Origin of the sequence: Cellulomonas sp. C5510 (genome assembly GCF_019797765.1) — a bacterium.
Lineage (GTDB): Bacteria > Actinomycetota > Actinomycetes > Actinomycetales > Cellulomonadaceae > Cellulomonas.
The window spans coordinates 3,544,432-3,657,254 of the sequence record NZ_CP081862.1 but is presented as its reverse complement, the minus strand read 5'-3'; the positions used below and the strand labels follow the sequence as shown (position 1 = coordinate 3,657,254).

Genomic DNA, 112,823 nt, shown 5'->3' with positions numbered 1-112,823 from the left:
TCCCCAGGAGGTGCTGGAGCGCCAGCGACAGGCCGTCGCCGGGGGCGGTGCCGACCATGAAGTGCGGGTCCATGAAGTCGGCGTCCTCGGCGGCGAGCGTGACGTCGCACATGAGGGCGAACTCGGTGTGGATCCCGGGTCCGTTCACCGCGGCGATGGTGGGGATGTCGATGCAGTTGACGAAGTTCTCGATGAGCTTCCAGGCGTCGATCGTCTGCTGGAAGATGTAGTCGGGCGTCTCCTCGACGAGCGGCTTGGGCCACGTCTGGCGCGGGTCGCCCCGGAACCAGGTGTCGCCCGTGCCGGTGATGATGAGGACGTGGTTCTCGGGGTCGTTGCCGACGTCCTGCCAGACGCGGTTCCACGCGTTGTGCGCGGCCCAGTTGTGCACGTACGGCCCGCCGTCCGTGTGCAGGCGCAGCTCGAGGATGCCGCCCTCGCGGCGCATCTCGAAGAAGTCGGCGTACTTCGGCGCGTACTCCTCCAGGGGCGTCGGCGGCACGTGGCCGTCCCACCCGAAGCTCGACGTGTCCACCATGGTGAGGTCCCTCGCTCGGGGCGAGCCGTTCCCGCCCGTTGACGAGACAAAGTATCTCGTTAAGGCGCCCGGGCCGGCGGGGCGTCGGGGCCGCGCCGGGAACGGGCGACGCAGCGCGCGGCGCGCAGGTTCTGGGAGCTACGCGGGCCCGGCCTGCCGCAACCCGGCCACGACGAGCTCGACGACCGCCCGGGCCTCCGCGACCGTCACGCCGACGCCGCGCCGCAGCGTGAACCACTGCGCCGGCCCCGCCAGCATCATGTTGACGAACGCCGCGTCCACCGGAGGGAGCTGGCCGGCCTCGGTCGCCCGGTCCAGACGGCGCTGGAGGTCCGCGGTGCGCCGGTCGAGCAGCGCGACCCCCGCTCGGCGCAGGTCGCCCTCCGCGTCCGCCCGCCGCAGCAGGACCTGGAGCACCACCCGCCCCGCCGGCGACGCCGCGGCCTGCGCGAACGCGTGCACGAACGCCGTGAGGTCCTCCATCACGTCGCCGGTGTCGGTGATCGGCACCGACGTCTCCGCGATGTGCGCGAGGACGTCCGCGAGCAGCCCGTCCCGGTCCGGCCACCGCCGGTAGACCGTCGCGCGCGCGACCTGCGCCCGGGCGGCCAGCTCGTCGTACTGCAGGCCGTCGAGCCCCCGCTCGGCGAGCAGCTCCACCGCGGCGGCGTACAGGCGCTCGGTGACCTGGCGGGTGCGACCGCCGGGGCGGCGGGTCGGTGCTCCGTCAGCCGGCATCGCGCGCCGGCGCCGTCGACCCCCGGAGCCGGATCTCCGGCGCCACGAGGATCTCGGCGGAGTCCACCGGCCGGTTCTGGATCATCGAGCTGATGATCCACCCGACGTTCTCCGCGATGAGCTCGACCGGCTGCCGGACGGTCGTCAGGGGCGGGGCGGTGTAGTCGAGGAACGGCGAGTCGTCGTACCCGATGACCGAGACGTCCCCGGGGACGGACAGACCGGCGCGTTCCACCGCGCGGTACGCGCCCAGGGCCATCTCGTCGGACGACCCGATGATCCCGGTCGCGCCCATGCGCAGGAGCAGGGACGCCGCCTGGTTCCCGCCCTCGAAGTTGAAGTGCTGGCGGACGACGTAGTCCTCGGGCGCCGGCAGGCCGCGGCGCTCCATGGCCTGGACGAAGCCCTCGACGCGCCGGTCCGCCGGGATGTTGCCGACCGGCCCGGCGAGCAGGCCGATGCGCCGGTGCCCGAGGTCGTACAGGTGCCCGACGGCCAGGTCGGCCGCCTTCCAGTCGTCGGAGGACACCACCGGCGCCGGGTGCTCGTCGAACCCGCCGTTGATGCTGACGAACGGCAGCCCCCGCGACGCGACCAGCTGCACGACGCGGTGGTCGGCGTGGACCATCGTGTTGCTGGAGGACAGGAAGACGATCGCCGCGACGCCGGAGTCGATGAGCGACTCGACGTACTCGCGCTCCTGCACGCTGCCGGGGTAGACGGGGCAGATGACCGCCTTCAGCCCGTGGGGCGTCAGCTCGCCCTCGATGCGTTCGGCCTGGTGCGCGAAGATCGGGTTCCGCAGGTTCGGGGTGAGGAGCACGACGAGCTCGCGGTTCTTCGGGCGCTCGTAGCCGACCTGGCGGAGGGCGTCCTCGACCGTCGCCCGCGTCGCCGCGGACACGCCGTACTTCCGGTTCAGCACCCGGCTGACCGTGGCTTCGCTGACGCCCGCGAGCTCGGCCACGACGGCCAGGCTGGTGCTGCCGAGGGGCGACCGGCCGCTCTTCTTCCGCGAGGACGACGAGTCCTGGGCGGTGCTGGTCACGGCGGTCCTCCCTGTGGCGCTACTGCTTCACCGATCCTGCCAGCAGCCCGGACACGAAGTGGCGCTGGAGGAACAGGAAGAGTACGAGAACAGGCAGCACCGACACGAGCGTGCCGCTCAGCAGCTGACCGTAGTCGGTCGAGGAGATGCCGCGCAGTGCCGCGAGGGCGACCGGGATCGTGTACGAGTCCTGCGTGCGGAGCACCACCAGCGGGTACACGAAGTCGTTCCACTGGGCCAGGAACGTGAAGATCGCGAGCGCCGACAGCGCCGGCCGCATGGTGGGCAGCACGATGCGCGTGAAGATCCGCAGCTCCCCGGCGCCGTCGACGCGGGCGGCCTGGATCATCTCGTCCGGCACGGCCTGCATCGTCTGCCGCATGAGGAAGATCCCGAACGGGTACGCGAGGCTCGGCAGGATCAGCGCCTGGTAGGAGTTCAGCCAGCCGAAGCCCACCATCATCTGGAACAGCGGGACCAGCGTCACCTGCGACGGCAGCGTGAGCGAGGCGATGATGACGCCGAAGATCAGCCCGGAGCCCTTGAAGGTGAACTTCGCGAAGGCGTAGCCCGCGGCCGAGCAGACGACCATGCTGAGCACCGTCCCGACGACCGACACCACGAGGGAGTTGCGGATCGCCGCGCCGAACTGCGCGCTGGTGAACAGGCTGCGCAGGTTCTCCAGCAGGTGCGTGCCGGGCACGACGTGCGGGGGTGTGACGAAGATGTCGCTGCTCGGGTAGGTGCTCGCGACGACGAGCCAGAAGAACGGCGCCAGCACGATGATCGCGCCGAGGGCGATGAAGCCGGTGAGGAACGCGCTCTTGGTGCGCAGGACCCCCCGGGGTCCGGTCGGGGTGCCGGTCACCGGGACCGCCTCCTCAGGATGAGCATCTGGGCGAGGGCGACGACGCCGACGATGGCCGTCAGCACGTAGCCGATGGCGGAGGCGTAGCCGAAGTCGAAGAACTGGAAGGCGTTCTGGTACAGGTACATGCCGATGGTCAAGGTCGCGTTGTCGGGGCCGCCGTTCGTCAGCACGTACGGCTCGTCGAACAGCTGCAGCGTCCCGATCGTGGACAGGACGACCGTGAGGAACAGCGCCGGTCGCAGGCCGGGCAGGGTGATGTGCCACAGGCGCTGGCGCGCGGTGGCCCCGTCGACGGAGGCGGCCTCGTAGAGCTCGGTCGGGATCGACTGGAGCTGGGCGAGGTAGATCACCGCGTTGTTGCCGGTGTAGTGCCAGGTCATCGCGACGACGATCGCCATCTTCGCCCAGAACGGGTCGGCCAGCCACGGCACCTTCGGCAGCCCGACGGCGTCCAGGACGAAGTTGATGAGCCCGTCCTGGTAGTTCATGAGCGCCGAGAACAGGATCCCGTAGGCGACCAGGCCCATGACGATCGGCAGGAAGTACGACACCCGCAGCACCGCCCGGCCCTTGAGCAGCGCGGAGTTGAACGCCACCGCGAGCAGGACGGCGATCACCAGCATCACGGGAACCTGGGTGACGAGGATCAGCACCGTGTTCCGCAGCGCCTGCCAGAACAGCGGGTCGCCGAGCAGGCGCGTGAAGTTGTCGGCGCCGACGAAGACGTCCTGCCCCCCGCTGCGCGTGGTCAGGCTGAGGTACAGCGCGTACAGCGTGGGGTAGGCCTTGAAGGTGAGGAACAGCAGGACGACCGGCGCCAGGAACAGGTACGGCGTGGCCTGCGCGCGCAGGCGGCGGCGTGACCTCGTCCTGCGGGCGCGCGCGGGGGCGTCGGCGGCGGTGACGGACATGGGGGCTCGCTCTCAGGGGTGGGCGGGCGCGGCCGGGGTGGCCGCGCCCGCCGGTGCCGGGGGGTCAGGAGTCGGCGATGTCCCGGCCGGTCTGCCCGGCGAGCAGCTCGGCGGCCTCGTCGAGGGCCTCCTGCGGGTCCGCGCCGGAGACGAGCACGCGGGTCTGGGCGTCGGTGTAGGCGCGCAGCGCGCGGGCGTAGTCGGCGGTGTAGTAGTCGGGCGGCGTGTCCTGCGACAGCGCCTCGATGAAGAGCTGGTTGACCTTCATGCCGTCGAAGTACTCGTTCGGGGCGGAGAAGTCCTCGGTCTCCCACATCGGGGCGTAGCTCGGGAACAGGCCGGACGCCTCGTAGACGGCCTCCTGGCCCTCCATCGACGCGAGCGCGTACTGCACGAACTCCCAGGCGGCGTCCTTGTGCGGCGAGGAGCTCGCGACGGCGAGGAACGTGCCACCGGCGGACGCGGCGGTGTAGCCACCCTCCTCCATGGCCGGCGGGCGGCGGACCGCCCACTTGCCGGCCAGGTCGGGGGCGTTGTCCGGGAACACGCCGGCCATCCACGACGCGCCGGGGAGGATCGCCACGTTGCCGTCGCCGCTGACCTGCCGCATGAGGTTGTCCCAGCCGCCGGGGACGTCCGCGACGATGCCGGCGTCGTTCGCCCGCTTCAGGAAGTCGAGGGCTCGCACGGCCCCCTCGCCGCTGAGGGCGATGTCGCCGTCCGCGTCGAAGAAGAACGTGCCCTCGAGCCGGGCGAGCAGCTGCCACATGTTGGCGGAGTCGGCCTGCGACGCGGCCTTGTCCATCGCGAACAGGTCGGTGCCGGTCTTCTCCTTGAGCGTGATCCCGGCCTCGAGGAGCTGGTCCCAGGTCTCGATCGCGTCCATGTCGAGGCCGGCCTGGTCGAACAGGTCGTCGCGGTAGAACACGACGTTGGTGTTGACCTCCATCGGGATGCCGTACACGTTGCCGTCGGCGTCCTGGGCCGATCCCCACAGGGTGGCGGGGAAGTCCTGCTCGAGGTCGTCCGCACCCATCTCGGACAGGTTCGCGAACCCGTCCGGGAAGGTCTCGATGTAGTTGCCCATGTAGTCGACGCCGATGTTCATGATGTCGGCCAGGCCCTGCCCCCCGGCGGCCATGCCGGTGGTGATCTTGTCCCAGATCGCCGGGTTGCCGACGTTCTCGACCGTGACGGTCACGCCGGGGTGGGCGGCCTCGAACCCGGGCACGGCGGCCTCGAGGCCCTCGCCGGGCTGGTCCCAGGTCCAGATGGTGAGCTCGGCGTCGCCGCCGGCCGTGCCGTCGCCGTCGCCGGCGTCGCCGCCGGAGCAGGCGGCCGTGCCGGCGAGGAGTGCCGTGCCGAGCGCGAGGGCGACGGCACGGCGTGCGCGCCGAGGAATCGTCGACGTCATTGTTCTCCCGATCCTTCGTAGGTGGACCCGCCTCGGTGGTGGACCCGCTTCGGTGGGGGCTGACCTGCACGCGGGTCTGATGTAGGCTTGCGGCACCCGGTTGCAAGTTTGCACACTGTAACGACGCGATCGGAGCGGACGCAAGCCTCGTCCGACCCGCACGTGGAACCGAACCCAGGAAACGGTCGATGTCCTTCCCCGAGACCCACCTCCCCACCACCGACGCGGAGCTGGCCCCGCTCGACGACGAGCGGTGGTCCGCCCGGGCGCTGTCGCCCCGCGGCCCTGTCGTGCTGCACCTGCCCGCGGGCCAGGTCGTCGCGCTGGGCCGGCTCGACGGCGAGCACGTCGTCGAGCCGTCAGGCGACGAACGCGACGCCGTCGCCGGCCACGGCGTCCTGTGGGCGCTCCCCGCCGACCCGCGCGGGCCGCTGCCCGCCTGGCAGGTCACCGCCGACGCCGCCGTCCGGGCGACCCGCACGGCCGGCGGCTGGACCGTCGTCGTCGACGCAGCACAGGCGACGCTGACCCGCCACGAGGCGCGGCCGCGGTGCGACGTGCACGGCGACGGGTACGCGCTCGACCTCCCGGACGGCGCGCTGCTGGGGGAGGCGTTCGCCGGCTTCTACTGGGGGACGATGGTGCCGAGCGTCGTCGAACGCACCCGCGCCGCGGAGTTCCCGGACGCCCGGGGGTACGTGCTCAGCACCCTGGCCTCGACCTACGCCGGGACGTACCCCGACGTCGACCACGAGTTCCAGATCAAGGGCCGCCTGGCCTGGGGCGGGGCGTTCGACCAGGACGTCGTGCGCCGGATGATGGAGCTCCAGCTGCGCATGGTGCGCGAGGACCCCGAGGGCCTGTACCGCGACCCGTGCGCCGTCCAGCCGGACGGTACTCGCGAGTACCACGTCCGCCGGTCGAGCCTCGACGGGTCCGCGAACGCGGTCATGTTCCTCGTCACGGGCAACATCGAGATCGTCGAGTCCGTCTGGCTGTACGTCGCGCGCACCGGCGACGTCGTGTGGCTCCGGGAGAACCTGGCCGACCTCGAGGGCGCCTTCTCCCTGGTCGAGGACCTCGTCGACCGGCACGGCCGGCTCTGGTCGGACGTGTACTACGAGGACCAGGTCATCAAGGACGGGCGCGAGACCATGGCCGCGGCGCTCGCGATGCGCTCGTCCTACCTTCTCGCCGAGCTGGAGCGCCTGCTCGGGCGCACGGTCGAGGCCGACCGGTACGACGCGCTGGCGCAGCGGCTCGGCGAGGCGATCGCCCGACCTCTGCCCCTGGGGCACTGGGACCCGGGGCACCGGCGGTTCGTCGACTGGGTCGACCGGTCCGGACGCGTCCACGACCACATCCACCTGCTGGCGAACGTGCTGCCCACCCTGGTGGGCGCCGCCGCTCCCGAGCAGGCTGCGGCGGTCGCCGAGCTGGTGGAGCAGGAGCGTGACGAGTTCCAGCGGTTCCCGACCTTCATGTCGGCCCGCGTCGGCGACTACACCGACGACGAGATCGGCGACGGGGGCCCCTACGACCTGTGCGCCGCCGGGCGCTACTGGTGCTGGGACGCCGCGTACTGGCACCGGCGCGGTGACGGCCCGACGCTGGCCGGCCAGCTCGCCGCGGTCGCGCGCATGGGCGCGTCGCAGGACTGGGTCATGGGCGAGCGCTACGACATGGACTACGCGTACTACACCGACGGCACCTCCTGGCACGGCGCCGCCCACTACTACGAGTACCCGTGCGTCTACTCCTGGGTGCTCGTCCACGAGTTCCTCGGCCTGCGCCCGGACCTCGGGGCCGACCTGCTCGTGGCCCCGCGGCTGGCGGGCCCCGGGGCGGTCCGGCTCGACCAGGCCGCGTACCGGCTGCGCTACGAGGTCGGTGACGGGGCGTTCACGCTCGAGAACCGCGCGGACGCGGCACGCACGTTCCGGCTCGACCTGAGCGCCGTCCTCCCCGGCTCCGCCGGGCTCCGGGTGGTGCGCGACGGCGTCACCGAGCCGCTCGAGGGCGACCGCGTCGAGGTCGGGGCCGGGCGGACCGTCACGGTGGTGCCCGCGGGCACCGAGGAGCCGGGCCGGTGACCGCGACGGCCGAGCGGCCCGCGGAGGCCGACGTCGACGTGACCGGTCCGTTGCCGGTGGACCTCGCGCTGACGCCCTTCAGCCGGCGCGGGTCGTACTACGCCGTGACCGTGCCGCCGCGGGCGCCGGTCCCGGGCGTCTACCTGCGCAACGTCCACGGCTCGGTCGCGCACCGCGAGGTCCTCCGGTTCGACCTGGGTGGCGGGGTGCCCGACGTCGAGGTCGCGCCCGGGCTGCTGGTGCTGCGGGCGGCGTCCGCGGAGGTGCACGTCGCCCTGTCGGAAGCGGGACGGGCGCACGTCCGCGTCATGCGCGGTGCCATCACCCTCGAGCTGCAGGTCCTCGACAAGTTCGACGTCGTCGTCCCGCTCGACGCGAGGACGTGGCGGTTCGTCGACGCCGGGGCGAACCAGAACTACCTGCTGCGGGTGCTGGCCGGGGACGCGGCGATGAGCACGGACTGGGACGGCGAGCGGACCACCCGCGCCGAGCTGCGGCTGGACGCCCGCTCCGGGCCGGTGACCCTGGTCGTCGACGAGCACCGCACCGCCGCGCCGACGGACGTCCCCGCCGACCTCGACGCCGTCGCGCAGGAGGCCGGACGGGACTACGAGGCCTGGCTCCGGCAGCACACCGGGACCGGCGCGGGTGACCCGGTCGAGGACGCGGCGCGGCTCGCCGCCTACGTCACGTGGTCCGCCCTCGTACCGGCGGGGGGACAGCTCGTGGCCGAGTCGATGCTCATGTCCAAGAACTGGATGACGAACATCTGGAGCTGGGACCTCTGCTTCAACGCGATGGCCCTGTGGCGCGACCCCCAGGCGGCGGCGTCGCACCTGCTGGGCTTCTTCGCGCACCAGGACGAGTCGGGGGGGCTTCCTGACTACGTCAACGACACGGTGGTGGAACGCAACTTCGTCAAGCCCCCGATCCACGGCTGGACCGTCGGCTGGCTGCTCGACCGCGACGCGCTCGCGCCGGAGGCGGTCGCCGCGCTCTACGAGCCGCTGGCCCGGTGGACCCGGTGGTGGTTCGAGCACCGCGTGCACTCCGGTGACGGGGTGCCGTCCTACCACCACGGCAACGACTGCGGCTGGGACAACTCCACCGTGTTCGGGGAGGTCGTGCCCGTCCAGAGCCCCGACCTGCTCGCCTTCCTGGCGATCCAGCAGGAGACCCTCGGCCGGATGGCGGACCGCCTGGGCCTCCCCGCCGATGCCGCGGTGTGGCGGGAGCAGGCGAGCGCCACCGTGGATCGGCTCCTCGCCCACTTCTGGGTGGGCGGCCGGTTCATCGCCCGGGAGACGCACAGCGGCGCGCCGATCACCGTCGACAGCCTGCTGACCCTGATGCCGGTGGTGCTGGGCCCGCAGCTGCCCGCCGAGGTGTTCGACGCCTGCGTCGAGAGGCTGACCACCGGCGGGTACCTCACGGAGCACGGCGTCGCCACGGAGCCCGTGGGCAGCGCGCCGTACGAGCCCGACGGCTACTGGCGCGGACCCATCTGGGCCCCGACCATGATGCTGCTCGTCGACGGCCTCGCCCGCGGTGGGCGCGTCGAGCTCGCGCAGGACCTGGCCGCCCGGTTCGTCGCCACGTGCGCGGCGTCCGGCATGGCCGAGAACTTCGACGCCGTCACGGGAGCGGGCCTGCGCGACCGCTCGATGACCTGGACGGCTTCCGTCTACCTGCTGCTCACGCACGCGACGCCGTCGGCGCCCGTCGTGGCGGCGGCACCCGGAGGTGCACGAGCATGACCACCCGCCCGACCTGGCTGCGCACACCGGCCGGGACCCCGCGCCGCATCTCCTTCGGTGCGGACTACAACCCCGAGCAGTGGCCGCGGGACGTCTGGACCGAGGACGTCCGCCTCATGCAGGAGGCGGGCGTCGACGTGGTCTCCGTGGGCATCTTCTCCTGGGCTCACCTGCAGCCCGCCGCCGACCGGTGGACGTTCGGCTGGCTCGACGACGTGCTGGACCTGCTGCACGACGGCGGCATCGGGGTGGACCTCGCCACGGCGACCGCGTCGCCGCCGCCCTGGCTGACGACCGCGCACCCGGAGGTGCTGCCCGTCACCCGGGACGGCGCCGTCCTCACGCAGGGCGCGCGCCAGCACTGGCGACCGACCTCGCCGGTGTTCCGCCGCTACGCGCTGGCGCTCACCGAGAAGCTCGCCCAGCGCTACGCGGACCACCCGGCGCTGGTCGCCTGGCACGTCAACAACGAGCTCGGCTGCCACAACGTCCACGACTACTCGGACGACGCGGCAGCGGCCTTCCGTGCGTGGCTCGCCCGCCGGTACGGCGACGTCGAGGCGCTCAACCACGCGTGGGGCACGGCGTTCTGGTCGCAGCGCTACGGCTCGTTCGACGAGGTCCTGCCACCGCGCCGTGCCGCGTCCCACCCCAACCCGGGTCAGCAGCTGGACTTCGCGCGCTTCTCCTCCGACGCGCTGCGGGACCACCTGGTCGCCGAGCGGGAGGTCCTGCGCCGTCACACCCCCGACGTGCCGGTGACCACCAACTTCATGGTCATGGGCGAGACCCGCGGCATGGACTACGCGTCGTGGGCCTCGGAGGTCGACCTCGTCGCCAACGACCACTACGTCCACCCGGGGCCGCAGGCGCGCGACGAGCTGTCGTTCTCCGCGTCGCTCACCGGCGGGCTCGCAGGTGGGCTGCCGTGGTTCCTCATGGAGCACTCCACCAGTGCGGTCAACTGGCAACCGGTCAACGTCGCGAAGCGGCCCGGCGAGATGGCGCGGGACTCCCTCGCGCACGTCGCGCACGGCGCCGACGCGGTCTGCTTCTTCCAGTGGCGGCAGTCCTCCGCGGGTGCCGAGAAGTACCACTCGGGGATGGTTCCGCACGCCGGCTCCCGGAGTCGTCTGTTCCGCGACGTCGTGTCACTGGGCCGGGACCTGCGGGCGCTCGACGCCGTCGCGGGCTCCCACCGCGTGACCGCCCCGGTTGCCATCCTGTTCGACTGGGAGTCGTGGTGGGCGAGCGAGCTCGACTCCCACCCCACCGACCGGCTGCGGTACCGCGCGGAGGCGCTCGACTGGTGGACGGCCCTCGTGGACGCCGGCGTCCGGGCCGACGTGGTGCCCGCCGGCGCCGACCTCTCGCCGTACGCGATGGTGCTGGCGCCCGTGCTCCACGTGGTCCCGCAGCGCCTCGCCGACCGGCTCGACGCCTACGTGCGCGGCGGCGGGCACCTGGTGACGACGTACTTCTCGGGCATCGTCGACGACGCCGAGCGGGTGTGGCTCGGCGGCTACCCCGGCGCGTTCCGCGACCTCCTGGGCATCCGCGTGGAGGAGTTCGGGCCGCTGCCCGACGGTGAGACGCTCCCGATCAGCACCGGCGGCTCCGGCTCGGTCTGGTCTGAGCCGGTCGACGTGATCGCCGCGGACGTCGAGGTCCTCGCCCGGTACGCGGCGCCCGGCGTGCTGGAGGGGCCGGCTGTCACCTGGCGCCCCGTGGGCCGCGGCAGCGCGGCGTACGTGTCGACCCGCCTCGACGCGGCCGGACGCGGCCCGGTCCTGGCGGGGCTGCTCGAGCGAGCCGGCGTCGTCTCGGAGCTGCCGGAGCACCTGCGCGGGTGCGTCGAGCTCACCCGGCGCAGGGGTGACGGAGGCGACTTCTGGTTCCTGCTCTCCCGGTCCGGCGAGACTCTGGATCTCGGGGGGGTCGAGGGGACCGTGCTGCTCGGCGGGCCGGACCTCGCGGCCGGGGGCGTCGCGGTGGTGCGGCGGTAGGGTGCCGGGCCCGCTCGGCGAGCGCTGGGCGCAGCCCCGCGCTCAGTCCAGCCGCTTGCCGTAGCAGCGGGACTGGGCGAGCGCCTCGTACGGCGGGTAGGTCGGGATGCGCGTCCAGCCGAGCGCGACGTACAGCGCCTCGGCCTCCGGCTGCCGGTCCCCGGTCTGCAGCACGAGGCGCCGGGCGCCGGCGGCGCGGGCCACCCGCTCGGCCTCCGTCATGACCGCGCGGCCGATCCCGCGGCCGCGGTGACCGGCGGCCACGACGACGCGCTTGACCTCCCACGCGCCGTGGTGGTCGCGCAGCGCGGCGTGCCCGAGGGGCGTGCCGTCGTGGTCCACCGCCAGCACGACGTGCCGGATCGTGGCGGGATCGACGGCGAGCGCCTCGCGCGCCGCGTCGGACATCGGGCCGAGGTCGCCGTACCGCTCGCCCATCTCGGCGTCCATCTCCGCGCGCAGCGCCGCCGCCCGCGGGTCGTCCCAGGCCACCGACTCGAGCGTGTACGGCGGGTGCGCGGTGGCGGTCATGCTCCGGCTCGGTCGTCGGCCGTGGCGACGACAGCCGCGAGCTCGGGCACGGCGGCCTGCACGACCGCGCGGCCGGCGTCGCCGAGCGCCGCGAACCGCTCGGGGCCCAGCAGGTCGACGACGACGCGGCGCACCTCGCGGACGTGGCCGGGTGCCGCGGCCTCGACGCGGGCCCGTCCCGCCGGGGTGAGGCGGGCGCTGGTCCGCTTCCCGGCCGCGACGCACGACCCGCGGGTGACGAGGCCCGCGTCCTCGAGCCGCGAGACGGCGTGCGAGAGGCGCGAGGGGGAGCTCTGCGAGAGGCGCGCGAGGTCGCTCATCGGCGCCTCCTCGTGAGGGCTCTCCGAGAGCGCAGCGAGCACGTGGTACTCGAACAGCGTCATGCCGGAGTCCCGCTTGAGCTGGGCGTCGAGGACGGCGGGCAGCGTCATGACCAGCGCCATGACGGCGCGCCAGTCCTCGAGCTGCTCGCCCGAGAGCCACGGGGTGGCACCGGGGTCCGCCTGCGTCATGGGGAGAGTCTATGAGTGTTGAAGTTTCAAAGCGAGCGTGCGTACAGTGTGCGGACTTGAAGTTTCAACACACCCATCCCAGGAGCCACCATGACCGTGCTGCGCGTCGACTCGACCATCCAGGGCGACCGTTCCGCGAGCGCCGCGCTCGCCGACCTCGTGCTCGCCGAGCTCACCGCCTCCCGGCCCGGGGAGACGGTCGTGCACCGCCACCTCGGCCGGGACCCGCTGCCCGCCCACGCGTGGGCGACCGCCGTCGGCGCGGGCTGGACGGCCCCCGAGCAGCGCACCCCGGAGCAGGCGGACGCCGTCGCGCTCGCCCAGCAGCTCGCCACCGAGCTGCGCGAGGCCGACGCCGCCGTGCTCGCGCTGCCGCTGTACAACTGGGGCGTCTCCCAGCACGTCAAGACGTGGATCGACCTCGCCATCGCCGGCGGCGCGCCCGGCGACCGGCTGCTCGACGGGACGCCCGTCGTGCTCGTGACCACGCGGGGCGGCGGGTACGGCCCCGGCACCCCCAAGGAGGGCTGGGACCACGCCACCGGCTACCTGCGCCGGATCCTCGGCGAGGTCTGGGGCGCGGACCTCACGGTCGTCGAGCGCGAGCTCACCCTGGTCGGCGTCAACCCCGCCCTCGACGCCCTCGCGGAGCCGGCCGCGCTGCAGAAGAAGGAGGCCGAGGCCGCGGCCGCGGCCGCGGGGAGGGCGCTCGCGGCGCGCTGACCGGGCTCGGCGGACCCGCGCCGCTCGGCTGCCACCGCGGTCAGTAGTCCCCCATCACCGCTCGCCGCTGCTGCTCGGGGAACGTCGTCGCGACGCTCGACCGCAGCGCCCGCGCGAAGGACGAGCTGGAGACGATCGCGGCCAGCCGCGAGCTGTACGTGCTCCGCCGCAGCCCGTCCACGACCTCGGGCAGCGTGGCGAGCTGCGTGAGGCCGAACGCGGACTGCAGCGCCCGGAGCGTCAGGAGCATCGTCCGGGCGTAGTCGGCGCACCACTCGGGGCCGAACTCCTCGAACACCCAGACCAGGACGTCGGACGAGGTCTCGGTGAGGAACCGCGCGCTCGCGATGGCCCGCGCGTCGTCCTTCGTCGCGAGGAACACAGTGCCGGCGTCGCGCTCCGCGAGGGCGACCAGGAGGTAGTGCACGTAGTCCGCGCTCGGCGTGGGCGTGTGGCTGGACGTGACCCTCACGGGCGCGGAGCCCCGGCTCGTGATGATCTGGTCCTGACCGGACCGGGCCCTGTCCAGCACGGTCCCGAGCTGCGCCCGGGCCTCGGCCACGCCCCAGGTCGACTGCATGGTGCGCATGCTGTGCGGCGCGCGACGAGGCTGTCAACGTACATCTCTGTACATCGTGCGAGGTGCGGTGGGCACCGTCGGGGTGGCCGAGACCTTGTCCCGTGCTCAGGGAGCCGGGACGCTGACACCGTCCTTGCCGGAGACGTCATCAGCCGCGCGGTCGCGCACGAGTGACGACCGTCTGGCGCTCCCGGCTCGCTGCGAGTCAGGGGAGGAACGACGAGAAGAGTGGTCGGCTGGGTGGCGGCTGCGATGGTGGCCACGTCGATGGGGTTCGGGGGCATCGTCGCCACCGCCCCGCCCGCGGAGGCTGCGGGGAACTACGCCCGCTGCACCAACGGGATCACGACCCGGGACCGGACCGGGAAGAACCCGAAGGACTGCACGCCGTCCGGCACCTACTGGCTGTACAACAGCGCCGGGACGCCTCTGATGACGGTGACGCAGGCAAACCGGACGTCTCCCGTCTGGACGGCGATCAAGCAGGGGTATACGGCCGCCCAGAACTGGTGCAAGAACAACAGCCTGACGTGCGGTGTCGTGACGGCAGCCGGTGTCGTCATCGTGTCGGGGCTCATCTAGCGGCGGTGGACCGGAGGTGGGAGGAACCATGTCGAGCAGGGTGGTCACGGCGCTGGTCGCGCTGGCGGCGTTCTGGGTCATGTACGGCGTGTTCGCGATCCTCGGCGGGCGGTTCGACCTCGGGGTCGCGCTCGTCCTGGCCGTCGGGGCGCTCGCCGTGTCGGTCCTCGACCGTGCGCGGCGTCGGCGTCGGCGCGATGCGTCCGCAGCGGGTCGGGCGAGCTAGCGGCGACGCGGAGCGAGCGCCGAGAACGGGACTCCGCAGATCCGCGTCGCGGCTCGCCCGGACCTGGGCGAGCCGCGACGTGCTGCGTCGGCCGGTGCCGCGGCTCACCCCGCGTGCGGCGCCTCCACGTCGACCACCCACGTCACCCCGTACCGGTCGGTGAGCATGCCGAAGCCGGGGCTCCACGGGGAGGCCGCGAGGGGCTCGACGACCCGGCCGCCGGCGGCGAGGCCCTCCCACAGCGGGGTGACCTCCGCGAGCGACTGCCCGCGCAGCGACAGGAAGAACGGGTGGTCGGTGAGCGTCAGGCCGTTCTCGCGCCGGGTGGTGCCCGCCGGCCCGGCCAGGCCTGGGGCGGGCTCGCCGGGGACGTCGTACGCCATGAGCCGCAGGCCGCCCGGGGTGTCGAGCTGCCCGAACACGAGCCGGTCGGCGCCGGGGGCGTCCTGCGGCATGCCGAGGTCGGCGTACGTCGCGGCGGTGAGGCTGCCGCCGAGCACCGAGCGGTAGTGCTCGAGCGCCTCGCGGGCCGTGCCGCGGAAGTTCAGGTGGGTGGTGGTCGTGAGCGTCATCGGGTGCGTCCTCCGTGGCGGTCGGGGGCACCGGCTCGGTGCCCGTGCCCTCACCGTGGGCCACGTCGCGGACAGGTCGTGTCCTCGACCTCGCACACACTGGGCGGGTGACCGGGACCGCCACACGCCTGCTCGCCCTGCTCTCGTTGCTCCAGTCCCGCCGCGACTGGCCGGGGCAGGCGCTCGCCGACCGCCTCGACGTCACCACGCGGACCGTCCGGCGCGACGTCGACCGGTTGCGCGAGCTCGGCTACACGGTCGCCGCGACGTCCGGCCCCGACGGCGGCTACCGGCTCGCCGCGGGGTCCGAGCTGCCGCCGATGCTGTTCGACGACGAGCAGGCGGTGGCGGTCGCCGTCGCGCTCCGCCACGTGGCCTCGAGCGGTGTGGACGTCGAGGAGTCGGCCGCGCGCGCCCTGGCGACCGTCCGGCAGGTCATGCCGTCCCGGCTGCGGCACCGCGTCGACGGCATCCGGTTCACCGGATCGCCCCCGCGTGAGCGGGTCGACCCCGCGGCCCTGGAGGCCGTCAGCGCCGCGACCTGGGAGCGGCGGACGCTGCGGTTCGACTACGCCGGGCGCGCGGAACCGGTGCGGGTGGAGCCCCACGCCGTCGTCGCCCGTGGCGGACGGTGGTACCTGCTCGCGTGGCACCCGGACGCAGCGGGCTGGCGCACGTACCGGCTGGACCGGATGACGCCGCGGCACCCGGCAGGCGCACGGTTCGTCCCGCGCGCTGTGCCCACCGGTGACGCGGTCACGTTCCTCGCCGCCCGCGCCCGGGGCGGCGACCCCGCGTCCGACCCCGCGTCCGCCGGGCGGTGGCCGTGCACCGGCGAGGTCCTGCTCGAGCTCCCGGCGGCGGCGGTGGCGCCCTGGCTCGGCGACGGCGTGCTGGTGCCCGTCTCGGCGACGGCGTGCCGGGTGACCGCGGGCTCGTGGTCCTGGGCCGGGCTGCTCGCGTGGGTGCTGCGGTTCGACGCCCCGTTCACGGTGCTCGGGCCGGACGCCTTCGCCGAGGCGACCGCGGCGCTCGCCCGGCGGGTGCGCGCCGCGGCGGGCGGTGCGTGAAGCAGCTCGCCCCAGCCCGTCACCAGCATCGCCCAGCAGACGAACCTGCTGACGCCGAACGCGACGTTCGAGGCGGCCAGCGCGGGCGAGGCCGGCACGGGGTCGGCGGTCGTCGCCGAGACGCCGTGCAGTGGCTCGCGGCCCTGTCGGCCGACCTCCGCACGCTCGTCGGCAGCTTCCGGGCGGGCTGACCGGCGGTCCGGCACGGCGCCTACGCTGGCGCCGTGCCGGACACCCGCCTGCGCCGCGTCGCCGTCCTGGTGCTCGAGGGCGCCAAGCCGCTCGACGTCGGGATGCCCGCGCAGGTGTTCACCACGCGGCCGTCCATGCCGTACGAGGTGCGTGTCTGCGGTCCCGCACCCGGCCTGGTGCGCGGTGGCGACGGCCTGTCGTACCACGTGGCCGACGGCCTCGACGCGCTGGCGTGGGCGGACGTCGTGTTCATCCCCGGGTACCGGTTCCCGGACCGGGAGGACCCGCCGCCCGCCGTCGTGGCGGCCCTCGTCGCGGCGCACGAGCGCGGCGCGGACCTGGCGGCGATCTCGACCGGGGCGTTCGCGCTGGCGGCGACCGGGCTGCTGGACGGCCGGCGCGCCACGACGCACTGGCACTACACGCGCGCGTTCGCGGCCCGGCACCCCCGCGTCACCGTGGACGAGAACGTGCTGTTCGTCGACGAGGGCAGCCTGCTCACGTCCGCCGGCGCGGCGTCCGGCCTCGACCTGTGCCTGCACATCATCCGGCGTGACCTCGGCGTCGCGGCGTCGAACCACGCGGCCCGGCGCCTGGTCGCGGCGCCGTACCGCAGCGGCGGCCAGGCGCAGTACGTGCCGCGCAGCGTGCCCGAGCCCCTGGGCGAGCGGTTCGCCGCGACCCGGGAGTGGGTGCTGCACCGGTTGGAGGCCCCGTTGACCCTGGAGGTCATGGCCCGGCACGCGGCCGTGTCCCCGCGGACGTTCTCCCGGCGCTTCGTCGACGAGACCGGTTACACGCCGATGCAGTGGGTGCTGCGGGTGCGCGTGGACGCCGCGCGGGAGCTGCTCGAGAGCTCGGAGCGCTCCGTGGAGCAGGTCGCCGCCGACGTCGGGCTCGGCACCGGGGCGAACCTCCGCCGGCACTTCCAGCGGGTCCTGGGGACCACGCCGAGCGAGTACCGCCGCACGTTCACGCGCGGCGAGTAGGGGCCGCACCGGCGCCGCCGGGGCTGGCGAGATCCGTGCGGACCGTGGCGCCCCGGCCGCTGTCGGGGCGGCCACGCGCCCGCGCACGCTGGTGGTGACCGATCACGCACCACCGGGAGGACACCATGACCCGCATCGCCGTCAACGGTTTCGGCCGCATCGGCCGGAACGTGCTGCGCGCGCTGCTCGAGCGCGGCAGCGACCTCGAGGTCGTCGCCGTCAACGACCTGGCCGAGCCGGCCGCGCTGGCTCGGCTGCTGGCCTTCGACTCCACCGCGGGGCGGCTCGGCCGGCCCGTCACCGTCGACGGCGACGTGATCGTCGTCGACGGGCACCGCATCCGGGTTCTCGCCGAGCGGGAGCCGTCGGCCCTGCCCTGGGCCGAGCTGGGCGTCGACGTCGTCCTCGAGGCCACCGGGCGCTTCACGTCGGCGTCCGCGGCCCGCGGGCACCTCGACGCCGGCGCGCGTGTCGTGCTGGTCGGCGCGCCGTCCGACGGCGCGGACGTGACGGTGGCCTACGGCGTCAACACCGACGCGTACGACCCGGGCGTCCACACCGTGGTGTCGAACGCGTCGTGCACCACCAACGCCCTGGCACCGCTCGCGCTGGTCCTGGACCAGCTCGCGGGCATCGAGCACGGGTTCATGACGACGGTGCACGCCTACACGCAGGAGCAGAACCTGCAGGACGGCCCGCACCGGGACGCCCGCCGGGCGCGGGCGGCGGCCGTCAACATCGTCCCCACGACGACAGGCGCCGCGAAGGCGATCGGCCTGGTGCTGCCGCAGCTCGACGGCCGGCTGTCCGGCGACTCGATCCGCGTCCCGGTGCCCGTCGGCTCGCTGGTCGAGCTGAACGCCACCGTGTCCCGCGACGTCAGCCGCGACGACGTGCTCGCGGCGTACCGGGCCGCGGCGGACGGGCCGCTCGCGGGGGTCCTGGAGTACTCGGAGGACCCGCTGGTGTCGTCCGACATCACCGGCAACCCCGCGTCGTCGGTGTTCGACTCGCTCCTGACCCGCGTCGACGGCCGGCACGTCAAGGTCGTCGCCTGGTACGACAACGAGTGGGGCTTCTCGAACCGTGTCGTCGACACGCTCGAGCTGCTCGCCCGCTCGCTGGGCTGACGCGGTCCGCCGCGGGGCCGCCGCCCGGTGCGTCACGCCCGGGCGGCGGCCCACTCCTCGCCCAGCAGCGCGTAGGTGTACGAGTCCAGCCACCGGCCCGACCGGTGCAGCGACTCGGCGCGGAACTCGGCCTCGCGCCGCATCCCCAGCCGCTCCATGAGCCGCCACGAGGGCGCGTTGTCGGCGAAGCACCCCGCGGTCACGCGCCGGAGCCCGAGGCCCGCGAAGCAGAGGTCCACCACGCGCTCGGCGGCCTCCGTCGCGAGGCCCCGGCCGTGGTGGGCCGGGTCGAACGCCCAGCCGAGCTCCGCCTGCGTGGCGACGGCGTCGCCGGCCACCTCCGTCTGCGCCCAGGCGTCCTCGACGCGGACCATGAGGTCGCCGACGACGACGCCCTCGTGCTCGGCGACCAGGGTCACGCGCAGGCGGTCCGGCTCCGCGAACTGCTCGGCGTAGCGGTCGAGGTCCCCCGGGAGGGCGGTCATCCACTCGGCGACGGCGGGCAGCCGCCGGTACCGCCAGACCGCCTCGGCGTCGGAGGCGGTCGCGGGGCGCAGCGTCAGGCGCTCGGTGCCGACGGGCCAGTCGAGGTCCTGCAGGGCGGTGGGCACGGTTCCCATCATGCTCGCGGCGCCGGCTCGGGGGAGCCGGTCTCGGACGCCCGGCGCAGGCGCTCGAGGTGGTACCGCCAGCCCTCGGCGTGCTCCGCCGGCAGCGTGGGCGGGGTCCCGGCGGTCGCGAACCCGGTTTCCGTGAGCGTGACCTCCGTTCCCGTGCCGGCGGCGGCGAGCCGGATCGTCACCTCGAGGGCGTGCGCCCACTCCGGCTCCCGCCACCGGAACGCCAGCAGGGCGGGGGCGTCGCACTGCACCACCTCGCCCGTCGCGGACCGCGGTGCGCCGTCCTCGGTCCACGTCTCCACGAGCGGCGACCCGGCGACGGGGGCGAAGTGGAGCCCCGGCCACCACGCGGCGCGCCCGGCGGTGAGGGACCACCAGACCGAGCCGACCCCGGCCGCCACGGTCTGCGCGACGCGCACGGCGTCGCCGGTCGCGTCGGCGGGCGGGAGCGAGGCGGGCACGACCGGACCGTAGCGCGTGGACGGGCCGGTGCGCCGCTGCCGCCGCTACGGCACCGGCTGGACGCGCGACCGCGACCGCCTCCGGTGCACGAGGAGCACACCGAGCCCGAGACAGGCGGCGGCGGCCAGACCGAGCCCTGCGAGCTCGATGCCGGTCCGGGCCAACGCCCCGGGGGACGTCCCCTCGCCCGGTGCGGCCAGGGGCGCGTCCGCGCCCCCACCGGCCGCGTCCGGGTCGAGCGGTCCCGCGCCGTCGCCGGCTCCGCCGGGCTCCGCCCCGCCACCGGGGCCGGGCTCCGCCCCGCCGCCGGGGCCGGGTGCGGGGTCCGGCGACGCGCCGGGGTCCCCGGCCACGACGTCGAACTGCGTCGTCGCGGTCCCGGAGGCGCTGCTCGCGGTGACGGTGTGCCGTCCCGGCGGCGCGTCGAGCGGCACGGTGAAGGACGTGCGGACCCGGCCGGTGCCGTCGGCGACCACGGGGTCACCCGCCGCAGGGGTTCCGGCCGGCGCGTACCCGGACGTCACGGTCACGACCTCCCCGGGGACGAACCCCTCGCCGGTGACGCCCTGCTGCTGCCCCGCGCTGCGCTGCCCGTGGTCGACCGCGAGCCTGGGCGCCGGGACGGTCGTGGTCCAGGTGGTGGTGGTCGTGTCCGAGATCCCCGCCGCGGTGGCCGTCAGGACGACCTGCGCGGTGCCGGCGGTCGTGGGCGTGCCCGTGATGACGCCTGTCGTGCTGTCGAGAGCCAGGCCGGCAGGGAGGCCGGTCGCGGCGAACACCGCGGGCCCGGCCGACGCGGGCGCGACGACGGCGGCGAGACGGACCGGCGGGACCGGGACGCCGACCGTGGACTCCAGGGCGGGCACGGGGTCGAGCGCCACGGACGCAGGGGCGACGGCGAAGAGCCCCGGCCGGGGACTCCCCTGGAACATCGAGAACACCCCGCCGACGACCAAGCCACCGTCTGCGCGCGGGACGATCACGTCGACGGCGGGATCGCCGAGTTCTGGATGCCGGCACCGAGCCACGTCTCCCAGGCGGTGTCCCGGTGCAGCCGGGCGTCGAGCCGCATGAGCCCGCGGCCGGGCGTGCCGTCGGCCTCCGTCCAGTACCCGCCGGCGACGTAGCCGCCGTCACCCGTCGGGGCGAGGGCGCTGACCGCCGCGTCCGGGTCGTCGAGGACCGCGGCGAGGTCGTCCGGGACGGGTGTCGACAGCTGCAGGCCGGCGTCGAGCAGGGCGAGACGCGGGGCGCGCTCACCCTGGTAGGTGCCGAAGCTCCCGGCGATGAGGTAGCCGCCCTCCGGGGCCGGGAGCACGGCCCGGACGGCGCCGTCGAACCCGGTGCCCGTCGCCGCGGCGAACGCGGCGTCCAGCTCGAGGTCTGCGGTGAGCCGCACGAGCCGGCCGACCGGCGTCCCCTGGAACTCCGTGAACTCGCCACCCAGCACGATCGCGCCGTCGGGCTCGACCAGGGCGGTCCGCACGGTCGCGAACGGGCCGAAGGGGTACCAACCGAGCGCGTCCATGAACGCCGTGTCGAGCGAGAGGTCCGGGCGGAGACGCAGGATGCCGTGCCCGGTGCCCCACTGCCCGTGGAACCCGAAGATCGTGCCGACCACCAGGTACCCGCCGTCGGGCATCGGCACGATCTGGCGGGCCTGTCCGACGATCCCGGCCCCGAGGTCGTGGTTGAACTGCTCGTCGAGCTGCAGGTCGGCGTCGAGCCGCGCGATGCCGCCGACGGGTGTGCCCCGGTAGCCGGAGAACGCGCCGCCCATGAGGTAGCCGCCGTCCTCCAGCGGCGTGATCGCGGAGACCGGGCCGTCGAACCCGCTGCCCAGGTTCTCGACGAACTGCTGGTCGAGCACCATACCCGTGGTCTCCGCGTGCGCGGTCCCACCGCCGATCCCGATCACGGACACGAGGGCGACGACGAGGGCCGCCGCCCACCGAGCGCGGGCACGGCCGGCCGGCGACGGGGCTGCGGCCGGTGCTCTGCGGACGGGGGAGTCGGGGGTCATGCGTGCGGGGCTCCTCGCTGTGCGTGGGGGAGGCGGCACGGGTGCGCCGCCGCGTCCTGTATCGCAGCCCGATCCACCACCTAGGCCGCTCCTGCGGGGCCTGCGTAGGTGGCGGGGGCGCCGTGGCCGCACGGGATCCGTGAGCACGGCGGCGCCTCCCGTATGGGATCCGTGAGGATCGCCGCCGCCACCCGTGGTGCGGGCGTCTGATGGGCGACGGCCCCGCTCTCGCCGGGGTCGCCGCCCGGCCGAGCGCCGGTGCGGCCCCGTCCGAAGGGAGCCCCCTCGTGCTGGACCTGGTTGTCGTGGCGGCCGTGGTCGCCCTGTTCGCCCTCGTGGGAGCGGTGGCGGCGGGGGTGGAGCGGCTGTGATCGTGCTCGACCTGCTGGCCGTGGTGCTGGGCGTCGCGGCGGTGGTCTACCTGGTGTGGGCGCTCGTGAAGCCGGAGCGGTTCTGATGGGCGCCGGGTGGGCCGCGGCCGCGCAGCTGGCGGCCGTCGTGCTGGTGGTCGCCGCGCTGTACCGGCCGCTGGGCGACGCCATGGCGCGGGTGTACACCTCCGACCGCGACCTGCGGGTGGAGCGCGGGTTGTACCGGGTGCTCGGGGTGGACCCCGGCTCGGAGCAGTCGCCGCGCGCCTACACGCGCAGCGTCCTCGCGTTCTCCCTGGTCGGCGTGCTGCTCGTGTACGTGCTGCAGCGGCTGCAGGCGTGGCTGCCGTGGGACCTGGGCCTGCCGGGGGTGGGGCAGCACCTCGCGTTCAACACCGCCGTGTCGTTCGTGACGAACACGAACTGGCAGGCGTACTCCCCGGAGGCGACGCTCGGCTACGCGGTCCAGGCCGGGGCGCTGGCCGTGCAGAACTTCCTGTCCGCGGCGGTCGGGCTGGCGGTGGCCGTCGCCCTGGTCCGGGGCCTCGCCCGGCGCCGCAGCGGGACGATCGGCAACTTCTGGGTCGACCTGGTGCGGGGGACGCTGCGCATCCTGCTGCCGCTGTCGGTGGTGGCGGCCGTGGTGCTGCTCGCCGGCGGCGTGGTGCAGAGCTGGTCCGGGTTCACCGACGTGACGACGCTGGCGGGCGGCACCCAGACGCTCCCGGGTGGGCCGGTCGCCTCGCAGGAGGCCATCAAGCTGCTCGGGACCAACGGCGGCGGGTTCTTCAACGCGAACGCGGCGCACCCGTACGAGAACCCGACGGCGTGGACGTCGGCGTTCGAGGTGGTGCTGCTGCTCGCGATCCCGTTCAGCCTGCCCCGGACGTTCGGGCGGATGGTCGGCAGCGACCGGCAGGGCTACGCGGTGCTCGCCGCGATGGCGTCGATCTTCCTGGTCAGCACGGTGGCGCTGACGGTCGTCGAGATGCACGGAGCCGGCACCGCGCCGCAGCTCGCGGGCGCCGCCATGGAGGGCAAGGAGCAGCGGTTCGGCGTCGCGGCCTCCGCGCTGTACGCGGGCGCCACCACGCTGACCTCGACGGGGTCCGTGAACGCGATGCACGACTCGTTCACGGCGCTCGGCGGCCTGTTCCCGATGCTGAACATGATGCTCGGCGAGGTCGCGCCGGGCGGTGTCGGCTCCGGCCTGTACGGGATGCTCGTGCTCGCGGTCGTCGCCGTGTTCGTGGGCGGCCTCATGGTCGGTCGGACGCCGGAGTACCTGGGCAAGCGGATCGGGCCGCGGGAGATCAAGCTCGCGTCCCTGTACATCCTCGTGACGCCGACGCTGGTGCTCGCGGGCACGGCGCTGTCGTTCGCGCTGCCGGGGGTGCGCGCCGACGTGGTGGGCACCTCGATGGCCAACCCCGGGGTGCACGGCTTCTCCGAGGTGCTGTACGCGTTCACGTCCGCCGCCAACAACAACGGCTCGGCGTTCGCGGGGCTCACCGCGAGCACGCCGTGGTTCGACTCGGCCCTCGGCGTCGCGATGCTGCTGGGCCGGTTCGTGCCCGTCGTGCTGGTGCTGGCGCTCGCGGGCTCGCTCGCGGCGCAGGACGTCGTCCCCGCCACCGCGGGCACGCTCCCGACCCACCGGCCGCAGTTCGTCGGCCTCCTCACGGGCGTCGCGGTGGTCGTGACCGCCCTGACGTACTTCCCCGTTCTCGCGCTGGGTCCCCTGGCGGAAGGGCTGTGACTCCCATGACGACACTCCTGCAGCAGGGCGCGGTGCACCCGGCGCCCGACCGGCCGGCGGCACCGGCCCCGGGCACCCGGCGCGGCCTGAGCGCGGCACAGCTCCGCGAGGCCCTGCCCGACGCGCTGCGCAAGCTCGACCCGCGTGTGATGTGGCACAACCCCGTGATGTTCGTCGTCGAGGTCGGCGCCGTGCTGACGACGCTCCTCGCCGTCGCCGAGCCGTTCACGGGCGGCCCGGGGGAGTCGGGCGGCACGCCCACGCCGGTCACGTTCACGGCGGCGATCGCCGCCTGGCTCTGGGCGACCGTGCTGTTCGCGAACCTCGCCGAGGCCGTCGCCGAGGGCCGTGGCAAGGCGCAGGCGGACAGCCTGCGGCAGACCCGGTCGAGCACGACGGCCACGGTCGTCGACGGCTACGACGCGGCGACCGACCCCGCGGCCGAGCGCGCCCGCACCCGGACGGTGGCCTCGCCGGACCTGACCCTCGGGGACGTCGTCGTCGTGACCGCCGGCGAGCTGGTCCCGGGCGACGGAGACGTGGTGTGGGGCATCGCCTCGGTGGACGAGTCCGCGATCACCGGCGAGTCCGCGCCCGTGGTCCGGGAGTCCGGCGGCGACCGCAGCGCGGTGACCGGCGGCACGCGCGTGCTGTCCGACCGGATCGTCGTGCGGATCACCTCGACGCCGGGGGAGACGTTCGTCGACCGGATGATCGCGCTGGTGGAGGGGGCCGCGCGGCAGCGGACGCCCAACGAGATCGCGCTGAACATCCTGCTGGCGTCGCTGTCCGTCGTGTTCGTGGTGGTCGCGCTGACCCTCGGCCCGGTCGCGTCGTACGCCGGCGCGCCGGTGAGCGTGCCGGTGCTCGTGGCCCTGCTCGTCTGCCTGATCCCGACGACCATCGGCGCGCTGCTGTCCGCGATCGGCATCGCGGGCATGGACCGGCTGGTGCAGCGCAACGTCCTGGCGATGTCCGGCCGTGCGGTGGAGGCCGCCGGCGACGTGACGACGCTGCTGCTCGACAAGACCGGCACCATCACGTACGGCAACCGCCGGGCGGTGGCGTTCCTGCCGCTCGCCGGCGTCCCGCAGGCGGAGCTCGTGCGGCGCGCGGCGCAGGCGTCCGCCGCCGACCCGACCCCCGAGGGCCGGTCGATCGTCGAGCTCGCGCTCGGCGCCCGACCGGCCGGGGACGCCGGCGTGGCCGCCGACGTCGCGGACCTGCCGCCCGGGACGGAGGTCGTGCCGTTCACCGCGCAGACCCGGATGAGCGGTGTCGACCTGCCCGGCGGCTCCGCGGTCCGCAAGGGCGCCGGGAGCGCGGTGCTCGCGTGGCTCGCGGCGGAGGAGGCGCCGGCCGGCCTGCCGGAGGTCGTGGAGCGCATCTCCGCCGACGGCGGCACGCCGCTGGTCGTCGCGGTGCAGGACGCCGCCGGGGAGGGCCGGGTGCTCGGCGTGGTCCACCTCAAGGACGTCGTCAAGGAGGGCCTGTCCGACCGGTTCGCCGAGCTGCGCGCCATGGGCATCCGCACCGTGATGATCACGGGCGACAACCCGCTGACCGCCCGGGCCATCGCGGCGGAGGCCGGCGTCGACGACTTCCTCGCGGAGGCGACGCCGGAGGACAAGCTGGCGCTCATCCGGCGCGAGCAGGAGGGCGGGCACCTGGTCGCGATGACCGGCGACGGCACCAACGACGCCCCCGCGCTCGCCCAGGCGGACGTCGGCGTCGCGATGAACACCGGCACGTCGGCCGCCAAGGAGGCCGGCAACATGGTCGACCTCGACTCCGACCCGACCAAGCTCATCGACATCGTGCGGATCGGCAAGCAGCTGCTCATCACCCGCGGCGCCCTCACCACCTTCTCGCTCGCGAACGACGTGGCGAAGTACTTCGCGATCATCCCCGCGCTGTTCGCCGGTGTGTTCCCGGGCCTCGCGGCGCTCAACGTCATGCACCTGAGCTCGCCGGCGTCGGCGATCCTCTCGGCGATCGTGTTCAACGCGCTCGTCATCGTCGCGCTGATCCCGCTGGCGCTGCGCGGCGTGCGGTACCGCCCCGCCGCCGCGTCCGCGCTGCTCGGCCGCAACCTGCTCGTGTACGGACTGGGCGGTGTGGTCGCCCCGTTCCTCGGCATCAAGCTGATCGACCTGGTCGTCAGCCTGCTGCCCGGCTTCTGATCCCCCGACCCCGAGAAGGACCCATGAGCTCCCCTCGCACCACCTGGCCGCACGTGCGCGTCGCCCTGCGCGCCGTGCTCGTGCTCACCCTGCTGCTCGGCGTCGGCTACCCGCTGCTCGTCACGGGACTCGGCCGCCTGGTGCCCGGCCGCGCCGACGGCTCGCTCGTCACCGGGCCCGACGGCGATGTCGTCGGCTCGGCGCTGATCGGCCAGGCGTTCACCGGCGTCGACGGGTCCCCGCTGCCGCAGTACCTGCAGCCGCGGCCGTCGGCGGCGGGTGACGGGTACGACGCGGCGGCCTCGTCGGGGTCGAACCTCGGCCCCGAGAACCCGGACCTCGTCGCCGCTGTCGAGGAGCGGCGCGAGGCGGTCGCGGCGTTCGAGGGCGTCGACCCCGCAGCCGTGCCGCCGGACGCCGTGACCGCGTCCGCGTCCGGGCTGGACCCGCACATCAGCCCGGAGTACGCCGAGCTGCAGGTGCCGCGGCTGGCGCGGGAGCGCGGCCTGACGCCCGACGAGGTGCGCCGCGTGGTGGCCGACGCCACCACCGGGCCGGACCTCGGGTTCCTCGGGCAGGCGGCGGTGGACGTGCTGCAGGTCAACGTGGCGCTCGACCGGCTGGGGTGACGGGCGGCGTCAGCGGGCGACCTCGGCGACGCGTACGCCCTCGGCGCCGGCGCGGTCCGCCCGCCAGTCGAGGACGCCCTCCCAGTCACCGGGTGCGGCGCACGCCAGGGCGCCGAGCCTGGCCCCGGTCTCGGCGGCGTGGGCGGCCGGCCGCCCGAGCACGGTCTCCCCGAGGAAGCCTCCGGCGAACGCGTCGCCGGCGCCGACGGGGTCGACGACCGCCACCGGGTACGCCGCCTGCCGGTGCACCCCGGCCGGTCCGAGAACCAGCGCACCGAGGGCACCGAGCTTGACGACGGCCGTCGTCGGGCCGAGGGAGAGCAGCCGCCGCGCGAGCAGCTCCGCGCGGTCCCACACGGGACCGCCCGCCTCCGCCGGCGCGCCCACGCGGCCGTCGAGGACGAGCGAGGCCTCCTCCTCCCCGGCGAAGACGACGTCGGCGAGAGCGGTCAGGTCCCGCAGCGGCCCGACGGCCTCGCGCTCGCTCCAGAGCGTCGCCCGGAAGTTCACGTCGACCGAGACGAGCGTGCCCGCCGCCCGCGCGACGGCCACGGCGTGCATCGCCGCTGCGCGGGGCCCGGCGCCGAGCGCCGCTGTCACGCCGGTGACGTGGAGGGCCGCGGCGCCACCGACCAGGTCGGCGTCGACGTCCGCCGGCCGCAGGCGCGATCCCGCGCTCCCCGCCCGGTAGTACCTCACCCGGACGGGACGTCCCCCGCGGTGCTCCTTCACCATCAGGCCCGTCGGCGCGCGGTCGTCGCGCCGCGCGACGACGTCGACGCCGGCCCCGCGGAGCTCCCGGACGACGAGCGACCCGAGGTCGTCGTCCCCCACCCGGCCGATCCACGCGGTGCGGACGCCGAGCCGGCTCGCCGCGACGGCGGCGTTGGACTCGGCGCCCCCGGTGCTGAGCCCGAGCCCGCCGGAACGGCCGACCGCGCCGTGCGCGGGCAGGGCCAGGCAGGCCAGGGTCTCGCCGACGGTGACGATGCCGGGCGCCGACGGCCCGGGCAGGGGAGGGCAGGCGCTCATGCCGCGGGGGCGAGACGCAGGAGCACCTTGCTGCTGCCCGGAGCGGCGGCAGCGGCCATGGCGCGCTCGGCGTCCTCCAGGTCGAAGACGTGCGTGACGAGCGGGCTCACGTCGAGGCCCGCGCCGAGCGCAGCCACGGCGTCGTAGATCTCGTCGGAGAACCGGTAGGACCCGATCCAGGTGATCTCGCGCGACACCAGGTCGCCCAGCGTGACCTCGACGGGCGTGCCCGGCAGGTTCCCGACCTGGACCACGGTCCCGCCCTTGGCGGCGGCACGCAGGACGCCGGCGAGGGCGGCGGGGGCGCCGGACGCCTCGAACACGAGCTCGGCGTCCTCGGGCATCGTGTCCTGGCCGACCTGCACGGTGTCGTCGGCCCCCATCGCCCGGGCGATGGCCAGGGCGTCGGGGGACAGGTCGCACGCGGTGACGCGTTCGGCGCCGGCGTGCTTCAGCGCCGCGACGACCAGCGCGCCGATGGGTCCGCAGCCGTTCACGACGGCGGACCGGCCGCGCACGGGCACGCGACCGACGGCGTGCATCGCGACGGCGAGCGGCTCCGCGAGGGCGGCGTGCTGCGTGCTGACCCCAGCAGGAAGCACCCGCACCTGCTCGGCGCGGACCGCCTTCAGCTCGCTGAACCCGCCATCGGTGTGCGGGTCGAACGCCGCTGACCCGAAGTACCGGACGTGCGGGTGGAGGTTCGTCCGCCCGGCGAGCCGGGCGGGCAGCGGGGTGTCGCCGACGAGCTGTGCGGGCTGGAAGGTCACGGCGGATCCCACAGCCGGGGAGTCGACCCCGGCTCCGAGGGCGACCACCCGCCCGGCGACCTCGTGCCCGAGCACCATCGGGTGGCGCAGCGTCGCGGTGCCGGACCGGCCGTGACGCCAGTACGCCAGGTCCGACCCGCAGATCCCGCCCCACTCCATCCGCACCAGCACCTCCCCGGGAGCCGGCACCGGGTCCGGCAGCTCGTCCACCCGGAGGTCTCGCGCACCGTGGACGACGACCGCTCTCATGCTGTGGTGCTCCCCTTCTCGTCGCGGACGCCGTACGGCGTCCCGGTCCGTGCCGCCGTGCCGGCGGCACCGTGGTCCAGCTCGATCCGTCCCGCCGCGAGGGCGGGCAGCCGGGAGGCGACGCCGGCGACCAGGCCGGAGTCGTCGGCCAGGTCGGCGGCTCCGACGGCGCGCAGCAGCGCCGCGACCCGGTCCCGCGGCCCTGCCGCGCCTCGCCACACCCGGGCGAGTGCGGGGGCGAGCGGATCCGTGGTGCCGTGCACCTGCTCGGGGCCGGTGCCCGGCCGGGCGGCGAGCACCCACGCCGCGAGCGCCAGCTCCAGGGTGGGGGTCGGCCGTCCCGCCGACCGCAGCTCCCGCAGGGCGGCGAGCCACCGCTCGGGGATCTTGAGCGACCCGTCGGATCCGATCTGCACGAGGAGGTGCTGCATGGCCGGGTTGCGGAACCGCTCGACGAGCTCGCCGACGTACTCCGCCGGGTCGGGCCCGGCGCTGGGCAGCGAGGGTGCGACCTCGGCGCCGAACGCACGCACCAGCGTCTCGCCCCAGGACGTCTGCAGGACGTCGGCGACGGTCCGGCACCCGGCCGCGAGGCCCAGGTACGCCATCGCGGAGTGGGAGCCGTTGAGCAGCCGCAGCTTCATGAGCTGGTAGGGCGCCACGTCCGGCACGACGAGCGCACCCGCGACCTCCCACGGCGGCCGCGCCGCGCGGAAGCGGTCCTCGAGCACCCACTGGCGGAAGGGCTCGCCGAGCACCGGCATCTCGTCCCGGAGACCGAGGGCCGACGACGCGAGCTCGCGGTCGGCCGCGGTCGTCGCCGGCACGATGCGGTCCACGATGGTCGCCGGGAAGCTGACCGAGTCCGCGATCCACGAGAGGACCGCCTCCCGGTCCGCCCACGCGCTCGCCGCCACGAAGCCGCGCACCACGGACTCGAGTGCCGGTCCGTTGCCGGCCATGTTGTCGCACGAGACGACGTCGAGCGGGGCGCCGTGGTCGCGCCACCGGGCGCGCAGGGAGGCGGCGAGGCGGCCCACGACCGTGCCGGGGGCGTCGGTGCCGCCGTCGCCCGCCGTCCGGGCGAGGTCGGCGGCCACCGGTGTCGCGGAGAGGTCGAGCTCGGCGGTGCCGGGCCGGCGGTAGTACCCCTTCTCGGTGACGGTGAGCGTCACGGTCCCGACGGCGGGCGACCGGAGCAGCGCGTCGACCGCGGCCGCGTCACGGCGCAGGTGCAGCGCGCCCACCAGGGAGCCGACGACGCGCGTGGTGAGGGCACCGGGCGCGCGGTCGGTGACGGAGTAGAGGTTGTCCTGGGCGGCGAGCAGCCGGGGCGCCTCCTCGGACAGCGGCTCGACGGCGACGATGCCCCAGGGCTCGCCCGTGGCCGCGGCCGCCTGCTCGGTGTACACCGCCTGGTGGGCCCGGTGGAACGCGCCGAGGCCCAGGTGGACGATGCGCGCCTCGAGCCCGGCCGGGTCGACGAGGGGCCGGGCCGCGGGGTCGAGGCGGGTCACCGTGGTGCGGTCGAGGAGAGGCGGGGAGCCCATGCCGTGGCCTTTCGTCGCAGGGCACGGGACCGCGCCCCGTGCTGGTGTACGTAACTAGTATGCAAGTGCTCCGCGGCAAGAGGTGTCAAGTCCGTCGCCCGTCGTGGGGACGGTGGTGCGGGCGGATCGGGGCGCGGGGGCGCGGCCGCCTCGTAGGATCGGGCGCATGCCACGGACCTCCGGGAGCACGCGACGCACCGTCTACGACGAGCTGCGTCGCCGGGTGGTCTCCCTGGCCCTCCCCCCGGGGAGCCCGGTCTCCGAGAACGAGATCGCCGCGGACCTCGGGGTCTCGCGGACCCCCGTGCGCGAGGCGATGATCATGCTGGTCCAGGACGGGCTGGTGCAGGTCTTCCCCAAGGTGGGCTCGTTCGTCACGCGCGTGGACCTGAGGCGCGTCGCGGACTCTCAGTTCGTGCGCGAGGCGGTCGAGCTGGCCTCCCTGGCCGACGTCCCGGCCGAACCGGACCGCGTGGTGGTGGGCGAGCTCACCGTCAACCTCGCGCGGCAGCGCGTCTGCACCGACAACGACGAGTTCTTCCAGCTCGACGAGGAGTTCCACCGGGGCCTCCTCCGGCTGGCGGGGCACGAGGGCACGTGGCCCGCCGTCGTGGCCGCCAAGGCGCACCTCGACCGCGCGCGCCGGCTGGGCCTCGAGGAGAACCGGTCGCCCGAGGTCTTCGCCGAGCAGCACGCGGCCGTGCTCGACGCGCTGCTGGCCTCCGGTCCCGGCGCCGCCGTCCCGCTGCTGCGCTCCCACCTGCGGGCGGTGTTCGACGACATCGAGCGCGTCCGCGAGCGGAGCCCCGAGCTGTTCGCGCCCAGCGCCGGGCGTCCCACGCGCCGGTCCGTCGCGGTCTGGGAGTAGCGGGCCGCCCGGACCCCCGCGCACGCGCCCGAGCCCGAGGGGTCGGCTGCGCCTGCCGGTGCCCGTCCGCGCCCCGGGCCGCACCGGGTCCGGCGCCGTGGGCCCGCCGGCTTGTCGACAGGTTTCGTCCTGGACATCCGGATACAAGCCATGTATACATCACCTTGCGTGCCTCGGCGGGGGCGCGCCGTGCGCCGCGGACGGCGCCTCCGCCGGACCTGCAACCGGCGGCACCACGCTCAATGAGGAGGACAGATGGTCACCAGGATGCGCAAGGGCGCGCTCGCGACGGCCCCGATCGCGCTGGCGCTCGCACTCGCCGCGTGCTCCGGCGGCGACGCGACGCCGGGTGCGTCGGGCACCGGGGACACCGGTTCCGGCGACGCGCACGTGATCGGCTTCAGCAACTCGTTCAACGGCAACACCTACCGCCAGGCCATGGAGGCCTACGCGCAGGAGGCCGCCGACGCCCTGACAGCCGCGGGTGAGCCGACGGAGCTCGTCTTCGCCGAGGCCAACCAGGACAACAACAAGCAGATCCAGCAGATCCAGAGCTTCATCATCCAGGGCGTCGACGCGATCATCATCGACCCGGGCTCGGCGACGGCGCTGACCGGCGTGGTCAAGCAGGCGACGGATGCCGGGATCCCCGTCATCACCGTCAACGACGGGCCCATCGACGCGTCCGCCGACAACCTGTACCAGATCAGCTTCGACGCGACCGCCCAGATGAAGACGCTCACCGACTACATCGCGGACCGGATGGGCGGCAAGGGCACGATGATCGAGCTGCGCGGCACCGAGGGCGACGCGTTCGACGCCAAGGCGCACGAGGGCGTCGTGGAGTCCCTGAAGTCCTACCCCGACATCACGGTGGCCGCCGAGATCTACACGGACTGGACCGGGTCGAAGGCGCAGTCCGAGCTGGCGGCGGTGCTGCCGAACCTGCTCCAGCAGTACGGCTCGATCGACGGGGTCGTCACGCAGGGCGGCGACTCCTACGCCGCCGTCCAGGCGTTCCAGCAGGCCGGCGCGGACCTGCCCGTGATCGGCGGCGACAACCGAGGGTTCTTCCTCAAGTGGTGGGCGAACGAGGCGCCGGAGGGCTACGACACGCTCTCCGTCTCGGCCAACCCCTGGGACGGCGCGACCGCCGTGTACGTCACCGCGGACATCCTCGCGGGCGGCTACGACATCCCCAACGAGATGATCCACCCGATCGCGACCATCACCCAGGACGACGTCGCGCAGTACGCCGACGTCGCCGACGAGGACATGGCCACGCCGACCTACGACCGCGACTGGGTGCGGGAGAACCTCTACCACCAGTGAGACGGTCCGGTCGCGTCCCCTGCGCGTGACCGCACCACGTCCGGCGGGCCGCTCGCGTGAGCGGCCCGCCGGGCGACGACGCCGGCACGCTCCGGCACGACCACAGGACGAAGGGCACAGACGGATGGACTCCTCCATCGACGAGCGGGCCGTGGGCGCACCCGCGCGCACGGGGACGGCCGCGCTGCTGCGGCTGGACCGGATCGACAAGTCGTTCGGCATCACGCGGGCACTGTCCGGGGCGAGTCTCGAGATCCGCCGCGGCGAGGTCGTGGGGCTCGTGGGACCGAACGGGGCGGGCAAGAGCACCCTCATGAAGGTCCTCACCGGGGTGCACGAGCCGACCGGCGGGCAGATCCAGGTCAACGGGAGGGCGGTCGAGCGGATCACCGCGCGCGAGGTCGCGGAGCTCGGCATCGCCTGCGCCTACCAGGACCTGTCGGTCTGCACGAACCTGGCGGTCTACGAGAACTTCGCCATGCTGACGATGCCGCACGGGCCGTTCGCGCCGCCCCGCTGGCGCGCGCACCAGAAGGCCGCGGCGCGTGAGCTGCTCGACCACTACTTCCCCGGCAACGGCATCGACGTGACGCGGCAGGTGGCGTCCCTGACCCTCGCCGAACGCCAGATCGTCGAGATCTGCAAGGCGCTCATGACACCGGGGCTGGGTCTGCTCGTGCTCGACGAGCCGACCTCGGCGCTGTCGGCCAACCGCGCCGACCAGCTCCACGCCGCGGTCGCGGAGGTGTCCTCCCGGGGTGTGGCCGTGGTCTACATCTCGCACAAGCTCGACGAGATCTCGCGGATCTCGCACCGCATCGTGCTGCTCAAGAACGGCTGTGACCAGGGGGAGCTCGACCCCGCCACCACGACCCCCGCCGAGCTCGTCGCGCTGATGGGCGGGGAGGTGCGGGAGCGGGCGGCCCGCGCGGGCGACGTCGCGGCCGACCTCGGCCCGGTGCTGGTCGCCGCCGAGGGGTTCTCCACGGCCGAGCTGCACGACATCCACCTGAGCGTCCGGGGCGGCGAGATCGTCGGCGTGTCGGGGCTCGTCGGAGGCGGGCAGACGGCCCTGCTCCACGAGGTGTTCCGCGCCCGGCGCCGCGGGCCCCGCGGGCTGCGGGTGGACGGCCGGGTCGCGTACGTCAGCGGCGACCGCGCCCGGGAGGGCGTGTTCCCGCTGTGGAGCATCCTCGACAACATCCTCGTCTCGAACCTGCGGGGCGTCACCCGCCACGGGCTGCTCAGCCGGTCCCGGTCCCGGGAGGTGGCCGGCGGGTGGTTCGACCGCCTGCGGTTCCGCGCCGAGGGGGTCGACAGCCCCATCACCGCGCTGTCGGGAGGCAACCAGCAGAAGGCCCTGATCGCCCGGGGGCTGGCCTCGGGAGCCGACGTGGTCCTGCTCAACGACCCGACCGCCGGCGTCGACATCGAGACCAAGCAGGAGATCTACGGCCTGCTCGCCGAGGTCAAGGCTGCCGGGCGCGCAGTGCTCCTGCACAGCACCGAGGACCTCGAGATGGAGATCTGCGACCGTGTCTACGTCATGCGGGACGGCCGGGTCGCGCAGGAGCTGGGCGGCGACGACGTCACCGTCCAGAACATCGTCGCGGCGTCGTTCACCGAGGTCGAGCACGGCGAGGTCGTCGAGCGCCGGCAGGCCCCGTGGCGCCGGCTGCTCGGTTCGCGGCTGCTGCTCCCGCTCGTCGCCATGCTGGTGATCTACGGGCTGACCGTCGCGGTCAACCCGAACGTCCTGTCCGCCGGCAGCACCCACCTGCTGCTCGGCACGGCCGTCCCGCTGGTGCTCGCCTCGCTCGGCCAGATGTTCCTGGTGGTCGCCGGCGACATCGACATGGGCAACGGCTACTCGATCGGGCTGGCCAACGTCCTCGTCGCGGTGGTGCTGAGCGGTAGCGCGCTCGTGGGGCTCGTGAGCCTGCTGCTCCTGGTCGGCGCCTACGCCGCCATGGGTGCGCTGATCCACCTGCGTCGGCTGCCGGCCATCGTCGTGACGCTGGGCGCGCAGTTCGTCTGGCTCGGCGTGGCGCTGATCGTCTCGCCGCTCCCCGGGGGGACGAGCCCCGTGTGGCTCAGCTCTCTCTACCAGACCCAGCTCGGCCCGGTGCCCATGGCCGCGGTGATCTGCGTCCTCGCCGGCGCAGCCGCCTGGTACCTGCTGTTCCGGTGGCGGTACGGCATGGTCCTGCGCGCGATCGGCAACAACCGGGACGCGGTCGAACGCTCCGGATGGTCGTACCTGCTCGGCAAGATGACGGCCTACGCCCTGGCGGGCGTCATGGTGGCGCTCGCCGGCACGGCCTTCACCGCCGTGACCTACGCATCCGACGCCAACAGCGCCACGGCCTTCTGCATGATGAGCATCGCCACCGTGATCGTCGGAGGCTGCGAGATGGCGGGCGGGTTCGTCGAGCCGGTCGGCGTCGTCGCAGCCGGGGTCGCCATGTCGCTCATCACGTCCCTGCTCGTCTTCGTGCAGGTCGACTCCAACTTCCAGATGGCCGTGACCGGGCTGATCATCATCGCGGTCCTGGCCTCCCGGCTCGTCACCCGTCGGAAGGGCGTGACCGCATGACCCGCGCAACGGACTACCTGCGACGGCACCCCGCTGCCTGGCCGATCCTCGGGGCGCTGCTGTTCTACCTGCTGATCGGAGGCGTGACCGGCAGCTTCGACCCGACGGTCGTCTTCACCGGTGCCCGCCTCGCGACCTTCGCCGCGCTGCTGGGCCTCGCGCAGATGGTCGTCGTCACCAGCGGGGACGGTGCCATCGACCTCTCGCAGATCTACATCCTCACCCTCTGCGCGTTCGCCTCCACCACGCTCATGGACGCCGACCCCGTGCTCGGCTTCGTGCTCGCCGTGCTGCTCGGCGCGTTGTGCGGGCTCGTCAACGGCCTCGTCAACGTCGTGGTCCGCGTCCCGGCGATGGTGGCGACGCTCGCCACCGGCTACATCTTCTTCACCGCGGTGCTCGTGGGCTCCGCGCACATGAAGGTGCTGCCGGATCCCGGCTTCGTGCGGTTCGTGACGCGGGACGTCGGTCCGGTGTCGGTGCAGACCCTCGTCGTCGTCGTCGTGGCGGCAGGGCTCGGCGTCCTGCTCTACCGCTCGCCGTACGGCAAGCAGCTCCACGCGGTCGGTCAGAACCGCACGGCGGCGACGCTGGCCGGTCTGCCGTCGCGCCGGGTCGTCGTGACGGCCTTCGTGATCGGGGGCGCGCTGTGCGGGCTCGCGGGCGTGCTCGCGGCCGCCGTCATGGGCGGAGCGTTCCAGGACATGGGGCTCGCGTACTTCCTGCCGTCGGTCGCCGCGACGTTCGTCGGCGGCACCGCCGCGTCGGGCGGGCGCTCGAACGTCCTCGGTGTCGCCGTGGGCGCGCTGATGATGACCTTGATGTCGTCGTTCCTCAACACCGCCGAGAGCACGTACCACCTGCCCTCGGGCGTCAAGCAGCTGGTGATGGGTGCGTTCCTCGTCAGCATCCTGCTGCTGTCCGTCTCGGCCGGGAAGCCGCGCGTCCGCCGCTCCCGCCTCGCCACCGCCTGAGGAGGCCGACCGTGAACCGATCTGACGCCGCCCCCCTGCTGCCCGGGTCCGCTGCGCACGTGCTGTTCGACGGCTTCCGCACCGACCCGGTCCTGGACCACGCGGAAGGGCTCGACCTCGACCCCGTCGACGGGAGCCTGTGGTGCGGGGGCGAGGCCGGCCAGCTCTACCGGATCGACCTCGACGCCGGGTCGATCCGCCTGGTGGACCAGAACCCCGGCGGCTTCACGCTCGGGGTGCGGTTCGCGCCGGGACGCCGGGTGCTCTGGCTCGACGCGGTCCGCCGCCAGGTCCGCTCGCTGGACGTGGCCGCAGGGGGGCCGGTCGAGGTGGTCGTCGACGGCCGGGTCGGCGACCGCCCCCTCGTCTACCCGAACGCCCTCGAGGTCGCGGACGACGGCACCGTGTACTTCTCGGACAGCGACGGCGACGCGGTCCGTCCCGGTGGCGGCGTGTACCGGATCGACCCGCAGGGGCGCCCCGGGCTGTGGTGCGACGGACCCTTCCACTTCGCCAACGGCGTCGCGCTGTCCCCCGACGGCCGCTGGCTGTACGTCGCGGAGTCGGCAGCCTGCGCGGTGAGCCGGGTGCAGGTCCTCCCCGACGGGTCAGCAGGCGCGGTCGAGCGGGTGTGGGAGCTCGGCCGCCGCGTCCCGGACGGTCTCGCCGTGGGACCGGACGGTCGGCTCTACGTCGCCTGCTACTACCCGTCGGTCGTCCTCCGGCTGGAGGAGGGGGGTGACGTGACGCCCGTGTACGAGGACCCCATCGGCCACGTCCTGTCCAACCCCACCAACCTCGTCTTCCGCGGTACCGAGGCGCTCGTCGCCAACCTCGGCCGGTGGCACGTCACGAGCATCGACATGACCGCGGTGCTCACGTGACGGCCACCGCGGCGGCCGCGCGGCGGCACGGGGGGACGAGCAGGCTGGCGGTGTACGAGGAGCTGCGCCGGCGCGTGGTCGGCCTCGAGCTGCCCCCCGGAGCGCCGTTGTCCGAGAACGAGCTCGCCGCCGAGCTGGGCGTCTCGCGGACGCCGGTGCGCGAGGCGCTGATCATGCTGGCGCAGGACGACCTGGTGCAGGTCTTCCCCAAGATCGGGTCGTTCGTCGCCCGCGTGGACGCCGGCCGCGTGGCGGACGCGCAGTTCGTGCGGGAGGCGGTCGAGCTGGCCTCGCTCGACGACGTGCCGACGGAGCCCGACCCGGCCCTCGTCGCGGTGCTGCGGGCCAACCTCGTGGAGCAGGAGCGAGCGGAGTCCGACCCGCAGGCGTTCTTCGTGCTCGACGAGGAGTTCCACCAGGGGCTGCTCCGCCTGGCGGGCCACGAGGGCACGTGGCCGGCGGTCGTGTCCGCGAAGGCGCACCTCGACCGGGCGCGCCGCCTCGGCATCCACGAGCGGTCCCTGCACCGGTTCACGCAGGAGCACGCGGGCGTCCTCGACGCGCTGCTCACCGGTGGCGCGGATGCCGCGCGACCTCTCATGCGCGCCCACCTGCGCACGGTGTTCGACGACATCACGCACGTCCGGCGCCGGATGCCCGAGCTGTTCGAACCGGCGCGCGGCCGCCCCGTCCGCCGGACTGTCGCGGTGTGGCTGGACGACCCGGCGGACGCGCCTGCGCCCCGGCTCTCCTGAACCGGGCACCTGCACCACCCCCCGGGCCCTCACCGGCCCGACACGACCTCCGAGGAGACGCAGCAGTCATGAAGATGGGCTTCCGCTGGTACGGCGACGGCAACGACACCGTCACGCTGGACCAGATCCGCCAGGTGCCCGGCGTGGAGACGATCGTCTGGTCCCTCCACCACAAGCAGGCCGGGGAGGTGTGGGAGGAGCACGAGATCGCGGAGCAGGTCGCCACGATCACCGGGCTGACCGACGAGCACCGCGCCCGCGGCATCACCCGGACCTTCGACGCGGCGGTGGTCGAGTCGGTCAACGTGCACGAGTCCATCAAGCTCGGCAAGGACGTCCTGGGTCTGTCCCGCGACGAGGCCCTGGAGAACTACCGCACGACGCTCGCCCGGCTGGGGCGCGCCGGCGTCAAGGTGGTCTGCTACAACTTCATGCCCGTGTTCGACTGGCTCCGGACGGACATGTTCCACCCGCTGCCGGACGGGTCGACGGCGTTGTTCTACGAGAAGGCCGTGGTCGACGGGATGACGCCGGAGTCGTTGATCGCGTCGATGGACCTCGGGGGCGGCGGTCTGACCCTCCCCGGCTGGGAGCCGGAGAGGCTCGCCTCGTTCCAGGAGCTGAAGGAGGCGTACGTCGGCGTCACGCGGGAGGACGTGTACGCGCACTACCGCGACTTCCTCGACGCGGTGATCCCGGTGTGCGAGGAGTACGACGTCCGGCTGGGGGTCCACCCGGACGACCCCGCCTTCGACATCTTCGGCTGGCCCCGTGTCGTCTCCCGGAAGCAGGACCTCGAGCGGGTGCTGGGCCTGCACCCGTCCCCGTACCACGGGTTGACGCTGTGCCTCGGCTCCTACGGCTCGAACCCGGGGTCCGACCCGGTCGACGCCGTGCGCACGTTCGTGGACCGCATCCACTTCTCCCACGTGCGCAACATCAAGCACTTCCCCAACGGCGACTTCGTGGAGGTCGCGCACCGGGCGTGCGAGGGGTCGATCGACACCGTCGGCATCATGAAGGCGTACGCCGACGCGGGGTACGAGGGGTGGGTCCGGCCGGACCACGGCCGCCACCTGTGGGACGAGAACACGACGAACCCGCCGCGTCCCGGCTACGGGCTGTACGACCGGGCGCTGGGGATCCAGTACCTGCTCGGCGTGTGGGACTCCTGCCGGCACCACGGCTGAGGTGCCGGACCTGGGAGGATCCGGGTACCGGCCGCCACCGCGGTCCGGGCGACCGCACGCACAGGAGCGCCCCGCATGACCGAGCCGTACGGCTACCTGCTGGTCCACTTCGTCGAGGACCAGGTGGGCCACGCCGAGAAGATCTACTTCTCCCTGTCGGTCGGCGACGACCCGCTGCGCTGGCGGCGGCTCCACGGCGGCGAGGCGGTGCTCGAGTCCACCGGCGGGACGGCCGGTGTCCGCGACCCGCACCTGGTGCGCGGGCCCGACGGCTTCCACCTGGTCGCGACGGACCTGCGCGTCTGGCGGCCGGAGGGACCGGACTGGTGGGCGTACCGGCACCGCGGGAGCCGCGACCTCGTGGTGTGGGACTCGCCGGACCTGCTCTCGTGGTCGGAGCCGCGGTACGTCACCGTCGCGCCGCCGTCCGCGGGGATGGCGTGGGCACCGGAGGCCGTCTACGACCCGGTGTCCGGCGACTACCTGGTGCACTGGTCGTCGGGCCTCGACGACGGCCCGGCGGGCGGCCGCGGGGACGGTCCCGGCCGTGAGACCGGCCCGGCCCGGATCATGGTGGCCCGCACCCGCGACTTCCGGACGTTCACCGAGCCGCGCACGTACCTCGAGCTGCCCGTCGGCGTCATCGACATGACGGTGCACGTCACCGGCGACGCCGTGCACCGGTTCGCCAAGCAGGACGACGACGCGCCCGGCTCCTGGGGTGTGTTCCACCAGGTGGGCTCCTCGTTCTTCGCGGACGACTTCGTGACGGTGGCCCGGAACATCGGCGCCGACCTCGGCTCGCACGTCGAGGGGCCGCTCGTGTTCCGGGCGCACCACGAGCACCGGTGGTACCTGTGGGTCGACCGGTACCCGGAGCTGCCGCAGGGTTACCGCGCGCTGACGACCACCGACCTCCGGTCGGGCGACTGGCGCCCGGTGCCCGACGGCGACCTGGAGCTGGAGCCGAACACCAAGCACGGGGTCGTCCTGCCGCTGCTGCGCCACGAGCACGCGGCTCTCGACGCGCTCTGAGGTCCGTCCCCCACCGCGAGGTCCCGGAGCGGCGTCGCCCGGCCGCGTCCCGCAGCGGTGTCGCCCGCCGACCCCCGCTGCGTCGGTGCGGCGCACCGCACACCGTCACCCGTTCGGCGGGCCACGACGGAGTGGTCGGAACCCCGGACGGGTGACGGCGCCGGTCGGCCGTGGGCCGATCGTGTGCGTCTGTGCAGATCGCTCGGCGAAAACTCGCAGTTCGGTCGGCCGCTGCCGAATGGGCCGGGTGTCCAACTCGCCTCCGAAGGAGCAGACATGCCCGAGCAGCCCGCCGATCCCCCCCGCGAGCCACGCCGTCGCGGACTCGCCGGCTTGCCGCTCGCGGTCAAGCTCGGCGGCAGCCTCGCCCTGCTGGCGCTGGTCGCCGTCGTGCTGGCGGGCGTCTCGACGACGCGGCTGCTGGCGATGTCGCACAGCCAGGAGCAGATGAACCGCGAGGGCGTGGTGCCGCTGGTCGCGGTCGCGGACCTGCAGCGGTCGTTCACCTCGCTGCGGCTCGGGTACCTGCGGCTCGCGATGCAGGAGGGGGAGGAGCAGGCGGCCTCGCTCGCCGACGTCGAGGAGAGGCGCCAGGAGGTCGACACCGCCGTGCAGGAGCTGGCGCGGGTGCTGGGCGACGACGCCGGCGCGATCGTGGCGTCGATCGCCGCCTACGACGAGGTCGGCCAGCAGCAGTTCCTGCCGCTGGTCCAGGCGGGTGACCCGCGAGCCGCCGCCTTCGCGAACGGCGAGCTCCGCGACGCCGGCCGGGCTACGGACGGCCTGATCGACGAGGCGTCCGACCTCGCCGGGTCGCAGGCCCAGGACATCGCCGAGAACGGCACGGAGATCGTCCGGCAGTCCGTCCTGGTGGTGTGGGTGGTGCTGGTCGTCGCGCTCGCCGCGGTGGGCCTGGTCGCGGTGCTGGTGCTCCGCCAGGTGCTCGCCGGGCTGCGGTCGGTCCAGGCCTCGCTGGTCGCGATCGCCGAGGGCGACCTGACCGTCGCCCCGCGGGTGGTGTCCGGCGACGAGGTCGGGCAGATGGCCTCGGCGCTCGCCACCGCCCAGGCGCAGCTCCGCGGGACGATCTCCCGGGTGGTCGAGGCCGCGCAGACGGTGGCCGCGGCGACCGAGCAGCTCTCGGCGTCCTCGACCCAGGTTTCGGCGTCCTCGCAGGAGACGGCGACCCAGGCCGGCTCGGTCGCGGCCTCCGCCGAGCAGGTCTCGCGCAGCGTGCAGACCGTGGCGGCCGGCGCGGAGCAGATGGGCGCGAGCATCCGGGAGATCGCCCAGAACGCGTCGGAGGCCGCGAAGGTCGCGGCGTCCGCGACGCAGGTCGCGCAGACCACCACCGACCAGGTGAAGCGGCTCGGGGAGTCCAGCCAGGAGATCGGCACCATCATCAAGGTCATCACGAGCATCGCCGAGCAGACGAACCTGCTGGCGCTCAACGCGACGATCGAGTCCGCCCGCGCGGGTGAGGCGGGCAAGGGCTTCGCGGTCGTCGCCGGCGAGGTCAAGGAGCTCGCGCAGGAGACCGCGCGGGCCACCGAGGACATCGCCCGCCGCATCGACCGCATCCAGACGGACACCACGGGCGCTGTCGCCGCGATCGGCGAGATCTCCGAGACGGTCGGGGCGATCAACGACTACCAGACGACGATCGCGAGCGCGGTCGAGGAGCAGACCGCCACCACGGCGGAGATCTCGCGCTCGGTCGCGGAGGCGGCGACCGGATCGGGCGAGATCGCGCAGACCATCAGCGGCGTCGCGCAGCAGGCGGACTCCGCGAACCAGGCGCTGAACCAGGTCGACCAGGCGGTCGGCGAGCTCGCGCGGATGGCCGAGGCGCTGCGCGGCGACGCCGCGGTGTTCCGGGTCTGACCGCACCCGGGCGCGGACGGGCGGGGCGGGTCAGGCGGCCGCCCCGTCCATCGCCCGGTCGGCCGCCCTGCCCGCCGCCGGGTCGGCCGCGCCGTCCGGCGGGCCGGGGATGCACAGCGACGCCAGGGCCAGCGCCGCCGCGTCCGCCGCGGCACCGACCGCCGCCTCGTCCCGGGTGCTCAGCCACAGCATCCCCAGGCCGGCGACGGCCGACGTGAAGGCGCCGGCCAGGGCGTCGATGGGGACCGCCCAGGACAGGCGCACCCGGTGGCTCCAGCGCGCGACGAGGTCTCCCACGGCGCGATCCGTCTCGGCGCGGCTCCGGCTCGCCCGCGCCGGGGCGTGCCGGGCGACCGTCACCGCGAGCTCGTAGAGGAGCAGGTGGCGGTCCGGGTCGGACCGCACCGCCCGCAGGAACCCCTCGAGCGCGCCGCGGATCGCGGCGAGGGGGTCGGGCTGCGCGAACCCGGTGTCGCCGGCCAGCTGCAGCACCGCCAGCACCTCGCGCTCCAGCAGGGCCTCCACGAGATCGCCCCGCGAGGCGAAGCAGTAGTGGAACGCACCGTGGGCGAGGCCCGCCAGCTGGGTGACCGTCCGGGTGGTCACGGCGGCGAGCCCGCCGTCACGCGCCAGGGCCGAGGCAGCCTCGAGCAGCTGCTCGCGTCTCTCCTCGACCGGTCGGTGCTCCTGGTGCCGCATCGTGGCCATGGGGACCTCCTCGGGCGCCACCGTAGCCGCGGCGGATGCCGCGTGGCTGGGTGTTCACCCCTGCCCCGCGGGCAGGTCCCGTCAGGCGGGGCGCGGGACCACGTCGGCGTCCGTGAGCACGGTGCGGGAGGCGCCGCCGGTGGTGGTGCGCACGGTGAAGGTGCCGGCGGCCGCGTCCAGCTCCAGCTCGGCGGCGTCGGTGCCGGAGGTCCACCGCAACCGCGCCGACCTGCCGGACACCTCGTGGTGGAACGTCCCCCGGAACGCCGGGTGCGTGGTGCGCAGCCGCAGCGCCTCGAGCTGGGCGCGGACCGCGGGCCGGTCGAGCGCTGCCGTGACCTCGTCGTCGGTGTACCGGTGCCGGTTGACGTCCCGCCCGACGCCGGTCGCGGCGAGCAGGTCCATGTCGTTCTCCCCGGCGAGCAGACCCACGTAGTACACCTGCGGGATGCCGGGCACGAACAGCTGGACCAGGCGCGCGAGGACGTAGCGGCGGTCGTCGCGGCCCAGCGCGTCGTAGAACGTGCAGTTGACCTGGTAGAGGTCGAGGTTGGACGCGGCCGCGCCGGTGGCCTGCCGGCTGGTGCCGCCGCTGTTGTCGTGGATGCGCTCGACGAGCGCGTCGATGTCCGCGGGCGGCAGCAGGCCCGGCTCCCCGGGGCGCAGGTCGCTGGGGCCGACGTCGACGATGCCGATCCCGTCGTGCGTGTCGAGCACGGTGACGGCGTTCGCCGGGCGGATCCCGAGCCAGCGACCGAGGGGGCCCAGGTCCCCGGTGGTCAGCGCGTGCAGCACCAGCGGCGGCAGCGCGAAGTCGTAGACGAGGTCGACGGTCTGCGCGATCTCGACCTGCTGCAGGTAGTGGCCGTGCACCTCGACCAGCACCTGGGCACCGCGGGCGTGCGCGTGCTCGACGACGCGACGCGTGTACTCGGCGGTCGCGGGCGTCATGAAGCAGTCGGTGCCCGCCTCCTTGCCGGTGTACCCGACGGCGTCGAGCCGCAGCATGGTCACCCCGCCGGACGTGAGGGCGTCGACGACGGACGTGAGGTAGTCCCAGGCCTGCGCCGTCCGCAGGTCGATGTCGACCTGGTCCGGTGTGAACGTCGTCCACACCAGGCGCCGCTCGCCGCCGAGCGTCATCGCGGTGAACGGCAGCCCGGGGCGCGGGCGGTAGATGCGGGCGAGGTCCTCCTCCGTGGCTCCGTCCGGGAACACCGACCCGAGCGTGAGGAACATCGGCGCCCACGGAGACGCGTCCCCGCGCTCCCGGACGTCCTGGAACTGCGCGGACTCCGCCGAGACGTGGTTGACGATGACGTCGGCCATGACGGTGCGGCCGTCCGCGAGGCGGCGCACGTCGTCCCAGGTGCCGAGGCGCGGGTCGACGACGGTGTGGTCGCGCGGGTCGAACCCCGCGTCGGTGCCGTCGAACGGCGTGAAGAAGGGCAGCACGTGCACGCCGTCGAAGGCGCCGGCCAGCGGGCCGTCCAGCAGCGCGGCCAGCCGGGCGACGTCCCCGCCGATCCGGTCGGCGTAGGCGATGAGCTGCGGGCCGGTCCGCACGGCGGGCGCGGCCGGTGCAGCGGGGACGGGGGCGGCGTGGTCGGTCACGGGGATCTCTTCTCCGGTCGGTCCGCCCGGCGCGGCCGGGCGGGTCGGGGCGGCGTCGCCGCCGGTCTCACAGGGTCGGGGAGGCCGCGGGCGGCGCCTGCCCCTCGGACCCGCGGGGCCCGAGCAGCCGGCGCACCCACGCGCGCCGGGCGGCGCGGGAGGCCTGCGACAGGGCGGCGCCCGGGACGAACACGTCGAAGGCATGGCAGCCGCCCGGCCAGACGTGCAGCTCGGCGTCGCCGCCGGCCGCCCAGATGCGGGACGCGTACGCGACGCACTCGTCCCGGAACGTCTCGGCCGAGCCGACGTCGACGAACGTCGGGGGCAGGCCGGAGAGGTCGGCGGCCCGCGCGGGTGCGGCGGTGGCCGGGACGTCGTCCCCGCCCTGCGCGTCGCCGAGGTAGGCGCGCCAGGCCTCCCGGTTCGCGTCGGCGTCCCAGGAGCCGTGGCCGCGCATCTGCGCGGGGGAGCCGTCGCCGTCGCGGTCGTCGAGCATCGGGCACACCAGCAGCTGACCCGCGAGCACCGGGCCGCCGCGGTCGCGGGCGGCGAGAGCGGTGGCCGCCGCGAGGCCGCCGCCCGCGCTGATGCCGCCGAGCAGGACCCGCCCGGGGTCGATGCCGAGCGCCCCGGCCTGGGCGACGACCCACTCCAGGGCCGCGTAGGCGTCGTCGAGCGCCGCCGGGTACGGGTGCGCCGGGGCCAGCCGGTAGTCCACCGACACCACGGCCGCGCCGACCTCGTCGGCGAGCTCGCAGGCGTCGAGCACGTTGTCCCGCACGGAGCCGGTGACGAGCCCGCCGCCGTGCAGGTGCACGATCACGGGCGTCGGGGCGGCGGCTCCGTGCGGCCGGAGCACGAGCACGGGCACGTCGGTCCCGCCGGGCCGGGGGGCGGGCACCGTCATCTCCTCGATGCGGTACCGCGCCGCCAGCGGGCCGAGGTCCGGCTCGACGTGGCGGGCGTGCAGCGACGCGATCCCGCCCTCCGGGACCCCGACGACCACGTCCGAGGCGTGCTCGGTGAGCGCCGCGGCGATCTCGGGGTCGAAGGGGGGCCGCCGCAGCTCGGAGAGCGTCGTCATCCCTTGACCGCCCCCTGCATGAGCGCGGAGACGAACTGCCGCTGGAACGCCAGGAAGACGATGAGCGTCGGCGTGAGGATCAGCAGCGAGCCCGCGCACAGCAGCGGGATGTCGGTGCCCCACTGGCCCTGGAACGCCCCGAGCGCGCCGGCCATCGTGCGCTGGGTCGGGTCGTCGACGAGCACCACCGCCAGCAGGAACTGGTTCCAGGTCCACAGGAACAGCAGGATCCCGAGGGAGGAGAGCGCGGGCGCGGACAGCGGCAGGTGGATGCGGCTGAACAGCTGCCACGTGCCGGCACCGTCGATGCGCGCGGCCTCGGACAGGTCCTCCGGCATGTTGACGAAGTGCGCCCGCATCCACATCACCGCGAACGGCATGTACAGGCCGAGCAGCGGCAGGATGATCGCCCACCGGGTGTTGAGCAGGCCGAGGTCGCGCATCTGGTAGTACAGCGGCACGATCACGCCCTGGAACGGCAGGGTCAGCCCGAGCACGAACGCCAGGAAGATCCAGCGGTGCCCCGGCGGGCGCAGGTGCCCGAGCGAGAACCCCGCGAGCGTCGCGATGAGCAGCGACAGCGGGACGGTGCCGATCTCGATGAGCACGCTCGACCACAGCAGCGCGCGCATGTTCGCGGCCTGGAACGCGTCCACGAAGTTGTGCCACTGCGGCTGCTCGGGCAGCGACAGGCCGGCGGGGTAGGAGCCCGACGGGTGCAGCGCGGTGAGGAAGAGGCTCACGAACGGGGCGATGGTGATGACCATCAGCAGGATCAGCAGGACGCGGCTCAGCCACGCCTCGCGGCGGGAGACGATCACCGGTCACCTTCCCGGGTCAGGCGCTGGATCGGCAGCACGATGGCGAGGACGAGCACCATGAACGCCACCGCGAGGGCGGACGCCTGGCCGACCTCCCGGCTGAAGAACGCCAGGTAGTAGATCTCCAGGCCGGGGACGAGCGTGGCGTTGCCGGGGCCGCCCTGCGTGGAGATGTAGACGATGTCGAAGCTGGCGAGCGCGGCGATCACCGTCACGGTGATGCACACGCCCAGCTCCTGGCGCAGGCTCGGCAGCGTGATCGCGAAGAACTCGCGGACCGCGCCGGCGCCGTCGAGGCGCGCGGCCTCGTAGAGGGCGGGGTCGATCTTCGTCATGCCGGCGAGCAGCAGCAGCATGCACAGGCCGAGCGCCACCCACGCGCCGATGACGCCGACCGCGGGCAGCGCGGTCTGGAAGTCGCCGAGCCACGCCCGGGTGAGCGAGTCGAGGCCGACCGCCCGCAGCACCTGGTTGACGAGGCCGTCGGACGACATCAGCCAGGTCCACATGATGCCCGCGGCCACCAGGGGGATGACCTGCGGCAGGAACAGCACGGTCCGGGACACCAGCGCCAGGCGGCTGGTGGCGAACTTCCGGATGATCGCCGCCGTCAGCAGGCCCAGCAGCACCGGGACGAAGCTGAAGTAGATGATGAGCTGGAGCGCGTTGAGGATCGACCCGAACATCTCGGAGTCGCCGAACAGGCGCGTGTAGTTGTCGATCCCGACCCACGTGGCGGCGGAGATGCCGTTCCAGTCGTAGAACGAGTACTGCACGGTCAGCGCCAGGGGCCGCAGCACGAACACCACGTACACCACGGCGGCCGGCACCACGAGGGCGAGCGCGACCCAGCCCCGGCGCCTGTCGTCCAGGCCGTGCGGCTGCTCGGCCACCTCGCGGAGACCGGGACGACCGGTCGTCCGCATCTGCATCATCAGCCGCCGATCTCGCTCTCGTACTGCTTCTGCACGTCGGCGAGCATGCCGGCCGGGTCCTGCTGGCCGGCGACGAGCTTCTGCAGGTTCGGCGTCCAGCCCTTGGCGTAGATCGCGCCGGTGGCGTTGGCGATGAAGTCCATCGCGCCGTCCTTCTCGCCGATGGTCGCGCCGGCCGCCAGCGTCTGCGCGGTCACGGAGTCCGCGTCGACCTCCGGCATGAACGCGTCCGCCAGGCCCAGGGGGTGCGAGCCGCCGACCTCGACCTGGATGGTGCGGGCCTCCTCGTTGGTGGCCGCCCAGTCGAAGAAGAACGCCGCGCAGTCCGGGTGCTCCGCCTGCGCGCCGATCCCGAAGGTCAGCGGCGCGGACATCGCCCCGAGGTCGCCGCCCTCCTCGAGCGGGGGCATGAGGAAGAACCCGACCTTGCCCGGCATCTGCGCGTCGAGGTTGCCCGACTCCCAGTCGCCGTTGAACATCAGGAGGCTCTCGCCCTCCATGAACCGGCTCATCATCATCGAGTAGTCGAGGGAGTTGATGTCGTCGGCGAAGTAGCCGGCGTCGATCCACGACTTCAGGTGCTCGGCGGCCTGGAGGTTGGTCTCCGTGTCGATCGTCGCGCCGGACCGCTGGAAGATCCAGTCGTTGATCTCGGTGGTGTCGCCGTAGGACGCCATGAGCCCCTGGAGCGGGAACGCGAGGCCGCCGGTGGCGCCGCCGTTGAACTGCGCGGCGGGCGTGATGCCGGCGTCCTTGGCCTTCTGCATCATGTCGTCGAGCTCGGCGAGCGTGGCGGGGGGCTCCGTGACGCCGATCTGCGCCGCGAGGTCCTTGTTGTAGAACACGCCCGTCATGGAGAACCCGAGGCCCATGCCGTACAGCGGGCCCTCGCCGCGGGCGCCGTCGTCGTCGACGCGCAGCTGGACGAGCTGCGAGGCGGGCCACTGGTCCCAGCCCATCGAGCTCGCGTAGCCGTCGAGGTCGAGCAGCAGGCCGTCCTTCGCCAGCTCGGACATCTGCGGCAGGCGCATGAGGTCCGGCGGGTCGTCGGCCAGCACGCGGGGGGCGTTCTGGGTGATGACCGCGAACTGGTCCTCGCGGACGTCGAACGTCACGTTGGGGTACTGCTTCGTGAACTCGTCGAACAGGTCCTTGGGCATGGGGAAGCCCGTCTCGATGTACGCGCTGAGCGTCACCGGGTCGGTGCCGCAGGTCGCGGTGACGTCCCCGGTCGCGCTGCCGGACCCGCCGGTCGCCGAGTCGTCCGTGTCGGTGGTGCCGCCGCCGGGTGCGCTGCACGCCGTCACGGCCAGCAGACCCGCGAGGCACAGCGACGTCGCTGCGGCGGCCCGCCGGCCCTTCGTGCTCATTCGAGACACCGGTGTCTCCCTTCATCGAGGAGCGGCCCGGAGGCCGGTGCTAAATCGACTTAGCACGCATACTGTCGGTCGGGGACGCCGCCCGCGTCAAGCCGGTGAGGGTCACGGATTCGTCACGGTTCCCGCAGGAGGCGCTGCTCCCGCAGGCGGTCGCGGGTGTGGCACCGCGACCACCGGCCGCCGCTAGGATCGCGCCGACGGAGGGACACGCACGTGGGTCGCAGGGTGACGCTCGCGGACGTCGCGCGGGCCGCCGGGGTGTCGTCGACGACCGCGTCGCTGGCGCTGTCGGGGCGCGGCGACGAGCTGCGGATCTCGCGCGCCGTCCAGGACCGCGTCCGCGCCGCCGCCGGGGAGCTGGGCTACCGCCCCAACATCGTGTCCATCGGGCTGCGCAAGGGCACCACCCGCACCCTCGGCTTCATCTCCGACACCGTCGCGACCTCGCAGCTCGCCGGCGACATGATCCGCGGCGCCATCGAGGCGGCGCGCGAGCACGGGTTCCTGCTGTTCATCGGCGAGACCGAGGGCGACGACGAGGCCGAGCAGCAGCTGCTCGACGCCATGCTCGACCGGCAGGTGGACGGCATCGTGCTCGCCTCGATGTTCACCCGCACCCGGCCCGCGCCGCAGACCGGCCGCGTCCCCACGGTGCTGCTCAACACGGTGCCGTCCGAGCCGACGCCGATGCCCGCGGTCATACCCGACGAGGAGCAGGCGGGCCGGCAGGCGGCGCGGCTGCTGGTCGAGGCCGGGCACCGGGACATCCACCTGGTCGGCGGCGGCCCGCACCCCGGCGACGTCGCCCCCGGCACGGTCGCGGGCACGGAGCGCCTCGCCGGCATCCTCGCGGAGCTCGCCGCGCACGGCCTGGCCCCCGCCTCGGGCCACGTCTGCGAGGACTGGCTCCCGCCCCACGGCTACGCGGCGACGCGGGAGCTGCTCGCCGCGCACCCGCGGCCCGGTGCGCTGCTGTGCTTCAACGACCGCATCGCGTTCGGCGCGTACCAGGCGCTGCGCGAGGCGGGCCTCGAGGTGCCGGACGACGTGTCGGTGGTGTCGTTCGACGACTACCCGCTGGCCGAGTGGCTGCGGCCCGGGCTGACCTCGTTCGCGATCCCGCACGAGGCCCTGGGTCGGCGGGCCGTCGAGCTGCTGCTCGAGCAGGTGCAGGGCGGCCCGGCCGGCGAGGACGGCGTCGTGCACCGGCTGCCGCTGCCGCTGCACGCGCGGGCGTCGGTGCGCGCGGTCTGACCGGGCGGTGCCGGTGCCCGGGGCCGGCGTGCGACGGGAGGCTCCCCGGGTGCTCGCACTCGGTCTCGTTGTCAGCCGGCGAGCTCGAGGAGCGCCATCCAGCTGCCTTCTCTCATGCCGCATGGGGACGTGAACCGCGCCGTTCGGGTGAAGCAGATCGGTTCGCGCACGCGGCCGATCACTCGGCCTCTAGGTTCCTCCGCAGGTCGCTCATCGTGGAGGAGCCTGTGAGAACCCGCTCTTCTCGTCGACGTCTCGCGGCGTTGCTGGCGCCCGTGATCAACGGGACGACCTCCCTGTCCGCGCTGCTCGACGTCGGCTTCCTGCGGGTGTCCGGCTCCGTCGACCTCGTCCGGCCCGGGACCGCGTGAGCATGTCCGCCGTCGGCGCGAGGCGTAGGGGCCGGGTCTGGCCCTGGGTGACCGGCGGGGTCCTCCTCGTGGTCGCGGCCGGGTTCGCGGCCCTGGTCTGGATGGCGTTGCGTGGGGGGCCGTCGCCTCGTCTGGCGGCGCTGGAGGGTGAACCGATGCTCGACTCGCCCGTCCCCGCCACGATGCTCGGCCAGGTGTCGCAGGAGTCGTCCTGGGGACTGGGGATGGGGCCGGACACCGTCGCGAGCACTGTGACGGTGTACGAGGTCGAGCTCACCCCGCAGGAGGCGCTGGACGCGTGGCGGGTGGGGCACGCAGACCAGTACGGACCTCCCGAGTACGAACAGGACGCGGTGGTGCTGATGCTCGCCTGGTTCCCGGACCAGAAGATCGTCACCGTCCAGGCCTCGGACCAGGTCGAGGACGCGGCCGCGAGAGCGGCAGTGCGCCAGCCGACCCCGGGTCGCACCGTGGTGACCGTCGCCGTCAGCGGCGCAGGCTGACGCCACGGCTGCGGTCCGGTCACGTCCCGCCGCTGTCACGCCGCCGACCGCCGGAGAGCGGTGCTGCGTGCGAGCTGGTCCGCCGGCTCGGTGTCGCGGTGGCGGTCGGCGAGGCACTCGTGCGGGCTGAGTCCGTCGAGGGACCCGGCCGGAATGCTGAACCAGGCCGCGATCGCCCAGCCGTCGACGGGCACGCCGCGTCCCCGCCACCATCCTGCTCGGAACACCGGGAACGAACCTGGTCGGACCTCTACAGTCGGAGCACACCCGCCCGCCCGGCCGACCGGCCACGCCCGAGGGAGCCCCATGGAGATCGCAGGAACCGTCCTGGTCGTCGCCGCCGCCGTCGTGCTGGTGATCGTGCTCGCGATCATCGGGGCGGTCTACGCCAAGGTGCGGTTCAAGATCGCCACCCCCGACGAGGCGCTCATCATCACGGGCCGCAAGAGCGGGACGCCGGTCATCAACCCGGAGACGGGCGACGAGACGACGGACCTGTCCGGCCAGCGGGTCGTCATCGGCGGCGGCACGTTCGTCAAGCCGATCTTCGAGCAGGTCGCGCGCCTGTCGCTGGCCTCGCAGAGCTTCCCGGTCACCGCCGAGGACGCCACCACCAAGAGCGGCGTCGGCGTCACGCTCCGGTCGATCGCCGTGGTGAAGGTCGGGGGCACGGAGCGCATGGTGCGGGCGGCCGCGCAGCGGTTCGCGGGCCGCAGCCAGGAGCAGGTCATCGAGCAGCAGACCAGCGAGGTCCTCGTCGGCGTGCTCCGCACCATCGCCGGCACGCTCACGGTCGAGTCGATCCTCTACGAGCGGCAGGAGTTCTCGAAGGAGGTCAAGGACATCGCCGTGCCGATGCTCGCCGAGCGCGGCCTCGTCCTGGAGAACTTCGAGATCCAGACCGTCGAGGACACCGGCGACTACATCCGCAACCTCGGTCGCCCCCGCGCCGCCGCCGTGGCCCGGGACGCGGAGATCGCCGAGGCGCAGGCGCGGCAGGAGAGCACCGAGCGCTCCAACGAGGCGGCGGTGCAGATCGCGGAGTCCAACAAGGCCCTCGCGCTGCGCAACGCCGAGATCGCCCAGCAGACCGCCAAGGCCCGCGCCGACGCGGAGGCCGCCCAGGAGCGCGCGGAGGCCGAGGCGCAGCAGGGCGTGCTCGAGCAGCAGGAGCAGGTCGCCCAGCGGCGGGCCGCGCTGCGCGAGCAGGAGCTGCAGACGGAGGTCCGCAAGCCCGCCGAGGCCCGCACGTACGAGGCCAAGCAGGAGGCCGACGCCCGCAAGTACGCCGCGGAGCAGGAGGCGGAGGCCGCGAAGACCGCCGCGATCCGCAAGTACGAGGCCGAGGCGCAGCGCACCACTGCGCAGGCGGAGGCCGAGGCGTCCGCCGCCCGCGCCCGCGCGGAGGCCGCGCTCGTCGAGCAGCAGCGCCGCGCCGAGGGCGCCCTCGCGCTCGCGAAGGCCGAGGCGGACGGCATCCAGGCCCGCGGCGAGGCCGAGGCCGCCGCCGAGCAGGCCCGCGGCGAGGCCCGCGCCGCCGCGATCAAGGCCGAGTCGGACGCGTACCAGGCGTTCCCCGAGTCGGCGCGGCTCCAGATGGTGCTCGACGCGCTGCCGAAGGTCGCGCAGCCCTACGCCGACGCGCTCGCGTCGATCGACGGCATCACGGTCATCGACAAGGACGGCGCGTCCCGCCTGCCCGGGCAGGTGTCGACCGGCGTCCAGGAGCTCGCCACGCTGCTCAAGGCCCAGACGGGTCTGGACCTGGTCGAGCTCGTCCAGGGCCTGGGCGGGCGCAGCGGCAGCGGGACGGGCGGCACGCCCGCGGCCTGAGGCGGGGCGACCGGCCCGCGACCGCTCGACGCGCGCTCCGGCGGCGGGCACCGGAGACTCGGGCGGGTGACCTCCACCGCGCCCACGACGAGCGAGACCTCCGGCACCGGCCTGCGCCGGGCCGTGACCGGGCCGCTGCTGTACCTGTTCATCCTCGGGGACGTCCTCGGCGCCGGCGTCTACGCGCTGATCGGGGAGATGGCCGGCCAGGCCGGCGGGCTGGTGTGGCTGTCCTTCGGGGTGGCGCTCGCGATGGCCCTGCTCACCGCGTTCTCGTACGCGGAGCTCGTCACGAAGTACCCGCAGGCCGGCGGGTCGGCTGTGTTCGCCGAGCGGGCCTACCGCAGTCCGCTCGTCGCGTTCCTCGTCGGGTTCTGCATGCTCGCGGCCGGCGTGGTCAGCGCCGCCGGCCTCGCGCTCGCGTTCACCGGCGAGTACCTGTCCGCGTTCCTGGACGTCCCGCAGGTGCCCGCCACGGTCGTGTTCCTGCTGGTCGTGGCGCTGGTGAACGCGTGGGGCATCAAGGAGTCCCTGTGGGCCAACGTCGGCATGACCGTCGTCGAGTCCGCCGGTCTCGTGCTGGTGGTGGCCCTCGGGGCCTGGGTCATCGGGCGCGGCGACGCGGACCTCGGCGGCGCGGTCGCGGCACCGGACGGCTCGTGCGTGTGGCTGGCGGTGCTCGGCAGCGCACTGCTCGCGTTCTACTCGTTCGTCGGCTTCGAGACCTCGGCGAACCTCGCCGAGGAGGTCCGCGACGTGTCGCGCGTCTACCCGCGGGCCCTGTTCGGCGCCCTCGCCACCGCGGGCGGGATGTACGTGCTGCTCGGCTTCGTCGCGCCGGCCGTGGTGCCCCCGGCCGAGCTCGCGGAGTCGACGGGCCCGCTGCTCGAGGTGGTGCGGGCGGCCGGGGCGGTACCGCCCGGGCTCTTCGCGGTGGTCGCGCTGGTCGCCGTGGCGAACGGCGCGCTGCTGACGATGATCATGGCCAGCCGCCTCGCCTACGGCATGGCGCGGCAGGGGCTGCTGCCCTCCGTGCTGGGCCGGGTGCTGCCCGGGCGCCGCACCCCCGGCGTGGCGATCGCGGTGACGACGGCCGTCGCGGTGGTCCTCGCGACCACGGGCGAGCTGGTCGACCTCGCGTCGACCGTCGTGCTGCTCCTGCTGTTCGTGTTCCTGTCGACGAACGTCGCGGTGCTGGTGCTGCGGCGCGAGCGGGTCGAGCACGACCACTTCCGGTCGCCGACGGCGGTGCCCGTCCTGGCGGTCGTCTCGTGCCTGGTGCTGCTCACGCAGCAGGAGGCCGGGCACTGGGCGCTCGCGGGGGTGCTGCTGGCGGTGGGCGGGGTCGTCTACGTCGTGACCCGCGGGGTCTCCCGGTCGAGCCGGCGGCCCGCGGGGCGCTGAGGCGTCACGCGTCCTCGGCGTCGCGCAGCGCCCGCAGCACGGGCCACGCGCCCTCGGAGGTGTTCGCGACGACCGTGACCGTCACCCCCGTCCCCGGGCTGTGCCGGGTCAGGGCCGACACCCCGGCGTCGTAGCCCTCGAGCTCGACGTCGTCCGAGTCCCCGCCGAGCCAGAAGCCCCGGCCGTACCGCCGGTCCTCCTCCGCCGCGTGCAGCGGCTCGACCAGCGTCGCGAGCGTCCCCTCGGAGACCACCCGGTGCGCGAACAGCGCCCGCCAGAACCGCGCCAGGTCCCCGGCCGTCGTGACGAGGCCGCCGTCGCCGCTCCCGCGCACCGGCAGGTGCAGCACGTTGGTCCGCAGGCCGGTCGCGTGCAGGTAGCCGCGGGCGACGTCGCCGGGCAGCTCGTCGCCGCGGGGGTAGCCGGTCGCCGTCATGCCGGCGGGCGCCAGCACCCGCTGCCGGACGAGCTCGGTGAACTCGGTGCCCGTGAGGCGCTGGAGCAGCAGCGCCAGCACCACGAACCCCGAGTTGTTGTACGCGAACTCCGCGCCGGGCTCCGACACCTGCTCCCGGCCGTCCAGGACCGGGAGGAACGCCTCCACGTCGTCCAGCAGGTGCACGGGCACCGGCAGCACGTGGTCGGTGATGTCGCCGTCGTCCGACTCGTCGAGGTAGTCCCCGATGCCGGACGTGTGGCTGAGCAGGTGGTCCCACGTCACGCGGTGGTCCACGAGCGGCAGGTCGTCGCCGAGCAGCGGCCGCACCGGGTCGTCGAGCCGCAGCCGGCCCTCGTCGAGCAGCGCCCCGACCGCCAGCGCCGTGAACCCCTTCGCGACGCTCGCGACGCCGAACCGGTGCCCCGTGGTCGCGGCGACCCCGTGGGCGCGGTCGGCCAGCCCGTACGCGCGGGCGAACAGGGTCTCCTCGCCGCGGTCCACCCGGACGACGCCGCTCAGGCCGGTGGCCAGGGCGCTCTCGTGCAGGACAGGACCGGCGTCGGCGGGGTCGAGGGCAGCCACCCTCCGACCCTACGGAGGTGGAGCGCGCGCCTGCGAGCGGAAAACCCCACCGGACGCCGCCGGAGGGCGACCCCCCCCCAGGGCACCACTCAGTGGTGGGCCGGCGTCCACTCAACGGTGGCGCACGAGGGCCGGTGCGCTCGCGCGACGTCCGCGGAATGGTGCGGCCCGCGTGCGTGCGGGGCGCTGGGTAGGTGTTTTATCTGACAGGTCACGTAAATTCTCGCGACGACGGGAGAATTCGATGCCTCCAGCAACCGGCCGCCCGGCGTGCGGCCGTGGGCGCGCAGCGGTGGCACCTGCCTCTAGGCGTCCGACCTCGGCGGATGTACTGTCAGCCTCACCTCCACCGGAGGCGCAGGACCGAGAAATGCGGCAATGGTGCCGTGGCATGACAACTGCGTGGGCATCCGTCAGGAAGCGTCGGAGATCGGAGCACCTCATGTCCCTCTGGGAGTCGTTCGTCCTTGTCCTCGAGATCTTCTTCTTCGTCGCCTACCTGCTGGTGATGTTCCAGATCATCGGCGACCTGTTCCGCGACCACCGGCTGTCCGGCGTGGCCAAGGCGGCGTGGGTGCTCTTCCTCGTGTTCTTCCCGCTGGTCGCGGCGCTCGTCTACCTGATCGCGCGGGGCAAGGGGATGGCCGAGCGCAGCGTCGCCGGCATCCGCGAGCAGCGCGAGCGCACCGACGCCTACATCCGGGACGTCGCCGGGACGGCCCCGGCCCAGGAGATCGCCACAGCCCAGGGTCTGCTGCGCGACGGCGTGATCACCGCCGAGCAGTTCGAGCAGCTCAAGGCACGCGCGCTGGGGACGGCGTGACCGGCGTGACCCGCCCCGGCCGGCCGGGGCGGGCCACGCTCGCCCTGGCCGGACCTGTCGTCGCGGCCGCGTTCCTGCTCGCGGGGTGCGCCTCCGGGGATGCCGACGCCGGGTCGGGCACCACGGAGCCGCCGGCGGACGACGGCACCGCGGACGTCGAGCTCGTCGCCGGGTCCTCCGGCCTCGGGGTCCCCGCCGGGCTGGGCGGCCCGCCGGCGGACGCGGCGGCCGGGGCGGCCCGGACCGCGGACGCCGGCCTGCTGTACGTCGTGACCTTCGGGTCGAGCACCTGCCCGCAGGTGGCGGACCCCGAGGCGACGGCCACCGGTGACGCCGCGGTCGAGGTGACGTTCCCGGAGCCGGCCGGCGACCCCTGCACCACCGACTACGTCCCGGCGACGTCCGTCGTGGCGCTGCCGGACGGCGTCGACCCGGATGCGGACCTCACCGTCACGGTGGGTTCCTGGGGCGACGTGACGCTGCCCGCCGGGTCGCAGGACCCGGCCTGGGCCACCGCGGAGGGCTGACCCGCCACCCGCCCGCGGCGCCGGTGCCCCCGTCGGGGCGCCGGCGCCGGAAGCCGACCCAGCCGCCGGACCCAGAGAGGGGATCGCCATGTCCGAGGTGGTGCAGGAGCACCGGCCGTCCGGTCTGCAGCGGGTGCTGGACGCCGTCGAGCGCGCCGGCAACCGCGTCCCGCACCCGGTGATCATCTTCCTGGTGCTCATCGGTCTGCTGATCGTCGCGTCGCACGTGTTCGCCCTGGCGGGCACGTCCGTGACGTTCGAGCAGGCGGCCGTCTCCGAGCAGGTCGAGCCGAGCGGCGAGGCGCTGATCGGCGACGAGCCGTACCAGTCCGCCGAGCCGGAGGTCGAGCTGGTCACCGTCGAGGCGCAGAGCCTGCTGTCGGCCGACGGCATCCGGTTCATCTTCACGTCGCCGGTCGCCAACTTCAACGGCTTCGGCGTGGTCGGCGTGATCATGGTCGCGATGCTCGGCGTCGGCCTCGCCGAGGAGGTCGGGTTGATCGGGGCGTTCATCACGCGCCTGGTCAAGGTCACCCCGCGGCGCCTGGTGACGGCCAGCATCGTGCTCCTCGGTGTGCTGTCGTCCATCGCCACCGACGCCGGCTACCTGGTGCTGATCCCCCTGGCCGCGGCGGTGTTCCACTCGCTCGGGCGCCACCCCCTGGCCGGCCTCGCGGCGGCGTTCGCGGGCGTCGGGGGCGGGTTCGGCGTGAACATGCTGGTCACGCCCGTGGACGGGATGCTCGCCGAGATCACCAACGAGTCGATCGCCGACCCGGCGCAGCACGTCTCCATCACCGGCAACCTGTACTTCGGGATCGTCTCGACGCTCGTCATCACGCTGGTGGCGACGCTGCTGACGGAGAAGGTCGTCGAGCCGCGCCTGGGCACCTACCGGGAGGACGAGGCGCCGGTGCCGGCCGACGGCGAGGTCACGGCCCCGCCGTCGCACGACCTCGGGCCGGAGCAGCTGCGCGGGCTCCGGTTCGCGTTCTGGGGGCTCGTCGGCGTCACGGCGCTGGTGCTGCTGCTCACCGTGCCGTCGTGGGGGCCGCTGCGGAACCCGGAGACCGGCAGCCTGATCGAGGACTCCCCGCTGATGGGGTCGATCATCTTCCTCATCCTGCTCTACTTCTTCGTGATGGGGCTCTGCTACGGCAAGGGCGCCGGGACCATCCGCACCAGCATGGACGTCATCAACCCGATGACGAAGACGATCGCCGGGCTCGCGGGGCTGTTCTTCCTGCTGCTCGTCATCAGCCAGTTCATCGCGTACTTCACGTACTCCCAGCTCGGGACCATCGCCGCCGTGCAGATGGCGGACGTGCTCGAGCGCGCCGGGCTGCCGACGGTGTGGCTGATCGTCGGCCTGATCCTCATGACCGCGGTGGTCGACATCTTCATCGGCGGCGTCGTGCCGAAGTGGGCGATCTTCGCCCCGATCTTCGTGCCGCTGTTCGTGCAGCTCGGCATCTCCCCGGACGTCGCGGTGGCCGCCTACCGGGTGGGCGACTCGCCGGTCAACGTGGTGACGCCGCTGATGCCGTACTTCGCGCTCATCGTGATCTTCGCCGAGAGGTACCGGCGCAAGGTCGGGGTGGGGTCGGTGATCTCGCTGATGCTGCCCTACACCGTGGCGCTGCTGCTGGTGTGGAGCGTGCTGCTGGTGGTCTGGTACCTGCTCGGCCTCCCGCTGGGGCCCGGCGGCACCATCTACCTCTGAGCCGGCACCGGAACCCGGACCCGGACCCGCGACCATGTCCGACGCGACCCTGAGCCTGCTGGTCCTGGCGGCCGCCGTCGTGCTGTTCGTGTGGAACCGGCTCCCCGTCGGGGTCGTGGCGGTGCTGACCGCCCTGGCGCTCGCGGGCACCGGCGTCCTCACCTCGGAGCAGGCGCTGGCCGGCTTCGGCGACCCGGTGGTGGTCTTCATCGCGGCGCTGTTCGTGCTGAGCGAGGGGCTGGAGTCCTCCGGGGTGACGGCCTGGGCGGGGCAGCAGCTCCTCGCGCGCACGGGGCAGGGGCGCACGCGGGTGGTCGTCGCGCTCATGGTGCTGTCGGCGGTGCTCGCGGCGGTCGTCACCCCCAACGGGGCCACGGCCGCGCTGGTCCCGGTGATGGTGCTCGCGGCGCGCCGCTCCGGCATCGCGACCTCCCGCGCGGCGCTGCCGCTGGCGTACGCGGCGAGCGCCGGTGCGCTGCTCACCCTGAGCGGCAGCACGGTCAACGTCATCGCCTCGGACGCGCTGGCCGGGGCGACCGGCGAGCGGTTCGGCTACCTGGAGTTCGCGGTGGTGGGCCTCCCGCTCGTGCTGGTCACGATCGCGGTCACGGTGCTGCTGGGTGACCGGCTGCTCCCGGAGCGCACGCCGGCGTCGCTGCCCCGGGACTTCTCCGCGCACGTCGACACGCTGGTCGAGCACTACCGGCTGGACCACGGGTTCTTCCGGCTGGCGGTGCCCGCGGCCTCGCCCCCGGCGGGCACGGCGCTGCGCGACGTGGCCGTGCCGGCCGACGTGGTGCTGGTCGGTGCGCAGGACCCGGCGGGCGGGCCGTGCCCGGACGACCGGCCGGTGACGCCGGGCGACGTGCTGGTGGTGAGCGGTCCGGCCGAGGGCGTCACGGCGTTCGCGGCCGACCAGGCCCTCACCGTCGCCCGCACGCCGCTCACCCGCCGCACCCGCGAGGCGCTGCTCGACGCCCAGCGCGGGCTCGCCGAGGTCCTGGTCCCGCCACGGTCGGCTCTCGTCGGCACGGCGGTGTTCCCCGGCATGGTGCGCGCGGGGACGACGGTGCTGGCCGTGAGCCGGCGCGGACGGGACGTCGGGCCGCGCCCGGTGGCGCTCGCGGAGGGCGACGCGCTGCTGGTGCACGGCAGCTGGGACCGCATCGAGGCGCTGGCCGCGTCGGAGCAGGTGCTCGTGGTGGACAGCCCCGACTCGGTGCGGCGGCAGACGGTGGCGCTGGGGCCGAAGGCCGGCGCGGCGCTGGCGGTCCTCGCGGTCACGATCGTGCTGCTCGCGACGGGGGTGGTGGCACCGGCGGTCGCCGGGCTGCTCGCCGCGGTCGCGATGGTCGTCACCGGCGTGGTCACGCCGCAGCAGGCGTACCGGGCGGTCTCCTGGCAGACCGTCGTGCTGGTGGGTGGGCTCATCCCGCTGTCCGTCGCGATCCGCACGTCCGGGGCGGCGGACCTGCTCGCGGGCGGGATCGTCGGCCTGGTGCCGGACGGCGACGGCCGGCTGCTGCTGGTGGCGCTCTTCGTCCTCACCGCGGTGCTCGGCCAGATCGTGTCGAACACGGCGACGGTGCTCATCGTGGTGCCGGTCGCGCTCGCCGCCGCCGAGGCGTCCGGTGTCCACCCCGCGCCGGTGCTCATGCTCGTCGCGGTCGCCGGCGCCGCGTCCTTCCTCACCCCCATCGCCACCCCGGCCAACATGATGGTGATGGCGCCGGGCGGCTACCGGTTCGGCGACTACTGGCGGCTCGGGCTGGTGACGATGCTCGCCTGGCTGGTCGTCGCCGTCCTCCTGGTGCCGCTGGTGTGGCCCTTCAGCCCCTGACACCCACCACGAGAGAAGAGGACCCGCCATGCGCGACGTCGACCCCGTCCCGTCCGCCACGTCCGTCCCGGCGACCCGGCTGCGGGTCGTCACCCCGGACGACCCCGCGCTGCCCGTGGGCCCGCACGGCGTCGGTGTCGCCGCCGCCGGCCCGCTGCCCGAGGGCGTGCCCGACCGTGAGGCCCTCGGCACCTGGGGCTTCGCGGGCCGGTCCGGGCAGACCCTGGTGCTGGACGCGGCCGCCCCGTCGCCCGCGGTGCTGGTCGGCTACGGCGACACGCCCGCGCCGGCCGCGCTCCGGGACGCCGCGGCCGTGCTCGCCCGCACCGTCGGGCACCGCTCGACGCTCGTGACGTCGCTGGTGGGCGCTGCCGCTCCCGGGGACGCGGGTCCGGCCGCGCAGGCCGTCGTCGAGGGAGCGGTGCTCGGCCGCTACCGCTACGACCCGCTGCGCACCGCGCCCGCGGGCGTGCCGCTCACGGAGATCGTGCTGGTGGTGCCCGCCGACCGCGTCGACGCGGCGCGCGCCGGGGCCGAGCGCGGCCTGGTGCTCGCCCGCGCGGCCGCGCTCTCCCGGGACCTCGCGAGCGCGCCGGCGGGGCACCTCACCGCCCCCGGCCTGGCGGACGTCGCGGTGCGGCTCGGCGGCGCCGCCGGGCTGCGCGTCGAGGTGCTCGACCGGGCGGCGCTCGTCGACCTGGGGTGCGGCGGCCTGCTCGGCGTCAACGCCGGGTCGACGGTGGAACCGCGGATGATCCGGCTGGAGCACGTGCCCGCCGGCCCCGCCCGGGGCGGTCACCTCGGCCTCGTCGGCAAGGGCATCACGTACGACTCCGGGGGCATCAGCCTCAAGCCGTCCAACGCCATGCACGCGGCGATGAAGATGGACATGACCGGCGCCGGGGCGATCCTCGCGGCGATGACGGTGCTCGCGGAGCTCGACGTGCCGGTGCACGTCACCGCCTACCTGGCCTGCACCGACAACATGCCGTCCGGGTCGGCGACCAAGCTCGGGGACGTGCTGACGACCCGGTCGGGCCGGACCATCGAGGTCGTCAACACCGACGCGGAGGGCCGGCTCGTGATGGCGGACGCGATCGACCTGGTCCGGGAGGCCGGCGTCGACGCGATCCTCGACGTCGCCACGCTCACCGGGGCCGCGCTGATGGCGCTCGGGCCGCTGACCGCCGCGGTGATCGGCAACGACGACGCGATGGTGCACCTGGTGGAGCACGCCGCGGACCTGACCGACGAGCGGGTGTGGCGGCTGCCGCTCGACGCCCGCTACCGGCCGTGGCTCGACTCGGAGGTCGCCGACCTCAAGAACCTCGGCGGGGAGTCGGCGGGGGCGACGGTCGCCGCGCTGTTCCTCTCCGAGTGGGTCGGGACGACGCCGTGGGCGCACGTCGACATCGCCGGCCCGATGCGCTCCGAGACCGACGACGCGTGGCGCACCAAGGGCGCGACCGGGTTCGGGGCGCGGCTGCTGGTGGAGGCGATCACCGCCTACGGCGCCCGGTGACCGGCGCCGCCGTCCCGGCCGGCGGTGGGGCGCTGCCGCCCTCCCGGGCGCCGCGGCGCCGGCGGCGGTGGCTGCGCGTCGCCGTGACCCTGGTCGCCGCGGCGCTGCTGCACCGGCTGGTGACGCGGCTGGTCGGGACGGTGGACTGGGCGGCGGTCGGCGCGGCTCTCGGCAGCCTGGAGGCGTGGGTCGTCCTCCCGCTCGTCGGGGCGCTGCTGCTGCGGCAGGTGCTGAACGCGGTGCCGCTCACGCGGTTCCTGCCGGGCCTCGGCATCGCGCGGTCGACCCAGAACGACCTCACGGCCAACCTCGTCGCCACGCTGGCGCCGCCGCCGGCCGACATCGCGGTCCGCGTCGCCATGTTCCGGTCGTGGGGGCTGGACCCGGTGCTCGGGATGGCCGGCGTCACGCTCAACTCGGTGCAGTTCTACGTCGTGCGGTTCGCGGTGCCGGTGCTCGGCCTCGGGCTGCTCGCCGGGCACGGCCTGGAGCGGCGGCACTGGCTGGTCGGCGCGCTGTGCGCGCTGGCGGCCGCGGTGGTCCTCGCCGGTCTGGCGCTGCTGCTGCGGGACGAGCGGCTCGCGGCGTGGGTGGGGACCACCGCCGGCCGCGCCGTCCGGGTGGTCCGCCGGGGCACCGACCCGGGGGAGTGGTCCGCCCGTACGGTGCGGCTGCGGGCGGAGACCTCGACCGGGCTGCGCTCGGGGCTCGTGCCGTCTCTCGCGGCGCTGACCGGCATGGTGCTCGCCGACGCCGCGATCCTGCTGCTCGCCCTGCGCGCGGTGGGCGTCCGCGGCGACGACCTGCCGCTGACGCTCGTGCTCGGGGTGTTCCTGCTCTGCTACCCGCTGACGATCCTGCCGCTGTTCGGCTTCGGCGTGCTGGACGCGCTGCTGCTCGGCTGGTTCACGGCGTCCGGGGGCCAGGAGGTCGAGGCGGGGGTGCTCGCGGCGACCGTGGTGTGGCGGGTGGTGACCCTGCTCGGCACGCTCGCGCTGGGGGCGGTGGCGCTCGGGCTGTGGCGGGCGGGGGACCGCCGCGGTGCGCGGGCGCCGGGGCCGGCAGGGCGGTGAGGGCCGCAGACCCGGCGACAGCGGGGCTCGACGGTCGTCCGGTCGGGCCGTGCGCGCCGCGACGCGTACCGGTGCGCGGTGCGCGCGGAGGAGCGGGTCGCCGCGGGATGACCCGGCGTGCTCAGCGCCCCGGGCTGGAGACGCAGAACAGGTTCCCCTCCGGGTCGGCCATGACGACCCAGCCGTAGTCGTCCATGCCGTCGCGCCGCACCTCCGTCGCGCCGGCCGCCACGAGCTCGCGCGCGGCGACGTCGCGGTCCTCGCAGTGCACGTCGAGGTGCAGCTTGTTCTTGCCCGGGGTCGGGTCCGGAACGCGGATGAAGCACAGCCGCCAGCCCGAGCCGTCGACGGCCTCGATGATCGCGTGCGCGGGGTGCTCGGTGCGGTACACGTCCCGCCAGCCCAGCCGGTCGCGCCACCAGTCGGCGAGGGCGAACGGGCCGGTGCAGTCGACGGCGACCTGGGCAGGGGAGATCCGCATGGATCTCACGCTAGGACCGGGCACGAGCCGGTGTCCGGAGGAGCTCCCACGGACGCGACGGAGGGGCGGACCCGCACCGGGCCCGCCCCTCCGCGTGACGACTCAGCCCTGGGTCAGCGGGAACAGCGTGTCGTCGTCCTTGTAGACGTCCGCGGCGTTGTCCTTCGTGACGATGACGGGGGTCAGGAGGAACGACGGGACGACCTTGACGCCGTTGTCGTACGACTCGGTGTCGTTGATCTCGGCGTCCTCACCCTTCTGCAGGAGCTGGATCTCCTTGATGGTCTGGGCGACCAGCTCGCGGGTGTCCTTGTAGATGGTCGAGTACTGCTCGCCGGCCATGATCGACTTCACCGACTCCACCTCGGAGTCCTGGCCGGTGACGACCGGGGTGTCCTTGCCGGCCTGGGCGACCGACGTCAGGGCCGCGCGACCGAGGGTGTCGTTCGGCGACAGGACGCCGTGCAGCTCGGTGTCCGTGTAGGAGCCGGCGAGGATGGTGTCCATGCGCTTCTGCGCGTTCTCGGCCTTCCAGCCCTGCGTGGCGACCTGCTCGAACGAGGTCTGGCCCGACACGACGACGAGGGTGCCGTCGTCGATCTTCGGCTGCAGGATGCTCATCGCGCCCTCGAAGAAGGGCGTCGAGTTGGCGTCGTCCGGCGAGCCGGCGATCAGCTCGATGTTGTACGGGCCGTCGCCCTTGCGCTCCTCGAGGCCCTGCAGCAGGGCCTGGCCCTGGAGCACACCGACCTGGAAGTTGTCGAACGCCACGTACATGTCGACCGCGTCGGTGTTCTTCACCAGGCGGTCGTACGCGATGACGGAGGCGCCGGAGTCCTTGGCCGCCTCGAGCTGGGTGCCGAGCTGCGAGCCGTCGATCGCGCCGACCACGATGACGCTCGCGCCCTGCTCGACCATCGCCTGGATCTGGTTCTGCTGCTCGGTGACGCCGCTGTTCGCGAACTGCACGATCGGCTCGAAGCCGGCGTCGGTGAGGCCGTCGTTGAACAGCTGCTCGGCGAGCACCCAGTTCTCCGACGTCTTCTGGGGCAGCGCCACGCCGATGGTGGCGTCGGCCGCGAACCCGGCCGCCGCCTCGGAGGAGCCGTCGGACGACCCCTCGGTGGACCCGCCGCGCTCGGACGAGCACCCCGTGAGCATCAGCGCTCCGGCGGCTCCGGCGGCGACCAGCGCCGCAGTCAGCTTCTTCATGGGTGGTGTCACTCTTCCCTCAGTTGGGCACCCCTCATCGGGTGCGGTGGCGTGCCCCGGCCGGGACCCGGCCGGGCGGGAGGTTCAGCGCTGGGCGAGGGTCTCCGGGGCGGACCCGGACACGGGCGCGGGGGTCTGGGGCCCCTCGGGTCCCCCGGGGATCTGCGTCTGCCGGCGGGACCGCATGAGCAGGCCGACGATGGACGGCCGGCCCTGGATCTTGTTGTAGACGTCGAACGCGACCGCGGCGAGCAGCACGAGGCCCTTGATCATCTGCGTGCTGTCGGAGCCGACACCCATGAGCTGCAGGCCGTTGTTCAGGACGGCCATGACGAGGCCGCCGATCAGCGAGCCGACCACCGTGCCGACGCCGCCGGAGACCGCGGCCCCGCCGATGAACACGGCGGCGATCGCGTCGAGCTCCCAGTTCGTGCCGTCGAACGGGCCGGACGCCGTCGACCGGCCGATGAAGACGATGCCGGCCAGCGCGGCGAGCACCGACATGTTCATCATCACGAAGAAGTTGGTGCGGCGGATGTTCACGCCGGACAGCGACGCGGCGACCTTGTTGCCGCCCACGGCGTACACGTGCCGGCCGGTGATCGTGCGGTTGGAGACGAACGCGTAGATCAGCACGAGCGCGACGAGGATGACGCCGGACACCGGGAACGAGGTCCCGACGCGGCCGGAGCCGAACAGCCACGTGACGCCGGCGACGACGACGGACAGGCCGCCCGCGCGGACCACCGACACCCACATCGGCACCGGGGAGCCGCCGAGGCGGCGTGCGGAGCGGCGCCGGCGGGACTCGCCGTAGACGAGGGCCGCGATCGCGACGATCCCCAGCACCAGCGTCCAGTTGTTCAGGCCGGTGTCCGGGCCCCACTCCGGCAGGTACCCGGCGCCGAGCGTCTGGATCTCCTCGGGCACCGGCACGGTGTTGGACTTGCCGATGTACTGGTTCGCACCGCGGAAGAACATCATGCCGGCGAGCGTGGTGATGAACCCGGGGATGCCGACGTACGCCACCCAGAACCCCTGCCACGCGCCGATCGCGGCACCGACCGCGAGCCCGAGCAGGATGCCCGCCCACCACGGGATGCCCCAGTCGCGGATCGCCAGCGCCACGATGATGCCGACGACCGCGGCCACCGAGCCGACGGACAGGTCGATGTGGCCGGCGATGATCACCAGCACCATGCCGATCGCGAGGATCAGCACGTACGAGTTGCCGTTGATGATGTTCTGCGCGTTCGTCGCCGTGAGCACCTTGCCGCCGGTCGCGATCTGGAACACCGCGATCAGCGCGATCAGCGCGAACACCATGCCGAACTGGCGGGCTCCGCCGCCGAACAGCTGCTTGAGTGACGTCATCGTCAGGGCCGTCCTTCTGCCGTGATCAGTGGGTGAGAGCCGGGCTGCTGCCCGTCATGAGTCGCATGAGGTTCTCCTGCGTGGCCTCCGACCGGTCGAGGACGCCGGTGATGCGTCCCTCGAAGATCGTGTAGATGCGGTCGCACAGGCCGAGCAGCTCGGGCAGCTCGGACGAGATCACCACCACGCCCTTGCCGGCGTCCGCGAGCCGGTTCACCAGGCCGTAGATCTCGTACTTGGCCCCGACGTCGACGCCGCGCGTCGGCTCGTCGAGGATCAGCAGGTCCGGCTCGGGGAACATCCACTTGCCGAGCAGCACCTTCTGCTGGTTGCCGCCGGACAGCTTCACGACGCCCACCTCCACGGACGGCGCCTTGACGTTGAGCGAGCGGCGGTACTCCTCGGCGGCGAGGTGCGCCGCGTCGGGGTCCAGCACGCCCCGGCGGGTGACCCGTCGCAGGTCGGAGGACACGATGGTGTCCGCGATGGTGTCGAGCAGGTTGAGGCCCTGGACCTTGCGGTCCTCCGGGACGTACGCGATCTTGTGCGCGATGGCCTGCTGCACGGTGTGGAGCTCGACCGGCCGGCCGTCGATGGTGATCTGCCCGCCGAGCCAGCGCCCGTAGGACCGGCCGAACAGCGACCGGGCGAGCTCCGTGCGGCCTGCGCCCATGATGCCGGCGAAGCCCACGATCTCCCCGTGCCGGACGTGGAACGACGAGCGCTTGCAGACCAGGCGGCCGGGGACCTGCGGGTGCTCGACGGTCCAGCCCGTCACCTCGAAGAACGTCTCGCCGATCTGCGGCGTGTGCTCGGGGAAGCGGTGGTCCAGGGCCCGGCCGACCATGCCGCGGATGATGCGGTCCTCGTCGACCTCGCCCGCCGCGGCGTCGAGCGTCTCGACGGTGCGGCCGTCGCGGATGATCGTGATGGAGTCGGCGATCGCGGCGATCTCGTTGAGCTTGTGGCTGATCATGATGCTGGTCATGCCCTTGGAGCGCAGGCCCCGCAGCAGGTCCAGCAGGTGCGCCGAGTCCTCCTCGTTGAGAGCCGACGTCGGCTCGTCGAGGATCAGCAGCCGCACGTCCTTGGACAGCGCCCGGGCGATCTCGACGAGCTGCTGCTTGCCGACGCCGAGGTTCTTGATCTGCTCGTCGGGGGAGGCGTCGAGCCCGACGCGGGCCATGAGCTCGGCGGCGCGCTCGCGGGCGGTCTCCCAGTCGATGCCGAACCGGCCCGTGGTCTCGTTGCCGAGGAAGATGTTCTCGGCGATCGACAGCTCGGGGATGAGCGCGAGCTCCTGGTGGATGATGACGATGCCCGCGCGCTCGCTGGACTTGATGTCCTTGAAGCGCATCTCCTCGCCGTGGTAGACGATCTGGCCGTCGTAGCTGCCGTGCGGGTAGACGCCGGACAGGACCTTCATGAGCGTCGACTTGCCGGCGCCGTTCTCGCCGCAGATCGCGTGGATCTCGCCCGCGCGCACCGTCATCGAGACGTCGTCCAGGGCGCGCACGCCCGGGAAGACCTTGGTGATCGACCTCATCTCGAGGACGACGGGGGTGTCCGTCATCGTTCCTGCTCCCTGTGCCTCGCTGCACGGGCCGGCGTCGTCGCCGGTCGTGGTCCGCGTCGGACACTAGGGACGTGGCGTCCTAGCCGTCAACCTCTGAAGGCAAGGACGGCTCTTCGTTATCGGATCGCAACGCGCGGGGGGTCGTCCGGGGGAGTGAATCGCGGCCTCGCGCGGTCGTCGCCTGGCGCGGGGCGGGTCTCACGGGCTGTCCGGGCGCTGCTCACGTGCTGGTCACGCGCGTTGACCACAACCTCTGAAGGCAATCCCTACCGGGTGGCCCACATCGGCCGGACCACGCGGGTGGCGCCGGCGATGGCACCGATGATCTCCTCCGGAGCCGACGTCCCCGCGTCGAACGACCCGTTGTTCCGCCCGTGCCGCAGCACCTCGATGCGGTCCGCGACCGCCCGCAGGTCCGCCAGGTTGTGGCTGATGAGGACCACGCCGAGGCCCATCGCCCGCAGCCGCTCCACCAGCATCAGCACCTCGGCCGTCTGCACCACCGACAGCGCGGCGGTCGGCTCGTCGAGCACGAGGATCCGCGGCCGGGTCGTCAGGGTCCGCGCGATCGCGACCGCCTGCCGCTGCCCCGCCGAGAGCTCGCGCACCGGCACCCGCACCGACGGCACCGACACCGTGAGGTCCCGCAGCAGCCGCGCCGCCTCCAGCTCCATGCTGTCGCTGTCCATCGGCCCCAGACGCGACGTGCGCAGCTCCCGGCCCAGGAAGATGTTCGCCGTCACGCTGAGGTTCTCGCACAGGGCGAGGTCCTGGAACACCGTCGAGATGCCCAGCGCGTGCGCGGCGGCCGGGTTGGGGATGCTCACCGGCTCCCCGGCGACCTCCACCAGCCCGGCGTCCGGTTGCAGCACCCCGGACACGATCTTCGCGAGGGTCGACTTGCCCGCCCCGTTGTCACCCACCAGCGCCACGACCTCGTGCGCGTGCAGCTCCAGGTTCACGCCGGTCAGCGCCTCCACGGCGCCGAACCGCTTGGTGACCTGCCGCAGCGAGAGCACCGGAGGGCGTGGTGCTGCCTGCGTGCCTGCCATCGTCACCTCCTCGATCACCGCCGGCCCCGTCGCCGGTGCGTCGTCCACCTCGATCAGTCTCCGTCCTGGTGCTCGAACCAGTGCGTCAGCTCGTGGGTGTTCTCGAGGACCAGCAGCAGCGCCCCGATCACCTCCGCCTGGGGGCCGAGCTCCGCGGCCACCACCTCCAGCGGTGCGATGTGGTTGAGCGGCACCCGCCGCCGGATCGCCTCGCGCATCGGGGCCAGCAGCACCTCGCCGGTCTCCGCCAGCTCGCCGCCCACCACCACGCACTGGGGGTTGACCGCGATCGCGAGGCCCGCGACCACCGCGCCCACCGCGGAGCCGGCGTCCTCGACCACCTGCCGGCAGCCCGGGTCGCCGTCGACGGCCAGCGTCACGATGTCGCGCAGCGTCAACGGGCCGCGGCTCGCCCGGAGCACCTCGATGAGCGCGGGCGCCCCGACCACCGTGTTGAGGCAGCCGCGGCTGCCGCAGAGGCACACCACCCCGCCGGCGTCCACCTGCACGTGGCCGATCTCCCCGGCGGTCCCCGCGAAGCCGCGGTGCAGCCGGCCGGACAGCACCACGCCCGCGCCCGTGCCGTGCGAGACGCGCACGTACACGGAGTCCTGGTACAGCCGCGCGGCGCCCACCCGGCTCTCCGCGAGCGCTCCGAGGTTCGCGTCGTTGTCGACGAAGACGGGGACGCCCAGCCGCTTGGACATCACCTGCGCCACGGGGGCGTCGTCCCAGCCGCGCAGGATGCCCGGCACCGAGATGGTGCCCGTCGCCGCGTCCACGGGGGCGGGCACGCCGATGCCGATGCCCAGCAGCTCGCCCAGCGACGACCCGACGCGCTCCAGCAGCTCGACGACGAGCAGGGCCGCGCGGTCCAGGCTCGTGTCCGCGCGGTGCTCGTGCGGCAGGGGCAGCGTCTGCTCCACCAGCACCTGCTGCGCGGAGTCGGCCAGCGCGATCGACATGTGCCGGGTGCCGATCCGCACGCCCGCCGCGATGCCCGTGCGGTGGACCATCGTGACGAGCTGCGCCCGGCGGCCGTTGTGGATCGTGGTGCGGACGTCCACGGCGCCGGCGCCCTGCAGCTCGCGCACGATGTTCGACACGGTGGCCGCCGACAGGCCGGTGGCCGCTGCGAGCTCGACCTGCGTCAGGCCGCCGTAGCGGCGCACGGTCTCGATGACGGTCGCGCGGTTCGCCTCGCGGAGGGCGGTCTGCGAGCCAGCCATCGCCGACAGCCTCCCGTCTCGTGCCGCACGTCGTCCACGCACGCGCTGGACGCAGGGTACTCGGTGCGCACGGCACCGCCCGGGTGTGACCGAGGTCGCGGACGAAAGTCCTGGCCCGGCGGTGAGCGCTTGCCGATCGGGAGACCGGGTGGTGGGCGCCGCCCCGCCGATCGCCGAAGGGACCCCCGTGCTCCGACCGACCCGCATCCTGCTCCGCGACGGCGAGACCCGCGCCCTGCTGCGGGCCGTCGACCTGCGCGGGCACACCGTGCGGATCGAGGGCACGGCCGCCAGCCTGCGCGTCGAGGACGTGACCACGGACACGCTGCTCGTGGACGCGCCGATGGCGGTGCTCGAGCTCATCGACGGCGAGACCATCCACTACGCGGGCGCGGGTCGGGTGCTGGACTCCCGGGAGCTGCGGTACCTGCGGATCACCCTGGAGTTCGCGGAGCCGGCCGCGCGGTCGCTGCCGCGGGCTCCGCGCTGAGGTCGGGGCGCACGGCGGCGCCGCGCTCGTGCGCGCCGCGCTCGCGGGGATCGCGCGGTCAGGCCGGGGCGGGGCCGAGGAGCTCCTCGACGGCCGCGACGACCTCGGGGGCGTCCGGGCGCACGCGCGGCCGGAACCGGCGCACGCGGCCGTCCGGCGCGACGAGGAACTTCTCGAAGTTCCACGTGATCCGCCCGGCGCGGCCCGCATCGTCGGGGTGGCGCGTCAGGGCCCGGTAGAGCGGGTGCGCGTGCCGGCCGTTCACCGGGGTCTTCTCGAGCATCGGGAACGTCGCGCCCCACGTGGTGGAGCAGTACTCGGCGATGGCGTCCGACGACGACAGCTCCTGCAGGAACTGGTTGCTCGGCACACCCACCACGGTGAACCTGCGCCCGCCGTACCGGCGGTGCAGGTCCTCGAGCTGCTCGTACTGCGGCGCCAGGCCGCACCGCGACGCGACGTTGACGACCAGGGCGACGCGCCCGCCGGTCAGCGCCCCGAACGTCGTCTCCTCGCCGCGCAGCGTGCGCACCGTGATCCCGTCCAGCTCCACGTGGCAGCTCCTCGTCCGTCGTCGCCCGTCGTCACCCCTCGGTGACACCGGTCTACCACGGGAGGAGGTGGTAGTACGGCGTGCGGCTGGACGGGGTGAACCCCAGGCGCTGCGCGAGCCGCGCCGACCCGACGTTGTCCTCCCGGCACGACCACACCGGCGTGAGCCCGGCGTCCAGCACGTCCGCCAGCATCGCCGCTGCCGCGGCGGAGGCGAGCCCCTGCCGGCGGAACGCCGGGTCGGTCTCGATGCCGAGCTCCAGGTCGTCGCCCGTCCGGTACGACGTGAAGGCGATCGCGCCGACGCGCCCGTCCCGCTCCACCACCGTGCCGCCGCCGTGGGCCAGGAAGCTCGCCGCGTCCGGCCAGAACCCCGACGGGACGACGGCGCCGGACCGCGCGAAGTCGGCCTCGGTGGCCCGGCGGGTCCGCCAGCCCTCCGGAGGCCGCAGCGCGCCGAGGCGCGCCCGGTGGGCCGCCGGGTCGCAGGCGAAGTTCACCCGGGTGTGCCGCACCACCGACCCGGGAGCCGGCCGGTCGCCGGCGACCTCCAGCGGTACGGCACCGAGCACGTCGTCCCACGCCGGCGTCGTCCACCGCGGGTCGATCTGCAGCCACTCCTCGTGGCCGGCCGCGCGCCGCGCGGCGAGGTGCGCGGCGACCGCGTCCCGCACCTCCCCGGCGGCCGCTCCCCACACCAGCGACATCCCGTACGGGTGGGCGACGTGGAAGGCCCGCGGATCGCGCTCCCGGTCGGCCCAGGGCGTCACGCCGGCGACGTCCAGCGCGGCGCGTGCGAAGCCGACGTTGAGGGGCACCGCATCCAGTGCGCGGCGGGCGTGGTCGAGCAGCAGGGGCACGGCGTCCTCCCGGTGGCGGGGTGTGTCTCCCGGGGACGATGGCACCGGTGCCGGTCCCCGCTCCATGGCCGCTCCGCAGGAAGTGGCCCGCACCCGGCACCCGCGGGAGCGTCCGGCCGTGCGGCCGCCGGGCGGTCGAACCCTCATCCGGTGCGTCCCGCGTGTCGATGTACCCGGTGTGCGCCACGTGACGCTCCAGCAGGAGGGCGGCCCCGGTGGGAGCGCGGACGACCGTCCGCGCTACCTCGCCATGGTCTACGGGCGGACCCTGGCGGGCGTGACGGGCACGGTGGTCGTCCTCGCCTACGTCCTGTTCGACCGCGACGCCGCGACGCTCCGCACGCTCGTCGCCGTGTCGGTCCCGCAGCTCGCGCTGGTGCTGCTCTCGTTCCGGAGCCGGCCGCGCACCTGGCTCGTCGCGGCGTTCCCGGTCGGGGCGCTCGCCGGGCTGGCCGGCATCGGCCTCACGAGCGAGGCGGGTGCGAACGCCCTGCTCGGGCTCGTCGGGCTGTCGTTCGTCTACACGGGGCTGTTCCTGCCGTTCGGCTGGTCGTTGGGCCTCGTGCCGCTCGGCTGGGGCACGTACCTGGCGCTGCTGCCGGTCCTCGGCGGGCCCGGTGTGCTGCGGCTGCTGACGTACACGGCGGTGTGGCTGTCGACCGCGATCGCGCTGCGGTTCGCCAGCCGCATCACGCTCCGGCAGGAGCAGGCGCTGCGGGCAGCCGCGGAGACCGACGCCCTCACCCACGTCGGCAACCGGCGGGCGCTCGACGCGCAGCTCGCGGCGCAGACGCCCGGGGACTGCCTGGTGATCTGCGACCTGGACCACTTCAAGCTCGTCAACGACCGCCACGGCCACGTCGTCGGGGACCAGGTCCTGGTCGCGTTCGCGCGGCTGCTCGACGAGCACGTCGGCCGTCGCGGCATGGTCGTCCGGTTCGGGGGCGAGGAGTTCGTGCTGGTGCTCCCGCAGACCCACCCCAGCGACGCCGTCCGCCTGGTCGACCGGGTGCGCGAGCAGTGGCGCGCCTCGGGGTCGGGGACCACCTTCTCGGCCGGCGTCGCGGTGGTCCACGCCGGCACACCCCCGGCCACCGCCCTCGCGTCGGCGGACATCGCCCTGTACGCGGCCAAGCGCGGCGGACGGGACCGCACGGCGGTCGAGCCGTCGTCGCCGGGCGTCCCCGGCCGGCTGCGGCAGGGCCCCTCGTGGGAGAGCGGCGAGCCGGCCGTCTGACGGCCTCCCGGTGACCCGGGACCCGTCCCGCCGCGCCGGGTCAGCCCGCGTCGGGGTCCCAGTCCGTGGCCAGCTCGGTGCGCGCGGCCAGCCCGAGCTTCCGCAGCGCCCGGTACATGTGGCTCTCGACCGTCCGCACGCTGAGGAACAGCCGCGCGGCGATGTCCCGGTTGCTGAGACCGGCCCGTGCGAGCAGCGCGACCTCCCGCTCGCGGTCGCTCAGCGGGTCGGTGCCGGAGGCCGCGCGCTCCACGGACGGGTCGAGGCCGCGGCCCCCGGGCACGCCCGCCGCCTCGGACACCTGCGAGGCGGTGAGCGGCGGGAGACCCTCGTGCGCGCGGAGCTCCGTGAGCCGGTCCAGCACGACGCGCGACTGCGCCGGGCCCAGGGTGGAGCGCAGCCCGCCCACCGCCGCCACGACGGCACCGCTCGGGCCCTCGGTGAGCGCGCGGTGCAGCTCGAGCACGGGTCCGAAGAGGGCGAGCCGGTCGGCCGGGAAGCGGTCGAGCACGACCCGGAGCCGGTCCGCCGGGTACACCCACGCCACCCAGGACCAGCACACCATCGCCGCGGTCAGGTGCCCGGCCTCCGCGGCCTCGAGCCCGCGCTCCCACAGCAGCCGGTTGCCGGCGTCGACCTCGCCGCGGGCGTAGTGCGCCTCCGCCTGCGCCCACGCCGTGAGCGCCCGGAGCAGCGGGTCGCCGGACAGGTCGCGGTGGTCGAGCTCCCGCAGCAGCAGCTGTGCGAACGGCAGGTCGCCGGCCCGCGCGTGCACCACGGCGCCGAGCGGCACCACCCGCAGCGGCATCGGGTCGTCGAAGGGCCCGGGCAGGCCCAGCCGCAGGGCGACGCTCAGCCAGGGCCAGGCGTCCTGCCCGCGGCCGGACACGATCTGCAGCCCGGCCAGGGTCGAGGTGTGGGCACGCACGGCCGCGGCGTCCAGCTCGGCGGCGGCGTGCGCGAGGTGCGCCCGTGCCCACGTCGCCGCCTCCTCCACGCGTCCGTCGAACAGCAGCGCGTCCGTCCGCACCGCCTCCACGGCGGCACGCGCGGGCTCCGGCGGGGCCCCCTCCGCCGCGTCGAGCAGGGCGAGCGCCTCGTCCGGTCGCCCGTCGTGGACCGCCGCGCGGGCAGCGGCCACCAGCTCCCGCGCGTCCGCCAGCGGCGTCCGCGCGCCGGCCCGCAGGTCGAGCCGCTCCGCGGTGCGCACCACGGCCCCGGGGTCCTCGTCCGCCCACGCCGACCACTGCACCTGCTGCTCGAGCAGCCGGGCGAGGTCGGCGGGGTCGTCGTCGGGGCCGCGCGACACGTGGGCGAGGACGTCCCGGACCAGGGAGCGGTCCGGGGCTCCGGAGAACGCGTCGAGCAGCGCGACCGCGTGCCGGACGGTGGGCGCCTCGCGCCACGCGGCCCGGCGGGCGGCCCGCTGCACCGACACCCGGTCGAGCAGCAGGCCGGCGGTCGCCGACGTCCAGGCCGCCGACGGGTTCTCCGCGGCGAGCTGCCAGGTCAGGGTGTCCGGCACCGCGGCGTCGACGGCGGTGTGAGGGCGTGGGGCGTAGTCGTCGCCGAAGTGCGCGCGCACGACGGCGTCGTCGTGCCTCGCCTGCGCCGGCGTCCGCCTCCGCACGAGCCCGTGGGCGAGCGCGGGCGGCGTGACGAGCACCAGGCCGTCGGCGTCGGCGGCCGACACGGTGAGCCGGCCCCGGGCCACCAGCTCGTCGAACAGGGCGGCCCCGGTGAGCTCGGCTGCGTCGGCGGCGGGCACCGGCCCCGTCCACGAGAGCAGCGTGAGCGCGTGGACCAGCCGCGGGTCCAGGCGGCGGGTCAGCGCGTGCACGGCCGCGTCGAGCGGTGCCTCCTCCAGCGGGCCGACGAGGTCCCACACGCCGTCGACCCGGTCCGCGGCGCCCGACCACCGGGCCGCGTCGAGCAGGGCCAGGGCGACCGCGGGGTGGCCGCCGGACTGGTTGAGCAGTGCGGCGGTCAGGGCGAGGGCGGGGGGACCCTGCAGCCGCTCCCGGAGCAGGGCGGCGGTCCCCGGCTCCCCGAGGGGGGCGACCGCGACCTCGGCGGGCGCGCGGCCCGCGAGCGTGCGCCGCGCCGGGCCCTCCAGGACCGCGGAGTCGACGGTCGCGGCGAGCAGGCACGACGTGCGCCGCAGGAGCTCCTCGACGACCACGAGCGTCGCGGGGTCCAGGTGGTCCAGGTCGTCCACCGCGAGCACGTTGCGGCGGCCGGCGAGCTCCTCCGCGAGCACGTCGACGAGCTCCGGCACCGGCGTCCGCCCCCCGGTCCGCGGCGACCGGGTCAGCTCGTGCAGCAGCACCGGCGTGAGGGGCGGCGCCTCCGGGACGTGGGACGCCCGCAGGGTCAGCACGTGCGTGCCGGCCGCGGTCGCCCGCCGCACGAGGTCGTCGAGCGCGGTCGTGCGGCCCGAGCCCTCCTCCCCCCGGATGAGCACGTCCCGGCCCAGGTCGAGCCACCGCAGCGCGTCGCCCGCCACGTCGAGGGTCCGGTCCATCGCCCACCTCCTGAGCAGCGCCGTCGGGCAGCCCATCCTGTCGTCCGCCGGTGCCGCTGCCAATCCCCGGCGCGCCACCTACGGAGCCGTCGCGTGCGCGGTTGCGTGGTCCGGGGGTGCCGCACCGTGGTCACGACCGGGTGCGTGCCCCAGGCCCCTGGTCGGCGCGCGCCGCCCCCCGGTGGGCCCCTCACCGGGTGCGGGTCGGCGTGCGGCCCCGCTCGATCCAGCACCCCGGCACCCCCGAGGTGCGCACCCGACGTACTCACCGCACGGAAGGACGCCCCACCATGGCTCGGACGCTCGGGCGCCGCGCGACCCTCCTGCCCGCCCGACGGGAGAAGGGGTGGCGCATGGACGTCGTCGCAGAGGTCGTGGCGTACCTGAACGAGGGCGTGAGCGTGGACGTCGTGGGCCACCGCGGCTCGGGTCGCTCGCGCACGGCCGACCTCGTCGAGCAGACGCTCGTCGACGAGGGCGTGCCCGTCCTGCGCCTCACCGGCGTGCCGGCGCTGCGTGACCGTCCGCTCGGCGGCATCTCGGCTGCGGGCTTCGAGCTGCCGCGCGGCGGCGCGTCCAGCGTGGGCGAGGTCCTCGCCGCGCTCAGGCCCCGCGTCCGCGGGCGCGGCGCGGTGATCGTCGTCGACGACCTGGACGGGCTCGACCCGGCGAGCGCCGGAGTCGTCGCGGCGCTGCGCACCACCGTGCCCGCTCCGACGCTCGTCACGCGCCGGCTCGGCACCGAGCGCGACGAGGCGGTGGTGGCCGTGCTGCCCGCGATGCAGCCCGGCGTCCGGCTCCCCCTCGCCCCGCTGCGCTTCGGCGAGGTCCAGGCCGGCGCGCAGGACCTGCTGGGCGGGCCGGTCGACTCGTCGACCGTCGCCCGCCTCGCGACCAAGTCGGGCGGCATCCCCGGTCTGGTCCGCGCGCTCGTGACGGTCGGCCGCCGCACCGGCACGCTCACCTACGACGGTGCCGTGTGGCGTGCGACGGCCCCGCTCTGGTCGCCGGAGCTGGCCCACACGCTCGACGGCTACCTCGCCGACCTCGACACCCGCGCGGTCGGCGACCTGACCCTCCTGGCGGTGGCCGGCCCGCTCGACGTCCGGCGGGTGCGGGCCCTCGTCGACGACGCGCGCCTGCTGGACCTGCAGCGCGCGGGGCTGGTCGGGGCTCTCGACGGGTCGGGGAGCGGGGCGATGGGTCTGTACCCGCCGCTGCTCGGCGACCACCTGGTGGCGCAGTGCCCGGCGACGCTGCGGCTCGAGATCGAGGCCCGCCTCGCGGACGAGGCGCCGCACGTGCCCCACCCGGCGCGGGCGGCCGCGGGCGCCCGGGTGCACAGCCCGGAGGCCGTCGTGAGCAAGCGGCTCGCGGACCACTGGGAGGAGGTCCGCGACCGGTTGCAGGAGGCGTGGGCCCAGGACCGCGGTCCCGCCGCGGGCGCGCAGCTGCTGGAGGCCACGCTCGCTGCGCCGCAGAGCGCCGCGGCCGCCGTCGACGACCAGGTGCTCGAGGTCTACCGCGGCACCGCCCGGGAGATCGGCGGCGACGCGGACCGGGCGCAGCTCGAGGCGTGGTACGCCGTCTACCTGGCCGTCGGCCGCCGACGCCTGGTGGACGCCCGGCGGGTGCTGGCGGAGGCGGAGGTCGCGGTGCCGTCGCACGGCGCCTACCTGCGGGCCACCGGCGCCCACCTCGGGCTGCTCCTGGACCGCGTCCCGAAGGCCCCCCGCACCACCGCCGCCGAGGACAGGAACCCGCTCAACGCGGAGGCCAGCCGGGGGGTCGCGGTGGAGACGGAGCTCGCCCGTGGGCGGACCGCCGCGGCACGGTCGCTGCTGGCCGCATCCGCCCCCGAGCTGCCGATCTTCCACCGGCACCACCTCGCGTGCGAGGGCCTGGCCCGTCTGCTGGCCGCCGACGAGCCGGACCTCGCCACCGCGACGACCGTGCCGGCCGACGTGGGCCAGCTCGCGTCCGACCCGGCGTCGTTCCGTCCGCTCGCGTACGTCACCGCTCTCGGGCTGGCCGTCGGCGGCCGCGTCGCCGAGCTCGACGACTGGCTGTCCTCCGCGCTGACGGTGACGTCGGTGGGGACGCTCCAGAAGCACTACCACGTCGGGCTGCTCTCGGTCGCGTTGCTGGCGGCGCTGTGGCGCGGCGAGGAGGCGTACGCGGTGGGGGTCGCCCGCCAGGCGGCGGCCACCCGGCAGCAGGCGGGGCCGCTGCCGCTGATGGCCTCGGGCGACGCGCTGGTGGCGCTCGCGGCCGACGACGCGGACGGGCTCTGGTCCGCCGTCGACGAGCACCTCGCGGGCGGGTACCTGGCGGCGGCCGTCTTCCTCGCCGTCGAGGCGCTCGAGCGCCGGCCGGACGCCGTCCGCGCCCGGGCCGTCGCGGAGCTGGGCACCCGGGTCGACGGGGGGCTGCTCGAGGCGCTCGTCGACTACGCCCGGGCGCTGGGCGAGCAGGACGAGGCGGCGCTGGCCGCGTCCGCCGAGCGGTTCGAGCGGTGCGGAGCCGTCCTGTACACGGTCCGGGCCGGGGTCGCGCGGGCGCGCGTGCTGCGGCAGCGGGGGCAGACCGCCGCTGCGGTCGCGCAGGTCGAGGCGGCGTGGGCCACCTCGCTCGACATCGCGCAGCACGCCCCCGGCGTCTTCGCGCCGTACCTGGACGCCCTGGAGCTCTCTCCGCGGGAGGTCGACGTGCTGCGGCTCGTCGTGGCCGGGTTGGGCACGGCGGAGATCGCCGCGGAGCTGACCCTCAGCGTGCGCACCGTGGAGAACCACGTCTTCAGCACGTACCGCAAGATCGGCGTGGAGGGCCGCGCGGACCTGCTGCGCGTGGCCGCCACGTGGCTGGGCCCGCGGCTGCGGAGCGACGCGTGAACCACCTCACCCCGGGCCCGTCGACCCCCGCCGACGGGTGCACGGGTACTCAATCGGGGCCCGACCGACCCGCGTCGGGAGGGAGCGACGGTCCGACGGCCCCGGGGCGTCCGCACGATGGGGGGGAACCGCTCGCGGTCGCGGGTCCACCCAGCCGTCCGCCCGGCGCCCGCAGCGCACCGACACCGAGGAGCACCCATGTCCGCCACGACCGACCTCGCAGACCCCGCGCGCGGCCGCCTGGTCGCGCGACTCCTCGACGGGCCGCTGCGTCCGGACCAGGCCGACGAGCTCCCGGACGCGGACGTCCGCGCGCTCCGGGACCTGCGCGTCCGCGGCCACGTCGACGTGGCCGCGGACGGCTCCGTGCACCTGGCCGCCGGGACGCGCGCGCGGTTCCTGGACCGTCTGCTCGCCGCGGTGCTCAGCACGGAGCCGGACCGGCCGGCCCCCGTCCCGGGCCGCCGCCTCCCCGCCGACGCGGACGCCCGGGCCTCCGTGCCCGGAGCGGTCCACCCCGCGCGGTGAGCGCCGCGACGGCGACCGCGCCTGCGGTCCCCGCGCTCGTCGCCGTCGACGAGCCGGACACGGCGGCGGGTGAGATCTCGACGGCGCTGGCCGCGGTCGTCTCGCCGCGGTTCGCGGTGCTGCAGCTGCTCTCCGCCCGCCCCGGGATGATCTGCCGGGAGATCGCCGACGCCCTCGGGATGTCGCGCTCCGGCGTGCTGAAGTACCTCGGCGAGCTCGAGCGCGCCGGCCTCGTGGTCGGCGACGCCGTGCTCGGGGAGCGGCGCGGCCGCCAGGTGCGCTACGCGGTGCGCGACGGCGCCGTGCTCCAGGTCGTCGGGGAGATCGCCGACGCGATCGTCCCGCGCGGCCTCGAGGTGCTGGTGGGCGCCCGCCGCGACAGCCGGCCGCCGCACCGGCCGCGGTCTGCGGACGCGCGCCACGCCGGTGCGGGTGCCGACCGCCGGGGCTCCGGCGTCGCGTGGGCGTCCTCGCGCACCTGACGGACCGACCGGGCAGCCCGCGCCGCCCGGCTGGGGGACCCGGGCGCCCCGCCGAGCCTGTCGGCGCCGGCTCGTCGGCGCCGAGCCCCGCCGCGCCCCACCGCGCCCCACCGCGTCCCGGCGGCCGGCGGGGTCCGCGCCCGGGTGGTCAGCCGGTCCGCGCCCGGGCGGGGCGGCCCGGGCCGCCCGGTGCGGTGGCGACCACGCCGGTGGCGTTCCACCAGCTCAGGTCCGAGCGGCGCGCGAAACCGAGCTTGCGCAGCACGGCGCTCATGTGGTTCTCGACGGTGCGCACGCTGAGCCCGAGCTCGCCCGCGATGTCGCGGTTCGACATGCCCTCGCGGGCGAGCGTGGCGACCTCCCGCTCGCGGGGCGACAGCGTGGTGAGCCGGGCCTCGGCGCGCAGCACGACGCGCGCCGGCGGGCGGTGGTCCGGCAGCGCGACGCCGTCGAGGTGCCCCATCGCGTGGCGGAACCGGCCGCCGAGGTCCGCGGGCAGGGCGTGCAGCCGCTCGACGACCGCGGCGACGTCCCTGGCGGTCCGGGCCTCGTGCAGCCGGAGGTACGGCTCGAGCAGCGGCAGGGGCGCCGCGTCGTAGGCGTCCCGCACGACCGCGAGCTGCTCGGGGGTGTACGTCGCGGTGCTGAACGACCAGCACAGGAGCGCGGGCTGCCGCAGGCCCTCCTGGGCGTACCGCAGCCCACGCTCCCACAGCGCGTCCACCGGCCCGGGGCCCGTGACCTCGTCGACGGCGGCGCGCGCGAGGGCGGACAGAGAGCCGACGACCGGGCGGTCGGCCCTCGGTGCGGCGTCCAGCGTCGCCATCATCGACTGGGCCGTGTCGACGTCGCCCGTGGACACCCGCAGGATCGCGGCGATGCTGAGCGCACGCCGGTGGAACGTCGTGCCGACGGGGCCGGCGGGGCCGAGGCGGAGTGCGCCGGTGAGCGTCCGCCACGCCGCGGCACCCCTGTCCGACCAGACGAGCACCTCGGCGAGCAGGCACGCGTGCACCCGCACGCCGAGCACGTCGGCGCGGGCGTAGGCGGCGGCGAGGCCACGGCGCGCCCGGGCCTCGGCCTCGTCCAGGCGACCCAGGAGGACGGTGGCGACGCTGGCGACCGCGTCACGGTGGTGGCGCGCCTCGCCCGGCGGGGGCGTCGCGAGCACCGTCGACCGGCACAGGCGCAGCGCGAGGTCCGGGCGCCCGGACCGCAGCAGCGCCGCGGCCCGCGCGACGGCGACCCGGGCGGCGACGCCGGCCCCGGCGGGTCCCGCCAGGACGGCCGGGGCCGGCGGACCGAGCAGCGTCGTGTCGTCCGCCCCCGACCGGACGGCGGCCGCCACCTCGTCGTGGACCTGGAACGCGGCGGCGAGCGGGCCGAGCTCGTCCGCGTGCTCGGCGAGGAACGCGGCCCGGTCGCCCGGGCCCGCGCCGGACCACACGAGCCAGCGCAGCTCGGTCGCGCGGAGCACCGCGCGCGCGGCGGGGTCGTCGTCAGCACGCAGGCGGGTGCCCGCGACGACCTCCCGCGCGAGGTCGTGGGCCGGGCGCCGGCCGAGCACGTCCAGCAGGGCGTTGGCCGTCACCACGCCGGGGTCGTCGTGCCACGCGTCGAGCAGCGCGTTCTCGCGGGACCGCTCGTGCTCCTGCAGGGCGCCCGCGACCTCCGGCGAGCGCTGCGGGAGCTCCGTGCCGCGCCGCACCAGCGGCACGGCGACGTCCTCACCGAGCTCGAGCGGCGTCACGGGCACCACGGCGGCGGCGGTGGCGGGCTCTCCGGCGAGGTGGGCGAGCCGGCGCCTGCGCTCGGGCCGCAGGCGGCCACGCAGGGCGTGGGCGAGGGCAGGCGGGGAGACGGCGTACCGCGAGACGCCCTCGCCGTCCGTGAAGCCGAGCAGCCGGCGCCGTGACGTGAGGGCGTCGACCGTGGCGGGCGGCACGAGACGCGCGACGGTGTCGTGGTCCGGGGTGCCGAGCCACGCGACCAGCTCCAGCGCGTCGACGTGGTGGTGCGGCAGCCGGGCGGTCAGCAGGTGCGCGACCGGGTCGCCGGGCACGTCGCGCAGGGGGCTCGTCACGGTCCAGCGGTCGTCGGACCGGCCGACGGCTCCGGCCCAGCGGGCCGACTGCAGCACGAGGGTGGCGACCCGGGGGTTCCCGGCCGACACGGTCACGAGCTCGGCGACGAGCGCCGCGTCCACGGCACCGCCGAGCACCGTGCGGGCCAGGGCGTGCAGCTCGGTGTGACCGAAGGGCGGCAGCAGCACCTCGGCCGGGGCGCGTTCGCCCACGAGCCGCGCGAGACCCGGGTCGGCCTCGCGGGCGAGGTCGGCCGTGGTGGTCACGACGAGGTCGGAGCCGCCCTGGGCGAGCACCCTCCGGACCACGGAGAGCGTCCCCTCGTCGACGTGCTCGACGTCGTCGACCAGCAGGAGCGCGCCCTCGGAGCCGAGCTCGGCGGAGAGCCACTCCGCCAGCTCGGGCTCCGACCACGGCTGGCCGCGTCGTGTGGGCAGCGACCCGTGGGCGCGCAGCGTGGCGAAGGGCGTCGGGCCCGCGGCGCGCAGCAGCACCGTGTCGGCGCGCCGGTGCGGCAGCCGCCGCACCAGCTCCAGCAGCGACGAGCGCCCGGAGCCGTGATCGCCTCGCACGACGACGTCACGCCCGAGCGTCAGCCACCGGTGCACCGCACGGGTGGCGGTGTCGAGAGTCGCGTCGCTCATGTGGCCCCCTGGGATCGCGGTCCGCCCGGCAGCGGCGTCGCTCCGCCACGAGCGGGCCGTGCGCCAGGCGCCACGGAGAGTAGGCCCGAGGTCCTGGTGCTGAGGGGCGGGAGGACGCCCGGGAGGTACCGGAGGCCGGGCGACCGGGTGGGCAGGCGTCCTGTCCAGGGGCGGAACGGGTCCGACCGGGGGTCCTCGGGGCCTGCACCGGGTTCTGCTGGCCGGCCGGGCGGGTCGTACGGCAGGGCCGAGCGCCTCTGGTGGGTCGGGCCGGCGGGCACTACCGTCCGGACATGGTGATCTTCCTCATCCGGGTGGCGATCTTCCTCGGTTCCGCGGCCCTCGGGCTCGGTGCGGCGGCGCTGCTGGTGGACGACGTGCACGTCGGCGTGAGCGGGTTCGTCACGGCCGTCGTCGTCTTCACCGCGGTCCAGGCGGTGCTGACGCCGTTCATCGCCACGATGGCGCGCCGGTACGCGAACGCGTTCCTCGGCGGGGTCGGTCTGGTGTCGACCTGGGTCGCGCTGCTGGTGGCGAGCGCGTTCACCGACGGGTTGCGGGTCTCCGGCGGTGTGGCGACCTGGATCGCCGCCGTCGTCATCGTCTGGCTGGTGACGGCGCTCGCGACGTGGCTGCTGCCGATGGTGCTGCTGCGCAAGCGGCTGCAGGCCCGGGGCGGGCAGCGGGCCTGAACGCCCCGCGCGGCGGCGTCAGGACAGCAGGCCGGCGATGTAGCCGATGAACAGCAGCAGCGCGACCGCGACCACGGCACCGACGATGCCGTAGGCGATCCAGCTCGTCCGCCGGCCGGGCAGGTCGGGCTCACGGAACGCCGCCCCGGACGTGCTCGACTCGCCGGGCGGCGTGTCCCCGGGGGCGACCCCGCCGCCGGGCTCGAGGCCGGGGGTGTTCGCGGGGTCCGGGTCCGGGCTGGTGCTCATCCGGACACGCTAGGCACGTCCTGCCCGGGCGGCGACCGGTGGCCGCCGCCCCCGTCCGCCCGGGGCCCCGTGGACGCGCGCGGGACGAGCCGGCACGGCACGACCTCGGTGCCCGACCGCACGCGGCCCTCGATCGCGTCGAACAGCAGCGCGGCGGCACGCCGCCCGACCTCCTCGAGGTCCATGTCGACCGACGTCAGCTGCGGGCGGGCGTTGAGCGCGAGGATCTCCCAGTTGTCGTGCCCGGTGACCGCGACGTCCTCGGGGACGCGCCGCCCCGTCTCGCGCAGGTGGTCCAGGACCCCGCGCGCGATGTGGTCGCTGCCGCTGACGATGGCGTCGACGTCCGGGTGCTGCGCGAGGACGAGCGCGGCGGCGGCGCGTCCCCACTCCTCGCTCCACGAGCCGTAGAGCGGCTCGCCCGTGAGGCCGACCCCGGCGTCGTCGAGCACGGCCCGCACCCCGGCGACCCGGTCGTGCGCCGCGCCGTACGTCGCGTCTCCCGTGACGACCGCGATCCGGGTGCGGCCGCACGCCAGCAGGTGCTCGGCGACCAGGCGGCCGCCGAGCACGTTGTCGGTGACGACGGACATGTCCGCCGGGTCGTCCGACGGCGCGTAGGCGTAGACGACCGGCACGGGGAGCTCCCCGAGCGGGGCCCGCGGGTCGGGTCGGGCCCCCACGATCATCAGTCCGTCGACGCGTCGTCCGAGCAGGGCCTGCACGTGGTACTGCTCGCGCAGCGCGTCCCCGCGGGCGTCGCAGAGCAGCACCGACGTCTTGCCCGTGCCCGCGGCGTCCTCGGCGCCCATGAGCACCGGGATCGAGAACCGTCCCTCGAGGTCGTGCGTGACCAGGCCGATGGTGCCCGAGCGTCCGCTGAGCAGGTGCCGCGCCAGCACGTTGGGGGAGAAGCTGAGCTGCTCGGCCGCGGAGAGCACGCGGGCGCGCGTCTCGGCGCGCACCTGCTGGCGGCCGTTGAGCGACTTGGACGCGGTCGCGACGGACACCCCGGCGAGCCGGGCGACGTCGGAGAGGGTCGCAGGACGGCGCGGGGTTCCGGCGGGGGTCGTCATGGCACCTCCGGGTGCAGCTCCGGCGGGTCGACCCGACCCGTCCAGGCGATCGTACACACTCCGACTTTCAGCGAGAGTCTTGACGGCGCTCAGAACCTGCGGCTACGTTCCCCGAAAAGGGTTTCGGCAGAACCCCGGACACCTGCGTGTCGCCCGCCCCGGGCCGCGCGACTTCGACGATGAAGTTCCGAGGGAGAGCACGATGAGCAACCGCCTGTTCCGATCGCGCGGGTTCCGCCCCGTCGCCACGCTGGCCGTGGCCGGTCTCGCACTGGACGGGCTGGCCGCCTGCGGGTCCGGCTCCGACGGCGGCGCGGCGGCGGAGGAGCTCGAGTCCGCCGGCCCCGACGGCGTGGACGACGGCAGCACCCTGACCATGTGGACCCGCGCGCCGCTCGAGCGGCAGGCCACGACGCTCGTCGAGGCGTACAACGCGTCGCACGACAACCAGATCGAGCTCGAGATCGTCCCGAACGACGACATGGAGGGCAAGGTCGGCGGTGCGGCGACCAACGACGAGCTGCCCGACCTGCTGGCCGGCGACGTCGTCCGGTTGCCCTACTGGGTCGCGAACGGGCTGTTCACGGACCTGACCGAGCAGATCGACGGCCTGGACTTCAAGGACGACATCACGCGCGGCCACCTCGACGCGGGCACCGACCCGGACGGCGACCTGCACACGCTGCCGTTCGTCGAGGACATCTCCGTGATGGTCTGGAACAAGGACCTGTACCGCGAGGCCGGCCTGGACCCGGAGAAGGGCCCCACCACCATCGCCGAGTTCCAGGAGCAGGCCGAGGCCGTCGCCGCGCTCGGCAAGGAGGGCGTCTCGGGCACCTACTACGGCGGCAACTGCGGCGGGTGCGGTGTCTTCACCTGGTTCCCGTACATGTGGGCCTCGGGCGACGAGGTGCTCTCCGCCGACGGCAGGACCGCGGAGGTCGCCTCGGAGTCGGCCAAGGCCGTCTACCGGACCTACTACGAGCTGAACCAGGCCGGCGCGGTCGGCGCGGGCTCGAAGGAGGAGACCGGCGCCACGTGGACCGCGCCGTTCTCCAACGGGCAGATCGGCGTGATGCCGTACCCGAACACCGCGGTGTACGCGGCGCAGGAGGCGGGCATCGACGTCGGCGTCACCGGCATCCCGGGCGTGGACGGCGGGCAGTCGACGTTCCTCGGCGGTGACGCGCTCGGCATCTCGAAGGACTCCGAGCACGTCGCCCAGGCGTGGAACTTCCTGGCCTGGATGATGTCCGAGGAGACCCAGCTCGAGGTCATCGCCAAGAACGGCGAGGTCCCCGGACGCAACTCGCTGCTCGACAACGAGTACGCCCAGCAGAACCCGCTGGCGCTCACCATGAACAAGATCGCCGAGTCGGGCCGCACGCCGGTCGCGGAGTTCTTCTCCGAGGCGTTCAACGCCTCCGGCAGCCCGTGGGTCACCCTGATCCGCAACGCGACGTTCGAGGGGACCGACACGGTCGACGCCGACAACGACGCCATCACGGAGGTGCTGTCCCAGTGACCCTCGCCGCCCCGGGCCGGGTGGCGGGCGGCGCGGACGCCGGCCCCGGAGTGCCCGCACCCACCGGGCGCCGCCGCTCGCGGCGCTCGCGCGGAGCCCTCCAGGGCTGGCTCTACGCCAGTCCCACGGCCGCCCTCGTGCTCGTGCTCTTCGTGGTCCCGCTGGTGCTCGTGGTCGTGATGTCCGGCTCCGACTGGTCGCTGCTGGGCGGCAGCCAGGGCACGAACTTCCCGGAGAACTTCTCCGAGGTGGTCGCGCACCGGATGTTCTGGCCGTCCGTGCGGTTCACCCTGACGTACACGGTGATCGCCACGGTGCTGCTGATCGCGCTCGGCCTGGGGCTGGCCCTCCTCGTGCAGGAGAGCACGCGGTGGCGCGGGTTCCTGCGGACGGCGTTCCTGCTGCCGACCGCGCTGGGGCTCGCGTCCGCCTCGCTGCTGTTCTACGCGCTGTACTCCCCGCAGGTCGGGCCGGTCTCCGGGTGGCTGGAGCGGTTCGGGATCGGCAGCGGCCAGGTGAACATCCTCGGCTCGGCCGACGGTGCCCTGTGGGGGACGGTCGTCCTCATCGTCTGGCGGTTCGCCGGGTTCTACATGCTGCTGCTGCTCGTCGGGCTGCAGGGCATCCCGCACGAGGTCTACGAGGCGGCGCGCATCGACGGCGCGCGGACGGGGCAGGTGTTCCGGCGGATCACGCTGCCGCTGCTCAAGCCGTCGCTCGCGCTGTCGACGATCATGTGCGTCACCGGCTCGATCCTGGCGTTCGACCAGTTCTACATCCTCACCAAGGGCGGCCCGGACGGCTCGACGATGACCGTCGTCCAGCTCGTCTACAACCTGGCGTTCGAGTCGAAGCGCGACCTCGGCATGGCCGCCGCGCTGTCGGTGATCGTGCTGCTGGCCCTGGTGGTCGTCAACGTCGTCCAGCTCAAGGCGCTGCGGCGCTCGCCCGAGGAGTGACCCCTGTAACCGGCTTCTCCCGCGTCCTCGGACGCACTCCGTTCTACGTCGTGACCGGTGGGCTGGCGATCCTGTTCCTCTACCCGCTGATCTGGACCACCGTGTCGTCGGTCTCGCCGCAGCCCGGGTCGGCCCAGGTCGACGGGTTCGGGCTCGGCAACTACGCCACGCTGGCGTCCTACCAGGCGGGCGTCCTGACCTACCTGGGCAACTCGGCCGGCATCACCGCCACCGCGGTGGTCGTGACCCTCGTCGTCGCGACGCTCGGCGGGTACGCGTTCGCGCGGTTCCGGTTCCCGGGCAAGGACGCGCTGTTCCTGCTCGTCCTGTCCATCCTCATGGTCCCGTACGCGACGCTGCTGATCCCGCTCGTCATCTGGCTGAAGGACATCGGGCTGTCGAACACCCTGGTCGGCGTCGGCCTGGTGCTCGCGGTGTTCCAGCTGCCGTTCGCGATGTTCATGATGCGGATCTCGTTCGAGTCCGTGCCGAGGGAGCTCGAGGAGGCGGCCCTCGTGGACGGCTGCGGGTCGTTCGGCGCGCTGCGCCGCGTCCTGCTGCCGGCCGTCAAGCCCGGCCTCATCACCATCGGGCTGTTCGCGTTCCTCGCCGCGTGGAACGACTTCATGGTGCCCCTGTACCTGGTCGGCGGCGACAACCAGCCGCTGCCGCTCGCGCTGGTGAACATGCGCCAGCAGGTCATGGGCGTCATCGACTACGGCGCCACCCAGGCGGGTGTCGTCGTCCTCACCGTCCCGTGCGTCGTGCTGTTCCTCGTGCTGCAGCGCCACTACGTCAACGGGTTCATGTCGGGAGCGCTGAAGGGATGACCACCCCCGTGAGAAGCACCACCACTGCACCGCCCGTGACCCCGGTCGCCCCGTCGGCGGGTGCGCTGCGCCCGCTCGGGCTGGACGAGGTCGTCCTCACCGAGGGGTTCTGGGCCGACCGCCAGCGCGTCAACGGCACCGCGAGCATCCCGCACTGCGACCACTGGGAGACGCGGGTCGGCTGGATCGCGAACTTCGAGCGCGCGGTCGACGGCACGCTCGTGGGAGCACGGACCGGGCGGGAGTTCTCCGACTCGGACGTGTACAAGCTGATCGAGGCGATGGCCTGGGAGGCCGGGCGCACCGGCGACCCCGCGCTCGAGGCCCGCATCGCGGAGCTCGCCGCGCTCCTGGCGCAGGTCCAGGAGCCCGACGGCTACCTCAGCACCCGGTTCGGGAGGCCCGGGCAGGAGCCCCGGTACTCGGACCTCGAGTGGGGCCACGAGCTGTACTGCTTCGGCCACCTCATCCAGGCGGCGGTCGCCCGCCTGCGGACGGGCCACGACGACGAGCTCGTCGCGGTCGCGCGGCGGGCGGCCGACCACGTGTGCGCCGAGTTCGGCCCGGACGGCCGGGACGGCGTCTGCGGGCACCCGGAGATCGAGGTCGCGCTCGCGGAGCTGGCGCGGGCCACGGGCGAGCGCCGGTACCTGGACCAGGCGGCGCTGTTCGTCGAGCGCCGCGGGCGGGGCACGCTCGCCGCGATCGAGCTCGGGCGGGAGTACTACCAGGACGACGTCCCGGTGCGGGAGGCCGAGGTGCTGCGCGGCCACGCCGTGCGGGCGCTGTACCTCGCCGCCGGCGCGCTCGACGTGGCGGTGGAGACCGGGGACGACGCGCTGCTCGACGCGGTCCGCGGGCAGTACGAGCGGACGCTCGCCCGCCGCACGTACCTCACCGGCGGCATGGGCGCGCACCACCAGGACGAGGCCTACGGCGACGACTACGAGCTGCCGCCGGACCGGGCGTACTGCGAGACGTGCGCCGGGGTCGCGTCGGTGATGGTCGCCTGGCGGCTGCTGCTCGCGACGGGCGACGTGGCGTGGGGCGACGTGGTCGAGCGGGCGCTGTACAACGTCGTCGCGACCTCCCCGCGGGCGGACGGACGCGCGTTCTTCTACACGAACCCGCTGCACAAGCGCGTCCCCGGCACCGAGTCCGCGCCGGACGAGGTGAGCGCCCGCGCGCTGTCCCGGCTGCGCGCCCCCTGGTTCGAGGTGTCCTGCTGCCCGACCAACGTGGCGCGCACCGTGGCGGCCCTCGGGGGGTACGTGGCCGCGGTGTCCGAGGACGCGCTGCACCTCGTGCAGCTCGCCTCCGCGCGCGTCACCACCCGGCTCGGCGACGGTCGTGCGGTCGGCGTCGAGGTGGTGACGGGGTACCCGGTGGACGGCGACGTCGTCGTCCGGGTCGTCGACGCCCCGGAGGGGGAGTGGACCATCGCGCTGCGGGTGCCGGCGTGGGCGGCGGGGTCCGCGCGGGTCGACGGCGCGGCGGCCGAGGTGACACGCGGCGAGGTCCGTGTCACGCGGGCCTTCGCGCCCGGTGACGAGCTGCGCCTGACGCTCGACGTCGCCCCGCGGGTGACCGTCGCGGACCCCCGGGTCGACGCGGTGCGGGGGACCGTCGCCGTCGAGCGGGGGCCGGTGGTGCTGTGCGCGGAGTCCGTGGACCTGCCGGGCGGCGCCGACGTGGCCGGGCTGCGGGTGGACCCCGCGGGCCCGGTGGTCGGGGACGGCGACGGCGCGCGGGTGCGGGGCCGGCTCGTCACGGCACCGGACGCCGCGTGGCCGTACGCCCCGGCCGGGAGCACCGCGGGGGACCCGGACGGCGGGACGCCGGTCGAGGTCCGGCTGGTGCCGTACCACTCGTGGGCCAACCGCGGCCCCAGCACGATGCGGGTCTGGCTGCCGACCGCCTGACCCGCGCTCGGACCGGACGCCGCCCCGCACGCTGCCGACGCGCGGGGCGGCGTCCTCGTACGCGGCGGCGGTCTCAGCCGCAGGTGTCGCAGATGCCCGTCGCGGGCAACGCCGTGAAGCACGTCGGGCAGATCGCCAGCGGGCGGTCCTCGGGGGCGGGCCGGCGCGGGGTAGTGGCCGGCTTCGCGGCGCGGCGGGGCGCGCTGCCCGCGGGCGAGCGCGTGGACGAGCGCGACGCGGAGGGCGTCCGCGACGCGGCGACCGGGCCGGCGACCTCGAACCCGCGCCGGGTCAGCAGGGTGCCGGTCGGGGCGGAGCGCAGCTCCTCGGGCGTCGCGGCGCGGCCGGTGGCGTACCGGTGGGCGACCGCGAGGACCGCGCGGGCGTCGTACGTCCGGCCCTCGTGGGAGAAGGTCTCGCCCGGGGTGGCCTCGAAGCCGTAGACGCCGAGGAACGCCTCCGCGCCGCGGTCGTCGTGCTCCGCGATCGCCTGGAGGACGTGCTGCCGGCTGACGGAGGAGAACGTGGCCACACCTCAGGGTAGTCCGCCCGGGCGCACGAGAGCCCCGCCGCAGCCCGCCGCGGGGGCGGGTGTGACGGGGCTCTCGGTGCGGTGCCTCAGGCGCGGTCGTGCTGGTGCCGCTCCGGGGCGTCGACCACCTGGTGCATCGGGTGCGGGTGGGTGCGCTCCAGGGAGGCGCCCTCCACGTCGACGTCGGGCAGGATCCGGTCCAGCCAGCGGGGGATCCACCACGCCGCCTTGCCGGCCAGGTGCATGAGCGCCGGGATCAGCAGCATCCGGACCACGAACGCGTCGACCAGCACGCCGAACGCGAGGCCGAACCCGAGCGGCCGGATGATCGAGGACTCCGCGAAGATGAAGCCCGCGAACACCGACGCCATGATGATCGCCGCCGCGGCGACCACGACCCGGCCGGCGTGCAGGCCGCGGCGCACGGCCACGCGGGCGTCCACACCGTGGGCGTACGCCTCCCGCATGCCGGAGACCAGGAACAGCTGGTAGTCCATCGCGAGCCCGAACAGGATGCCGGTGACGATGATCGGCAGGAAGCTCAGCACCGGCGCGGGGTCGTGCACCCCGAACAGCGACCCGAGCCAGCCCCACTGGTAGATCGCGACCACGCCGCCGAACGCCGCGAACAGCGACAGGACGAACCCGAGCGTCGCGGTGACCGGCACCAGGATGGAGCGGAACACGATGATGAGGATGATGAGCGACAGGCCGACGACGATCGCCAGGTAGAGCGGCAGCACGTCGGCGAGCTTCTCGGAGACGTCGATCTGCGCGCTCGTGGTGCCCGCGACGCCGAGCTGCACGTCACCCTCCACCGGGGACGCGGCCCGCAGGTCCTGCACGAGGTGCTCGGTGCTCTCGCTGTCCGGCCCCTCGCGGGGCACGACCTGGAACGCGAGCACGGTGCGGTCGTCGTTGGCGCCGATCGGCGCGACCGCGACGACGTCGTCGAACGCGGCGAGCTCCTGGCCGATCCGCACCTGCTCCGCGACGAGGCCGCCCTCCGCCACGGCGTCGGGCAGGTCCGCGACGACGAGCAGCGGGCCGTTCACGCCGGCCCCGAACTTCTCGGCCGTGATCGTGTACGCCTGGTACTGCGTGGAGTCCTCGGCCTCCGAGGACCCGCCCGGCAGGCCGAGCCGCATGGACAGCGCGGGGATCGCGACGACCAGCAGCGCGGCGAGGCCGACGACGAGGGTGAGCACCGCGCGGGAGGTGCGCATCGGGGTGGAGGGCACCGGCTCGGGCTCCTCGTGGCCGATGGTCGCGCGCTGCTTGCGGGGCAGCACCCGCAGGCCGATGCGCGACAGCAGCGCGGGCGTGAACGTGATCGCCATGAGGATCGCGATTGCGATGCACACCGCGGCCGTGGTCCCCATGAGACCCAGGAACGGGATGCCGGTGACGTTGAGCGCCAGCAGGGCGACGAGGACGGTCGTGCCGGCGAACACCACGGCGTTGCCCGCGGTGCCGTTGGCCAGGGCGATCGACTCGTGCAGCTCGACGCCGTCGCGCAGCTGGCGCCGGTGCCGGTTGAGGATGAACAGCGAGTAGTCGATGCCGACCGCGAGGCCGAGCATGATGCCGAGCACCGGGGTGACGGACAGCATGTCGACGACGCCGGACAGCGCGAGGGTGACCGTGGCTCCGATGGCCACGCCCACCAGGGCGGACAGGATCGGCAGGCCGGCGGCGACCGCCGAGCCGAGCATCACCAGCAGCACGACGGCCGCGACGACGACGCCCACGACCTCGCCCGGGCCGAGCACGCTCGGCACCTCCTGCGTGAGGTCGCTCGAGAACTCGACCTGGGCACCCGCGAGGTCGGCGTCGGCGAGGGTGTCCGCCACCTGCGTCTTCAGGTCGGCGTCCACCTCGAACTGCCCCGCGTCGAACGCCACCGTGGCGACCGCGGCGGAGCCGTCCTCCGAGACCAGCCGGATCTCCCGGGCGAGGTCCAGCAGCGCGGCGCCGTCCTCGACCTGCGTGGTCTGCGCCTCGAGCTGCTCGCGGCCCTCGTCGAGCGTCTGCTGCTGGGCGTCGAGCTGGTCCTGCTGGGCGTCGAGCTGCGCCCGGCCGGCGTCGAGCTGGGCCTGGCCGGCGTCGAGCTGCGGCTGCACCTGCGTGAGCATCCCCGCCGCCTCGGCCTGCGCCCGCTGCGCGTCGAGCTGGTCCTGCTGCGCGTCGAGCTGGTCCTGCGCGGCGTCGAGCTGGGCCTGGCCGGCGTCGAGCTGGGCCTGCCCGGCGTCGAGCTGGGACCGGCCGTCGGCGATCTGCGCGCGGCCGTCCTCGAGCTGGGCGGCCTGCTCCGTGAGCTGCTCGGTGGTGGCGAACGGGTCCGTGACGCCCTTGACGCCGTCGAGGTCCGCCACGTCGGCCAGCGCCGCGCTGATCGCGGCCTGCTGCTCCGGCGTGAACGCGTCGTCCCCGCCGGTGTGGAGCACGACCGTGCCGGTGCCGCCGCTCGCGGAGGGGAACTCCTCCTGGAGGTGCTCGGTCACCTTCTCCGTGGCGGTACCCGGGATGGTGATGGCGGAGGTGAGCGTGCCGCCGAACGCGAGGTACGCGCCGACCGACAGCGCCAGCACCGCGGCCCAGGCCGTGACGACGACCCAGGCCCGGCGGGCGGAGAACCGCCCGATTCTGTAGAGGAGTCCTGCCATGTCCGGTGTCCGTCCCTGTCTCTGCGCTGTGGTGGGTGGGAGTGCGGGGCGTCAGTGCTCCGGCATGTAGCCGGCTCGGACGTTCTCGATGAGCCGGTCGACGAGGGCGTCCCACGCCGCGCGCGCGTCGGGCGCGGCGGGGTCGGTGGTGGTGCACCAGTGCATGGCGATGACGCCGACGCCGTGCACCAGCGAGGTCACGAGGAGCCGCGCGTCGAGCGGGTCGACGTGGGGGTAGCGGCGCAGCAGCTCGTCCACGAGGTGGTCCGCGACCCGCGCGAACGCCTGCTGGGCGAGCGCCGCGGCGCGGGGGTCGTCGCCCTGGGCCAGGGGGCCGAGGGCGTTCGCGAGGTAGGTGACGGGGGCGGGCAGGTCGGCGCCGCGCAGGGTCTCGGCGAGCTCGTCGAACATCGACGCGCGGGAGCCGTCGCCCACCGGCGTCCGCGTCGCCGCGAGCTCGACCTCGGCGATCACCTGCCCGAGCCGCTCCGCGCAGACGGTCAGCACGACGTCGTCCAGCGAGCCGAAGTGGTTGAACACCGTGCGCCTCGAGACGTCCGCGCGCTCCGCGAGCTCGTCGACGCTGAACACGGGAGCGCCGTGCTCGACGAGCAGGGCGTCGGCGGCCTCCAGGATGGCGCGCCGGGACCTCGCCTTGACGGCGGAGCGCCGGTCGGGGGTCTCGGTCACGCGGAGGACCGTAGGCACGTGGCTGCACTCAGTGCAAGCGTGCACCGGGTGCAAAGCGCCTGATGTGTCTCACGTCACGAGGCCGGCGCGGTGCGCGACGGCGGCCGCCTCGAGGCGGGTCCGGCAGCCCAGCTTCGCCAGCACCCGGCTGACGTGCGTCTTCGCCGTGGTCTCGGACACCGTCAGCGCCTGCGCCACCTGCTGGTTCGACCGTCCCTCGCCGAGCAGCACGAGCACCTCGCGCTCGCGGGCCGTCAGCCGGCCGAGGCCCGGGGCGTCGGGGGCGGCCGGCTCGGGGGCGGGCACCGGGACGCTCGCGAGCACGCGCCGGGTGACCTCCGGGGCGAGCACCCCGTCGCCGGCCGCCACCTGCCGCACGGCGGCGACGAGCTCGGCGGCGCCGACGGACTTCAGCAGGAACCCGACCGCCCCGGCCCGGAGCACGCCGAACAGGTACTCGTCGAGGTCGAACGTGGTCAGCGCGACCACCTGCGCGAGCCCCTCGCCGACGATCCGCCGCGTCGCCTCGATGCCGTCCGTGCCGGGCATCCGGATGTCCATCAGCACGACGTCGGGCCGCAGCGCCCGGGCGTTCGCCACCGCGGTGTCTCCGTCGGCCGCCTCGCCCACCACCGTGACGCCGTCCGCCTGCTCGAGCATCAGGCGCAGGCCGGCGCGGATCGCCCCGTGGTCGTCCGCCAGCAGCACCCGGACCGTCACGGCGCACCCCCCGCCGCGTGGGCGGTCCTCCGCGCCACGGGCTCGGCGGGCGCGCCCGGCGCCAGCGGGAGGACGGCGTGCACGCGCCAGCGGTCCGCCGCGTCCGGTCCCGCTGCGAACCGGCCGCCCAGGGAGCGGGCGCGCTCCGCCATCGACACGAGGCCGGTGCCCGAGCCGAGCGCGGAGGCGACGGCGGGGGTGGGCGCGTCGGCGGCGGGCAGCCCGTTGACGACCACGACCTCGAGAGCCGACCCGTCGGACGCGACGCGCAGGTCCACCCGGCCGCCCGCGGTGCCGTGGGCGGCGGCGTTCGTCAGGGCCTCGCGGGCGATGCGGTAGGCCGCGTGGTCGACCACCGCCGGCAGCTCGGGCACCGCGGCGGCGACCCGCACGTCCAGCCCGCGCTGCCGCGCCGTCGTCACCAGGTCGCCCAGCCGGTCGAGGCCGGCGGGGGCCGTGGCACCGTCCCGGGGGTCGGCGCCGCGCAGCACGAGGATCATCGAGCGCATCTCGGCGAGCGACGCGACGGACTCCGCGCGCACGGCCGCGAGCGCCGCCCGGTCGCGATCGGCATCGGGCGGTCCGGACAGCGCGGCCTCGGCGTGGATGGCGACGGCCGACAGCCGGCTCGCCACCACGTCGTGCAGGTCCCGCGCCATGCCCGCTCGCTCGTCGCGCACCGCGGCGTCCCGGTCGAGGTCGGCGATCCGCTGCACGTCCGCGGCGTGGGCGCGCGCCAGGTCCGCCCGCGCCCGCTCCAGCGTCGCGCGCTCGGCCTCCGACGCCGCGAGCTCGGTCCGGCTCCGCACGTCCGACCCCCACCACAGCGGCGTGACCAGGACGGCGACCGCCTGGAGCGCCGCCGCCAGGGCGTCGCGCAGGCCGCCGCCCGTCGCCCACACGGCGGCGGGCGCCGCGACGGTGAGCGCCGCGACGACCGCGTGCAGCGCGCGCCGGGCCCGCGCGGAGGCGTGCACCTCGGCGCTGTACAGGGCGTCGACCAGTACGAGCAGCAGGCCCAGCCCGCCGCCCGCGGGGACGGTGCCGACCACGCACGCGGCCGCCACCGCGAGCACCGCGACGGGGTGCCGGCGCTTCGCGGTCAGCGCGCCGCACGCGACCAGCAGCAGCACGGTGTGCAGCCACCACCCGGCCGGGCCCGCGACGGCGGCGCCCGTCACCGAGATCCCCGCGCCGTGCAGCAGCAGCCCGGCGGCCAGGTACAGCAGCGCGACGCCGCGGTCGTCGAGGCGGGGCAGGGACGGCATGACGCCCATCCCAGCACGGCCCGGGAGCGGCGGGGTCCTCCGAAGGGACGACGCGGGGCGGCGGGATCGTGCGGTCGGGCGACGCCCGCGGTGCCCCGCCGACGCGACGCTGCCGGGCATGGACGTCATCGAGACCCTCCGCGAGAACCCGGTCGCCGCGCTCGTCGTCGCGTGCGAGGTGGCCTTCTGGGTGTTCCTCGCCGCCGCGGTCGTCGCCCGCTACGTGCTGCGTCGCCGGCGCCTGTCGACGGCGCTGCTGCTGTGCGAGCCCCTGCTCGAGGTGGTCCTGCTGGTCGCCACCGTCGGGGACCTGCTGCGGGGGTCGGAGGCGACGTGGACGCACGGGCTCGCGGCGCTCTACCTCGGGTTCACCGTGGCCTTCGGCAAGCGGACCGTGCACGCCGTCGACGCCTGGGTCGCGCACCGGTTCTTCGGCGGGCCGGAGCCCGTGCGGCCGCCGCGGCACGGGCCGGCGCGCGTCCGGTACGAGTGGGCGCTCTGGCTCCGGGTGCTGCTCGCCTGGGCGGTGGCCTGCGCGGTGCTCGGCGTGCTGCTGCTCGTCGCGCAGGGGCCGGGCGAGGCGGCGGCGGAGCAGCGGGAGGTGCTGCTGGGCTGGGGCGGGCGGGCGACGCTGGTGCTCGTGGCGTGGCTCGTGTTCGGGCCGGTGTGGGAGACGTTCACGCCGCGCCGGGCGGCGGGCGACGCGGCGGCGGGCGACGAGGCCGGTCCGGCGCGGTCAGACGCGCGGTGACACGGCGGGCCGGGCGACCCGCCGCCGGGTGAGCTGCGTCCCCAGCAGCAGCGCCGCGGCCAGCGCCGGCCACCCCCAGGGCACGGAGGTGTGGGGCACGTACCCGGGCGGCGCCCCGATGCTCGCGAGCGCGACCTCGGCGCCGACCCGCTGCAGCAGCGGCTGGGCGACCGCCAGGACGACGCTCGTGACGGCGGCCGCGGTCAGGTACGGCCCGGGCGCGACGAGGCGCCAGGACCCCCGCCGGTCGGTGCGCCCGACGTGCAGCGCGAGCAGGCCGACGAGCAGCGCCGTGAGCAGCAGCGGGCCCCACAGACCGACCCGGGCGAGGGACGCCTCGGGTCGCGTGAGGTCCCCGACCCAGACCCGGGCGAGCGGCCCGGCCAGGCGTTCGACGTGGTTGTCCGGCAGCGGCGGGTGCGCGGCGTCGGTCAGCGTGACCAGGGGCTGCGCGTCGTGCCGGGTGAGGCCGTTGAGCGCGTAGGCCAGCCCGGTCGCCGCGAACCCCGCGGCGACCAGCCCGAGCAGCGTCTCGCCGGTCGTGCGTCGCATGCGCGCCACGGTACCGACGTGCTCCGCCCCGCGGGGCGGGTTCAGCGCGGCAGCGCGTCCCCGCCCTCCCGCCCCACGAGGCCCCGTTCGGATCCGTTCGCACCGGCGCGCCGGGCGTGCCGGTGCGAACGGATCCGAACGTCCCCACGGGGGCGGAGTGGGGGACGGGAGCCGGGGGACAGGCAGAGAGGGCCGGGGCGTCAGGCCCCGAAGAGGCGGCGCAGGGTCTCGACCGGGAGCTTGGGTTCGCGGTCCGCGGTGCACAGGCCGTTCGTCTCGAGGCCGGTGTCGGTGAGCTGGGTGTAGCAGTACCCCCGCAGCGCGGTGGACGCCCGGACGGCGCCGAGCAGGTCCGTCAGCCGGGCCTCGAGGTCCTCGGGGCTTCGCGCCTCCGAGTACCCCCACGAGCCCTCGGGCGCGCCGGGCGCGAACGAGACGCCGCCGAACTCCGAGAGCAGCACGGGGATGGTGCCGGGCTCGGGCGCCGGGCCGCCGACCCACATCCGCCGGCCCGCGGGCCCGATCCCGGCGACCGTGCGGGCGACCGCGGCGGCGTCGCCGTAGCGCTCGCGCAGCACGTCCCCGGTGGCGGCGTAGTCGTGGACGGTCAGCAGGTCGGACGCCGTGTGCTCCCAGCCGTCGTTGGAGATGACGGGCCGGGTCGGGTCGAGCGCCCGCGTGAGCTCGGTCAGGGCGCGGCTGTACGCCTGCTGCGCGGGGTCGTGGGCGATGTGCTGGACGCCCCAGGACTCGTTGAACGGCACCCAGGCGATCACGCACGGGTGCGACACGTCCCGGCGGACCACGTCGAGCCAGTCGCGCGTGAGCTGGGCGACGGCCTCGTCGGAGAACCGGTAGGCCCCGGCGGTCTCGCCCCAGACGGCGAGCCCCAGCACGTCGCACCAGTACAGGTAGCGCGGGTCGGCGACCTTCTGGTGGACGCGCACGGTGTTGAACCCGAGCGCCAGCGCGAGCTCGACCTCCGCGCGCAGCGCCTCCGGGCTCGGCGCGGTGAGGTGCGACTGCGGCCAGTAGCCCTGCTCCAGGACGGCGCGGACGGTGAACGGGCGGTCGTTGAGCAGCAGCTGGTCGCCCTCGACGGCCACGGAGCGCAGGCCGCAGTACGCGTCGACCCGGTCGAGCTCGGCCCCCGCGGCGTCGACGAGCACCACGTCGGCGTCGAGCAGCACGGGGTGGTCGGGCGACCAGAGCAGCTGCTCGTACGCCTGGCCGTTGTGCTGAACGGGCAGCGGCACGACGACGTCCGCGAGCGAGCCGACGACGGGCACCTCGGCCGCCCCGACCTCGGTGTCCCCGCGGCGGAGCCGCACGCGCACCCGGGTGCCCGCCGGAGCGGCCGCGCGCAGCCGCACCTGCACCGCCACGCGGGCGGCGGGCACGTCGGGCCGCCAGGTCAGCGAGCCGACGGCGACCGCGGGCACCTGCTCGAGCCACACGGTGCGCCAGATCCCGGACGTGCGGTGGTACCAGATCGCGTGCTGCTCGCGCTGCCAGTCCTGCTTGCCGCGCGGCTGCTCGACGTCGGTGCGGTCGTCCGTCGCCCGGACGACGACGACGTGCGCGTCCGGCGCCAGGTCCGGGTCGAGCAGGTCGGTGACGTCCACGGTGAACGGGGTCTGCCCGCCCTCGTGCCGCACGGCGTGCCGGCCGTCGACCCAGACGTCGGCCTCGTGGTCGACGGCACCGAGGTGCAGCAGGAGGCGGTCGCTGCCGAGCGCGGCGGGGACCGCGAACGTGCGCCGGTACCAGAGGGCGGCGTGGTCGCCGTGGTCGGCGATCCCGGAGGCCTCGGACTCGGGCGGGAACGGCACGACGATCTCGCGGTCGAACGGCGCGTCCGCGCCGGTGCCGTACCAGCGGGCCCGCCAGCCCGCGTCCGCGTCGTCGAACGCGAACCGCCACGGGCCGTCCAGCGACCACCACCGGTCGGGCCGGACGAGCTGGGGCCGGGGGTGCAGACCCGTCGCGGGTGCTGACGTCGTCGTCATGGCGGTCCTTCTGTCGCTGGAGCAAGTGGTCGAACCATGTTGCCACGTTGCAAAGCCGCGTGTCACACCGCTGCCCCCCCGCTCGGCGTCAGACGCCCGTCGACTCCCGCAGGACGAGCGCGTGCGCCACGGTCACGTCCTGGCCGGCCGGCGGCCCGGCCGGTCGCCGGTCGAGCTGCGCGACCAGCCGGGCCACCGCGACGCGGGCGATCTCGTCCCGGTCCGGGCGGACGGTGCTCAGCGCCGGCGTGAGGTACCGGACCTCCTCGACGTCGTCGAAGCCCATGAGCGCGATGTCCTGCGGCACCCGCACGCCGCGCAGCAGGCACGCCCGCAGGGCACCGACGGCGAGCATGTCGTTGAAGCAGAACACCGCGTCGGGGCGCTGGTCCTCGTCCAGCAGGGCGGTCATCTCCGCGAACCCGGACGCCCGGTCGTACGCCTCGACGTACCGCAGCAGCCGGGGGTGCGCGGGCAGGCCGGCCTCGGCGAGCGCGATCATGAACCCCTCGGCGCGCTGCCGCCCCGTCTGCGCCTCGGTCTGCAGGCCGATGGCGGCGACCCGTCGGCGCCCCAGCCCCACGAGGTGCTCCGTCGCCTCGCGCGCGGCCGCGACGTTGTCGATGTGCACGTGGTCGAAGGCGGTGTCCACGGTCCGCTCGCCCAGCAGCACGACCGGGCGGCCGGGGTCGGCGTCGAGCAGGTCGCGCCGGCTGAGGGCGAGGGGGCTGAGCACGAGCCCGTCGAACATCGCCCCGCGCGGGCCCTGGCGCAGCAGCTCGCGCTCGCGGTCGGGGTCGCCGTCGGTCTGGTCCACGACGACGGTGAACCCGGCCCCGGTGGCCTCGCGCACCACCGCGCGGGCGAGCTCGGCGAAGTAGGGCTGGTCGAGCGCGGGCACCACGAGGCCGAGCAGGCCGGTCCGGCCGGTGCGCATCGCCCGCGCAGCGGTGTTCGCGCGGTAGCCCAGCGCGTCCACCACCGCCTGCACGTGCTCCCGGGTGCGGGGCGCGACGTGCTCGTAGCCGTTGACGACGTTCGACACGGTCCTCGGGGACACCCCGGCGACCCGCGCCACCTCCTGCAGCGTCACCGCACCCCTGCGCGTCATGGGCGGCACCCTAGCGGGTTTGCCACGCTGCAACCGCTGGGTCTACCGTTTGCCACGTTGCAACGCCGCGGCAGGCCCCGCCGCGGCGACACGTGACCGCGAGGAGGCGGACATGCCGGACATGCACGGACGACGGACCAGGCGCGGGATCGCGCTGGCCGCGGGACTGACCCTGGCGCTGGCGGCCTGCGCCGGCCAGGGCTCGGCCCAGGACGACGACGGCACGACGGGCGACGGGCCCACGGAGCTCGTGCTCTGGCACGGCATGACCGGCCCCGACGGCCCGGCCGTGCAGCAGATCATCGACGACTTCAACGCGTCGCAGGACGACGTCGTGGTGAAGCCCAACGTCATGCCGTGGGACGTCCTCTACCAGAAGGTGCTCACGTCGCTGTCGTCGGACGACGGGCCGCAGGTCGTCGCGATGAGCGCCTCGAACGTGCCGCAGTACGCGTCGAAGGGCGCGCTCGCGCCGGTCGACGACTTCTACGCCGACGACACCTGGATGGACACGTCCGCGCTGCCGGACGCCGCGAAGCACGCCGCGGACTTCGACGGCACCGCCTACGGCGTCCCGCTGAACATCGCCCCGATGATGCTCTACTGGAACAAGGACATGTTCGAGGCCGCCGGGCTCGACCCGGAGCAGCCGCCGACGACGTGGGACGAGTTCGCGTCCATGGCGGAGAAGCTCACGGTCGACGAGAACGGCGACGGCAAGCCCGAGCAGTACGCCGCCGCGCTCGCGGACCACACCACCGTGCCGATCTACCAGATGCTGCTCTGGGGCACGGGCGGCGGCGTCGTGGCGGATGACGCCTCGACGGCGACGCTCGACTCCCCGGAGACGCTCGAGGCCCTCGAGTTCTGGGTCGACCAGGTGCGGGAGAAGAAGGTCTCGCCGATCGGCCTGTCGGGCGCGGACGCCGACAAGCTGTTCCAGACCGGCAAGGCCGCGATGGAGATCGTCGGCCCGTGGATGACCACCGGCTTCGACGAGGCCGGCCTGGACTACGGTCTCGCCGCCCCGCCCGCCGGGCCCGACGCGGACGTCACGCTCGCCGACGTGGTGGCGTTCACCGTCAACGCGAAGGCGTCCGACGCGCAGCAGGACGCGGCCAAGACGTTCTTCGCGTACTGGAACTCCGTCGAGTCGCAGAAGACGTGGGCCGACGGCTCCGGCTTCCCCCCCACGCGCACGGACATCCCGGCGGACGAGCTGGAGAACCCGTACTCCGCGGTGTTCGGCGACCCGGAGCTGCTCGGCAGCGCCAAGGTGTACCTGGCGGGCGTGCCGAGCTCCGGCACCATCACGGACTCGATCTTCTACCCGGCGCTGCAGCGCGTGCTGAACGGCGACGGCGACCTGACCGAGGTGTTCACGCAGGCGAACGCGGACGTGCAGGCCGCGATCGACAAGGGCTGAGGCATGACCACAGCAGCCCGCACCCCCGCCCCCGCCCGCGTCGCCGTCCGGCGCGGGCGGGGGGCCCGGCGCCGCGAACGCACCGCCTGGCTGTTCCTCACGCCGAGCCTGCTCACCATCGCCGTGTTCATGCTCTGGCCGATGGTGCAGTCCGCCTACCTGTCCTTCATGGACTACAACCGCATCCAGCCCGCGCAGTGGGTGGGGCTGGCCAACTACCGCGAGCTGCTCACCGACCCGGCCGTCGGCAACGCGCTGCGCAACACGCTCGTGTACGCGGTGGTCGTCACGCCGGTGACCGTCGGGCTCGCGCTCGCGCTCGCGCTGCTGCTCAACCGGGCGATCTTCGCGCGCGGGCTGGTGCGGACCGCCGTGTTCCTGCCGTTCATCGTGTCGCTGGCCATCGTCGCGATCGCGTGGGCGTTCCTGCTCGACCCGAACATCGGCCTGCTCTCGCACTGGCTCGACGGCCTCGGCATCGTCTCGACGCAGGGCTGGCTGTCGGACCCGCAGCTCGCGATGCCCGCGGTCATGGTCGTCGGGATCTGGAAGACCGTCGGCTTCTACATGGTCATGTACCTCGCCGGCCTCCAGTCCATCCCGACCGAGCTCTACGAGGCGGCGTCGCTCGACGGCGCCGGGCCGTGGACGCGGTTCCGCAACGTCACCTGGCCGCTGCTGTCCAACCAGACGATGCTCATCTCGATCATGGCCGCGATCGCCACGCTCCAGGCGTTCGACCAGATCTACGTGATGACGCACGGCGGCCCCTACTTCCGCACGGAGACGCTCGTCATGCTCGTGTACCGCGTCGGGTTCGAGGACCTGCGCCTCGGCTACGGCTCCGCGATCTCCTGGGTGCTGCTGCTCGGGGTGTTCGTGCTGTCGATGCTCCAGTGGGGCTACTTCCGCAAGCGGGCGGTGACGTACTGATGGCCGACACCCTGCTGCGTCCCGCTGCGGTCGACGACGACGCCCCGCCCCCCGTCCGGCACGACGTGCGCCGGCTCGACCGCCTGTGGCGGGTGCTGACCGGGGTCTCCGGGCTCGTGATCGCGGCGGCCATGCTGCTGCCGATCATCTGGATGGTGCTCACGGCGTTCAAGCCGGAGTCCGACATCGTGGCGTTCCCCCCGACGCTGTGGCCGCGCGCGCTGACGCTCGAGCACTTCGGGGACATCTGGTCGCAGATCCCGTTCGCGCGGCTGTACGGCAACACGATCGTGTTCGCCGGGGCCGTCACGGTGTTCTCGCTGCTGTTCGACGCGATGGCGGCCTACGCGCTGGCCCGGCTGGACTTCCGCGGCAAGAACCTCGTGTTCGTCCTGGTGCTCGTGCTGCTGATGCTGCCGTACCAGGTCACGCTCATCCCGCTGTACGACACCCTGGCGGCCGTCGGCCTGGCGGGGACGCTGCCCGGCATGATCGTGCCGCGGCTGACCAACGCGTTCGGCATCTTCTTCCTGCGGCAGTTCTTCCTGTCGCTGCCACGGGACCTGGAGGAGGCCGCGCGCATCGACGGCGCGTCGGAGCTGCGGATCTTCGCGCAGGTGATCGTCCCGCTCGCGAAGCCCGCCCTGCTGACGCTCGGGCTGTTCCACTTCCAGTACAACTGGAACGACCTGCTGTGGCCGCTGATCATGGCGAACGACCTGGAGTCCGCCACCCTCCCGGCCGGTCTGGCGATGTTCATGGGCCAGCACGTGGTCGAGTACGGCCTGCTCATGGCCGGGTCGGTGCTGGCGCTGCTGCCCGTCGTCGTGTTCTTCCTGCTCATCCAGCGATCCTTCGTCGCGGGCATCGCGACGACCGGCATGAAGTGAGGTCCGCGTGACTGACACGTCCTGGCACACCGACGGGCGCCTGCACCACGGCGTCGGCATCGAGGACACGTTCATCCCCTCGGAGCGCGTCGGGCAGCGCAAGCTCGACGAGTACGAGCTGACGCAGCACTACCACCACTGGCGCGAGGACCTGCGCCTGGCCGCGGAGTCCGGTGCGACGCTGATCCGCTGGGGCTCGCCGTGGTACCGGGTGGAGCCGGAGGAGGGGCGGTTCGACTTCCGGTGGCTCGACGAGGTGATGGCCGAGATGCAGCGGCTCGGACTGCGCTGCGTCCTCGACGTCATGCACTACGGGACCCCGCTGTGGATGCCGAACGCGTTCCTCGACCCGCGGTACCCGGAGCTCGTCGCCCGGTACGCGGCCGCGGTGGCGGCGCGCTACCCCGGCGTCGTCGACGACCTCACGCCGCTCAACGAGCCGATGGTCAACGCGATCTGGTGCGGGCGTGACGGGCGCTGGCCGCCGTACCTGACGGGGGAGGACGGGCTCGTCGCCGTGCTGCTGCCGCTGGCGCGCGGCATGGTCGCCACCCAGCGCGCGGTCGCGGCCGTGCGCCCCGACGTCCGGTTCGTGCACGTGGACGCCGGGTTCCTGTGGGAGGGGCACGGGCCTGGCGGCACGACGGTGGCGCACGGGGAGCAGTGGCGGTTCCTCGCCCTGGACCTGGTCACCGGCCGGGTCGGCGAGGACCACCCGCTGCACGGCCACCTGGTGCGGCACGGCGCGCGCGAGGAGGACCTCGCGGCGCTGCGCCGGGACGCGGTGGTGCCCGACGTCGTCGGCGTCAACTACTACCCGGCCTTCACGCGGCAGCTGGTCGGCGCGGACGGCGCGGAGCAGCCCGTCGAGGCCGGGACCGCCGGGCTGGTCGAGCTGCTCGGGGCGTACCACGAGCGCTACGGCCTGCCGCTGGCCGTCACCGAGACCTCGCGGGCCACCCCCGACGTCGCCGCCAAGGCGCAGTGGGTGGACGACCTGCTCGACACGGTCGAGAAGGTCCGCGCGGACGGCGTGCCGGTCACCGCGGTGTTCTGGTTCCCGCTGCTCGACCTGGCGGACTGGTCGTACCGGGACGGCACCGCGCCCGCGGACGACTACCTCCTGCCGTTCGGGCTGGTCGACCTCGTGCGCGGCGCCGACGACGTGCTGGCGCGGGTCCCGAACGCGGCGTACGACCGCTGGCGGGCTCGGGTCACGGCCGCGCGCTGACCGCCCCGCGCGCCGCCGCGTCCTCGGCTCCGGCCGGCGCCACCGCCGGCCCGGTCGCGTCCGGGCCGGCGGCGCGCTGCGGCGGGGCGAAGCACGCCACCACCACGGCGCCCACCACCGCGAGCGCGGCCGGCAGCAGCAGCGACTGGCCCATCGCGTGGGCGAAGCCGGCGCGCAGCGCCTCGGGGAGGGCGCCCGCCGCCTCGGCCGCACCCGTCGACGCCGCCGCACCGGGGCCCAGCTCGGCGACCAGGCGCGCCTGGATCAGCGCGGCGATCGCGGCCGAGCCGAGCACGGAGCCGACCTGCCGGGTGGTGTTGAACACGCCGGACCCGGCCCCTGCCAGCTGACGCGGCAGGTTGCGGGTGGCGGTGGACGAGATCGGGGACCACAGGCACGCGTTGGCCACGCCGAGCAGCGCGGAGGGGAGCAGCAGGCGCGCCCAGCGGTCCGGGTCCGGCGTCAGCCAGAGCGTGAACCAGACCAGGGCGGCCGCCTGCAGGAGCATGCCGGTGAGCGCGATCGTGCGGGGGTTCGCGGTGTCGACCAGGCGCCCCACCACGGGCGACAGCACGAGGGTCATGACCGCCATCGGCGCCAGCATCAGGGCCGAGCGGGTCGGGGAGAACCCGAGGACGAGCTGGTAGTAGAACACCAGCGGCAGGGACATCGCGGTGACCGCGAACCCGAGCGTGCTGATGGCGCCGTTCGCCAGCGCGAAGTTCCGGTCCCGGAACAGGCCCAGGGGCAGGAGCGGCTCGCCGCGCATCCGCGCCTGGTGCCGCACGAACACGACGAGCACGACGACGCCGCCCGCGACCAGACCCCACACCGGCAGCCAGCCGCCGATCAGGCCCCAGTCGTAGGTCTGGCCCTCCTGGATGCCGAACACCAGCAGGAACATGCCGACCGCGCTGAGGAGCACGCCGACGACGTCGAACGAGTGCGCGTGCGTGTCGAGCCGGGGGACGAGGCGCCACGCCAGCACGAACGCCACGACGCCCACGGGGACGTTGACGAAGAAGATCCACTCCCAACCGAGGCCGTCCACGAGCACGCCGCCGAGCAGCGGTCCGACGAGGGTCGCGACGCCGGCGGTCGCGCCCCACAGGCTCATCGCCTTGCCGCGCTGGTCCGGCGGGAACAGGCGCGTGATCACGGCCATCGTCTGGGGCGTCATGAGCGCGGCGCCCAGGCCCTGGAACGCGCGTGCGGCGATGAGGGCGCCGATGGAGCCCGCCAGGCCGCACGCCGCCGAGGCCACCGTGAACACGGCCAGGCCCACGAGGTACACGGACCGCGGGCCGAACCGGTCGCCGAGCCGGCCGGTGACCAGCAGTGGCGCCGCGTACGTCAGCAGGTACGCGCTCGTCACCCAGATGACGGCGTCGATGTCGGTGTGCAGCCCCGCCATGATGGCGGGGTTGGCGACGGAGACGATCGTGGTGTCGACCAGGATCATGAAGAAGCCCACGACCAGCGCCCAGAGGGCGGGCCAGGGTCGGACGGTGGGGTGCACGGTGGCTCCTCGGGGGTGCGTGGGGGTGTCGGCGCCGGTCACCAGGTGACCTCGCCCGACTCGATGCGGTCGACGAACGCGGCGATCCAGCGGGACTCGGCCTCGTAGACCTCGATCTGGTAGGTCATGTCGGCCCAGTAGCGGGCCGGGAGCTGCTTGGCGGTCACGTGGGTGACGGCGCTGCGCAGGGTGTCGAGCTCGGCCCCCAGGCGGCCGAGGCGGTCGCGGAGCAGGTCGAGCACGGTCTCGCGGGGCAGGTGGTGCGCCTCGGAGAGGGCGAGGGGGAGCGTCGGGAACTCGTTGACCGGCGCGGAGATCATCGCGGCGAGCGCGGCGGACAGCGCCTCGAGGCCCGCCGGCGTGATGGCGTACGTGGTGCGCTCGGGGCGGTTGCCGGCGCGGTCGGTGCCCGTCGGGACGATGAGACCGTCGCGGTGGAGACGGTCGACCGTGTGGTACAGCGAGCCGGGCCGGACCTTGACGACGCGGTCGGTCGCGCGCTGCCGCATGACCTGGTGCAGCTCGTACGGGTGCCGCGGCGTCTCGTCGAGCAGCGCCAGGGTGGCGACGGCGAGCGGCGTCAGGGTGGCGGCCACGATGTTGCTCCTTCCGGATCAGTCCACGTGGACTATATGCCCGCACCGGCGCGATCGCGCAACACCTGCGCCCCGGGAGCCGCCTGAGTCGTCGCCGAGGTCCGCGAGCAGGTGCACGAAGGAGCCCTCGCGCAGCACCAGCTCGCCCGCGGCCCGCGTCGCGTCCTCGTCCACCACGCGCGATGCCATCAGCATGATGCCGAAGCCGTGGGCCGTGCCGGTCGCGAACGCCGGCACCGCGTCGGACTCCGGGTCCAGGCTGTCGACGGCGACGTCCTCGAAGCCCGCGGCGGTCAGGGCCGCGCCCAGGCCAGGGCGAGGGCCGCGACGAGGAGCGCGGTCCGGGTGCGGCGGGTCACCCCTGGCTCATCGGCGCGGCGGGTGCCCGACCTGAGGGTCAGTCGCGGGCGAGCAGCTCGTCGACCAGGGCCGGGAGCGCCTGCTCGATGGGGTCGCGCACCACGCGGTCGGCCAGCCGGTCGTACGGGGTCGGCTCCGCGTTGACGATGACGACCTCCGCGCCGACCTCCGCCGCCAGCCCCACGAGGCTCGCGACGGGCTGCACGGTGAGCGTGCTGCCCACCGCGACGAGCACGTCGCCGTCCTGCGCCGCGGCGATCGCCCGGTCGAGCGCGCGCTCGGGCAGGCGCTCGCCGAAGTAGACGACGTCGGGCTTGAGGACGCCGCCGCAGACCGCGCACGGGGGGTCCGGCTCGGCGTCGAGGCGCGCGAGGACGGCACGGGTGTCCTCGCGGGCGCCGCACGCGAGGCACGACGTGGTCCGCAGCGTCCCGTGCAGCTCGACGACGTCGGCCGGGTCGCTGCCGCCCGCCTGGTGCAGGCCGTCGAAGTTCTGGGTCAGCACCGCCTGGAGGCGCCCCGCCCGGCCGAGCTCCGCGACCGCCCGGTGACCGGCCGCGGGCCGGGCGTGCCAGGCGGGGTGGTCCCGCCACATCCGCCAGCCGCGCCTCCGCACGTCCGGGTCGGCGACGTACCGGCCGATGTCGAGCAGCTCCACCTGGTCGGGGTGCCGGGTCCACGTGCCCTGCGGCCCCCGGAAGTCGGGGATGCCGGCGGCGGTGGACAGGCCGGCGCCGCTCAGCACGGTGACCCGCAGGCCGGGGGCGGGCATGTGCACGGCTACCGCCCCCGCCGTGGCCGGCGGCCGGCGGTGCCGGAGCGGCCGCCGCGCGGGCCCGCCACCCGGCCGCCGGTGCGACCGGACCGCGCCGCGCGCTCGGTGCGACCCCGGGCCGGCTGGTCGGCGGTCCGGGGCGCCTTCCGGCCGGAGTCGCCCGCGCCGGCGGCGCCGCGCCCGCGGGAGGAGTTCACCGTGCGGCCCCGGACGATGCCGATGAGCTCCTCGACGAGGGGGTCGCCGTCGCGCGCCGCGAGCCAGGCGAGCGCCGCCTGCGACGCGGGCGCCCCGGACAGGGGCCGGTACGTGAGGTCCTTGCGGTGGTGCAGCCGGGCGAGCGACTGCGGGACGACGAGCAGGCCCACGCCTGACGCGACCAGCGCCACGGCGTCCTCCGTCGTCGCCGGCGTCGGCAGCGCGGACGGCTCGCCGGGCGGGTCGTCCCAGCCGAGCACGTCGTCCGCCGGGGTGAGCAGGGTCTCCTCCGCCAGGTCCTCCGGCGTCAGCTCGTCCAGCGCGGTGAGCAGGTGGTCCTTCGGCAGCACGACGACCGTGGACTCGACGTACAGCGGGATCGCCGACAGCACGTCGCGGTCGACGGGCAGGCGCAGCAGCGCCGCATCCGCCCCGCCCGCGACGAGGGTCGACCCCGCGTCGGCGGCCGGGCCGTGCACGAGCTCGAGCCGGACGTCCGGCAGGCGCTCGCGCCACGTCCGCACCCACGACGCGGGCACGACGCCGGGCACCAGCAGCAGGCGGAAGCGCCCTGCCGCGGCGGGGTCGGCGGTGGGGTCGGCGTCGGCGGCCGGGGGGACGGGCATCGCGGTCAGCGTAGCCGCGCGGCAGGCCCGCCGGGCCGGGCGGCCTCGTCGCGCTGCGCCGGCCCGTGCCGCCGCGACGGCGGGGCGGCGCCGCCGGGTGCCGGCCCGGGGCCGGGGTCCGTATCCTGGACCGGTGACCTCCGAGGACAGCCCGGCCGCTCCGGCCCGCCGCGCGCGTACGCCGCAGACCATGAAGCCCGCCACCGCGGCGGCGAAGCTCGGCGTGCACCTGCCGGCCACCCCCGAGGAGTTCCGCGCCGGGCCCGTGTCCCGCGAGCAGCTCGACGAGCTGCAGCGCACGCCCCCGCCGTGGCTGCAGGAGCTGCGGCGCACCGGCCCGCACCCGCGCGCCGTCGTGGCGGCCCGTCTGCGGATCTCGACGTCCGGGCTGGCGCGCGCCGGCCTCACGGACCCGCTGACCACCGAGCAGATCGACGCGATCATCGAGGAGAGCCCCGAGTGGCTGCACCGCGAGCGCGCCACCCACATGGAGGTCAAGCGCGAGGAGCAGCGCCTGCGGGAGCGGGACGCCGCGCGCGCCGCGACCCCCGGCACCGAGCGGTCCCTGAGCTGAGCCCGGCACGGGGGCCCGCCCGGGCCTGAGCCCGCCGCACGACCCGGACGCACCCTTGTGTGCGCCCGGCGCCTCGGCGTGCCCGCCGGGCGACCTGGGCATGGGCCATCGTGCATGGGCAGAAAGACGTCGGGAACCGTGTCCGCAGCCTGGGTCCGTACCGGGGCGAAGTTGCCAACCGTGTGTCGCAGCGCCCGGTTCCGCCGGGTGACCCGTGGTCGATCGTCGCTCAGGCAGGGATGACACCGACCGGCGCGCAGGTGACCACCTGCGCGCCGCCGTGGCCGCGACGCCGCGGCCCTCGCCCACCTGATCCTCGGCTCCTCCACCACGTCGATGGACCGTTTCCGCGCCTCGGGTGAGATCGACATGCTCATGCGCCAAGCGACCGGCCTGGCGAAGGCCCCGTTCGTCGCCGAGTTCGTCCGCCTCCTCCTCGAGAGTGAGGAGAAGATCGTGCTGTTCGGGTGGCACCGCGCCGACTACGACATCTGGCTGGACCGCCTCGCCGAGTCCCGCCCGGTCCTGTGTGCGGGCACGGAGTCCCCGAACCAGATGGGCGCCGCCCTCGACGCGCTCAAGAACGGCGCCGCCCGCATCCTGATCATGTCCCTGCGGTCCGGGTCCGGCGTCGACGGCCTCCAGAAGGTCGCCCGCGTCGCCGTGTTCGGGGAGCTCGACTGGTCCCCGCAGATCCACGAGCAGGGCATCGGCCGCCTCCGGAGGGACGGCATCGACGAACCCCCGGTCGCGTACTTCCTCGTCTCCGAGGAGGGGTCGGACCCGGCGATCGCGGAGGTCCTCCAGGTGAAGCGCCAGCAGGGCGAGCAGATGGTCTCCCCGGACGGGCGCCTGTTCGAGAACGCCACCGCAGACGTGAACCGCACCCGCCTCCTCGCCGAGGCCGCGATTGCGAGAGCAGCCGGCGCTCCTCGCTGAGCGTGTCAGACCCTCCCGGCAGACTCTCGCCATGGGAACCGTGAGACGGAACGGAACGTGCTCCTACTGCGGACACCGCACGACCCGGGTCAGCTACGAGCCCGGCTACCACAACGGCTGGTGGGAGTGCGCGGGCTGTGGGATCCGGTGGGCCGTGGGGCGACCTCACCCCGGCACCACACAGCGCGCCCGAGCACGCGCCCGCGTTCAGCGAGCGACCCAGGCGAACCGCCGAAGCTGGACCTGGTAGGTCGGGCACCCGCCGCAGACGACGCTACTTGAGCGCCCGCACGAAGCTCAGCACGAGGTCCGCCAGCTCCTCGCGGTCCCGCGAGCTCTGTCCGTTCGGGGTCAGAGCGAGCTCCCGACCATCGGCGAACGTCACGACCGCATGCCTGACCTTCGGCCACTCCGAGTTCCCAGCCAAGAACGCGTCTGCCGTGGCGGCCACCTCCACCTTCGAGATCGTCGAACGCCCCACCGCGAACACGCGCCAAGTGACGTCACGACCGCCCACCTTCGAGGCGGTGAGCGTCACGACCGACGTCGCGGTGAACACGTCAGCACCGACAGAGAACCCAACGCCGTCGTCCTCCGCCTGACCACGCAAGTTCACGAACTCGACCCTGGCGTCGCCGACCAGCGCCAGCAGCGACGAGTGCGCCGGCGGGTACCACGGCGCCGTGACCCCGACGTCGTCACCTTCGACAGCGAACCGCCAGATCAGATTCGGCCCGTCACCGAGGCGCTCGTGAAGCAGTCCCCGGTTCGGTACCAAGTCGTCAGGGAACACCGTTGTCCTCCTCACATGCCCCGCGCCCACGTCGGGATGCGTCACACGCTACGAGCGCGACCCACCACCTGTCTGGCGAACCGGCCACCGACCTGCACCCCCCACCGGACACTCCGAGGGCGACCACGCGCACACCGTGGACCCCGACGCCGTGGGAGAACCGCACATGGCCCCCGCCGAACCCATCAGCGGCGACCCCGTGGACTGCGCGAAGTGCGGACGACCCCATGCACGCGACAACGGGAAGCCGACCTGCACCGGGCACTCCCGAGCGGGCGCGGCGTGCAAGAACGGGCCGCTCCCGGGCCAGCGGGTGTGCCGGATGCACGGGGGCGGGTCGCCGCAGGCTCAGGCCGCAGGCCGGCGCAGGCAGGAGGAGGCCGCGGCGGCGGTCGCGGTGCAGACCCTCGGGCTGCCGGTGGACATCTCCCCGACGGACGCGCTGCTCGAGGAGGTCCGGTGGACTGCCGGGCACGTGCAGTGGCTGCGGCGCCGGGTGCAGGAGCTGCACGAGGAGCCGACGCACCAGGCGTTCACGCTGGACGGCCGGCCGGTCGGAACGGCGAACCCGTCGGGGCGTGACGCTCTGGTGTGGGGCACGACGAAGGTCGTCGACAAGCAGTCCGGCGAGGCCCCCGGGACGGACACCACGCAGGAGGCTCGTCCGTCGATCTGGTACGAGCTGTACGGGCGGGAGCGCAAGCACCTCGTAACCGTGTGTCAGGCGGCGATCAAGGCCGGGGTCGAGGAGCGGCGTGTGCGTCTCGCCGAGCAGCAGGGCGAGCTCGTCGCCGGAGCCATCCGCGCCATCCTCGCGGACCTAGGGCTGACGGCGGAGCAGGAGGCGCTGGTCGCTGAGGTGGTGCCTCGGCATCTGCGGGTGCTGGCGGGCGGCGTGGCGTAGCCCGTTCCCCGTCCGGGCACGCGTATTCAGCGTTACCTTCGGTGTCGTGCGCGCCATCCTCATCTTCGCCGCAGAGAGCCCCCCGGCCCCGCCGTTCTGGCAGACCCCATTGGCCGGCGTGGTCGTCGGGGCACTATTGAGCGCATTCTCGACGTTCATCCTGTTCACGCTCACCCAACGACGGGACGCTCGGAACAAGGCGAGGGACCTGCGAAGAGACGCCGGCGTGGAGACGTTGCGCGTCGCATACAGGCTCAGGGATACAGGGAACGAACTGCTCGCTTCAATGGTGATCGTTGAGACGCCAGAGCAGATCCCGCCGAATCGACGAAAGGAGGCCCTCGGCGAGTATGACCGGCGGTTCGCCGAATGGCAGGCGGCATCAGCAGCTGCGGGCGAGCAGCTCCACGTCGCGCGAGCGACTACGTCGGGCGACGTGTGGCTCCCTTTCAACGCCCTACTGGCCTGCGACCTGCAGATGAGCGCCCTACTCGAGCCGGGCGCTGACCCCAAGGCGAGGTCGCAGCACCAGGAAGAGATGGACTTCCACCTCGCGTACATGGCCGACCACATCCAGATGGACGCCAGAATCCTGCTGGGGACGCGCTACGGAGGAAAGCTCGGGCGACTGCGCGCATGGTTCGACACGCGCGGCCCCTGGGGAAAGAGGCGCATCGAGCGCGAGGCCGAAAGCTACGGCCCCGCTCCGACCGCTCCTCCGCCCAATGGCGAGGAGGTCGCACCTGGTCCCTCATCATCCTGAGGTGAGCATCGACTGGGCTGAGCACGCCGCCCGCATGTTCGAACCCACCCCACCGCAGCCACCTGGGCCGACCAAGCACGCCGCGGCCCCGGGTAGGGCAAGTGGGCGCGGGCGCAGCCGATCCGTGCCCTTTTCCAGCAGGGCCGCATCCACGTCGTCGACCCCGACGTCATCGACCTGTCGATCCTCGAGGACCAGGCGACCGCATGGACAGGGGACCCGAAGCAGGCGTCCCTGGACCGGGTGGACGCGGAGGTGCTGGGGCTGACGTGGCTGATGTACCCGCATCAGCGCGCCGAGAAGGGCAAGAAGCAGCCCGCCGGCCGCGGCGGTCAGCGGTGGGCGGGGATGCGCGGACGCTAGACCATCCCGCGATTCTCCACCAATGCCACGTCGAGGATCTCCGGCACCCGGGCGCGGACCTCCGCCACGAGGCGCGTCACGTGGTCGGCGTCGTCGGCGGTGATCAGCCACACGTCACCGTGTCGGCCGCCGGCGTCCGTCTCGCCTGTCTTGAGGTCGACCTCGGCGATGTCACGCAGCACGCCCTCGACCGCGTCGTCGAGAGTCGGGCTGGTGGGGTAGGTGAACCTGACCGCGTACTGAGGCATGCGCCGAGCGTCCTCCGGTTCAGACGCTCGGTCCAGACCATTAGCCTCTGGCACCCCCGACCGGACGATGACCCTGCCAGGCCATCGACCCGGGGGGCAGCAGCGCGCGGGACTACATGCAGGACCAGTGGGCGCCTCTCGCGCACATCCCCGAGCTCACCGAGAACCGCCGACCCTCGTCCGCGATCGCACCCACGTGGATCGACGACGTCGACGCCCGCCACCTCACCGCCTACCGCGTCCTGTCCGCGATGCGCGACAACACCCGCCGGTACTGGCTCCCCGACTCGATGTGGACCCGGGAGGTCCGCGGACGCGGGCAGGGCCTCGGCATCTCCGAAGAACCCGCCGCGTCCTGCCGCGAGTACGGGGACGCCGCTCTGCTCGTCGGCACCGCCCGCGCTCTGCTCCTCGGGGACAACCCGACCGTCGACTACCCCGACGACACCCCGGACGCGCGCCGAGACGTCCTTGTCTTCTGAGGTGCGCCTAACTTAGGTTTGGCTCACCTTCACCACAGGAGACGCCGCACCGATGCCCCATCCCCGTCCGCACGGCCGTGCCCGCGACGCGCGCCGCAACCCGCGACGCGCCCCCCGCGCGCTCCTGCTGGTGACGGCCCTGCTGGGAGTCCTCCTCGCGGGCTGCGCCTCCCCGGCGACCACGGCCGCGCACGCGCCGGCCGCCGCCGGGGACCGCCCGCCGCTCGGCGAGCTCACGCCCCTGGAGGACCCGCGGTCCTGGGTCGGCGAGCAGACGGCGGTGAGCGCCGCGACCCCGGTCGACCCCGTCGCGCAGGACCCGCAGCCGGCGCTCCCCGTCACGGTCACGGA

General features: G+C 74.5%; 106 protein-coding genes and 1 pseudogene (2 of these 107 only partly in view). 55 read left to right on the top strand and 52 right to left on the bottom strand.

What is annotated here, in order from left to right; all coding sequences use genetic code 11:
- The 6 genes from K5O09_RS16835 to K5O09_RS16810 form a co-directional block, all read right to left on the bottom strand.
- On the bottom strand, positions 1-538 hold the 5' portion of the coding sequence (locus K5O09_RS16835) for an enoyl-CoA hydratase/isomerase family protein (RefSeq protein ID WP_222170619.1). Its footprint begins 317 nt before the window's first position; only the first 538 of its 855 coding nucleotides appear in the window; its start codon is at positions 536-538; its stop codon lies beyond the left edge, outside the window.
- A gap of 138 nt (positions 539-676) precedes the next feature.
- A complete protein-coding gene (locus tag K5O09_RS16830; protein WP_222170618.1) occupies positions 677-1,276 on the bottom strand; it encodes a TetR/AcrR family transcriptional regulator in 600 nt (199 codons plus the stop codon).
- Entirely contained in the window at positions 1,266-2,324 is a 1,059-nt protein-coding gene (locus K5O09_RS16825; protein WP_222170617.1) for a LacI family DNA-binding transcriptional regulator, read from the bottom strand. The genes K5O09_RS16830 and K5O09_RS16825 overlap by 11 nt, the downstream gene beginning before the upstream one ends.
- 19 nt (positions 2,325-2,343) lie before the next feature.
- Complete coding sequence (locus K5O09_RS16820) at positions 2,344-3,192, bottom strand: carbohydrate ABC transporter permease (RefSeq protein WP_222170616.1); 849 nt, start codon at positions 3,190-3,192, stop codon at positions 2,344-2,346.
- Complete coding sequence (locus K5O09_RS16815) at positions 3,189-4,106, bottom strand: carbohydrate ABC transporter permease (protein ID WP_222170615.1); 918 nt, start codon at positions 4,104-4,106, stop codon at positions 3,189-3,191. Before K5O09_RS16815 ends, K5O09_RS16820 begins: the two co-directional genes overlap by 4 nt.
- 64 nt (positions 4,107-4,170) lie before the next feature.
- Positions 4,171-5,520, bottom strand: coding sequence for a sugar ABC transporter substrate-binding protein (locus K5O09_RS16810; RefSeq protein ID WP_222170614.1), 1,350 nt, complete (start codon positions 5,518-5,520; stop codon positions 4,171-4,173).
- A 188-nt stretch (positions 5,521-5,708) separates the two neighbouring features.
- On the opposite strand from K5O09_RS16810, the gene K5O09_RS16805 reads away from it, so the two are divergent.
- Genes K5O09_RS16805 through K5O09_RS16795 form a run of 3 tightly spaced genes read left to right on the top strand, consistent with a single transcriptional unit; the run spans position 5,709 to position 11,376 of the window.
- Entirely contained in the window at positions 5,709-7,613 is a 1,905-nt protein-coding gene (locus K5O09_RS16805; protein ID WP_222170613.1) for a hypothetical protein, read from the top strand.
- On the top strand, positions 7,610-9,370 hold the full coding sequence (locus K5O09_RS16800; protein WP_222170612.1) for an amylo-alpha-1,6-glucosidase: 1,761 nt from the start codon (positions 7,610-7,612) through the stop codon (positions 9,368-9,370). The genes K5O09_RS16805 and K5O09_RS16800 overlap by 4 nt, the downstream gene beginning before the upstream one ends.
- A complete protein-coding gene (locus K5O09_RS16795; RefSeq protein WP_222170611.1) occupies positions 9,367-11,376 on the top strand; it encodes a beta-galactosidase in 2,010 nt (669 codons plus the stop codon). Before K5O09_RS16800 ends, K5O09_RS16795 begins: the two co-directional genes overlap by 4 nt.
- A 42-nt stretch (positions 11,377-11,418) precedes the next feature.
- On the opposite strand, the gene K5O09_RS16790 is transcribed toward K5O09_RS16795, so the two are convergent.
- The gene (locus tag K5O09_RS16790) at positions 11,419-11,907 is read right to left on the bottom strand and encodes a GNAT family N-acetyltransferase (protein ID WP_222170610.1); all 489 of its coding nucleotides are present in this window, start codon (positions 11,905-11,907) and stop codon (positions 11,419-11,421) included.
- Positions 11,904-12,419: a MarR family winged helix-turn-helix transcriptional regulator gene (locus K5O09_RS16785; protein ID WP_222170609.1), complete on the bottom strand. Its 516-nt coding sequence runs from the start codon at positions 12,417-12,419 to the stop codon at positions 11,904-11,906. Before K5O09_RS16785 ends, K5O09_RS16790 begins: the two co-directional genes overlap by 4 nt.
- 90 nt (positions 12,420-12,509) lie before the next feature.
- On the opposite strand from K5O09_RS16785, the gene K5O09_RS16780 reads away from it, so the two are divergent.
- Positions 12,510-13,142, top strand: a complete 633-nt coding sequence (locus tag K5O09_RS16780) for an FMN-dependent NADH-azoreductase (RefSeq protein ID WP_222170608.1) — start codon at positions 12,510-12,512, stop codon at positions 13,140-13,142.
- 40 nt (positions 13,143-13,182) lie between these two features.
- Here the strand turns inward: K5O09_RS16780 and K5O09_RS16775 are convergent, their stop codons facing one another.
- Positions 13,183-13,722 carry a type II toxin-antitoxin system prevent-host-death family antitoxin gene (locus K5O09_RS16775; protein WP_222170607.1) on the bottom strand — a complete coding sequence of 180 codons (540 nt, stop codon included), beginning with the start codon at positions 13,720-13,722 and terminating at the stop codon, positions 13,183-13,185.
- A gap of 240 nt (positions 13,723-13,962) precedes the next feature.
- On the opposite strand from K5O09_RS16775, the gene K5O09_RS16770 reads away from it, so the two are divergent.
- On the top strand, positions 13,963-14,304 hold the full coding sequence (locus K5O09_RS16770) for a hypothetical protein (protein WP_222170606.1): 342 nt from the start codon (positions 13,963-13,965) through the stop codon (positions 14,302-14,304).
- 28 nt (positions 14,305-14,332) lie between these two features.
- Positions 14,333-14,530, top strand: coding sequence for a hypothetical protein (locus tag K5O09_RS16765; protein WP_222170605.1), 198 nt, complete (start codon positions 14,333-14,335; stop codon positions 14,528-14,530).
- Between the two features lie 104 nt (positions 14,531-14,634).
- Here K5O09_RS16765 and K5O09_RS16760 read toward each other — a convergent pair whose 3' ends face one another.
- Positions 14,635-15,102, bottom strand: a complete 468-nt coding sequence (locus tag K5O09_RS16760) for a VOC family protein (protein ID WP_222170603.1) — start codon at positions 15,100-15,102, stop codon at positions 14,635-14,637.
- Between the two features lie 107 nt (positions 15,103-15,209).
- Here K5O09_RS16760 and K5O09_RS16755 point away from each other — a divergent pair, with 107 nt between their 5' ends.
- The 4 genes and pseudogenes from K5O09_RS16755 (at position 15,210) to gap (ending at position 18,483) form a co-directional block, all read left to right on the top strand.
- Entirely contained in the window at positions 15,210-16,172 is a 963-nt protein-coding gene (locus K5O09_RS16755; protein ID WP_222170602.1) for a YafY family protein, read from the top strand.
- A gap of 18 nt (positions 16,173-16,190) precedes the next feature.
- Positions 16,191-16,289, top strand: a pseudogene (locus tag K5O09_RS16750) (methyl-accepting chemotaxis protein); the annotation flags it as partial.
- 107 nt (positions 16,290-16,396) lie between these two features.
- Entirely contained in the window at positions 16,397-17,353 is a 957-nt protein-coding gene (locus K5O09_RS16745) for a GlxA family transcriptional regulator (RefSeq protein WP_255595816.1), read from the top strand.
- Between the two features lie 125 nt (positions 17,354-17,478).
- A complete protein-coding gene (gene gap / locus K5O09_RS16740; protein WP_222170601.1) occupies positions 17,479-18,483 on the top strand; it encodes a type I glyceraldehyde-3-phosphate dehydrogenase in 1,005 nt (334 codons plus the stop codon).
- Positions 18,484-18,515: 32 nt separating this feature from the next.
- Here gap and K5O09_RS16735 read toward each other — a convergent pair whose 3' ends face one another.
- The 4 genes from K5O09_RS16735 to K5O09_RS16720 are packed head-to-tail and all read right to left on the bottom strand — an operon-like array spanning position 18,516 to position 21,588.
- Complete coding sequence (locus tag K5O09_RS16735) at positions 18,516-19,094, bottom strand: GNAT family N-acetyltransferase (protein ID WP_255595815.1); 579 nt, start codon at positions 19,092-19,094, stop codon at positions 18,516-18,518.
- A gap of 8 nt (positions 19,095-19,102) precedes the next feature.
- Positions 19,103-19,564, bottom strand: coding sequence for an SRPBCC domain-containing protein (locus K5O09_RS16730; RefSeq protein ID WP_255595814.1), 462 nt, complete (start codon positions 19,562-19,564; stop codon positions 19,103-19,105).
- 45 nt (positions 19,565-19,609) lie between these two features.
- Positions 19,610-20,548: a putative Ig domain-containing protein gene (locus K5O09_RS16725; protein WP_222170598.1), complete on the bottom strand. Its 939-nt coding sequence runs from the start codon at positions 20,546-20,548 to the stop codon at positions 19,610-19,612.
- On the bottom strand, positions 20,545-21,588 hold the full coding sequence (locus tag K5O09_RS16720; protein ID WP_222170596.1) for a delta-60 repeat domain-containing protein: 1,044 nt from the start codon (positions 21,586-21,588) through the stop codon (positions 20,545-20,547). The genes K5O09_RS16725 and K5O09_RS16720 overlap by 4 nt, the downstream gene beginning before the upstream one ends.
- A 209-nt stretch (positions 21,589-21,797) precedes the next feature.
- Between K5O09_RS16720 and K5O09_RS16715 the strand changes: the two genes are divergently transcribed.
- The 5 genes from K5O09_RS16715 to kdpC are packed head-to-tail and all read left to right on the top strand — an operon-like array spanning position 21,798 to position 26,530.
- Entirely contained in the window at positions 21,798-21,959 is a 162-nt protein-coding gene (locus K5O09_RS16715) for a hypothetical protein (RefSeq protein WP_222170595.1), read from the top strand.
- Complete coding sequence (locus tag K5O09_RS16710) at positions 21,956-22,045, top strand: potassium-transporting ATPase subunit F (protein ID WP_222170594.1); 90 nt, start codon at positions 21,956-21,958, stop codon at positions 22,043-22,045. The genes K5O09_RS16715 and K5O09_RS16710 overlap by 4 nt, the downstream gene beginning before the upstream one ends.
- A complete protein-coding gene (gene kdpA / locus K5O09_RS16705; RefSeq protein ID WP_222170593.1) occupies positions 22,045-23,718 on the top strand; it encodes a potassium-transporting ATPase subunit KdpA in 1,674 nt (557 codons plus the stop codon). Before K5O09_RS16710 ends, kdpA begins: the two co-directional genes overlap by 1 nt.
- A gap of 5 nt (positions 23,719-23,723) precedes the next feature.
- Positions 23,724-25,901: a potassium-transporting ATPase subunit KdpB gene (gene kdpB / locus K5O09_RS16700; protein ID WP_222170592.1), complete on the top strand. Its 2,178-nt coding sequence runs from the start codon at positions 23,724-23,726 to the stop codon at positions 25,899-25,901.
- A 23-nt stretch (positions 25,902-25,924) separates the two neighbouring features.
- The gene (kdpC, locus tag K5O09_RS16695; RefSeq protein WP_222170590.1) at positions 25,925-26,530 is read left to right on the top strand and encodes a K(+)-transporting ATPase subunit C; all 606 of its coding nucleotides are present in this window, start codon (positions 25,925-25,927) and stop codon (positions 26,528-26,530) included.
- 9 nt (positions 26,531-26,539) lie between these two features.
- Here kdpC and K5O09_RS16690 read toward each other — a convergent pair whose 3' ends face one another.
- From K5O09_RS16690 to K5O09_RS16680, 3 genes are read right to left on the bottom strand one after another with little or no spacing between them, the layout of a single operon-like run.
- Complete coding sequence (locus K5O09_RS16690) at positions 26,540-27,562, bottom strand: sugar kinase (RefSeq protein WP_222170589.1); 1,023 nt, start codon at positions 27,560-27,562, stop codon at positions 26,540-26,542.
- The gene (locus K5O09_RS16685; RefSeq protein ID WP_222170588.1) at positions 27,559-28,581 is read right to left on the bottom strand and encodes an L-idonate 5-dehydrogenase; all 1,023 of its coding nucleotides are present in this window, start codon (positions 28,579-28,581) and stop codon (positions 27,559-27,561) included. The genes K5O09_RS16690 and K5O09_RS16685 overlap by 4 nt, the downstream gene beginning before the upstream one ends.
- Positions 28,578-30,131 (bottom strand): mannitol dehydrogenase family protein, encoded by a 1,554-nt coding sequence (locus tag K5O09_RS16680; RefSeq protein WP_222170587.1) that lies wholly within the window; start codon positions 30,129-30,131, stop codon positions 28,578-28,580. The genes K5O09_RS16685 and K5O09_RS16680 overlap by 4 nt, the downstream gene beginning before the upstream one ends.
- Before the next feature lie 166 nt (positions 30,132-30,297).
- Between K5O09_RS16680 and K5O09_RS16675 the strand changes: the two genes are divergently transcribed.
- From K5O09_RS16675 to K5O09_RS16635, 9 genes are all read left to right on the top strand, one after another.
- Positions 30,298-30,999: a GntR family transcriptional regulator gene (locus K5O09_RS16675; RefSeq protein WP_222170585.1), complete on the top strand. Its 702-nt coding sequence runs from the start codon at positions 30,298-30,300 to the stop codon at positions 30,997-30,999.
- A 255-nt stretch (positions 31,000-31,254) separates the two neighbouring features.
- Entirely contained in the window at positions 31,255-32,331 is a 1,077-nt protein-coding gene (locus tag K5O09_RS16670) for a substrate-binding domain-containing protein (protein WP_222170584.1), read from the top strand.
- A 124-nt stretch (positions 32,332-32,455) separates the two neighbouring features.
- Positions 32,456-34,927 carry an ATP-binding cassette domain-containing protein gene (locus tag K5O09_RS16665; protein ID WP_222170583.1) on the top strand — a complete coding sequence of 824 codons (2,472 nt, stop codon included), beginning with the start codon at positions 32,456-32,458 and terminating at the stop codon, positions 34,925-34,927.
- Positions 34,924-35,901, top strand: coding sequence for an ABC transporter permease (locus K5O09_RS16660; protein ID WP_222170582.1), 978 nt, complete (start codon positions 34,924-34,926; stop codon positions 35,899-35,901). The genes K5O09_RS16665 and K5O09_RS16660 overlap by 4 nt, the downstream gene beginning before the upstream one ends.
- Positions 35,902-35,912: 11 nt before the next feature.
- Positions 35,913-36,785, top strand: coding sequence for an SMP-30/gluconolactonase/LRE family protein (locus tag K5O09_RS16655; protein WP_222170580.1), 873 nt, complete (start codon positions 35,913-35,915; stop codon positions 36,783-36,785).
- The gene (locus K5O09_RS16650) at positions 36,782-37,540 is read left to right on the top strand and encodes a GntR family transcriptional regulator (protein ID WP_222170579.1); all 759 of its coding nucleotides are present in this window, start codon (positions 36,782-36,784) and stop codon (positions 37,538-37,540) included. Before K5O09_RS16655 ends, K5O09_RS16650 begins: the two co-directional genes overlap by 4 nt.
- Before the next feature lie 68 nt (positions 37,541-37,608).
- Entirely contained in the window at positions 37,609-38,730 is a 1,122-nt protein-coding gene (locus tag K5O09_RS16645; protein WP_222170578.1) for a mannonate dehydratase, read from the top strand.
- 75 nt (positions 38,731-38,805) lie between these two features.
- Positions 38,806-39,765 (top strand): glycoside hydrolase family 43 protein, encoded by a 960-nt coding sequence (locus K5O09_RS16640; RefSeq protein WP_222170577.1) that lies wholly within the window; start codon positions 38,806-38,808, stop codon positions 39,763-39,765.
- Between the two features lie 276 nt (positions 39,766-40,041).
- On the top strand, positions 40,042-41,649 hold the full coding sequence (locus K5O09_RS16635) for a methyl-accepting chemotaxis protein (protein ID WP_222170576.1): 1,608 nt from the start codon (positions 40,042-40,044) through the stop codon (positions 41,647-41,649).
- A gap of 30 nt (positions 41,650-41,679) precedes the next feature.
- On the opposite strand, the gene K5O09_RS19465 is transcribed toward K5O09_RS16635, so the two are convergent.
- The 6 genes from K5O09_RS19465 to K5O09_RS16605 all read right to left on the bottom strand — a co-directional run bounded on the left by K5O09_RS19465 (position 41,680) and on the right by K5O09_RS16605 (position 48,181).
- Entirely contained in the window at positions 41,680-42,357 is a 678-nt protein-coding gene (locus tag K5O09_RS19465; RefSeq protein ID WP_222170575.1) for a TetR/AcrR family transcriptional regulator, read from the bottom strand.
- Between the two features lie 81 nt (positions 42,358-42,438).
- Entirely contained in the window at positions 42,439-43,971 is a 1,533-nt protein-coding gene (gtfA, locus tag K5O09_RS16625) for a sucrose phosphorylase (RefSeq protein ID WP_255595812.1), read from the bottom strand.
- A gap of 67 nt (positions 43,972-44,038) precedes the next feature.
- Positions 44,039-45,055, bottom strand: coding sequence for an alpha/beta hydrolase (locus K5O09_RS16620; protein ID WP_222170574.1), 1,017 nt, complete (start codon positions 45,053-45,055; stop codon positions 44,039-44,041).
- Entirely contained in the window at positions 45,052-45,876 is an 825-nt protein-coding gene (locus K5O09_RS16615; protein WP_222170573.1) for a carbohydrate ABC transporter permease, read from the bottom strand. The genes K5O09_RS16620 and K5O09_RS16615 overlap by 4 nt, the downstream gene beginning before the upstream one ends.
- Positions 45,873-46,811 carry a carbohydrate ABC transporter permease gene (locus tag K5O09_RS16610; protein WP_222170572.1) on the bottom strand — a complete coding sequence of 313 codons (939 nt, stop codon included), beginning with the start codon at positions 46,809-46,811 and terminating at the stop codon, positions 45,873-45,875. Before K5O09_RS16610 ends, K5O09_RS16615 begins: the two co-directional genes overlap by 4 nt.
- On the bottom strand, positions 46,811-48,181 hold the full coding sequence (locus K5O09_RS16605) for an ABC transporter substrate-binding protein (RefSeq protein WP_222170570.1): 1,371 nt from the start codon (positions 48,179-48,181) through the stop codon (positions 46,811-46,813). Before K5O09_RS16605 ends, K5O09_RS16610 begins: the two co-directional genes overlap by 1 nt.
- Positions 48,182-48,403: 222 nt before the next feature.
- Between K5O09_RS16605 and K5O09_RS16600 the strand changes: the two genes are divergently transcribed.
- Together K5O09_RS16600 and K5O09_RS16595 are read left to right on the top strand one after the other, a co-directional pair.
- On the top strand, positions 48,404-49,444 hold the full coding sequence (locus tag K5O09_RS16600) for a LacI family DNA-binding transcriptional regulator (RefSeq protein WP_222170569.1): 1,041 nt from the start codon (positions 48,404-48,406) through the stop codon (positions 49,442-49,444).
- Between the two features lie 526 nt (positions 49,445-49,970).
- Entirely contained in the window at positions 49,971-50,318 is a 348-nt protein-coding gene (locus K5O09_RS16595; protein WP_222170568.1) for a hypothetical protein, read from the top strand.
- 35 nt (positions 50,319-50,353) lie between these two features.
- On the opposite strand, the gene K5O09_RS16590 is transcribed toward K5O09_RS16595, so the two are convergent.
- Positions 50,354-50,512 (bottom strand): hypothetical protein, encoded by a 159-nt coding sequence (locus K5O09_RS16590; protein ID WP_222170566.1) that lies wholly within the window; start codon positions 50,510-50,512, stop codon positions 50,354-50,356.
- Positions 50,513-50,624: 112 nt separating this feature from the next.
- Between K5O09_RS16590 and K5O09_RS16585 the strand changes: the two genes are divergently transcribed.
- Positions 50,625-52,151, top strand: a complete 1,527-nt coding sequence (locus K5O09_RS16585; protein ID WP_222170565.1) for a flotillin family protein — start codon at positions 50,625-50,627, stop codon at positions 52,149-52,151.
- Positions 52,152-52,217: 66 nt separating this feature from the next.
- The gene (locus tag K5O09_RS16580) at positions 52,218-53,555 is read left to right on the top strand and encodes an APC family permease (RefSeq protein ID WP_222170563.1); all 1,338 of its coding nucleotides are present in this window, start codon (positions 52,218-52,220) and stop codon (positions 53,553-53,555) included.
- 4 nt (positions 53,556-53,559) lie between these two features.
- Here the strand turns inward: K5O09_RS16580 and K5O09_RS16575 are convergent, their stop codons facing one another.
- Positions 53,560-54,576 (bottom strand): serine hydrolase, encoded by a 1,017-nt coding sequence (locus K5O09_RS16575; protein WP_255595810.1) that lies wholly within the window; start codon positions 54,574-54,576, stop codon positions 53,560-53,562.
- Between the two features lie 442 nt (positions 54,577-55,018).
- On the opposite strand from K5O09_RS16575, the gene K5O09_RS16570 reads away from it, so the two are divergent.
- The 6 genes from K5O09_RS16570 to K5O09_RS16545 all read left to right on the top strand — a co-directional run bounded on the left by K5O09_RS16570 (position 55,019) and on the right by K5O09_RS16545 (position 62,084).
- A complete protein-coding gene (locus K5O09_RS16570) occupies positions 55,019-55,399 on the top strand; it encodes a PLDc N-terminal domain-containing protein (RefSeq protein WP_222170562.1) in 381 nt (126 codons plus the stop codon).
- Positions 55,396-55,926 (top strand): hypothetical protein, encoded by a 531-nt coding sequence (locus K5O09_RS16565; protein ID WP_222170561.1) that lies wholly within the window; start codon positions 55,396-55,398, stop codon positions 55,924-55,926. Before K5O09_RS16570 ends, K5O09_RS16565 begins: the two co-directional genes overlap by 4 nt.
- Before the next feature lie 88 nt (positions 55,927-56,014).
- Positions 56,015-57,649 carry an AbgT family transporter gene (locus K5O09_RS16560; RefSeq protein ID WP_222170560.1) on the top strand — a complete coding sequence of 545 codons (1,635 nt, stop codon included), beginning with the start codon at positions 56,015-56,017 and terminating at the stop codon, positions 57,647-57,649.
- A gap of 34 nt (positions 57,650-57,683) precedes the next feature.
- Complete coding sequence (locus K5O09_RS16555) at positions 57,684-59,489, top strand: SLC13 family permease (protein ID WP_222170558.1); 1,806 nt, start codon at positions 57,684-57,686, stop codon at positions 59,487-59,489.
- 28 nt (positions 59,490-59,517) lie between these two features.
- Positions 59,518-61,011 (top strand): M17 family metallopeptidase, encoded by a 1,494-nt coding sequence (locus tag K5O09_RS16550; RefSeq protein ID WP_222170557.1) that lies wholly within the window; start codon positions 59,518-59,520, stop codon positions 61,009-61,011.
- Entirely contained in the window at positions 61,008-62,084 is a 1,077-nt protein-coding gene (locus K5O09_RS16545; RefSeq protein WP_222170555.1) for a lysylphosphatidylglycerol synthase domain-containing protein, read from the top strand. The genes K5O09_RS16550 and K5O09_RS16545 overlap by 4 nt, the downstream gene beginning before the upstream one ends.
- A gap of 121 nt (positions 62,085-62,205) precedes the next feature.
- Here the strand turns inward: K5O09_RS16545 and K5O09_RS16540 are convergent, their stop codons facing one another.
- From K5O09_RS16540 to K5O09_RS16515, 6 genes are all read right to left on the bottom strand, one after another.
- Positions 62,206-62,565: a VOC family protein gene (locus K5O09_RS16540; RefSeq protein ID WP_222170554.1), complete on the bottom strand. Its 360-nt coding sequence runs from the start codon at positions 62,563-62,565 to the stop codon at positions 62,206-62,208.
- A 102-nt stretch (positions 62,566-62,667) separates the two neighbouring features.
- On the bottom strand, positions 62,668-63,777 hold the full coding sequence (locus tag K5O09_RS16535; RefSeq protein ID WP_222170552.1) for a sugar-binding protein: 1,110 nt from the start codon (positions 63,775-63,777) through the stop codon (positions 62,668-62,670).
- 84 nt (positions 63,778-63,861) lie between these two features.
- A complete protein-coding gene (mmsB, locus tag K5O09_RS16530) occupies positions 63,862-65,151 on the bottom strand; it encodes a multiple monosaccharide ABC transporter permease (RefSeq protein ID WP_222170551.1) in 1,290 nt (429 codons plus the stop codon).
- 25 nt (positions 65,152-65,176) lie between these two features.
- Complete coding sequence (mmsA, locus tag K5O09_RS16525; protein WP_222170550.1) at positions 65,177-66,724, bottom strand: multiple monosaccharide ABC transporter ATP-binding protein; 1,548 nt, start codon at positions 66,722-66,724, stop codon at positions 65,177-65,179.
- 269 nt (positions 66,725-66,993) lie between these two features.
- The gene (locus tag K5O09_RS16520; RefSeq protein WP_222172865.1) at positions 66,994-67,779 is read right to left on the bottom strand and encodes an ATP-binding cassette domain-containing protein; all 786 of its coding nucleotides are present in this window, start codon (positions 67,777-67,779) and stop codon (positions 66,994-66,996) included.
- Between the two features lie 53 nt (positions 67,780-67,832).
- Positions 67,833-69,008: an ROK family transcriptional regulator gene (locus tag K5O09_RS16515; RefSeq protein WP_222170549.1), complete on the bottom strand. Its 1,176-nt coding sequence runs from the start codon at positions 69,006-69,008 to the stop codon at positions 67,833-67,835.
- Between the two features lie 187 nt (positions 69,009-69,195).
- Between K5O09_RS16515 and K5O09_RS16510 the strand changes: the two genes are divergently transcribed.
- A complete protein-coding gene (locus K5O09_RS16510; protein WP_222170548.1) occupies positions 69,196-69,498 on the top strand; it encodes a hypothetical protein in 303 nt (100 codons plus the stop codon).
- A gap of 58 nt (positions 69,499-69,556) precedes the next feature.
- Here the strand turns inward: K5O09_RS16510 and K5O09_RS16505 are convergent, their stop codons facing one another.
- Positions 69,557-70,051, bottom strand: a complete 495-nt coding sequence (locus tag K5O09_RS16505; RefSeq protein WP_222170547.1) for a glutathione peroxidase — start codon at positions 70,049-70,051, stop codon at positions 69,557-69,559.
- Positions 70,052-70,103: 52 nt separating this feature from the next.
- Positions 70,104-70,910, bottom strand: coding sequence for a GNAT family N-acetyltransferase (locus tag K5O09_RS16500; RefSeq protein ID WP_222170546.1), 807 nt, complete (start codon positions 70,908-70,910; stop codon positions 70,104-70,106).
- Between the two features lie 187 nt (positions 70,911-71,097).
- Here K5O09_RS16500 and K5O09_RS16495 point away from each other — a divergent pair, with 187 nt between their 5' ends.
- Positions 71,098-72,147: a GGDEF domain-containing protein gene (locus K5O09_RS16495; RefSeq protein ID WP_222170545.1), complete on the top strand. Its 1,050-nt coding sequence runs from the start codon at positions 71,098-71,100 to the stop codon at positions 72,145-72,147.
- Positions 72,148-72,187: 40 nt separating this feature from the next.
- Here the strand turns inward: K5O09_RS16495 and K5O09_RS19460 are convergent, their stop codons facing one another.
- Positions 72,188-74,671 (bottom strand): LuxR C-terminal-related transcriptional regulator, encoded by a 2,484-nt coding sequence (locus K5O09_RS19460; protein ID WP_222170543.1) that lies wholly within the window; start codon positions 74,669-74,671, stop codon positions 72,188-72,190.
- Between the two features lie 290 nt (positions 74,672-74,961).
- On the opposite strand from K5O09_RS19460, the gene K5O09_RS16485 reads away from it, so the two are divergent.
- The 3 genes from K5O09_RS16485 (at position 74,962) to K5O09_RS16475 (ending at position 78,572) form a co-directional block, all read left to right on the top strand.
- Positions 74,962-77,562, top strand: coding sequence for a helix-turn-helix transcriptional regulator (locus tag K5O09_RS16485; protein ID WP_222170541.1), 2,601 nt, complete (start codon positions 74,962-74,964; stop codon positions 77,560-77,562).
- Between the two features lie 198 nt (positions 77,563-77,760).
- Complete coding sequence (locus K5O09_RS16480) at positions 77,761-78,090, top strand: hypothetical protein (RefSeq protein WP_222170539.1); 330 nt, start codon at positions 77,761-77,763, stop codon at positions 78,088-78,090.
- Positions 78,087-78,572: a helix-turn-helix transcriptional regulator gene (locus K5O09_RS16475; protein WP_222170538.1), complete on the top strand. Its 486-nt coding sequence runs from the start codon at positions 78,087-78,089 to the stop codon at positions 78,570-78,572. The genes K5O09_RS16480 and K5O09_RS16475 overlap by 4 nt, the downstream gene beginning before the upstream one ends.
- Before the next feature lie 148 nt (positions 78,573-78,720).
- Here the strand turns inward: K5O09_RS16475 and K5O09_RS16470 are convergent, their stop codons facing one another.
- On the bottom strand, positions 78,721-81,300 hold the full coding sequence (locus K5O09_RS16470; protein WP_222170537.1) for a LuxR family transcriptional regulator: 2,580 nt from the start codon (positions 81,298-81,300) through the stop codon (positions 78,721-78,723).
- A gap of 293 nt (positions 81,301-81,593) precedes the next feature.
- On the opposite strand from K5O09_RS16470, the gene K5O09_RS16465 reads away from it, so the two are divergent.
- The gene (locus K5O09_RS16465; protein ID WP_222170535.1) at positions 81,594-81,992 is read left to right on the top strand and encodes a phage holin family protein; all 399 of its coding nucleotides are present in this window, start codon (positions 81,594-81,596) and stop codon (positions 81,990-81,992) included.
- 18 nt (positions 81,993-82,010) lie between these two features.
- Here K5O09_RS16465 and K5O09_RS16460 read toward each other — a convergent pair whose 3' ends face one another.
- Positions 82,011-82,241 carry a DUF6480 family protein gene (locus tag K5O09_RS16460; RefSeq protein ID WP_222170533.1) on the bottom strand — a complete coding sequence of 77 codons (231 nt, stop codon included), beginning with the start codon at positions 82,239-82,241 and terminating at the stop codon, positions 82,011-82,013.
- Positions 82,238-83,317, bottom strand: a complete 1,080-nt coding sequence (locus tag K5O09_RS16455; protein ID WP_222170532.1) for a LacI family DNA-binding transcriptional regulator — start codon at positions 83,315-83,317, stop codon at positions 82,238-82,240. Before K5O09_RS16455 ends, K5O09_RS16460 begins: the two co-directional genes overlap by 4 nt.
- Positions 83,318-83,519: 202 nt before the next feature.
- On the opposite strand from K5O09_RS16455, the gene K5O09_RS16450 reads away from it, so the two are divergent.
- The 4 genes from K5O09_RS16450 to K5O09_RS16435 are packed head-to-tail and all read left to right on the top strand — an operon-like array spanning position 83,520 to position 88,553.
- Positions 83,520-84,842: an ABC transporter substrate-binding protein gene (locus K5O09_RS16450; RefSeq protein WP_222170531.1), complete on the top strand. Its 1,323-nt coding sequence runs from the start codon at positions 83,520-83,522 to the stop codon at positions 84,840-84,842.
- Positions 84,839-85,801 carry a carbohydrate ABC transporter permease gene (locus K5O09_RS16445; protein WP_255595806.1) on the top strand — a complete coding sequence of 321 codons (963 nt, stop codon included), beginning with the start codon at positions 84,839-84,841 and terminating at the stop codon, positions 85,799-85,801. Before K5O09_RS16450 ends, K5O09_RS16445 begins: the two co-directional genes overlap by 4 nt.
- Entirely contained in the window at positions 85,798-86,631 is an 834-nt protein-coding gene (locus K5O09_RS16440; protein WP_222170529.1) for a carbohydrate ABC transporter permease, read from the top strand. The genes K5O09_RS16445 and K5O09_RS16440 overlap by 4 nt, the downstream gene beginning before the upstream one ends.
- Positions 86,628-88,553, top strand: coding sequence for a glycoside hydrolase family 127 protein (locus K5O09_RS16435; protein ID WP_222170528.1), 1,926 nt, complete (start codon positions 86,628-86,630; stop codon positions 88,551-88,553). The genes K5O09_RS16440 and K5O09_RS16435 overlap by 4 nt, the downstream gene beginning before the upstream one ends.
- 73 nt (positions 88,554-88,626) lie before the next feature.
- Here the strand turns inward: K5O09_RS16435 and K5O09_RS16430 are convergent, their stop codons facing one another.
- From K5O09_RS16430 to K5O09_RS16410, 5 genes are all read right to left on the bottom strand, one after another.
- The gene (locus K5O09_RS16430) at positions 88,627-89,085 is read right to left on the bottom strand and encodes a hypothetical protein (protein WP_222170526.1); all 459 of its coding nucleotides are present in this window, start codon (positions 89,083-89,085) and stop codon (positions 88,627-88,629) included.
- 86 nt (positions 89,086-89,171) lie between these two features.
- Positions 89,172-91,751: an MMPL family transporter gene (locus K5O09_RS16425; protein ID WP_222170524.1), complete on the bottom strand. Its 2,580-nt coding sequence runs from the start codon at positions 91,749-91,751 to the stop codon at positions 89,172-89,174.
- 51 nt (positions 91,752-91,802) lie between these two features.
- The gene (locus K5O09_RS16420; protein WP_222170522.1) at positions 91,803-92,441 is read right to left on the bottom strand and encodes a TetR/AcrR family transcriptional regulator; all 639 of its coding nucleotides are present in this window, start codon (positions 92,439-92,441) and stop codon (positions 91,803-91,805) included.
- Positions 92,442-92,510: 69 nt separating this feature from the next.
- On the bottom strand, positions 92,511-93,161 hold the full coding sequence (locus tag K5O09_RS16415) for a response regulator transcription factor (RefSeq protein WP_255595804.1): 651 nt from the start codon (positions 93,159-93,161) through the stop codon (positions 92,511-92,513).
- On the bottom strand, positions 93,158-94,429 hold the full coding sequence (locus K5O09_RS16410; protein ID WP_222170521.1) for a sensor histidine kinase: 1,272 nt from the start codon (positions 94,427-94,429) through the stop codon (positions 93,158-93,160). The genes K5O09_RS16415 and K5O09_RS16410 overlap by 4 nt, the downstream gene beginning before the upstream one ends.
- Positions 94,430-94,547: 118 nt before the next feature.
- Here K5O09_RS16410 and K5O09_RS16405 point away from each other — a divergent pair, with 118 nt between their 5' ends.
- Positions 94,548-95,180 carry a hypothetical protein gene (locus K5O09_RS16405; protein WP_222170520.1) on the top strand — a complete coding sequence of 211 codons (633 nt, stop codon included), beginning with the start codon at positions 94,548-94,550 and terminating at the stop codon, positions 95,178-95,180.
- On the opposite strand, the gene K5O09_RS16400 is transcribed toward K5O09_RS16405, so the two are convergent.
- The 3 genes from K5O09_RS16400 to K5O09_RS16390 all read right to left on the bottom strand — a co-directional run bounded on the left by K5O09_RS16400 (position 95,166) and on the right by K5O09_RS16390 (position 98,852).
- On the bottom strand, positions 95,166-95,732 hold the full coding sequence (locus tag K5O09_RS16400) for a hypothetical protein (protein ID WP_222170516.1): 567 nt from the start codon (positions 95,730-95,732) through the stop codon (positions 95,166-95,168). The two genes, K5O09_RS16405 and K5O09_RS16400, sit on opposite strands and share 15 nt — an antisense overlap.
- A gap of 200 nt (positions 95,733-95,932) precedes the next feature.
- On the bottom strand, positions 95,933-97,741 hold the full coding sequence (locus K5O09_RS16395; protein WP_222170515.1) for a glycoside hydrolase family 2 protein: 1,809 nt from the start codon (positions 97,739-97,741) through the stop codon (positions 95,933-95,935).
- A gap of 88 nt (positions 97,742-97,829) precedes the next feature.
- The gene (locus K5O09_RS16390; protein WP_222170514.1) at positions 97,830-98,852 is read right to left on the bottom strand and encodes a LacI family DNA-binding transcriptional regulator; all 1,023 of its coding nucleotides are present in this window, start codon (positions 98,850-98,852) and stop codon (positions 97,830-97,832) included.
- Between the two features lie 112 nt (positions 98,853-98,964).
- Between K5O09_RS16390 and K5O09_RS16385 the strand changes: the two genes are divergently transcribed.
- Genes K5O09_RS16385 through K5O09_RS16370 form a run of 4 tightly spaced genes read left to right on the top strand, consistent with a single transcriptional unit; the run spans position 98,965 to position 103,332 of the window.
- Positions 98,965-100,278: an ABC transporter substrate-binding protein gene (locus tag K5O09_RS16385; protein WP_222170510.1), complete on the top strand. Its 1,314-nt coding sequence runs from the start codon at positions 98,965-98,967 to the stop codon at positions 100,276-100,278.
- 3 nt (positions 100,279-100,281) lie between these two features.
- Positions 100,282-101,211: a carbohydrate ABC transporter permease gene (locus K5O09_RS16380; RefSeq protein ID WP_222170509.1), complete on the top strand. Its 930-nt coding sequence runs from the start codon at positions 100,282-100,284 to the stop codon at positions 101,209-101,211.
- A complete protein-coding gene (locus K5O09_RS16375) occupies positions 101,211-102,101 on the top strand; it encodes a carbohydrate ABC transporter permease (RefSeq protein WP_222170508.1) in 891 nt (296 codons plus the stop codon). The genes K5O09_RS16380 and K5O09_RS16375 overlap by 1 nt, the downstream gene beginning before the upstream one ends.
- Before the next feature lie 7 nt (positions 102,102-102,108).
- Positions 102,109-103,332 (top strand): family 1 glycosylhydrolase, encoded by a 1,224-nt coding sequence (locus tag K5O09_RS16370; protein ID WP_222170507.1) that lies wholly within the window; start codon positions 102,109-102,111, stop codon positions 103,330-103,332.
- Here K5O09_RS16370 and K5O09_RS16365 read toward each other — a convergent pair.
- From K5O09_RS16365 to K5O09_RS16345, 5 genes are all read right to left on the bottom strand, one after another.
- Positions 103,316-104,851: a DHA2 family efflux MFS transporter permease subunit gene (locus K5O09_RS16365; RefSeq protein WP_222170506.1), complete on the bottom strand. Its 1,536-nt coding sequence runs from the start codon at positions 104,849-104,851 to the stop codon at positions 103,316-103,318. The genes K5O09_RS16370 and K5O09_RS16365 overlap by 17 nt on opposite strands.
- 38 nt (positions 104,852-104,889) lie before the next feature.
- Positions 104,890-105,447 carry a PadR family transcriptional regulator gene (locus tag K5O09_RS16360; protein WP_255595802.1) on the bottom strand — a complete coding sequence of 186 codons (558 nt, stop codon included), beginning with the start codon at positions 105,445-105,447 and terminating at the stop codon, positions 104,890-104,892.
- An 18-nt stretch (positions 105,448-105,465) separates the two neighbouring features.
- Entirely contained in the window at positions 105,466-105,684 is a 219-nt protein-coding gene (locus K5O09_RS16355) for a hypothetical protein (protein WP_222170505.1), read from the bottom strand.
- 160 nt (positions 105,685-105,844) lie between these two features.
- Positions 105,845-106,579 (bottom strand): Sir2 family NAD-dependent protein deacetylase, encoded by a 735-nt coding sequence (locus tag K5O09_RS16350; RefSeq protein ID WP_222170503.1) that lies wholly within the window; start codon positions 106,577-106,579, stop codon positions 105,845-105,847.
- A gap of 8 nt (positions 106,580-106,587) precedes the next feature.
- A complete protein-coding gene (locus tag K5O09_RS16345) occupies positions 106,588-107,406 on the bottom strand; it encodes a LysR family substrate-binding domain-containing protein (RefSeq protein WP_222170502.1) in 819 nt (272 codons plus the stop codon).
- 133 nt (positions 107,407-107,539) lie between these two features.
- On the opposite strand from K5O09_RS16345, the gene K5O09_RS16340 reads away from it, so the two are divergent.
- Together K5O09_RS16340 and K5O09_RS16335 are read left to right on the top strand one after the other, a co-directional pair.
- Positions 107,540-107,980, top strand: a complete 441-nt coding sequence (locus K5O09_RS16340; RefSeq protein ID WP_370635481.1) for a DUF5997 family protein — start codon at positions 107,540-107,542, stop codon at positions 107,978-107,980.
- Positions 107,981-108,316: 336 nt separating this feature from the next.
- Complete coding sequence (locus tag K5O09_RS16335; protein WP_222170501.1) at positions 108,317-108,919, top strand: hypothetical protein; 603 nt, start codon at positions 108,317-108,319, stop codon at positions 108,917-108,919.
- 274 nt (positions 108,920-109,193) lie between these two features.
- Here K5O09_RS16335 and K5O09_RS16330 read toward each other — a convergent pair whose 3' ends face one another.
- Positions 109,194-109,712 (bottom strand): hypothetical protein, encoded by a 519-nt coding sequence (locus tag K5O09_RS16330; RefSeq protein WP_222170500.1) that lies wholly within the window; start codon positions 109,710-109,712, stop codon positions 109,194-109,196.
- Between the two features lie 322 nt (positions 109,713-110,034).
- Between K5O09_RS16330 and K5O09_RS16325 the strand changes: the two genes are divergently transcribed.
- Both K5O09_RS16325 and K5O09_RS16320 read left to right on the top strand, forming a co-directional pair.
- On the top strand, positions 110,035-110,616 hold the full coding sequence (locus tag K5O09_RS16325; protein ID WP_222170499.1) for a hypothetical protein: 582 nt from the start codon (positions 110,035-110,037) through the stop codon (positions 110,614-110,616).
- Between the two features lie 46 nt (positions 110,617-110,662).
- Positions 110,663-111,379, top strand: coding sequence for a hypothetical protein (locus K5O09_RS16320; RefSeq protein WP_222170498.1), 717 nt, complete (start codon positions 110,663-110,665; stop codon positions 111,377-111,379).
- A 359-nt stretch (positions 111,380-111,738) separates the two neighbouring features.
- Here K5O09_RS16320 and K5O09_RS16315 read toward each other — a convergent pair whose 3' ends face one another.
- Positions 111,739-111,990, bottom strand: a complete 252-nt coding sequence (locus tag K5O09_RS16315; protein ID WP_222170497.1) for a hypothetical protein — start codon at positions 111,988-111,990, stop codon at positions 111,739-111,741.
- Positions 111,991-112,106: 116 nt separating this feature from the next.
- Between K5O09_RS16315 and K5O09_RS16310 the strand changes: the two genes are divergently transcribed.
- Together K5O09_RS16310 and K5O09_RS16305 are read left to right on the top strand one after the other, a co-directional pair.
- The gene (locus K5O09_RS16310; RefSeq protein WP_222170496.1) at positions 112,107-112,472 is read left to right on the top strand and encodes a hypothetical protein; all 366 of its coding nucleotides are present in this window, start codon (positions 112,107-112,109) and stop codon (positions 112,470-112,472) included.
- A 52-nt stretch (positions 112,473-112,524) separates the two neighbouring features.
- Positions 112,525-112,823 carry the 5' portion of a hemin ABC transporter substrate-binding protein gene (locus tag K5O09_RS16305; RefSeq protein WP_222170495.1) on the top strand. It continues 847 nt past the right edge of the window, so the window shows 299 of its 1,146 coding nt (coding positions 1-299); it begins with the start codon at positions 112,525-112,527; its stop codon lies beyond the right edge, outside the window.

Excerpts from the sequence above, each read along its gene's own strand:
- K5O09_RS16830 (WP_222170618.1), bottom strand. The coding sequence starts at position 1,276 with ATGCCGGCTGACGGAGCACCGACCCGCCGCCCCGGCGGTCGCACCCGC.
- K5O09_RS16815 (WP_222170615.1), bottom strand. The coding sequence starts at position 4,106 with ATGTCCGTCACCGCCGCCGACGCCCCCGCGCGCGCCCGCAGGACGAGG.
- K5O09_RS16810 (WP_222170614.1), bottom strand. The coding sequence starts at position 5,520 with ATGACGTCGACGATTCCTCGGCGCGCACGCCGTGCCGTCGCCCTCGCG.
- K5O09_RS16805 (WP_222170613.1), top strand. The coding sequence starts at position 5,709 with ATGTCCTTCCCCGAGACCCACCTCCCCACCACCGACGCGGAGCTGGCC.
- K5O09_RS16795 (WP_222170611.1), top strand. The coding sequence starts at position 9,367 with ATGACCACCCGCCCGACCTGGCTGCGCACACCGGCCGGGACCCCGCGC.
- K5O09_RS16790 (WP_222170610.1), bottom strand. The coding sequence starts at position 11,907 with ATGACCGCCACCGCGCACCCGCCGTACACGCTCGAGTCGGTGGCCTGG.
- K5O09_RS16785 (WP_222170609.1), bottom strand. The coding sequence starts at position 12,419 with ATGACGCAGGCGGACCCCGGTGCCACCCCGTGGCTCTCGGGCGAGCAG.
- K5O09_RS16780 (WP_222170608.1), top strand. The coding sequence starts at position 12,510 with ATGACCGTGCTGCGCGTCGACTCGACCATCCAGGGCGACCGTTCCGCG.
- K5O09_RS16775 (WP_222170607.1), bottom strand. The coding sequence starts at position 13,722 with ATGCAGTCGACCTGGGGCGTGGCCGAGGCCCGGGCGCAGCTCGGGACC.
- K5O09_RS16765 (WP_222170605.1), top strand. The coding sequence starts at position 14,333 with ATGTCGAGCAGGGTGGTCACGGCGCTGGTCGCGCTGGCGGCGTTCTGG.
- K5O09_RS16760 (WP_222170603.1), bottom strand. The coding sequence starts at position 15,102 with ATGACGCTCACGACCACCACCCACCTGAACTTCCGCGGCACGGCCCGC.
- gap (WP_222170601.1), top strand. The coding sequence starts at position 17,479 with ATGACCCGCATCGCCGTCAACGGTTTCGGCCGCATCGGCCGGAACGTG.
- K5O09_RS16720 (WP_222170596.1), bottom strand. The coding sequence starts at position 21,588 with ATGACCCCCGACTCCCCCGTCCGCAGAGCACCGGCCGCAGCCCCGTCG.
- K5O09_RS16715 (WP_222170595.1), top strand. The coding sequence starts at position 21,798 with ATGGGCGACGGCCCCGCTCTCGCCGGGGTCGCCGCCCGGCCGAGCGCC.
- kdpA (WP_222170593.1), top strand. The coding sequence starts at position 22,045 with ATGGGCGCCGGGTGGGCCGCGGCCGCGCAGCTGGCGGCCGTCGTGCTG.
- kdpB (WP_222170592.1), top strand. The coding sequence starts at position 23,724 with ATGACGACACTCCTGCAGCAGGGCGCGGTGCACCCGGCGCCCGACCGG.
- kdpC (WP_222170590.1), top strand. The coding sequence starts at position 25,925 with ATGAGCTCCCCTCGCACCACCTGGCCGCACGTGCGCGTCGCCCTGCGC.
- K5O09_RS16690 (WP_222170589.1), bottom strand. The coding sequence starts at position 27,562 with ATGAGCGCCTGCCCTCCCCTGCCCGGGCCGTCGGCGCCCGGCATCGTC.
- K5O09_RS16685 (WP_222170588.1), bottom strand. The coding sequence starts at position 28,581 with ATGAGAGCGGTCGTCGTCCACGGTGCGCGAGACCTCCGGGTGGACGAG.
- K5O09_RS16680 (WP_222170587.1), bottom strand. The coding sequence starts at position 30,131 with ATGGGCTCCCCGCCTCTCCTCGACCGCACCACGGTGACCCGCCTCGAC.
- K5O09_RS16675 (WP_222170585.1), top strand. The coding sequence starts at position 30,298 with ATGCCACGGACCTCCGGGAGCACGCGACGCACCGTCTACGACGAGCTG.
- K5O09_RS16670 (WP_222170584.1), top strand. The coding sequence starts at position 31,255 with ATGGTCACCAGGATGCGCAAGGGCGCGCTCGCGACGGCCCCGATCGCG.
- K5O09_RS16665 (WP_222170583.1), top strand. The coding sequence starts at position 32,456 with ATGGACTCCTCCATCGACGAGCGGGCCGTGGGCGCACCCGCGCGCACG.
- K5O09_RS16660 (WP_222170582.1), top strand. The coding sequence starts at position 34,924 with ATGACCCGCGCAACGGACTACCTGCGACGGCACCCCGCTGCCTGGCCG.
- K5O09_RS16645 (WP_222170578.1), top strand. The coding sequence starts at position 37,609 with ATGAAGATGGGCTTCCGCTGGTACGGCGACGGCAACGACACCGTCACG.
- K5O09_RS16640 (WP_222170577.1), top strand. The coding sequence starts at position 38,806 with ATGACCGAGCCGTACGGCTACCTGCTGGTCCACTTCGTCGAGGACCAG.
- K5O09_RS16635 (WP_222170576.1), top strand. The coding sequence starts at position 40,042 with ATGCCCGAGCAGCCCGCCGATCCCCCCCGCGAGCCACGCCGTCGCGGA.
- K5O09_RS19465 (WP_222170575.1), bottom strand. The coding sequence starts at position 42,357 with ATGGCCACGATGCGGCACCAGGAGCACCGACCGGTCGAGGAGAGACGC.
- K5O09_RS16620 (WP_222170574.1), bottom strand. The coding sequence starts at position 45,055 with ATGACGACGCTCTCCGAGCTGCGGCGGCCCCCCTTCGACCCCGAGATC.
- K5O09_RS16610 (WP_222170572.1), bottom strand. The coding sequence starts at position 46,811 with ATGATGCAGATGCGGACGACCGGTCGTCCCGGTCTCCGCGAGGTGGCC.
- K5O09_RS16605 (WP_222170570.1), bottom strand. The coding sequence starts at position 48,181 with ATGAGCACGAAGGGCCGGCGGGCCGCCGCAGCGACGTCGCTGTGCCTC.
- K5O09_RS16595 (WP_222170568.1), top strand. The coding sequence starts at position 49,971 with ATGCTCGACTCGCCCGTCCCCGCCACGATGCTCGGCCAGGTGTCGCAG.
- K5O09_RS16585 (WP_222170565.1), top strand. The coding sequence starts at position 50,625 with ATGGAGATCGCAGGAACCGTCCTGGTCGTCGCCGCCGCCGTCGTGCTG.
- K5O09_RS16570 (WP_222170562.1), top strand. The coding sequence starts at position 55,019 with ATGTCCCTCTGGGAGTCGTTCGTCCTTGTCCTCGAGATCTTCTTCTTC.
- K5O09_RS16560 (WP_222170560.1), top strand. The coding sequence starts at position 56,015 with ATGTCCGAGGTGGTGCAGGAGCACCGGCCGTCCGGTCTGCAGCGGGTG.
- K5O09_RS16555 (WP_222170558.1), top strand. The coding sequence starts at position 57,684 with ATGTCCGACGCGACCCTGAGCCTGCTGGTCCTGGCGGCCGCCGTCGTG.
- K5O09_RS16550 (WP_222170557.1), top strand. The coding sequence starts at position 59,518 with ATGCGCGACGTCGACCCCGTCCCGTCCGCCACGTCCGTCCCGGCGACC.
- K5O09_RS16540 (WP_222170554.1), bottom strand. The coding sequence starts at position 62,565 with ATGCGGATCTCCCCTGCCCAGGTCGCCGTCGACTGCACCGGCCCGTTC.
- K5O09_RS16535 (WP_222170552.1), bottom strand. The coding sequence starts at position 63,777 with ATGAAGAAGCTGACTGCGGCGCTGGTCGCCGCCGGAGCCGCCGGAGCG.
- mmsB (WP_222170551.1), bottom strand. The coding sequence starts at position 65,151 with ATGACGTCACTCAAGCAGCTGTTCGGCGGCGGAGCCCGCCAGTTCGGC.
- mmsA (WP_222170550.1), bottom strand. The coding sequence starts at position 66,724 with ATGACGGACACCCCCGTCGTCCTCGAGATGAGGTCGATCACCAAGGTC.
- K5O09_RS16520 (WP_222172865.1), bottom strand. The coding sequence starts at position 67,779 with ATGGCAGGCACGCAGGCAGCACCACGCCCTCCGGTGCTCTCGCTGCGG.
- K5O09_RS16515 (WP_222170549.1), bottom strand. The coding sequence starts at position 69,008 with ATGGCTGGCTCGCAGACCGCCCTCCGCGAGGCGAACCGCGCGACCGTC.
- K5O09_RS19460 (WP_222170543.1), bottom strand. The coding sequence starts at position 74,671 with ATGGACCGGACCCTCGACGTGGCGGGCGACGCGCTGCGGTGGCTCGAC.
- K5O09_RS16485 (WP_222170541.1), top strand. The coding sequence starts at position 74,962 with ATGGCTCGGACGCTCGGGCGCCGCGCGACCCTCCTGCCCGCCCGACGG.
- K5O09_RS16480 (WP_222170539.1), top strand. The coding sequence starts at position 77,761 with ATGTCCGCCACGACCGACCTCGCAGACCCCGCGCGCGGCCGCCTGGTC.
- K5O09_RS16470 (WP_222170537.1), bottom strand. The coding sequence starts at position 81,300 with ATGAGCGACGCGACTCTCGACACCGCCACCCGTGCGGTGCACCGGTGG.
- K5O09_RS16465 (WP_222170535.1), top strand. The coding sequence starts at position 81,594 with ATGGTGATCTTCCTCATCCGGGTGGCGATCTTCCTCGGTTCCGCGGCC.
- K5O09_RS16460 (WP_222170533.1), bottom strand. The coding sequence starts at position 82,241 with ATGAGCACCAGCCCGGACCCGGACCCCGCGAACACCCCCGGCCTCGAG.
- K5O09_RS16455 (WP_222170532.1), bottom strand. The coding sequence starts at position 83,317 with ATGACGACCCCCGCCGGAACCCCGCGCCGTCCTGCGACCCTCTCCGAC.
- K5O09_RS16450 (WP_222170531.1), top strand. The coding sequence starts at position 83,520 with ATGAGCAACCGCCTGTTCCGATCGCGCGGGTTCCGCCCCGTCGCCACG.
- K5O09_RS16435 (WP_222170528.1), top strand. The coding sequence starts at position 86,628 with ATGACCACCCCCGTGAGAAGCACCACCACTGCACCGCCCGTGACCCCG.
- K5O09_RS16425 (WP_222170524.1), bottom strand. The coding sequence starts at position 91,751 with ATGGCAGGACTCCTCTACAGAATCGGGCGGTTCTCCGCCCGCCGGGCC.
- K5O09_RS16410 (WP_222170521.1), bottom strand. The coding sequence starts at position 94,429 with ATGCCGTCCCTGCCCCGCCTCGACGACCGCGGCGTCGCGCTGCTGTAC.
- K5O09_RS16405 (WP_222170520.1), top strand. The coding sequence starts at position 94,548 with ATGGACGTCATCGAGACCCTCCGCGAGAACCCGGTCGCCGCGCTCGTC.
- K5O09_RS16400 (WP_222170516.1), bottom strand. The coding sequence starts at position 95,732 with ATGCGACGCACGACCGGCGAGACGCTGCTCGGGCTGGTCGCCGCGGGG.
- K5O09_RS16395 (WP_222170515.1), bottom strand. The coding sequence starts at position 97,741 with ATGACGACGACGTCAGCACCCGCGACGGGTCTGCACCCCCGGCCCCAG.
- K5O09_RS16390 (WP_222170514.1), bottom strand. The coding sequence starts at position 98,852 with ATGACGCGCAGGGGTGCGGTGACGCTGCAGGAGGTGGCGCGGGTCGCC.
- K5O09_RS16385 (WP_222170510.1), top strand. The coding sequence starts at position 98,965 with ATGCCGGACATGCACGGACGACGGACCAGGCGCGGGATCGCGCTGGCC.
- K5O09_RS16380 (WP_222170509.1), top strand. The coding sequence starts at position 100,282 with ATGACCACAGCAGCCCGCACCCCCGCCCCCGCCCGCGTCGCCGTCCGG.
- K5O09_RS16375 (WP_222170508.1), top strand. The coding sequence starts at position 101,211 with ATGGCCGACACCCTGCTGCGTCCCGCTGCGGTCGACGACGACGCCCCG.
- K5O09_RS16350 (WP_222170503.1), bottom strand. The coding sequence starts at position 106,579 with ATGCCCGCCCCCGGCCTGCGGGTCACCGTGCTGAGCGGCGCCGGCCTG.
- K5O09_RS16345 (WP_222170502.1), bottom strand. The coding sequence starts at position 107,406 with ATGCCCGTCCCCCCGGCCGCCGACGCCGACCCCACCGCCGACCCCGCC.
- K5O09_RS16335 (WP_222170501.1), top strand. The coding sequence starts at position 108,317 with ATGGACCGTTTCCGCGCCTCGGGTGAGATCGACATGCTCATGCGCCAA.
- K5O09_RS16325 (WP_222170499.1), top strand. The coding sequence starts at position 110,035 with ATGCACGGGGGCGGGTCGCCGCAGGCTCAGGCCGCAGGCCGGCGCAGG.
- K5O09_RS16315 (WP_222170497.1), bottom strand. The coding sequence starts at position 111,990 with ATGCCTCAGTACGCGGTCAGGTTCACCTACCCCACCAGCCCGACTCTC.
- K5O09_RS16310 (WP_222170496.1), top strand. The coding sequence starts at position 112,107 with ATGCAGGACCAGTGGGCGCCTCTCGCGCACATCCCCGAGCTCACCGAG.